The organism is Shewanella canadensis (assembly GCF_003966225.1).
In the GTDB taxonomy this organism is placed as follows: Bacteria; Pseudomonadota; Gammaproteobacteria; order Enterobacterales; family Shewanellaceae; genus Shewanella; species Shewanella canadensis.
The window spans coordinates 173,014-274,588 of the sequence record NZ_RXNU01000007.1; the positions used below are offsets into that span (position 1 = coordinate 173,014).

Consider the following 101,575-nt stretch of genomic DNA (forward strand, 5'->3'; position numbering starts at 1 on the left):
TTGTGTTCGGGCTTATAGGGGTGATGTTCACGCTCAGAAGATTCAATTTTTTTTAACCTAAAACTAAAATAAATTGAATTTATTGAAAACATTGGTCTGGCTATAATCACCAGCTAACTCATTAGCAATAATTTTCGATGAAACTCGGCACCATACCTCTGCAGACAGTAAAGCGTCACCTTCCCTTTTTCTTAATTGCTGTCCTATGTTTACTTCCCGTGATTTCATCACCCATAGCCTTGGTATTGGGTTTCACTTTAGCCAGCTTGGGCCTAATCCCCAATGAGATCGATCTGGGCAAGAGCACTAAACGTCTCTTGTCTTACTCAATTATCGGCCTGGGATTCGGTATTCAGCTACAAACCGCCATATCGGCGAGTATGCAGAACCTACCTCTGATCCTCGGCTCTATCATCTTCACCTTGCTCTTAGGTTTTATACTGACAAAAGCACTCAGGTTCGACACCAAAACAGGACACCTTATCTCTGCGGGTACGGCGATTTGTGGGGGAAGTGCTATCGCCGCCATCGCACCGGCAATTAACGCCAAGAGCGAACAGTCCGCCATCGCACTCGCAACCGTATTTATTTTAAACTCGGTGGCACTCTTTCTGTTTCCAGCCCTGGGTCATCTCTTTTCGATGAGCCAATATGACTTTGGCGTTTGGAGCGCTATCGCGATTCATGATACCTCTTCGGTGGTGGGGGCTGCTTCGGCTTACGGTGAAGAGGCTCTGACTACGGCAACAACAATTAAATTGGCTCGGGCATTATGGATCATTCCGATAGCCCTGCTCAGTGCCATGCTCTTTGGTGGTGACAAGAAACGAATCACCATCCCTTATTTCATCGGTTTCTATTGTCTGGCAATTGCCATCGCTCACTGGTTTCCTCAAGGACAGGCTGTCTATGAAGTACTGTTTGAGATCTCAAAACGCGTTCTGGTGCTCTGCCTGTTCTTAATCGGCGCGGGAATTACGGTGAGAAAAATGCGGGCGGCAGGCCCTAAACCTCTGCTTTTAGGGGTTCTTTTATGGTTATCGATTGGAACGAGTTCGCTACTCTACATTCTCTATCTCTAAAATGATTAGAGCCGGGAACATCTCTCTTCCGGCATGCTAAAGCTGTTTTGGCATGCCAGGCCTCATAATTATTAAGCTTCAACCGTTTTGCATACCGCTGAGAGTACTTAAAGAGATAGGTATTATACCAATTGCATTAAGTACCTGACCATTCAGCGAGAATTCAAAGCTCTGTAGGCAAGTAGGATGATTGAAGCTAATAGTTATTCTATATCGAAAGCATCCAGTGCAGCATAAAGGGCTTTGAAACTCGCACTACGTGAGTCCCTCAGGTTTCCCACTTCTGCTTTGCATTGACTTAAAAGGGAGTAACCATTTCCTCATCTATGCGCCTTGAATTGAAAATCCTGAGGGGCTCTGAATTGGTTAATTATTTAATGCAACTGGTATTACTGCTTCATCGACTCAGGTTTCATTCCCAGGACAATCCAAAGCAAACAAGCAAAGGCTGCAAGATCGATAAGTGCGCGAGTCAGCCCACTGGTGAGCAGGGAGGCGGCAACAAAAACGGTACAACATAAGATAATTAACCACTGCTTCATTTTGCCCCCTTAATAGAGTCAGACATAAATTCAAAGAAGTGGTCATTATTTATCGAATAGAGAAGGGATCCCAAATATTCGTTTTTACTAACAAATAGCTAGATCAACTAAGAGACGGCATAGGGGTCATTTTTCGCATCATGATTCCAATGATATTCGGTAAGCCTCTCGATTCTTCTCGCTTCAACTTCTCCCCTTAGCTGACTGACATAAAAGAGTGCAGCATCCGTTCCAGCTGAAACGCCGGATGATGTCAGGAACTTACCATCGTCAACCCAACGAGCACGAGGTTGCCAATTAACTTGCCTGGCGAGTCCTGTCACCCATTGATAAGCCATCTTATTGGTTGTGGCATTAATGCCATCTAAAATACCAGCCCGAGCCAGCAGGGCGGACCCGGTACAGATAGAAAACACCTTCTCCGATACACTGACTTGTTTTCTTAGCCAAGTCATCAGCTCCTCATCTTCAACCAGTTTTCGCGTACCTAAGCCTCCGGGAACAATGAAAAGATCACAGGGAGTGACACTATCGGTCGAGATATCAGTCACCACTTTTGGCCCTTGATAACTCCTGATAATACTCTTAGCCCCAACAAGTTTAATTTGAACATTTTTCATATGCCCTATCATCTCAACCGGGCCATGTAGATCCAGAGTTTCATAGTCATCAAAAACTAAGGCCAGGACCTGCAAAGGTTTATCTTTAGTTGCAGCAAAAAGTTGTGGAGATACCATAGCGGTAGCCATGGCCAGAGTGCCCGCGGCTAGAAAATCACGACGTTTCATCACTTACTCATATTAATGGTACAGATATAATTTATTAGTCCTTTTGATTTCGACAAAATTCATTCTGTTTACTGCAAACTAATAGAAGTGTGAACTAAGAAGAGATACCCAATAAAACGGGAGCTTGATAGAAAAACATCGATCTGGATTTGACTAAAATCATGCCCGTAGAACCAGAATGTAAGCTCAAACCATCCGTAAAAACGATCGGCTTACCCTCAGCGTGATCTCCGGTATTTAGTCGCTCAGCTTTGTAAGCAAAAAACTCATAACCACTATTGGGCATCGATGATAGCGTCACGACGCTCTACACCAAGCGCTTTCTCACGCCTACGCCCCGTTACCAGATAGGTACTCAAGATTGAGAAGATACAATAGGCTGTAAAATAGTAGAAGCCCACCTCAAAATTGGCGGTTGTTCTCAATAACTCTCCCATCCCAGCCGATGCATTTCCTGCCATAAAACTCACCATAAGCGCCACAACAAAAACATCGGCCATCGACCACTTGCTGATTAGGGCGATAAATCGATTTAATTTCAACTCAACTTTTTCCGGAACAGAAAATTGCAGAAACAACATCAAACTTAATTTCAGCGCCGGAATAACAATACTAAACAGCATCACCAGAGCAGAAACCGGAGCATTACCTGATCGGTAGAGCTCTTCTATGGTCCCCCAAATACTCCGTGTCTTCTGAAAAACTTCGACTTCGCCTTCGATCTCATTGAGTCCCAGCATGCCCGTTATCATCGAAATCATCCCTCTGGCACTACCACTGCCGGCAGAATCATCACCAAAGCTGTTTGCCAGGTGGTCCACCCCGGCCAAGGTCAATTCAGATTTGTCTATGGTTCCGCTGATACTCAAAATAGGCTGAGTGACACCCGGGACTAACAACACCAGTGAGATAAAAATAACAATAACGGGAAATAGTCTGTTCATCGAAGTACTTGCTCATCGGTATCAGCAAAAACGCTATTATACCAAGCCTGACCATGATTGGCTCATTCGATGAGCTGAGATTTTCCGCTTTGACAGTCTCTACTGGAGAGGGAAGACAGCTTAATAGATCAATAGAAGGGAGATGGGTCGACATCCAGGCTACTCGGTGAAACACCACGCTCAATATGCAGATCAATTTTAAGCAGATCGACCATAGCGACTTCGGTGTAACGCTTGTGCTTTATTGAGTAGAAACATTTGAGTATCGGATGCAGGGCGTCTCGGTTACTCGCTTGCCAAACGATACCAATCCGGCCATCAGATAACTCAACTAATGAGCCTACCGGGTAGACTCCCACACAACGAATAAACTCATAAACCAAAGCTCGATCCAGATGAAGTGGTGTCAAACTCAGGAGTACTTTAAAGGCCGCAGCCGGGCTCATGGCCTCTTTATAACAACGGGTGGCGGTAAGTGCATCAAAAATATCAACAATACAACTCATGCGCCCATGAAGCGGCAACTCATCCCCTTTCAAGCCTCTAGGATAACCATTACCATCGAGCTTCTCATGATGCATCAGACAAACATCTTTACTGATAATCGAAAGGCCTTTGGCCTCTTTCATGATATCGATGGCAAAAACCTGATGCAGCTTGATATGCTCAAACTCTTCGGGTGTAAGCCTTCCCGGCTTATGCAGCACCTTGTTGTCGACTTTAATTTTGCCGATATCATGTAACATGCCGCCAATCGCCATCTGCCTCAACGTATCTTTTTCTAACTTGAGGTATTTTCCGAAGGTAACCAGCAGAAAAGCAACATTGATAGAGTGCTCAAGAAGATAGGCATCTTTCGTTCTCAATGCCGATACACATTTCAAGGCATCCGCATCGAGCAAGGCAGACTCAATCATATTGTCTGCAAGAGCCCCAAAAGGTGCAACCTCTATCGCCTTTCCCTCGAAGGTTTCAGATAGGACTTTTTTAACGAGATCTTTAGCTTCGACAATCAGTTTTTTGGCTTGTTTTTGTGATTTTTCCCGGGATGGTTGGGGCTTCTTACCAACGGGTTTAGGTGATGGTGCACGTTTTAATCCACAATGTTCCGCAGATCGCTCAGCATCGACCCACACATTTTTAATGCCATTCTTAACCAATTTAGCAATCGCATCACGATGACGGATCTGCCCGGCGTTGGAAATTTTTACCAAGCCTTGTCGATCAATTGCCGTAACAAACATGCCAACGGTCAATTTAGACACTGGAAATTTAACAAGTGCTTTAGATTCCACCGAATCCGCCATGAATCCAAGCCCCCCCAGGATGACTAACAGCAAATGAACATATTTATTGAAATATGTCAGTACGCCTTATCTTTACCACAATTTTTTGCTGTAAAACAAGGATCTTGTGGGGAGGTATTCTAAGCCTTGAAAAACTAAATAACCACAGCAAAGATATGCATCTCAATCTCAATCTATCTAAATATTGACCAAGAGCACATGTAAACTTAAGTTAATGCTTATTTATCAGATAGTAAAAACCTTATATCTGTAACAAATATTTACTTAAATTGGATACATTCGACGCCATCTATGAGCCAACGTCGATTCATGCAGTTGTAACAAGAGACAAGCGTGTCATCGATCTGCTCATCCTCATCGTCGGGGCTAAATTGCTTACAGGTCTGAGCCGCTTGTCTGGATGCTTCACTATTTTCAGTGCCAAACTTGAAGCGAAAGACTTTTCCGTCTAACTGATACCAAGGTTTCAACTGCATCATCACAATTAATACTCCTTTAACTGTCGCTTTAATGCGTTACACCAGCGACCCTCATGACGATATACCAAAAGCGCAAATTGATGCTGGCAATACACAGCTTTGACCTTCTTAGTTAAATGAATAACTTCGGTACTCTTTAATTGCTGACCACTTAAATCAACGACGATATCCAGCCCGCTGCGCGTTAATACCTCTTCCACGGTGAGCTCAACCCCCTCTTCATAAAGCTCTTGGCCCAGGTCAATCTGCCCCTTCACTCGACCATCCTGACCATAAAGTCTTAATCCGATACCGGCTAGCGCCCCAATCACCCCCTGTCCGGTACCGCCATGCTCACTCAAACTGACACCTAACCTCAGAGCCAGATCATAAGCATCTTTCTTAGTCTTAACTTGCCCTTTTGCCTCTAAACCAAAATGAATAAGTGCCTCTCTGTCGAACTCTGAATCACATGCCAAGATAGCCAAACCTGGATCGGATGCTGGTGCACTCTCTTCTAACAGGTGTACGATAGCCAACTGCTCGATCATCGCGAGAGACTTATACGTCTCTATATAAAAACACATCGCGCTATTATGGGAGGTGTATGGGATATCCGGGTGCACATAGAGTTGATGGCGAGTAATAAATGAGCTGCGTTCATGTTCATCACCGGACAGTATCTCGGCAATCTCTTGCGCTATCTCTCCCGTACCTTTAGTTCCAATATCATCCGTATCATCGATGCAGATCAACCAGGATTTCAACTGTTTATTATTCATCTATTTTGCGCTCTCTTTATAGAGTAAATCATGTGACTTCAACCGCTCTAACACCGGGGGGACCATCAAGGCCGCAAGCAGGGTAAACATCCCACCTTTTAGCATGCTCAACGCAAACTGAACCAAGGCCACCTGCATCGTCATTCCCACCAACAGATCCTCTACCCAGCCCTTTGTGGCCCATGCGAAACAGCCTATCAGCCCCACAAGTACACAACGCCACCTAAGAGTGAATAAGCCGGCAACAAGGATCAGGCTCAAATCCATTGCGATTGCTGGCAGCGCGAATTTTATTAAGATCAATGGGCCACCTTTACCTACACTTAAAATCATGGCGACCAGCCCGGACTGCAATCCACATGCCGAGACGCTGCCAACACGCCCCACCACGCCATAACAAATGAGATAAAAAAATGTCATCAAAAACATCGAATGCCCCGAAATGCCCAACTTGAGACGCAACATACTTTTTAACGCCACCAATAAAGTGGCACAAAAGCCGATAAAGAGTGCATCCTGTAAACTGAAGTTAAAACTCTTACTCATAACACCTTCTTCATATAGTTTTGTTTAACAGCTGAGTTGAATAAAACGAGATACCTGAAATGTAAAATCACCTCCAATGAGTGGGTTGTTTACTCTTACCAAAATATCGTAATTGAGCCGCGACAGCGATCTGCCTTGAAAGCTTAAGCAGCTGAATAAGTAGCGGGAAAATCACACAATTTATTAATTCAGACCAATTTCTCGGATCTCTTAAGGCTTTAGGGCTTATCCGCGCGCCACGCAGACACTGAATGTGATAGATCTCACGCAGTTCGACTGTCATGTATGGCAGCAAACTGATCGATGCCGCAATAACGAATGCCCACTTAACAGGTAGTACCCAGGTTAGCACTTCACCTATACGTTCCGGGGCACAAGTAATGGATAACCACCACCCTGGGATAAAAGCCAATAAGATCCTTAATACCGCTACAGCCCCCTGAGCCAGCTGACTCTGACCATGAATAAGATAATATAGGCTCATGGTGATAATGAGCTGCACTATGAATACTCGTGCAATAACACCTGGGTTACCACGGCGATATACCCCATGGATGACCAGGAGCATTTCACACAGGATCAAGCCTGGAAGGTATCTATCAGGAATTAAAAAAGCGGCGCTCGACAATATCAAGACAAGTATTAAAGAGGCGGCGGTAACATAACTGCTTTTCTGAGTCGCAGTGCTTTCGAGTCGATGATAGTCAAAGCCTGCGGCTCCACGATATTTAGTTGCCTTATGCCTGCCCTTAACCCGCATTCATGCAATCCATAAACCCTTGTTCACTTTGCAGAATCCCATCCGAGAGCTGCCATGATCTCGTCACAGGCATATGATTCATCTGTCTATGGCTGCTAAACAAGATGGCCGTACCTTGCTGACTCAAGCTGACCAGCACCTGCCAAACTCTGCAGTAAAATGCCTGATCCAAGCCTGCAAGCGGATCATCAAGCAGCAACACTTTCGGTTTTAACGAGGCAAGAGATGCCAGAGCGACCAGGTGTTGCTGCCCGTAAGATAAGGTATGAGGAGAATGAAACTTAAGGTCCTCTAATCCCATTTCACGCAACAGTCTGTCGGCATTCTCCAGCGGTAAACCGAAGCGTTTAAGGCTAAACTGCATCTCTTCCAGCACCGTGTTTTCAAAAAGCTGACGATTTGGACGCTGAAGTAATAAGCCCAGTTCACCGCCAAAGATACCAAGCCTAGGTTGCTTACCCAATACTGCCAGGGGTAACGCTCTGACATTAGACTGTATCCCAGCGATACTCTTCAATAGACTACTTTTACCTGCACCATTGTCGCCGACCAACGCGACGATCTCGCCTTCAAACAACTCAAGATGGTCATGGCACACAAATAATGGGCTTTGATCTTCAAAACAAAATTCAAAAGGCTCGAAAGCCAGTACACTTTTCCCAACAGGAACATAGCCGGGTCTGGTGAATGAAATAGGAGCTAACTGGAAACACCCTGACGTCACCCTGCCATCTTTTAATTGCCAAAAATGATCCACAAGATCACTGAAAGCCGCAGGATTGTGCTCAACCAAAACGATGGCAACGTTATCGGACTTGAGTAGCCTCAAGACTGACATGAGTTCATCGACACCCATATCATCGAGTTGAGCCCAAGGCTCATCCAGCAGCAAAATATCGGGTTCATATACCAATTGAGCCGCGATCATCAAACGATACTTCTGTCCGAGTGATAGCTGCTCAATGGGCATATCTAAACTGACGTATAACCCCACTCTTCTTAATGCTGCTTGAACCTTACCGACCATAAGATCATAGGGGACAGCCAGATTTTCTAACGCAAAGGCAACTTCTGCACCGACACTCTGCCGGATAAACTGCACATTGGGATCCTGCATCACCAAGCCAAGCACAACACCATCGGCGATATGAAGCTCACCTTCGAATGGTCTGGAAAGGCAACCCACAATAAGGTTAAGAAGACTCGATTTTCCTGAACCGGTAGGCCCGCTAATGCAGTGACATTCCCCCTTGCGAATAGAGAGACTCGCCTCATTCAACACAAGAGACGAGTCACTGTGATAACGGAAACTAACTCTATTTAATTCCAGTAAATTCATATCTGCACAAACCATATCCATTTGATAATGAGGGTTAACCTGTTCCAACACCGTTCAATAAACTCCTCAATTGAACGTGAGGGTTACTGGCCTATATCTGCCAGCTAATACCGACAAAGACTTGTCGCCCAGCCTGAGGAATGGCATCGCTTTGGTAATAGTTTTCATCTAACAAGTTTGTCGCCCTGATATAAAGCTCGAGCTTGTCATCCAATACCGGTTGAACTAAGTTCAAATCCAACAAGGTGTAGTCTTTTAATGACTGCTCGGTCCAAACTTTATTACCGTTAACCTTCTCCTGTTCGTAGTAAACCTGTCCCATGATCCGTTCAATATTCATGTTGATTCGCATCGCAAAAGGAAGCTCATAATCAGCCTGAAAACGAAGCTGATGCCTTGGGCGATACTCTAAAGTTCCCATGCCATCGAAAGCATCTTTGTCTTCGGTGTCCAAAAAGCTATAGACAAAGGTTAATGACAGATCGTCAATGGATTGGTTATTCAGAGACAGATCGACCCCTTTGAACTGATAGCGCCCCATGTTTTGATAGACACCTGACATATCCTTGGCAATATAGTTCTCGGCATCTGTGTAGTAGCCCGCAACGGATAGCGCCGTCGATGCTCCCAGCTCTTGTTCAACACCGAGTTCAAAATGTTTCGATGTTTCTGCAACTAAATCGGCATTTCCTGAAGATTGTGAGTACAGATTCTTCATCGAAGGGAAGCGAACTTTTCTTGCGATTCCCGCATTGAAGCGTGTCTGTTCAAATGCTTGCCAGAATCCGGAAAGCTGCCCTGAATAATCATTTTCAGACTCTTTGACACGGTCTTGATCATGAAAAGCACCGCCTATGGTGAAACCATAATAGCCATCATCCTGATATTGATATTCGGCGGCTAAGGTATAAAGCCATGCGGAGTCATCGAAGTTACTGCTTCCCCCGCCGCTTCCACCACCGCTTCCACCACCGTTTCCACCACCGTTTCCACCGTCGTTTCCACCGCCGTTTCCACCGCCATTTCCACCGCCATTTCCGCCGCCGCTATAGCCATCGAGTGCTCGACTCTGTTTCTGACCCGACCTGTCACCTGTCGACGGCTTAGTCGTCGTTGATTCCCAACTCTGACTTTCAGCGATCAGAGAGCTCGTCAGCAGACCCGCATCACCGAAATTGGTGATAAATTGCAGATTCCCACCCTGTACCTTAGAGCGTCCGTCCTGACTCTGCTTCACCTTGGTGTAGCTGGCATCGGTATATTGAGTCTCCAGCACATCACTCTGATTGTGATAACCGAAGCCTCTAAGTGTGAACATCTCACTGAATTTATGTGCCATGCCTAACTGAAAGGTTTTTGCATCATAGTCATCGGCCCGCTCAAACTTGACGGTTCCACTACCGCTACCATCTCGTGAAGGCTTGCCCCACTGACCCGAACGCAAACTCATGTTAGCCGTTATTTGGGTATCGTCTGATAACCAATAGCTCCCCTGAGCATAAATATTATCGATCTCTTTATCAGAGTTAGCCCTGATATCATCAAGCTGAACATCGTTATGTGGATAATCACCTGACAGTGGGAAACCATCCGTTTGTTGATGACTGACACTGACCAAGCCTTGCCAGTTATCACCTGAACCCGCAGCACTGATGTCACCATTAAAGGTGTCTTCCCCGGACGCTTCTAATCGTCCCGACAAAGTAGACGCATCCTCTCCCTGCTTGGTGATGATATTAATCACACCACCGGCTCCGCCGGGGCCATAGAGAACGGATGTCGGACCCACAGAAACTTCGACTGAAGCGATCTGACTGGTTGGGATCACACTTGGATCAAACTGGCCATCCTCGGCACCATTTGCCGGAACACCATTGATAAGCAAGGTAACGTGTCGTGTCTTAAACCCACGAATATCTACCCTTGGTGTCCCCTGTCCGCCGGTTCGCACGTAGACGCCAGGCACATTTTTAAGTACTTGATCTAAGCTTTGAGCCCCCAGCGCTTTTATCTCATCCTCATCGATGCTCCAGTGGGTCGTAGCCACTTCTGTCGCTGTCGGTCTCTCACCATGTACCACAATAACCTCATTAATATTGAGGATAGGGTCCCTATCTATGTCATCCGCAAATGCGGCTCCACTACTACCGATGGCAAGCGCGATTGCCGACATTTTTATTATATGTTTTTGTACTTTCATGCTTAACGTATCCTGACCTGAGCTTATTCGCCGTTATTGTCAGCATCAGCTTGTCTGTCCTCAAGAAATAAAAAGTCAAAAACAAACGCAGATCGACAAATTCAGACAATGTCTACACATCGAACTACTGGCGAGAGACAAATTGTCCACTTAAAGTAGGTGGTGGGACAGAATTACTCAGAGTAATCGACATCAACTTGATGATAAGGTAGGTGAAATACAAACTTGTATTGCTGTATTCATGGTCAAGTTCACAGCTTGAATGGCCACGACTTGACAGTTTTTAGCTTGAGCATTACTTTGTGGTAAAGATTCTTATTACCAATTATATATAGGAACTAGATAGCGTCAGAATCAAAGGATCTCTGCGGTAGTTTCCACTGTTCTATTTTCACTGATATTTGTTTGGAGTTTTAATTGGCTGCTTTCCTGCTGTCACAGGCTATCTCAACCCTTACTGACAAACTAAAACAACTGAAATTTCAGTCACACAGTGATCCTATCATTCAAGTTTCTGTTCCCATTTCGCCCATGCCTGCGATTGCCTGGCTTGCCGCACAGCCGATTTACCCCAGAATTTACTGGAAAGGCAGAGATACCGAAGAGGAAGTTGCAGCCGTCGGAAGCTGCAAAGATTTCGCCTATGAAGAGGCAGTAGATGACAACCAGCTATCTCAGGCGTATCAGAAACAACGCGCCCTCTCAAACAATCAGGATATTCGCTATTATGGCGGCGTTGCTTTCGACAGAACCACTGAGTGCTGGCCCGAATTTGGCAGAGCCCATTTTGTTCTTCCCAGAATAGAGTTAAGACGCAGTGGTGAAGAGTATAAATTACTGATCAACCTTAATTGCGAGTCTAATGAGACTGAAACTGAGCGAACCAAAGCGATAGAAGACTTGGCAAAACTTGTTTCTCCAAGACCACTGCCCCCACCTAATAAAATCAACTTATTAAGTAGAAGTGACAGGCCAGACCATTATCATTGGACCGAATTGGTAAAGAAAGTCACTCACGAGAAGTTTATACAGGATACCCCAAAAGTCGTGCTATCGCGTCTGACTCAACTGGAGGTAGACGAAGAGGTCGACCCCTGGACGCTACTCGCTTGTTGGCAGGGACGTAATCAAAATAGTTTTCAATTTGGATTCCAGTTTAGCCCCGAACGTGCTTTTATCTCCTGCACGCCTGAGCGCCTCTATCGACGTAGACAACGAGAACTATTTACCGAAGCATTGGCAGGGACGACGACACGTGGGTTAAACCAGGAGGAAGACAGAGTTCTTGCTCAACAGCTATTAGAGGACAGTAAAAATAGCCATGAAAATCAGCTCGTAAAAGAGCATATCGTTGATGCCTTAACTCCATTAAGTAACTATGTTGGTGCGGAAGAGACGCCTCGGGTATTTAAACTCAGCCATATTCAACACCTACATCGCTCAATTCGGGCTGAGTTGAAGGCTGGTATCGATGATTTTCAGTTATTACAGGCGCTCCACCCGACGCCTGCAGTGGGCGGTTTACCAAAAGAACCCGCAATGAGCTTTATCCGACAACGTGAAGGCTACGCCAGAGGCTGGTATGCCGGAGCCTGTGGATATTTCAATAAATATGAAAGTGAGTTTGCCGTCGCTATCCGCAGTGCCCTCATAGAGCCCGGACGGATCAACTTGTTCGCCGGGGCTGGTATTGTTTCAGGCTCAGAGCCGGAAGCTGAATGGGTTGAATTAGAGAATAAGCTGACAACGATACTTTCCATTCTTACTGAGCTTTAGCTCAGCATTAAGAGCTACTGAGCTTTAGTTCAGGGTTAAAAGTTACTGAACTCTAAGCCACTAAATTTGAGTTCAGGGTTAAAAACTACTGAACTCTAAACGGCTAAACTCGGGTTAAGCTCTGAGGATTGCCGGGCTTTAGTTCAGCCGTACAGGAGTTGAAGACCGAAGAGTTACTGCTCTCTGATTGGGTGTAGTCTTTGGGCATCGGGACCCACATAATGACGAAAAAGCTCATCGAGTTCACCATTGTCGATAAGCTTTTTCAATTCAGTGTCAAAATGCAGCTTTAGCTTCGCCCCCTTGTCGTTATCAGAAAATACGAAGTAAATCTCTGTCCTGAACACATTTTCCACGATCACAAACTGTCTGAGTTGCTGTAATTGTGGCGCCATAGATAACATCGTGGGCTTATAATCGAGTACTGCATCCACCTGACCTCGATTTACCCGGTTCAGCATTTCGAGCAGGTTACTGCTCTCCTCGTAATACATCGGCACCGAGATAAATTCATCATAGCGGTATGCTAAGAGTGCCTGAACTTTCTTCAGTCTCAAACTCTCAACACCTTGCCATATAACCGCCAGCTCAGGGGTAATTGCGGCATCGACACTATCGACCTCAACGGGATACTTGCTATAAAGAGCCCTAGTCGTATCTCCACTATAAAAGCCTAAAGCCATATTAACCCGATCATGATCGATCAAATATCTGACACGGGAAAAAGGTACCATTTCGATTTTTAGCTGCCACTCTGGCTTTGGAAATACCCGTTTCAGAATATCAAAATAGTAACCACTTCCATCTCTGTTGGTATAACCTAGCCAGCTATCGGTGGATATAGTCACCACGCTGGGGCCTTCTACAAGCTGCACTGGGTTTGCCAAGAGATGACTCGGCAGAAGGAGTAAACATATCAGTGACATCATAAGCGTCAATATTTTCATTGAGGTGACCATTATCTGTTTAAAAGCCAACAGCGCTCCTTGTAGCCTCAGTAAGTTAAGCCTACTCAATCAAAGTTTAGATCTATTTGTCAGTTTTTGAGCAAAAAGTCCTCCATTATCCTTGCTCCAACTGAAAACCTCTTTATAATGTGCCGCCCCTACAGGGGCCAGAATAGGCATACCTAACCCACGACCCGCTTACTAATAATGCTCGTGTCTTAGTATTTAATGCCAAATACCACTTTTATTAACGGGTTCCCTCACCCCGTGACCGTGAAAACGGATAATCAATTAAAAAGGCTACAAGATGTTAACGTTAACAAATGCGCAAATTCGCCGTGCACTGCTGGTGCTTGTCGGCTTTCACATACTGATCATATGCGCCAGTAACTATCTGGTTCAATTGCCTTTTCAGATATTTGAACTTCATACTACCTGGGGAGCGTTCAGCTTTCCATTCGTCTACCTCGCTACCGATCTCACCGTCAGAATCTTCGGACAGAGCGCGGCCAGACGTATCATTTTGAAGGCGATGATCCCAGCCCTGCTTATCTCATATTTAATGGGCGTTATTTTTCATCAGGGCAGCTTTCAAGGCTTAGCAGCGTTATCGGAATTCAATAACTTTGTTTTTCGTATCGCCTTCGCCAGCTTCGCCGCCTACCTCATTGGACAATTGATGGATATCACGGTCTTCGCCAAGTTAAGAAATACTCAATCTTGGTGGGTAGCACCTGCAGCATCGACACTTATCGGTAATCTGGTTGATACCTTAGTATTCTTCGCATTGGCTTTTTACGCCTCCAGCGATAGCTTTATGGCCGCACACTGGCCTGAAATAGCCAGCGTAGACTATGGCTTTAAATTGATTGTAAGCTTAGGGCTATTTCTACCGGCATATGGCGTGTTATTGAAGGTGCTGGAACGAAGAATAGTAAAATTACCAACGCAACAAGAATTGGCTCCTAACTAAACCCTATAGCTCAACACGCTGGCCAGACCAGTTGCCTTATACTAATACCCATCGGTATAATATCGCCAGCTTATAATATAGGCAGCAGTTCATTTGCTGCCTTTTTACAGAGAGATTGGCTCCCCATGTACAAAGTAGAGATAGAAACAACGACTGAGCTTACCCCAGATCTGCTGAACTGTTTACTCGATATACATCGACAGATCCCTGAATTTGATAAACCATACTCTGAATCAGAGTATGGTTTGCGGCTTAATAACAAAGCTATACTTATCATGTTTATCAAAGTAGAAGGTGAACTTGCAGGTTTTAAACTAGGGTACGAACTCAATGGCTCTACTTTCTATAGCTGGCTGGGAGGTGTGATTCCAGAGTATAGAAACTTAGGTTTAGCCCAACATCTGCTACAGGCTCAAGAATCTTGGGCCAGGGAAAGTGGATATCAACAGATAGAAGTTAAAACCCTTAACCGGTTTTCATCTATGTTAGCCATGCTAACTGCCAGTCGATATCAAATAACCAAAATTACTCAAGCAACTGATAGAATTGAAAATAATAAGATAAATTTACAAAAATCACTCATAGAGACAGTGTAAATTTAAATTAAATGCAATAAATCACTTGCAAGCCTTAATGATAATGATTATTATTTGCATGCGTTCCAAGGAACTCACTCTATTTAGACTTAAACACTTCATCTCTGTTTAATTCGCTCTCAGGTTTTAAGAGACAAATAGCATGGGTTTGCAAAGCACGACATTGCTCACACACACTTTTAGCCGGGATTATTTCCCGGCATTTTTTTACCTAATTTTAATAACTGTTTTCATCACAAAGGAAGATTTATTAAAGGGATCAATGACCGTTAAAGTGCAGTCCCTCATAAGGTGTATCTACCTGCTCCTCCTTAGCTTTATGATATAAACCTATGGTAAATAGCGTTCCCTTGCCCACCGTAGAGCTGACCTCTATCGTTCCACCGATACGCTTAATAATTCCGTAACTCAAAGATAGCCCCAGACCCGTACCGTCGGCTCTGGTGGTATAGAATGGATCGAAGATACGACTCAGCTGCTCTTGTGGGATCCCTTTACCTTCATCTTCAATTTCAATTTTGACCCCGATAGGTTCACCTCTTTGCACCCAGTCATAAGTTCGGATCCAGATCCTTCCCTCTTCATCCATTGCATGGGCCGCATTAACCACGAGATTAATCAACACTTGCAACAACTGAGGACGGTTCACCTCTATCGGATAACTGGCGTTCAACTCCTGATTCAATATCACCTTTTGCTCTTGAATCGAGTGGCGTACCAGTACCAACATCTCTTCGATAATCGGAGTGAGTTGATGCATCTCAAGTGGAGCATTGAACTCACCAGGGCGACTATACTGCAGCAGGCTACGGATAATGGTACTGATCCGCCCCACCTGTTGGATCACGAGATCGATCTCCTCCTCGACATCCTCCGCCCTATCGCCTAGCTCGTATTTCATCAACTCCATATTGCCTAAGATCACCGCGGTCGGATTATTGATCTCATGGGCAATACCTGCGGTCAGCTCACCCAGTGCGGTAAGCTTTTCGTTGGTAACCAGTTGTTGTCTGGTCTCATTAAGCAGTGCCACGTTGTTTTGCAGTTCCTCTGTTTTCTCCTGCAGGCTTCGTGTCCGCTCTTCAACTTTCACCTCTAACTGCTCGGCAGCAGCCTGGATCTGCGAATTTCGGCGCTGCAACAGATCCAGCATACGGTCAAATTGCTCAGCTAAGTTTGATAATTCATTATCTCGCTCAAGCCCCAAAGATCCGATGCGCAGGTTTCGCCCTGATTGCACCGCTTTAACCACGTGATGAATACGCTCAATTGGCTGAAGTAAGCTATAAGCACCGCGATAGACGAGTAATCCAGACACCAGTAAAACTAACATCAAGATAGTGCCTAACTCTATGATATTCAGTAGATAGTTGTGAATGAATGGTGATTCTGAGAAGCCGGTATAGATCATCCCTATTCGCTTACCCTGAACATCCTCGAGTGGTGCATAAGCAGAGATAAACCAATCATTAAACACGAAAGCTCTGTCGACCCAGAGCATCCCCTGAGAAAATACTTTTTGCTTCACCTCTTCAGATACTAAGCTACCCAGTGCTCGTCCTTGGACCTCCCCCCCTTGTGGGAAAAAGTGTAAGGGAACATTGGTACTGATACGCGTGTTGTCGAGAAAGATAGTCACTGTGCCGATAGATCGTTCCGGCAGTGTCCCCTTGTCGTAAACCAGATCTCTGATGTGATCGACGATACGAATATCCCGATTAAACAAGATCCCACCATCTAAGTACCAGGCAACATTGCCTTCGGCATCGGGAACGGGCAACAGACTTCGACTGAGTAAGCCGCGGTCTTCGACTGTCTTAGTCGGTTTTTGTGATCTGGGCGTTTCAACCAGTGGAATACTTGCCGTCTTCACCATCTCAGGATCGATTAGTGCCAGGCGCTTAGGTTCCAGCACCATTAAGCCTGAATATGCAGAGTCACCTTTTACTTTCTGAAGCATAACGCGAAGGTCAGGATCGGCTGCGGCCTCTGACACACTAACCAGACGCAAGAAATCTAAATTTAACAGCTGTTTTTTGGAATCCAGCAAAAGATCGATCTGCTTTCGATAGCTATTTTTATTGCCATCAAACAGGCGAAAATCATTCTGGAATTCCCATGATTCCATCACGAGTTCCAGTTGTTTTTCCTGGCTTTTCTGAACGGAGATAAGCGTATTATTTGCAACAGTCAGGTCAGCCTTGACCTTCATAAACAACTGCTTACCCGTATAGCTAATATTCCAATAGATGGTAATAAACACTAAGCTAACTAAGGTAAGTAGAATCGGAAGCAAGGTAAGGATTAAAATTCGATAGCGAACCTTAGCTTGCATCTGCTGCCAATTGATACCAAAAATACGAGGAAAAAAGGACACCTTAACTCTCCTCTTGTTTATCGGTATCGAACCACTCTTTATACTTCCTATCTAAGGTTTTTCGAGAAACCCCTAAATCCCTCGCCGCAGCGGACTTATTACCATTATGAAGGTCGACGACTTGAGTAACGTGATGTTTTTCAACCTCCTTTAATCCCCAATCTAACGGATAACCAGACTCGTTAGGTATGTCAGATTTGGGTTGCTGCTTCCAATACTCCGCAGGAGGCTTACCCAGTAAGATGCAGCGCTCAATCATGTTTCTCAATTCGCGAATATTTCCCGGCCACTCATGCTGTTGTAATTTCAGCATATCTTCATGGCTCCAAACCACCTCTTTAACACCGAGTTCAGACGCCAACTGCCTGGTGAAATGATGGGTTAATTCAACGACATCCTCCGGTCTGTCTCTGAGGGGGGGGATCACGATATCTAATACATTCAAACGGTAATAAAGATCTCGTCTGAAATTCCCCTCTTCCACCTCTTCCGCGAGCTTACGGTTTGTTGCCGCTAATACCCGGACATCGATATTTGTCTCTTTCTCACTACCGACGGGACGGATAGTTCTCTGCTCCAGGACCCTAAGTAGAGCCGTCTGCATCTTAAGCGGCATCTCACCGATCTCATCGAGAAAGATGGTGCCACCGGAGGCAAAGCTAAACAGGCCTTCACGATTACCCTTCGCACCAGTAAAGGCGCCAGCCGCATGACCAAAGAGCTCACTCTCAAGCAGTTCCGGTGCAATGGCACCACAATTGACAGGGACAAAAGGCCCTTGGCGTCCACTCAGCAGATGCAATTGTCTCGCGACTAACTCTTTACCTGTACCCGACTCGCCTTCAATTAAGATCACGGCATTTGTTGGCGCGACACGCTCGATGACATGCTTCACCTCTTTCATGGCATCACTACTACCGATAATGGTAGAGGACTGCCCAATAGAGACTTCACGGCGCAGCATCAGGTTTTCACGCTTGAGCAAACGACGTTCGATACAGCGATCGACCGCTTTCATCATCTGCTCAAGATGAAATGGCTTCATGATAAAGTCTGATGCTCCGGCTCTTAGTGCCTTGATAGCAACATCCATATCCGCATAACCCGTCATAAAGATGATGTCCGAGCGTCTCTCCTGATCATTTAATGCTTCATGCCATTCAATTCCTGAACGACCAGGTAGACGAATATCCACGACCAACAGGTCAAAATGGCATCGACTTCTTAACTGTTCAGCGTCCTCGACGCTGGAGGCTGTCTCGACCAGGGCGAATTTTTTAGAGAGCGCCTTTTTCAGAAAGCTACGCATACCGGGCTCATCATCTACAATAAGCACAGATACAGCGGAAGGAAGGGGTTTCAAATCTTTTTTATTTTGGCTCATATTGTCTTCTTTAGGACATTTTGACTCATTTAATGGTGATTCTAGCATCATAGTCTAGTAAATAGGTCACTGTGAGACAAAGAATAAGGGCTGTGGGACAAAATGTCTGTAAGGCACCATTCAGGCGTGCGATCGGGATCACAGTCCCTCAGCATTTGTGACACCAATACGCATCGATGACATTTGGCATCAAATTTGCTAAATAAACTGGCATAATTTGTAGAAGATTAGTTTTGGCAAAGAATCTTCATTATTTAATCGCCAAGGAGCAAGAATGTTAAACCTTAAATCTATCTTCAGCTTTGCATTAGCCGCAACCTTAGTCACAGGTATGCCGGCACAAGCCGAAGAGATTATAAAGTTAGCCACAACAACAAGTACTGAGAACTCAGGCTTATTGAAAAACTTATTACCAAAATTTGAAGCCCAAAGCGGTTACAAAGTTCAGGTCATTGCAACCGGTACCGGTAAGGCCCTCAAGCTTGCCCGTCAAGGCGATGTCGACGTCATCATGACACATGCCCCTGCAGCAGAAGCTAAATTTGTAGATGAAGGTTTCGGTCTTTTGCCTCGCGGCATCATGGAAAACGATTTTGTGATCTTGGGCCCTAAAAATGACCCGGCTAAGATCCGTAACAGTAAGACAGTTGAAGAGGCATTTGCTAAAATAGCCGAATCAGGCGCCATTTTTGTTTCTCGTGGAGACAACTCCGGCACAAACATGAAAGAGATGATCATCTGGAACAATGCTAAGGTCGATGCCTCTTTTGCCGGTTATAAGTCTGTTGGTCAAGGAATGGGTAAAACCCTATTGATGGCAAACGAACTTCAAGGTTACACACTTTCTGATCGTGGTACCTTCGTGGCCTACAAAGCAAAGCTGGATATGGCTATCGATTTTGATGGCGGCCAGGCATTAGCAAACCCATACCAGATCATGTTAATTAACCCTGCAAAATATCCTGATCTAAACCACAAAGGCGCCAGAGCCTTTAGTGATTGGTTGATTGGCGCCGAAGCTCAAGGCATGATCAATAGTTATAAAGTTCAAGGTGAGCAACTATTTAAGGCAACTTATAGCGAATGACTCTAAGATTCTGGTTAGGCCATTTTTTAAAATGCTACACAGCGGACACATCTAATGGTCTGGGTATCCAGTTATCTAAATCGGGCTATCACAGATGAATGAAGGCTGGTTAGCCCTTTTACAGCAGGCCTTAGGCCTGCTGTTTTCATTGGACCCTGATGTGTGGTCCATTGTTTCTGTATCTTTTTCGGTATCTTTTGCGGCCCTAGGGATCACCCTGCTGCCGTCGATGATATTGGGATTCATGCTGGCTTTTGGCCGCTTTCCCGGTCGCTGGTTTGTCACCAATTTAATTCAGACTCTCCAGTCAATTCCTACCGTCGTCATTGGCCTGCTCGTCTACCTTATGCTGACCCGCATGGGCCCTCTGGGTGATCTGAGATGGCTATTTACTCAAAAAGGCATGATTTTAGGCCAGATGATGATCTGCGCTCCCGTGTTAGTCGCAATGAGTCAAGCGGCTTTTACCAGCGTCGACCGTAGAGCCTGGGAAACATCACGCACCCTTGGCGCCTCTTGGTTCAGGGGCATCTTGACAGTCTGTAGAGAGCTTAAAGTCCCGTTACTCATGGCGATTGTGGCTGGGTTTAGCCGCATCTTGACTGAAGTAGGTTGCTCCATGATGGTCGGTGGAAATATTGCAGATGTTACCCGAAACATCCCTACCGCTATTGCACTCGAGACCAGCAAAGGCGACTTTGCCCAGGCAATAGCCCTAGGTCTTGTTCTGCTCATTTTATCTCTCGTGCTTAACTTTACTTTAGGGACGCTCAGAGGCAAAGCAGAGCCGAGGAGCCATTAGATATGGTCAAATTAGTCGCTAATAATTTAGAAATGAAGTTTGGTGAAAGACATATATTCAGTGTCGACAGGCTTCAGTTGTCTCAGGGACAAACGATACACCTTCAGGGCGATAACGGTTGTGGCAAAACCACCCTGATGAAACTGCTTGCCGGTCTGATATCTCCCAGCAGAGGGGCCATAACAACTGAAGGCTTTGAGCCACTGCCATGGTGGCGTTCCAATGCCTTGTTAGGCAAAGCCGTCTATCTACATCAACATCCGTATCTGTTCGATGGCAGCGTCGAATATAATCTGAGTTACCCTCATCCGTTTTGCAACATGACAAAACAGCAACTGAGTGAGCGCACCCAAACTGCAATTGAGATGGCTGAATTAACTCATCTCAAAAACCAAGCGGCATCGAGCCTATCCGGAGGAGAGAAGCAACGACTCGCTATCGCCAGAGCCTGGATAATGCAGCCTAAGTTATTAATGTTAGATGAGCCGACATCCAATATGGACAGGTTTTCACAAGATTTGGTGCTGACCATGATCTCTGATCTTCAGCAGCTTGGAACGGGAATGTTAATCAGTAGCCACCAGTCTTGTGTGCTAACAAGTTTATGCAATCAAACCTGGGTCATTGAGAATCAACATATAATGTCATCTTACACGGCAAATAATATTCCAGACTCAGCAGACTCAGCTCCAATCAATCTACAGGAACCAAGATATGTCATTGCAAATTGATGCAGTTATTTTAGCCGGAGGCATGGCCAGGCGCATGGGGGGAAATGACAAGGGTTTAGTCGAACTTCAGGCGCAACCTATGGTAAAACACGCCATAGATCGCATAAAACCACAAGTTAGAGAGATCCTGATCAACGCAAACCGTAACCAAACCCGTTATGCTGAGTTCGGTTATAAAGTTATCAGTGACGAAGACTCTGGTTATCTTGGGCCACTAGCAGGAATGATCACTGCAATGGGGCAGACACAGGCCAAGTATCTCCTTGTCGTTCCTTGTGATTGTCCGCTTTTGCCGACTGACCTTGTCGAGCGCATGCTCTCCCAATTAGAGAAAGAAAATGCCGACCTTGCCGTAGCAAGTGACGGGGAGCGCGAACAACCTGTAGTACTACTTTTGAAGCCAGAATTAAGAGACTCGATGAAAGCCTTCTTAGATGCTGGTGAACGTAAAATCGACTTTTGGTACGCTAAACATAACTGCGCCGTAGCTGACTTTTCAGATCAGCCGAACGCCTTTGTTAATGTGAATACGCCAGAACAAAAACAACAACTTTCTGAGGCAATTGCCAAATAAAAACCGAGGTTTAAATGAGCATCCCTTTTACCAATCCGTTAACAATTCCTGTTCTCGGATTTTGTGCCTATAGTGGCACAGGAAAGACCACGCTATTAAAGAAACTGATCCCCGAGTTAAACAGCAGGGGAATGAAGTTAGCAGTTATAAAGCATGCTCATCATAACTTCGATGTGGATATTCCTGGTAAAGACAGTTATGAAATGCGTAAGGCAGGTGCTCGCCAGATGCTGGTCGCCTCACACGTAAGATGGGCATTGATGACGGAAGATGCCGTCGGGGATGACCCTAAGCTACCTCACCTGCTCCAGCAGATTGAACAAGATAGTGTCGATATTGTATTGGTTGAAGGCTTCAAAAAACTCGAGCTACCAAAGATTGAGCTCCATCGTGCCGCCCACGATAAACCTTTTATTCATACCCATGACAAGAACATTCAGGCAATCGCCTGCTGTGATGAGACTGAACTTCCTGGCGACTTAAGACGACTGGATATCAATGATGTCGCTCAAATTGCCGACTTCGTTATCGAGTATGCTAAAAACTGGCAGCCTGAGAGCGTTAACTTACCCCTCTCACCGGCGCCTGAGTGTGGTTGCGAGGTCGATACCAGTAAAACCCTGTCGGTAAGACAAGGCATAGATAAGATCTTATCTTACGTTGCTCCCATCACGGCCAGTGAAACGCTCCCTCTGGATGAGCTCAACAGCCTGGTACTGGCCGAAGATGCGATATCTCCTGTCGATGTGCCACAACAGACCAATTCGGCCATGGACGGGTACGCCTTCAAGCACTCCAGCCCCATGCTAGCCAGTTATCAGATTGTCGCCGACGTCATGGCGGGACATCAATACTCGAAGGTGCTACAGGCAGGCGAAGCGGTACGTATCATGACCGGTGCAACGGTACCCGCCGGTGCAGATACCGTTCAGATGAAAGAGTTGGCCATAGAGCTCGAAGGTCAAGTTAGCTTCCAGGGGGGTATCACCTTGGGACAACATATCAGGCTCGCAGGCGAGGATATAGCTAAAGGCCACACGGCTCTTGCCGCCAACACTCGACTGCAAGCACCAGAGCAGGGACTACTGGCCTCACTGGGTTTTGGCCAGCTGCCGGTATTCAAACGCCCCAGAGTTGCCGTTTTCTCAACCGGTGATGAAGTATGTCAGCCAGGAGAGCCACTAAAACCGAACTGCATCTACGACTCAAACCGCTTCACCATAAAATCTATGGTCAGAAAGTTAGGCTGTGAAGTCATCGATCTTGGGATCATTCACGACTCAGAAGATGCACTTGCCGATGCACTTAGCCAAGCCGCGGTCGATGCCGATGTGGTAATCAGCTCCGGCGGTGTATCCGTCGGCGATGCCGATTTTATCAAGCTGGCACTCGAGCGAGTCGGCCAGATTAACTTCTGGCGTATCAATATGCGACCGGGACGACCACTCGCCTTCGGACAGATTGGCGATAGCCTCTTCTTCGGATTACCCGGTAACCCGGTTGCGGTTATGGTCTCCTTCATGCAATTTGTACAACCTGCACTTAGAAAGCTCGCCGGAGAAAACAGTTGGGCTCCGACTATGGTACCTGCGATAACGGATACAGGTTTACGTAGCCGCGTGGGTCGCACCGAATTTACCAGAGGCGTCTATCACTTAGGTACCGATGGGAAACTACATGTCACGACGACCGGCGCACAAGGTTCAGGGATGTTGAGCTCTATGGTAAAAGGAAACTGTTTCATCGTTATCAACGAAAAAGATGATCAGTTAAATCCTGGTGATACCGTTTATATTCAACCTTTTGCCGATCTACTCTAGTTGTTGATCTCTGTTTAACTGTTTTCTGTATTGGCTCAGATAGCTGAGCCAATACGGTGTTTTTGTAGGTAGCTAGTATGAGTTTGATCGTCGATACCTTCGGACGTAAGGTAGAATATTTGCGTCTTTCTGTTACTGACAGATGTGATTTTCGTTGTGTGTACTGCATGAGCGAAGATCCCTGTTTTCTCAATCGTGAACAAGTCCTCAGCTTAGAGGAGCTGGCCTGGGTGGGTCAGGCATTTACTGAGCTGGGTGTAAAAAAAATTCGTCTCACCGGCGGCGAACCTTTGGTACGCACAGACTGTGACCAACTGGTAAAAATGCTCGGCGCCCTGCCAGGGTTATCGGAGCTATCGATGACCACCAATGGCTCCCGACTGACCAAGTTTGCCGAAAAGATGCGAGGCTCGGGTCTTGGCAGGCTCAATATCAGTCTGGATACATTAAAACCTGAACTCTTCACCGAATTGACCCGTAATGGCAAGCTTGAGCGTGTCATTGAGGGGATCGATGCCGCTAAAGCCGCCGGCTTTACACGCATCAAGATCAATGCGGTTATTCTCAGAGGCCAAAATGATGATGAAGTTCTGGACTTGATCGAGTTTTGTCGTGGTAGAGAGTTGGACATCGCTTTCATCGAAGAGATGCCACTCGGCATTATCGATGAACGCAAGAAGAGTCGTCACTGCAGCAGTGAGGAGGTAAAAGCTATTATCTCTAAGCGGTATGAACTCAGTGTATCTGACAAGCGTACAGGTGGACCCGCGCGTTACTACACCATGCCTGGTAGCTCTATTCATGTAGGCTTCATCTCTCCCCACAGCAACAACTTCTGCCATGAGTGTAACCGCGTTCGCGTCACTGTAGAAGGCCGCCTGTTACTCTGTTTAGGCAATGAACACTCCGTGGATCTCAAAGCCATTCTCAGAGCATTTCCCGGTGATATCGAGAAGTTAAAAACTGCCATTTTAGATGCCATCAAGCTTAAACCCAAAGAGCATGTTTTTGGGCCCGAGGGCGATGTACAGATCTTACGCTTTATGAACGCGACAGGCGGATAGTGGCAAACTAGCACCAATCGATTAGAAAAGGTTGAAAGCAATTGCTTCCAACCTTTTTTATTACCCCCCCCAAAAAAAATAAATAGCTTTTACCTGTTGTGACTCGTTCCTCGCAGCGAGCTACAGGGACGTAGTGAATGTCATTTATGCAGGAGCAATAAATGACCTTGCCCCAGAAGGGCTAAATTCTCGCTCGGCAATCACATCTTTATACCGATTAGCATTATGCATGATAGACTGATTATTTACCGTCACTCAACCACGCTGAAACTTGATGCCATGGCTCTATCTCGAAAAAAATGGAATAACGTAATCATTATCGCTTCCCTACTGATGATCACCATACTCACTCTATTAGATGACAAAACATCTCAGCTACCCGATGATGCTCATCCACTTTTCGATGACACTTCTCCTTTAGCACAACTGCAAGTGAACGAACTCTGGCTCAACAAAGGCAGTAGCAACTGGCAATGCCATCCAAAAATTCTAAATTGCCAGTTATGGGCAAAAGCCTGGAGCGAGATACAGCTATCTCCACTCGTCGATCAGCAAGAACTATTCGAACATTCCAGTGCCGACACTCCCAAAGAGGTCATCATAGTTATCGACAACAGTGAGCAAGCGCAGCCCTGGAGCTGGTATGAAAAGCTGGGACTACTGAAATCCCCCGCTAATAACTGGTACCTGATCCCTCCCAGCCAAAGAGAAGGGCTTTCACCGATCATCAAAATAACCGCGGCATCAAATACCGATAGCTAACGAGATAACATTTACAATGAAGACCGAAGCCCCAATTAGCTACGGCCTTAACCTTATCGACCTGTCCGAGAATAAATATGCCTGAATTGCCCGAAGTAGAAGTTACCCGCCAAGGGATCACTCCTTATTTAGTCGATCAACAAGCAACGGCACTCACTGTGCGTAACGCCAGCCTTCGCTGGCCGGTACCGGATATCGCACAGCAGATCGTGGGGGAGACCATTCGAAACGTGCGTCGTAGGGCGAAGTACCTGCTTATCGATACCGACGCCGGCACGACAATCGTGCATCTTGGCATGTCAGGAAGTCTGAGAATCGTCTCCAGGAACACGCCTGTCGAGAAGCATGATCATATCGATTTAGAGCTGGCCAGTGGCAAGGTACTTAGGTTTAACGACCCTCGTCGCTTCGGGGCCTGGCTATGGTGTGAACTACCGGAAGAGGCGCATCCCCTACTGTCAAAGCTCGGGCCTGAGCCACTAAAGGATGGGTTTAATCCGGCCTATCTTGAACAGATATTAAAGAATAAGAAGAAAGCCATTAAGCTCTGTTTAATGGATAACCATATTGTCGTAGGGGTCGGTAATATCTATGCCAACGAAGCGCTGTTTGCGGCAGGCATTCATCCCGAGACTCAGGCGGGAAATGTCGACACTGAAAGGTTGACGATTCTGGTTACCGAGGTAAAACAGATCTTGGCGAATGCCATCAAGCAAGGTGGAACCACACTGAAAGACTTCACCAATGCCGAAGGCAAACCCGGATATTTTGCTCAGAAGCTACATGTTTATGGGCGCGGAGGTGAGACCTGCACCCAATGTGGCAATCTGCTCAGCGAGATAAAACTGGGCCAGAGAACCACAGTCTTTTGTGGTATATGCCAGACTAGGTAGAAGGCTGAAAAAACGCCTTCGAGAACGCCACTATGTGGCAACGAGGACGTTCGCAGGCTCACTGCTAGAGCGCAGCGAGCTGCTTTTAGAACCTAGACTCTAGCTCCTAGACTCTTCTTTTAAAAACGATACTCGTAAGTGCCGAACAGGGTCGCATCGGTTTGTTTATCTTCGACCTCAAATTCCGATTGAGACACTGTACCACCGACACTCATCATCCCTTTCCAGATAGGCATACGGTAGCTAAGCTCCAGCATTAACAGATCTTCTTTCGCAGGCTGAGGCGCCCAGCCATTAGCCGGACTGGAACCATCTTTATTCAGCTGGGCGTAACGTAATAGCGAGGTGATGCCACGGCTGTCGGCAAACTGTCCAATCAATCCCAACACATAGACTTTAGCGTCGCTGTCATAGGTACTGCCGTACGCCTTACCGTAGTAACGAGAACCACTCTTGTAATCACCGTGCTCATACATACAGTTAAACACCGTCGGGTCTGCACCACAGAACACCATGGTGTCAGTCATCTCAAAAAACAGTTTGTATTGCTGGTTTTCAAAATTGAAACGGGTATCAACTCCACCCATATGACCACAATCGACAATATCCCAGGGGGCGGAGCCCTTGGCATCCTCACAGGTTTTCTCGTAATAGACACCAAACGGAATATCGAACCAGGTATCACTGAAACGGATATCATAACCGGCCATCTGGTTACCATAGTTGGTACAGCCACCGCCCGTATCATTACGGCAATCACGCTGACCGGTAATAGACTTTAAGGCACTCTCCATAGAGCACTCTTCGCCTTCACCACAAAACTGCGTACTCCAAGAGAAACCAACCTCTAATTGTCTGAAGGGGCGCAGTGAACTACGGAAGCTCCACAGTAGCGGATTTGCAATAGCACGCTCCTCCTCTAAACGGCTTATGCCCGCGGTTAAGGTCCAAGGCCCGAGCCAGGATAACCAGGGAGTTTCAAAGGCTGCGGCATTGTTACGACTGATCATCACTGAAGGCAGTGGTCGTGCATTGTTTGATCTGTGCATTGATGAGTCGAATCCGGGTCCCCACCACTGCTCTATGGCGCCGGCGGTAAAAATCCAGTTGCCTAAGATTGCCGCCATATAGGAGTCATCGAGTCTGAACTCTTTATCATCACTGGGATCATAGTTAGCTGAAGCCGAGGCCTTAAAGGCAAAGCGATCGCCCATATACTCGTAGGATGCTTGAAGCTCACCCTGCTCGCTGTAGTCGGACCCAAAATGCTGAAAACGAGCCGCATCGGTTGCCGCTGCCACTTTTATTCTGGTATTACCGCGATTCTCGACCGCATTTCGATAATAGTAGTTCACCCGGGCAAAGGCTTGCGCTATCGAAGGGGACAATACCGAAGGCTCAACCTTACTTAGATCCGCACCGATACCGGCCCACATCAAAGGGTAGGTATTGACGGGAACCGTGATCACGCCTTCATCGGCAAGCGCCTGAATATCGGCTCGCAGATAGATATCCGACGTGTCCACCCAAGGCGCGGAGACAGAGATAAAGGAGATAAATAAGCTGAGTACTGCAAAAGCCCGCACACCAAATGACTTTACTGTTTCCATCATTATAACTTTCACTCTCAAACTTTTGTCATCAGTGCTTTCGCAACTTCAGGGTGAACAAATTGACTGACATCACCGCCATGATGCGCGACCTCTTTTACCAGCGTCGATGAGATAAATGAGTTCTCTTCCGCGGGCGTTAAAAATACGCTTTCAAGATCTGAACTTAAACGACGATTCATATTCGCCAACTGAAATTCATACTCAAAGTCAGAAACGGCTCTTAGACCACGGAGTAATACGCTCGCCTTTTGCTCCTTGGCAAAGTCCACCAGCAAGCCACTAAAGCCCACGACCTCGACGTTATCTAAGTGTGACGTCACCAGCTGAAGCAAGGCCACACGCTCCTCTAATGTGAATCTAGGCTTCTTAGAGGGGTTGGCCGCAATCCCAATCACCACATGCTTAAATAACTTAGCCGCTCGCTCGATGAGATCGGCATGACCATTAGTAACGGGATCGAATGTCCCGGGGTAGATGGCTCTAGTGTGCATTTTTATTCCATTCAATAATTGTCTAAATTGACTTCTGTATTAACGAAGAAAATCTAACCAAGAAGATAATTTACAATCCGCTTGCTGGCTAAGCCATCAACCCGGCCGGCTAGCTCTTGAGTATATTTAGCACGCTGAGGTGCAAACAAATCTGGATTTATCAGCTGTTCATCGACAACAGCCTTTAAGTTTCCATATGTTTCAGCATGGGCCGCAACGCCCGCATACCGATACAAGTCATTATCCATGCGTTTATTAAATCTAAACTTAAATATTCCCCGATAACTCCACCTTAAATGGTAAAAATCACACCAGACTACAGGCTTATCCAGAGCGGCAAACTCAAATAGTGCCGATGAAGCATCACTAATCAGCAGATCTGCACTTGCCATAAAGGGAACTAAATTTGTTTCTTCGACTGGAGCTAAATAAACATTATCGTATGAAGCCCAGAACTCAAGAAGCTGCTTCTGCTTTTTGTAACCCGCTTTACTCAAAGAAAAATAGTGAGGTTTAAGTAAAATATTGTATTCGGCAAAATGCTCAGGCCACTGTTTAGCCATCTTCTCGATACTACTAGGGTAAAAAGTCGGAGCGTAGAGTAAAGTAGGTTTAGAAGGATCTAAACCGATAGCTTTTAGATCTAATCCCTTTTCACAACCTTGTAGGATTGGATCTAATTTTGCGTATCCTGTATCGATAAATGTTTTTGAGGGAAATAGCTGTTGTAATCGGTTTAAACGATACTCTCCCTCAACAAAACGTACATCCATATCTGATTCTGACACAGTATAATAACACGCTTTGGGACCGATGCCGTGCTGCATCAGCGCTGTTTTCGATATCCCTTTTAGTTTTGATGAAGCATCAAAACTGTTACCAAAGATAACCCACTTAGGCTTATTTTCCAGATAAAAAGCCAACGCTTCCTCTGCATTATTAACCCATTGAACATTCAATTGATGCTGAGACACCAAGGCATCCAGCGCCGCTTGCTGCTCAAGATTTCGATAAACAATAAAATGTGCTGTTTCCCCACGTTTAATTAACTCATCCTTAACGGGCAAGTATTGTGGAAGATAATAGGGATGTAAAACATCAAAACAGATCACGGAAAACCTTCTTACAAATGCTTCGAGAACGAAAGCTTAATACAAACCAGAGACAAGTATGACTCATCAAAGTTCACTCGAAAATTAATGCGGCGATTGTAGCACATACACCTAAGACTATCGTTTTTTTGTCCTTGCCACACAAGTGTTATCTACATAAAGGAGATACATTAGGTCATATCATGGTTTCTCAAAAACTGACTTTGCTTTATCATAGCGATTCTTTCATAACTGTAATATCGTGTTTCATATATCCGTTTATGGAGCAGCAACTCTATGGTGCTAAATGTCTAAAAAAGTTTTAGTGGTCGGTGTATTCGATCTTTTTCATCGAGGTCATGTCGAGTTCCTTCAGAAAGCCTCAGAATTTGGTGATGAACTCATTATATTGATTAATGGCGATGAGATGACCGAAAAATATAAGCGGCGTCCAATATATAGTGAAGATGATAGGGCAACTATTCTCAATGCGCTCAGCTGTGTTTCACAGGTCGAAGTCACCAATAGTTTTGATATCAAACCTATTATTGAAAAATACAATATCGACGTCATTGTTCATGGTGATGACTGGGAACATGAATCATATTTAGCACAAATTCGGTGCACTCAATCATATCTCGACGAGCAAGGTGTAAGCCTAGCCTATACTGAATATCATAAATCCGTCAGTACCAGCACCTTACTAAAACAGATCAAGGAGGCATAATTGTCAGACTTCACAAGGAAGCTCAGCACTCGACACTTGGAGTTTCCTGCCCAGTTGCTCGTTGAGAAAGATGCGATAGCAAATACACCTCTGTTATCAAACTTACCACTTTCCCAAGGAGTACTGCTGGCCATAGATGATGGTGTGAAGACATTGGCTGAACAGGTCTTATCCCATTTATGGGCCAGTAAAAGCTGCACTACACATGTAATAGAAAAAGCTGACTTTACGAATGTATCTCAAATCGATGCCATTTGTGCAGAGCTACAAATCCAGACCGTCGTGGCCTTCGGCGGAGGAAAAGTTCTCGATGTATGCAAACGGTTAGCAAGCCTACGTCATATTGAACTCATTGTAATACCGACAGCACTTTCCAGCGATTGTGTCTCTTCCCCTATTGCCGTAATTTTTGATGAATCAGGAAAAAAGCTCAGCCTGCCTGCTGCAATTCCCAATGTCATCATCGTCGATACAAAGCTCTGCTCTCAAGCACCGATGCGCCTTACTCAAGCTGGTATTGGCGATCTTCTTTCAAACTATTGTGCATTACTTGATATGAACTATGCCAAAGACAGAGCCGATGTTGATGGGTTTTCCTATCTGCTCGCCAAATCTGCAGCAAATGAGATAGTCGGCATGCAGCACCTGTCACTCACAGATCAAGCTGTGATCACCCAACTCGCCGAAGGACTTATTTTGTCGGGGCTGGCGATGGGATTTTCGGGAGACTCTCGCCCCTGCTCCGGCGCAGAACATTTGATTAGCCATGCGCTAGATTACCTCAACCTTGGGGATGGTTTACATGGTGAACAAGTAGCACTGGGAATGAAGTATTGCCACCATATAAGAGTACTCCTTAATTTACCGGCTCTAAATCCTTCAGTACTAGAATGTATAGATGGCTTCAATATTCGTAGCACCCCCGACTCCTTAAATATTAGCAAAGATGAATTTTTTGAAGCTTTAGCTATCAGCCCTGAAATGCGCAAAGGTCGTATGACATTTTTAGAGAAGCTAAGCTCAATACCTAAGGCCCAACTAGAAAAAGCATATATAAATGCATTTGAATAATGAACTTCAAAAGAAGCAAACCCGGCAATAACAATAGATGGGAGTTTTCAGTAAACTCAAAGCCATGTATCCTTTAGGCTAACTCTGTAACAGCATGGCAAATTGTCAATGTCACTCATTTCAAGCTCACAACTAAACAGCGCAAAGCGATTACTCTTTATCTCTCCCCTGGCTTTGGGTGATTTCCTCTATATCAAAACTTTTCTAGCCGCATTTAAAGCTCAGCAGCCCCACATAGAAGTTGATATTTGGCTTGACGATAACCGAAATAATAAAGATGCATGGCGTCTGTCTCGCAGCCAAATTATGCAACAATGGATCACAGCCGAACCAGCTTTCACTCGATGTTATGGATGCTGTGACTCTAATGACAGTTTACAAGCGCAAATTACCCAAGCTAAAGCCTTAGATTATGATCTGATTATTACCCACTCGGGGAGTAAGAGTGAGCAGTTCTCTGATATTGCAAGGCAAATATCACCAAATGGATTTATTGTCTCCAGCATCGGCAAATCAAAATTGATGGGACTGTTTGACGCTTATTTTTTTCGAGGTAGTGATAAGGTTTTTAAACTGGATACAGACCGACTCCCTGCAAATGACCACATTACTGACCGATATTACCAACTGCTTAATAGCATTACGGGATTGACATTAGACAAGGCCGACTTTATGCCATCTTTAGCAATCCCTGATGAAATAAAGATGATTACTCAGAACTGGTTAAAAGCAAAATTTTCCGTTCCTGAACGTCAAGGGAGAGTCGTTTTCCTCAATCATCTATCCACGAATAGTAAACGAGATTGGCAACAGCAGCAGTTATTCCAACTAATCGAAAAAATTGGGCAAAATACACCAGATATACGTTTTATCATCAATGTAACGGGTGAAAATCTGAACGAAATGGAAAAGTCCGTACTCGAATCGTCATCATTATCACCATTTCAAGTAGCTGTTTTTACCGTTAATGAACATTTCTTTGAGTTGCCCTCCATCATTGCTCAATCTGATGTTGTCATCACTGTCGAAACCGCGATCATGCACTTTGCCACGGCAAGCCAGCGGCCACTCATCGCTATGATGCGCCAAAAGAAACCTTACTGGGCACCACCAATCAATGACCGCACTCAAGTACTCTATGCTACCCAAGGCAAGGGCCATGTAAGCGATATCTGTGTCGGTGAAGTAGAGCGGACTTATAAAAAAATGCTAAACAGCATAGAAAACACTGACTCTGTTTCCATAAAATAGTTTCACCATTTAAGACAAGGTTTCAAAATGAAAAGAGCCATATTCACCCTTGCCATAGGTGATAACCCTATGTACAAGGCCGCATTGAATAGCTTTCAAATATATGCTGATAGGGTCGGTGCCGACTTAATCGTGTCTGAAGAGCTTCACTACAAGATCGATATCAGCAAACCTAAATATGATGCGAATCCTGCTTGGTCAGAAAAATTGTATATCGGGGAGCTCCTGAAAAAGTATGATCGAGTACTCTATCTGGATGCCGATTTTATTATTACCCCATCGGCAAGGGATATCTTCGAGGTGTACCCAGATCAAGACACGGTTTATATGTTCAATGAAGGACTCTACCGTGACCGAACGCCAGTGATCAATGAGATATGCCGGCAACTTGAGCCTGTTGAAGACTGGCAGCGCAGAGATGGTAAACTTACCTATTTCAACATGGGGATGTTATTAGTATCTAAACCATCCCCTCTGTTCAACTTAATGAAGCTCAGTGATCTGCAGTCTTTATGTAACTCGATCAAGTTCTATGAGCAGACATACACCAACTACATCATTCAGAAACACAAAATAAAGTATGTTGAAGCAGATCCCTATTTTAATCGCATGGATCTACTAGGCATCACAGATTATCAAAAGGCTGATTTCATCCATTATGCAGGACGTGGTTTCAGCCCAAAGTCCAGACAACGTGAAATCCAGTACATCGCCGATTACTGTCGAATATTTGCCAACATCGTAGATTCGAAAGAACTGGAGTCGCTTAAGTGTTCAGTTTGGAGTTTATATCTGACTAAACTTAAGAAAAAATACAAATTACCTAAGCCACTGCTCAACTGGTACTTCTCTAAATTTTCTTCTAAGCCATAGGGGAGAGTGGTAATTTAAATCCGTAACAATAAATAATACTTCAGATACCGTAATTTAATTTTTACGGTATCTGTCATCAAAGCCTCATATAAAGAGCAACAATCAACTCTTCATTTTGGGAAAGGGTGGCAATTTAAACGCATTTAACAACATGCTTATCTCGTAAATAACTCGCAACCAGATGCGCTTAAGTGGTCGGCGTTGAACATAACCCTTATGCAGGCCAGCCTATCGATTTCACTCTCAAAGCCTGCGGGGTCAGACACAGAAGGCGTGACAATGAAACAACGCAACTCTCGCTCAAACCGAATCATTTTTACACTTGCCATTGGTGATAACCCTATGCATAAAGCTGCGGTAGCAAGCTTTAAAGAGTATGGGAAAAGAGTTGATGCCGACATAATAGTCACTCCCTGGGCGAGAGATAAAGTACATCATTGACTACTGCGATATCTATAAAGATGTATTAACTGAAAAAACTAAAGATTCAATCAGGGCATGGGTGAAAATAGTGCTTTCAGGAAGTAAGAGATGGCTGAGAAAATAAATTAGCTCAAGTATAATTAACGAGGAAGTTTGGGTAGCCTAAAGTAGTTCAACACCAGCAAGACTTCAAACTTCACTTTCTGCCAGATACGCCTGATAGGACGTTTTTTTACATCACGACGATCGGAAAATTGATTAATTTCACTTTCAAAATCATGGTTAAGTACAGGGAATGGGCTGACCACAAAACAACGCAGCGACGTTTCATACCAGTGCTGAATATCAATATCGACGGGACGTGAAATTGGAAAGGCACTCGATAGCAACTTCTCTGCCCCACGAAAAGAGATAAACTGTCCCGTCGTTGTCGAGTTTAGTTTAAGCGCTCTTTGTAAGAAGAGCCCCTCACCTAAGTCTACACTACTAATAACGGGCTTAACCTTACTCCCATGAGACAATCTGATGTAATCCCACTCATGGCATGACGCCGCTAGCTTTTCAATATATAACGGTAGTTCATCGGTAAGAATAGCGTCATCTTCCAGTACCAGAGCATAATCCAACTCATCTTCAATGATTTTTGTCCAGCACTCAGCATGACTCAAATAACACCCTATCTCGCCATCGTTCAAAGCTTTATCGTATTTTCTTAGGTTATCTCTTAAGTTGTAAACCTTTGCTTTCTCCTCCTTCCCTAGATCGCTTCCTAATACGGCTGACACTCGCTGAAATCTCAACTCTAGATGGTCGCACGACTTCTGAATACTTGCCAGTCGATCTAAACTAGTATCCAGGTTAATCACAAAGATTTTAAATTTCATTCTAAAAGCCAACTTAAGTCCATAAAGGGTGAGCATACTAGCACAAGAAAAGGCATTTTTTCAGGCTGTGAGAAAGCCAATAGAACCCCTTGGGTTAGAATTTTTTAAACTGGATTTTAGCCGTTCCCTTTTTGATGTATAATTGTTGCATTGCTCACTCAGATATTTACCACATTACCAATGACAATACCGATAAGCGTCTTCTTTGTAACTAAAAACGAAGAGGAACACATAGGAAAAGCACTTTCGAGCGTTGCTTGCATGGATGAAATTATTGTCGTCGACTCAGGTAGCACAGATAAAACAGTAGAGATAGCCGAACGCTTCGGAGCAAAGGTATACTCCCATGCTTGGATGGGCTACGCCAAGCAGAAGCAATACGCCCTATCCCTGTGCAGCAATGACTGGGTTCTAAATTTAGATGGCGATGAAGTAATCAATGAACGTTTAATCAAATCCTTACAAGCCATCATTGATCAGAACACCGCTGACAGTGTCCGCTTTTGGCGTAATGATATTTTCATCGGAAAGCCACTCTCTGCCTGGAGTAAAAAGCCTAATAATCACCGTTTTTTTAAACGTGACAAGGCTCATTTCGATGAATCTAAAATGGTTCATGAGAGTGCGACAGTTAAAGGCATCGAAACCTTTATTAATGAAACATTTGACCACTACGGCTACGGCTCTATCGAAGCCATAACATCAAAAAATAATAAATATTCCAGTTTAAAAGCCGATGAGAAGCTGAATAGAGACAAGCAATTTTCCTACATCAAGCTTATTACCATTTTTCCACTCATTTTTCTGAAGGAATATTTCATTCAACGCAAGATGTTCTCAGGCATGAGAGGCTTTATCTTAGCTATTATGGATGCTTATTACTCATTTATTAAAGAAGCCAAGTTATATGAGCACCATCAGCACCAAGCTCAAAGCCAGTCCAATGCTGAACCAAATACTGCACAAAAATCGGCTAAGCAGCCCAAATAGCTTACAGGATTAAAGGCCATCACCGCTCTGTAAAGGGATCAAATGTTAGATCTGCTATCGAACATTGCAGTGACTGTCTCGACGGAAATAAGCTCCATCAAGTGCTCTCCTTTAGCTCTTTTACCCCAAGGGTTCTCGCCTTCAGTCTGACTCTTTATTACTTCATCGTAGACACTAACCACTGAGTCTAAGCAGGTATAGGGTCCGGTTCTTCCCGGATTAGAGTGCGCATAAAGCCCAATCACAGGCGTTCCCTGAGTCACCGCCATATGGGTCGGGCCGGTATCGGGAGCCAAAACGATGGTAGCCTGCTTAAGTACAGCCAACAGCTGGGTGAGTGAGGTCTTGCCCACCATATTCTCCAGCGCTTGAGCGCAAGCCGTTTGAATATCTTCGGCTAAGGCTCTCTCCGATGCGGTGGGTCCGCCACAGAGTACGACCCTATAGCCCTTAGATATGGCGTGCTGCGCCACCGCGGCATAACGCTCGGGTAACCAGTTACGTTCTGCCTTACTGGCCGCAGCGCAGATAACTAAGGTTTTATCGCCATCTGGGATCATCTTCTGGGCAAACTCGGTATCGGCTGGCGGAACCGGAATATCCCACTTGGGGGAGAGGTCTGTCACACCAAGCGCTTTTGCGAAGCCCATAAAGCCTTCGAGTACATGTGGCGTATCTTGCGGCTCAATCTTGTGGTTTGTCACCAACCACTGCCCCTCTTTAGCTCTGAAACGATCGAAACCGACTCGAACCTTGGCAGATATGGCCAATGAAGCGAGTGTAGCTCTCAGTGCCACTTGCATATGCAGCAGCACATCGAACCTCTGCCCCGCTAATGCTTTCCTTAAATTGAAATAACTGCGCCAACCCTGTGACTTGTCAAAAATAACAAACTCAATCCCCTCAAGATGCTTAAGCAATTGATACTCAACCTTGCCTATCACCCAGGTTATCTTAAGTTGCGGGTATTTTCTCTGTATCGCCTGCACCATAGCCACAGCATGGCATACATCGCCTATGGCGGATAAACGCAACAGACATAGGGAGTTAATCTTATTAAGTTTTAAGCTCATAGTGCTCGGGAGTTGATGGATAGAACCAGCAAAGTTTAATGTAGAACCCGTTCCGGTTCCAAGCTTTAACTGACAATTCTTAACATCAGGCTCACTAAGCTAATAAACCGAACCGCTCAGGCCCCGAGAAGGTGTTATTATTGAAGGTAATTTCCCAATGCTTGCGTTAACAGGCCCGAGATGAAAGTCATCGACACCCCCATTGCAGATCTCAAGATCATCGAACCCAAGCTGTTTGGCGATGAGAGAGGTTTCTTCTTCGAATCATTTCGGGACTCCTGGTTCAGGGAGCATGTCAGCGATGTTCATTTTGTTCAGGAAAACCACAGTCGATCCAAGCGAGGGATACTGAGGGGGCTGCACTATCAATCCAGTCAGACTCAGGGAAAACTGGTGCGTGTCATCTCCGGAGAGGTATTCGATGTGGCCGTTGACCTGCGCAGAGAGAGTCCCACATACGGACAGTGGTTCGGTACCTACCTTTGTGAAGAAAACAGACGCCAACTCTGGATCCCGGCAGGGTTTGCCCACGGCTTCTATGTCATCTCAGAATCGGCAGACTGTATCTATAAATGTACCGATTATTACGCGCCGGAGTTCGAGAAAACCATCATCTGGAACGATAGTGAGTTATCGATAGATTGGCCGAAATCCAAAGTCAGCAGTTCTAAGGCCGACGTCATAGCACCACCCATACTGTCGGAGAAAGATAGAGCAGGCTTAGCGTTTAACAGCCAAGAGCACTGGCTATGAGTATCAGCAGAAATGAAACCATTCTGGTAACTGGCGGCGCCGGGTTCATCGGTTCAGCCCTGATAAGATTTCTGATTAACGAGACATCTCACAGGGTTATCAATCTGGATAAATTAACCTATGCGGGTAATCTGGAGTCTCTCTCATCGATAGAGAGTAACGAGCGCTACCATTTCATCCTTGGGGACATCTGCGACCGCCCCCTGGTCGATAATGTTATTAAACAATATCGACCGGATATCATCATGCACCTCGCCGCCGAGAGTCATGTCGATCGCTCTATCGATGGGCCGGATGAGTTTATACAAACCAATATTCTTGGAACTTATACCCTGCTCGAAGCGAGTCGGACTTATCTCACTGAACTTGAAGGCAGTAAGCAACAAGACTTCAGGTTTCACCATATCTCAACCGATGAGGTCTATGGCGATCTGGGTGAGACCGGACTCTTCACCGAACAGAGCCCATATAATCCAAGCTCGCCTTACTCGGCAAGTAAGGCCGCCTCGGACCATCTGGTCAGGGCCTGGTGTCGTACATTCCAACTGCCCGTGGTGATAACTAACTGTTCAAATAACTACGGTCCCTACCAATTTCCTGAAAAGCTGATTCCTCTGATGATTCTTAACGCCTTGGAGGGGAAACCTCTACCGGTTTATGGCGATGGAAAACAGATCAGAGACTGGTTATATGTCGACGATCATGCCCGCGCCCTCTACAAGGTAGCGACTGATGGCAAGTCTGGCTCGACCTATAATATCGGCGGCTATAACGAAAAACAGAATATTGAAGTTATCACCACCATCTGTGATCAGCTAAATTGTCTGATTGAAAACAAACCCTCAGGCGTCGAGGACTTCAATCAACTGATCACTTATGTCAAAGACAGGCCGGGGCATGATCTTCGCTATGCCATCGATGCCACCAAGATCGATGAGGAGTTGGGCTGGAAGCCGGTGGAAACATTCGAGTCCGGCATAGTAAAAACCATCCTGTGGTATTTGGACAATCTGGAGTGGTGTCACCATATCCGGGATGGCAGCTATCGAAATGTTTCGGCTGATGATAAGAATTGAACGAATGAAACACCATAAAACATGGCAAACTCAAAGTTGAAGGCACTCATCTTAGGAAAAAGCGGTCAGCTGGCCCAGGCGCTTATTGCCAATAAACCCACTCATATCGAATGCGTCGCACTCGGGCATAGAGATATTAACTTAGCCGTTATCGATGAGATAGAATCGGCTATCGCGACTCATAAAGCGGATCTCATCATCAATACGGCGGCCTATACCCAGGTTGATCTAGCCGAATCAGAGCCTTCATTAGCATTCGAAATCAATGAGCTTGCGGTAAAAAATATTGCGGTGGCGGCGCGAAACAGAGATATACGTCTGATCCATCTCTCCACCGACTATGTCTTTGATGGAAAACAGAGTACTCCCTACACCATCTCAGATAGCCCGCACCCTATCAATGTCTATGGCACCTCTAAGCTTGCCGGTGAAAAGACACTGCGGCAATGTATGCCAGTCGGGTCGACCATAGTACGAACCTCATCGGTGTACTCGCAGTACGGCAATAACTTCGTTAAAACCATGCTTAGACTGATGCGTGAAAAACCTGAGATAAAGGTGATATCGGATCAGATCAGCAGCCCGACCTCAGCCAAAGAGCTGGCCCTGTTTATATGGGTACTCACGGAGCAAGAGTCACTGTCTCCCCTCTATCACTGGTGCGATAGCGGCAAGACCTCCTGGTATCAATTTGCCGTCACGATTCAGCAGTTGGCTCTGAAATATGGCAAGTTGGAGACAGAGATCCCAATTATTCCCATCTCATCCCGAGAGTATGGGGCCGCGGCGATACGCCCGACATTCAGCCAACTGGATATCAGTCAATCTCAAGCCCTACTTCAGGCTAAACTCTGGCAAGAGAATCTCGAATCACTCATCAAGCTCGCTAAATTTACGCGATAGCCATAAGTTATTGTAGAATAGCGAACATCAGAACCGGCTTTCACTCTTATAAGCGACGATCCGAATCAATATGCAGATTAAACAAACCCCATCAGGCGCTATCGCATATTGCGATGCCGCGCTTGAAACCATCTCTACACAGTGGTTTACCTTCGATTACTGGCAGAGCAAAAGTGCTGTAACCGGTTCATCCAAAGGGCGATACACCACCTGGTTTGTTAAACCCGATATGGCTGAGACAGACAAGAGTGAATGGGTGCTGCGCCACTACTACCGTGGTGGGCTGATGGAAAAAATCAGCAAGGACTCCTATTTTTACACCGGCCTGAAAAACACCAGAGCGGTGGCTGAGTTATCACTATTGGAATTGCTGTACAGCGAAGGATTTGAAGTCCCCCGCCCCATCGCAGCCAACGTAGAGAGAAACGGTCTCTATTATCGCGCCGATATCATCATCGAACGCGTAGAGGGCGCTCAAGATTTAGTGGCCCAACTGAGCAAGTCGCCAATGTCAGACCTACAATGGCAGCAACTCGGCGCCTGTATCGCGAAATTCCACCAGCGAGGGGTCTATCATGCCGACCTCAACGCCAAGAATATCCTTATCACACCAGACAAGTTCTACCTTATCGACTTCGACAGAGGCGAAATTCGCACACCGGCCCCGAAGTGGCAAGGTGCCAACCTGGAGAGGTTGTTACGCTCCTTCAGAAAGGAGCTAGCTAAGCTCCCCACTTTGGCCTTTACCGAGTCCAACTGGCAAAGCTTGATGAAGGGTTATTCACAAGCTTAAGACTTGTCAGATAACAAGTTTGAAGTATCTCTGATTTGGGTTCATTTGGTACTTGGTCGCCCACTGAGTACCATAGCGTCATTGGTATTTATTGCTTGCAGCAGGCTTACGTGTAAACACTTCTGTGACACGCCGCAAGCACAATCCCTGTGGGCTCTGCGACATCATCCCTGATGTCGAAGGTCACAGCCGCGTTCACACCTGAGTGTTCACCTCTTCGATTTAGATTTTCTGTTGGCTAATCTTTTTGCGGGACCTAGTAAGAAGTGGGACTGCTTGCGTAATCGGATGGAAATGTTTGTTACGTTGCTTGCTACAATGAATATAAAAAACATCCAAGCATTATCAAAAAAGGGGTTGATACCAACAGGTTAAAGCCAACCTTATTTTTTCCCCAACTCTTTATCAAGGTAACCAAGAATGGAATCCATATAAAGAAAGAATACATAAACATAATACCAACAACTATTAGACCTTCATGCCTTCTTGGGTTTTCTAAATCTAATGATGTAACAATTCCGGAAACACAGAAAAAAGTAGGAAATAGCAGAATAAGACTAAGCACTATTAACCAGATTTTTGAATTCAAACTACGGTCTGACATATTCATTTTCAACTTAAAAGCTTATTAGCGTGAATTCCGATAAACAACTTACAGAATGCAACTTATTCACAATTATTTTAGTAAGTTACCAGTGAGACCTATATGAATCAATGACCATTTTAGCTGGAGAAACCGAGAGTTTAGATAATCGAAGAGAGCACTTTCTTGAAATCTGCCAAGTGTAGATGCGGCTGAGGGTATCGAAAACAGGGATGTTTTCGTTAAGCGGCCACGGATGGCTTTACAGCGTCCCGAAGAAGTATCTGCACATAAGCTCACAGCAGGTGATAAACAACAATGAAGGTACGACCTTCAAGCGCACCACTCAACACCCAAACCCAACATAGAAAATGTAATCAGCCTTTATTCGAAGGCGATCAACCGATTTGCAAGAGAGAACTGCTTCTGCAACGCCCCCTTGTTAGCCTCCACAACTCGTAACCCAGCCTTGCTGGCCACCTGATATGCCGACTTGTCTTCAAAGTTACGCACCAGAGCTGTGGCTAACTCTTCGGCCGAAGAGATCACCTGCAAGGCACCAGCCTCGTTAAGCAGACCCGTGATCTCGGCGAAATCCCAATGATGTGGTCCGACAAAGACTGGTAATCCCAGCGCCGCAGGCTCAAGTGGGTTATGGCCACCATTCTCAATTAATGTACCACCGACAAATGCCTGATCGGCCGCCCCATAGAAGGTCAATAACTCCCCCATGGTATCGCCAAGCAACACCTGAGTTGCACCATCGACACCCTCTTTCAAGCTGCGCCTGGCGAGGGTAAATCCAGCGTCCGATATCTTGGACGCTGCCGCATCAAATTTCTCGGGATGACGCGGCACCATGATAAGCAGCGCATCCGGAGCTATCGTCAACAGGTGTCTGTGGGCGGCCAGGATGGCATCGAATTCACCGGGATGAACGCTGCCGGCAATCCATACCGGGCAGGTTACAGAGCGCCATTGTTGGCGCAATGCCTTGGCCTGCTCACGCTTGTCATCGGCAATGGTAAGATCGAACTTTAAGCTGCCACACACCTCAACCCTGTCGGCGCTCACACCTAATGCGATAAAACGATCTGCGGCTTGTTGTGACTGAGCCGCAATCGAATCAAGACTCTGCAACATAGGTTGAGAAAGGGTTATCTGCTTTTGATACTGGCTGGCCGATTTCTCAGATAAACGCGCATTGGCGAGCATCAACTTGATTCCACAGCGAGAGGCCTGATGGATCAAATTTGGCCACAGCTCGGTCTCCATAATAATGCAGTACTGCGGATTCACCTGTTTCAGGAATCGACGAACACTGAAAGGCAGATCGAAAGGCAGATAACAGTGCTGAACGCTGTCACCAAAGGCTTTTATCACCTCGGCAGAGCCGGTTGGACTCGTCGTGGTCACGGTAATTGTAAGCCGAGGGTGCGCTTGCTGAATAGCTCTGATCAGGGGGATGGCCGCAAGGGTCTCCCCCATAGAGACTGAATGAATAAGCAGGTCGCTTCCCTTGAGGGATGTAAGGCCAAACCTCTCCCCCCACCTACCACGGTAATCGGGACTCTTGATGGCACGCACGGCTAAATATATAACCAACAGAGGAAAGAGTAGATAGAGTAATATTGAATAAATAAAACGGTTCATTCGCCCATACGCTTAATTAAATAGCATCATATAAGTCAGTAATTTTAACACACTAAACCCGCCTATAAGGCCCAGATTAAAGATAATTTACCTGACATTTTTGTTAAGTTGAGTTAGCTTATTCAATCAGTCTATATTTACTGTGTTCAGGATCAATATGAAAACCCGCGATAAAATCATCCACGCCAGTTTGAAGTTATTTAACGAGCGCGGTGAAAGAAATATCACAACTAATCATATTGCCGCCTACCTCAATATTAGCCCCGGAAACCTCTATTACCATTTTCGTAATAAAGAAGACATTATCAGCTCCATATTCCTCCTGTATGAGGCTCATTTAGACTCAGGTTTTCAACCTTATATGGGGCAAGAGGTCAATCTGGAGTTGCTCGTTGGTTATTTCGATACTATGTTCGAAACCCTCTGGGAGTTTCGCTTCATGTACGATAACCTGACCGATATCCTGACTCGGGATGAGGCCGTTCTGAAACGATATCAGCACACCCAGCAACAAGCCTTAACTCGCTCCAGCCACATCTTATCTAAACTGAGACAAGATGGTGTGCTCGCCATAGAGCAGGAGCAGATAACGCCACTTGCAGATACGATGCGAATGATCGCCTGTTTCTGGATTGGCTATAAACAGACACACTCAATTAATGCCACCATAACCAAGGCTTCTCTGTATGAAGGCTTACTCAGAGTGCTCATGATCTTTAAGGCTCATGCAACTCCTGAATCACAAGGCACCTTCACCAGGCTCGAGCAGCATTATCAAGCCATGGCTAACACCTGCTTTATGCCCAGCTTAGACGTACACTCGTTGGCGTCATAAGCCTTCGTTGCCCTCCGCTTGACTCACCATTAGTCCCGGTTCGTTAAATATTGACCTATTTGACGGCCGTCTCAGCGGTTCCATCTCAGCACCATTCTACTGAATAGACGTTAACGACTTAACTATCCTACTCTTATCTAACTAAGTGGTCTGATTTGCCAAAATACTTAATGAGATGAGTATCACTTCGCAGCATTCACAATCATTTTATAATTGAGCTTTGCCTGATTAATTCTGTCAGTGCTAGTATGTATACCCAAGCTACTTCAAAATGCTCGTTTCAGAGCTTCCGTAGGATAGCTGGACAAGGCTGTGATTGAAGAGAATGGTAATTGGCCAGACAAACCGTCGATTAAAGATGGGCTTTATTCATCAATAATGAATCCAATTAGGACGCAAATGAAAACCCGCGATAAAATTATCTATACCAGCTTGGAGCTGTTTAACGAACACGGTGAAAGGAATATCACTACCAATCATATCGCAGCGCACCTGGGCATTAGCCCGGGTAACCTCTATTACCACTTCCGTAATAAAGAGGACATTATTCGTTCCATTTTTGCCCTGTACCATGATCACCTCGAGTCAGGCTTTCAGCCCTACGAGGGAGAACCTATTAGCATTGAGCTTCTCATAAGTTACTTTGATGCTATGTTCTATGCGATGTGGGAGTTTCGTTTCATGTACGCGAATTTGTCCGATATTCTAAGTCGTGATGATGAACTAAAAAAACTCTACCTGGCCGCCCAGAAGCAGGTACTCACCCGTAGCAGTCAGATCTTGATTAAATTAAATCAAGATGGCGTCCTCTCGATAGAACAGGACGAGATAATCCCGCTTACCGAGACACTTAAAATGATTGTCAGCTTCTGGATTGGCTATAAGCAGATCCACTCTATCGATACCCGTATCACCAAGACTTCACTGTATGAAGGGCTACTCAGGGTGTTGATGCTAGCGAAAGCCTATTCGACTGCGGATTCTCGGGCAACGTTTGTTCGACTCGAACAGCATTATCGGAAACTGGCCACAGCGCCAACCGCACAGAGCGTCTGACGTTAATCGCCAGTGTCATCACCGGCGCTCTATTTTTGATTAGACAAATTCCAGCTCATTAAGATTAATTCCTTTCTATAAGCCTCTCTAAAAAGACAGATATGAATGACACTCACCAGTCCTTTTTATGTCGCGTTAACGATTAGTTTTATTAATGTGAACACTCTGCATCCCCTAAACTAATTAATCTTGCTGCCACCGATGAAAAAAAGGCTGTAGGGCTAACGATTTTAAGGTTAAAATGCCGCCACTCCCATACTCAAAATAATGCTAACGAAGGAGAATTAAGGTGACAACGACCTCATTCTACAACCAGATCAATCAACAGCTCGCAGACGTTAAAGCCGAAGGCTTATACAAGAGTGAGCGCGTAATCGTCTCTCCTCAGCAAACCGAGATTCGGGTCAATGGAACCGAAGTGATGAACTTCTGTGCCAATAACTACCTTGGCCTTGCCAACCACCCTGAGCTAATAAAAGCGGCTCAAGCCGGATTGAATGACCATGGTTTTGGTATGGCTTCGGTTCGTTTTATTTGTGGCACCCAAGATATTCATAAGCAACTCGAGTCTAGCCTGAGTGAATTTTTAGGCATGGAAGACACGATTCTTTACTCTTCATGCTTCGATGCGAATGCGGGTCTGTTTGAAACACTACTGAGCGGTGAAGACGCCATCATCTCAGATGCCCTTAATCATGCTTCAATTATTGACGGAGTTCGCCTCTGTAAGGCTAAGCGCTTCCGTTACGCCAACAACGATATGGCCGATCTCGAAACTCAACTTAAGGCCGCAAAAGAAGCCGGTGCCCGTAACATCATGATTGCTACCGATGGGGTATTCTCGATGGATGGCGTTATTGCCAACCTGAAGGGTGTCTGTGATCTCGCCGATAAATACGGTGCACTCGTTATGGTCGATGACTCTCATGCGGTAGGCTTCATTGGAGCCAATGGCCGTGGCACACATGAATATTGCGAAGTGATGGATCGCGTCGATATTATTACCGGTACCTTAGGTAAGGCTTTAGGTGGTGCATCGGGTGGATTTACATCGGCTAAAAAAGAGGTGGTCGATTGGTTACGTCAGCGCTCTCGTCCATACCTATTCTCTAACTCTTTAGCTCCTTCTATTGTCACGGCATCGATTCATGTACTCGAAATGCTTAAGTCTGGACAGGCACTACGTGAAGCCGTTTGGGAAAATAGCCGTTACTTTCGTGAAAAAATGACCGAAGCAGGCTTTACTTTAGGTGGTGCAGATCATGCCATTATTCCGGTAATGATTGGCGATGCTAAGCTAGCTGGTGACTTCGCAAACCGACTACTCGAAGAGAACATCTATGTCGTCGGCTTCTCATTCCCGGTTGTACCTAAGGGACAAGCGCGTATCCGCACTCAGATGTCTGCGGCTCACACAAAAGCACAGATAGACAGAGCTATCGAGGCGTTTACTCGTATAGCCAAAGAGATGGGTATCATTTAAATAGAATATCGAGATGAAAGCATTGAGTAAGCTTATATCTGAAAAAGGTATTTGGATGTTCGGTGCTTCTAATCCAACTAAGGTTATCAAATGGGATGTTCGATGCCCTTAAACAAGCTAAGGTTACAAAATGAAAGCACTGAGTAAACTAAAGCCAGAAGAGGGTATCTGGATGGTCGATGCTCCCAAGCCGGAGATGGGCCATAACGATCTGTTAATAAAGATCAGAAAAACGGCTATCTGTGGTACCGATATCCATATCTATAACTGGGATGAGTGGTCACAAAAAACCATTCCGGTTCCTATGGTGGTTGGGCATGAATATGTTGGTGAAGTCATCGATATGGGAATTGAAGTGCGTGGTTTCGATGTCGGAGACCGCGTTTCCGGTGAAGGCCATATTACCTGTGGTCATTGCCGTAACTGTCGAGGTGGACGAACTCATCTTTGTCGCAATACCTCCGGGGTAGGCGTCAATCGTGACGGGGCTTTTGCAGAATATTTAGTTATTCCGGCATTCAATGCCTTTAAAATTCCCGATGATATCTCAGATGATCTCGCCTCTATCTTCGATCCATTTGGTAATGCAGTGCATACGGCACTCTCTTTCGATTTGGTCGGTGAGGATGTGTTAATCACAGGTGCGGGTCCTATCGGGATCATGGCTGCCGCCGTTTGCCGTCATGTTGGCGCTCGCCACGTGGTGATCACGGACGTCAATGAGTACCGCCTCGAATTAGCCAATAAGATGGGGGCGACACGTACCGTCAATGTTGCTAAGGAAAGTCTCGAAGAGGTTATGGAAGAACTTGGCATGACCGAAGGCTTCGATGTTGGCCTGGAAATGTCGGGAGTACCGAGTGCATTCCACTCCATGCTGGATACCATGAACCACGGTGGCAAAATTGCCATGCTGGGTATTCCTGGTGGAGAGATGGCGATCGACTGGAGTAAAGTTATCTTTAAAGGATTAATCCTGAAGGGTATCTACGGTCGTGAGATGTTTGAAACTTGGTACAAGATGGCGAGCCTGATCCAATCCGGGTTAGATATATCTCCGATTATCACTCACCATTTCAAGATTGATGACTTCCAGCAAGGCTTCGACGCTATGCGTTCGGGTCAGTCGGGTAAGGTTATTCTTAACTGGGATTAATTACCGGCATGGGGCTGTACTAATACGGCCCCGTATTACACACTTAAACCAACGACTCCTCCTTAAAAGAACCGCATTATGTCTAGCTTCCAGCATTTTAGTGTCAATCAATTGATCCAACTCTCAGAGAGTAGCCCTGATATCCAGATAGCCGATATTCGCGACGCAGCCAGCTTCGAGTCAGGCCATGTAGCAGGTTCTATCAATCTTTCTAATGAAAATTTAGCCAGTTTCATAGCAGAAGCCGATATGGATCTCCCCCTCATCGTCATCTGTTATCATGGGATCAGTAGCCAAAGCGCCGCACAATATCTTGTCGAACAGGGCTTTGATCAAGTATACAGTCTGGACGGTGGTTACCAGGCTTGGCAAGAAGCACACGCATAACCTTAACTCTGAGCGAATTCAGCGACATTTTGATAAGGACACTCGATGATAGAAATAGGCAGATTACCCAATGAGCGCGCAGCTCAAGCACTCGTCGATTACCTTAAGGGTCAAAATATAGATTGCAAAGTGATCGCTGCTGAACAAGGTGTTAGCTTAATCGTTATTCATGATCAAGATAGTGTACGGGCCGGAATTGAGTACCAGCGCTTTATTCAAAATCCCTACGATGAGAAATACCTTCAGGCTTCTTGGGATAACGGTGATACCAACGCAAAATTTGACTATGGCGCTCCAGCGCTTCAGTTGCTGACCCAATTCATTACGGGAGCAGGCCCGCTGACGCTATCGGTTTTTGGCGTCTGTATTTTGATTTTTGCCGGATTCAACCTCGGCTTTGCCAACCCGATTTATGAATACCTCTCCTTCTTTAATGCCGTACCCGGCACCGAACTCACCGATTTTTGGCGAGTATTCACCCCATCGCTATTACACTTTTCTGCCCTGCACATCATTTTCAATCTGCTCTGGTGGTGGTATCTAGGTGGGAAAATTGAAAATAAAATCGGTGTATCCCCTCTGCTTACCCTGCTTTTGGTCGCGGGAACCCTTCCCAATATTCTGCAATATTTTATTGGCGGCCCCCATTTCGGTGGTCTTTCAGGTGTCGTCTATGGAGTCGTGGGTTACACCTGGATCATGGGAGTGAAGAGGCCAGAGAAAGGCATTGGACTCCCACCGGCATTAATGGGTTTTTTGATGCTATGGTTAGTCTTCGGATTCACCGACCTATTCGGGCTCTCCATCGCCAATGGCGCACATACCGGTGGTCTGGTGGTAGGTCTGTTACAGGGATTGATTGATAGCAAGAGAAGAACCTAGGCTCTAGTTCCGGATGGTTTCGCTACGAATACGGCTGACAATGCCTCCGGGCTAGTGAGAAAGAGAGGGAGCTGGTACTCCCTCCTGTAGGTTTGATTTAATAAACAAACATCATTAGTATCCAATAATCACTCAAGGATAGAGGTAATTATGGACAAAATACCGAGTAAACGGCCTCATAATAAACAGGCCCAAGAGCCAAGTTTAATCTCTCAACTTTTTCCAACCGAATTTGGTTTTGCAGAATCGGCTGGACAATCTAAAACACTCATTATCATGCTCATCATTTTCATTGTTCTATTTGGAGGTTTTGCACTATTTCTAATGAAAATGGCGAATGCAATCTGATTTATAACCACATATAGGGCTGAAAGAGATCCACTTAGAGCGCTGGCCGCCCTCGAAGCGAAGCGCTCTAGCCAGTCCTATTTTACCTTTTTTTAAACCATCTCCAGTACTTTCTTTACCAGCTTCTCGATACCTTCGTTAGCTTCGGCAATATTTCCAGCCAACATATATGCTGGTGTACTGACAACCTTATTGGCTTCGTCCACGATAATCTCTTGTACAACGGCTTCTTGATGATGGCCTCCCATCAGGTTAAATGCCTGAGCCGTATCAACATCGTTGCCTATCGTCCCCGTCACTCCTTCTCCATAAAGCAGTGGGATCATGATTGGGGCTATACAGATAAAGCCGACAGGCTTTTTCGCATCGGCAAATTCGGAGATAAAATCGGCAACCTCGAGAGGGATCTCACAGTCACTGCCATTGGTTGCGAAGTTACACAGATTCTTTGCCGCACCAAAACCACCAGGAATAACTAGTGCATCGAATGCCTCGATATCGAGTCGATCGGTAGCCGTGATCTCGCCCCTCGCAATTCTTGCCGACTCCACCAGAACATTTCGACTCTCTTCAGCAGAAACTTCTCCAGTCAGGTGATTGACGACATGCATCTGCTCAATATCAGGAGCAAAACATTGATAACTAGCACCGAGTTTAGTGAGTGCCAACATAGTTAACACAGCCTCATGGATCTCTGAACCATCGAATACACCTGCACCACTCAATAAGACTGCTATTTTTTTCATTAAAAACGCTCTCCATATACTTTTTTATTTTAACAAGACCACAACAAATCACTTGATCCGATTATTTTTCGTGCTAAGTTAGTTCCTCGACTTTATCAAGCGCCGAATATTTAACCAAGCACAGAATCGAAAAAGAGAGCAAAAAAATTAAGTCCACAAATCGAGATCATTTTCAAGAAACTTATACCCACTTCACACTTTTTTGATTTAGACCATTAAATCAATGGCTTGCCGCGAGCCGATTTCTACTCATATCTGGTTGTACATACCACAAGCAATTTTTCACACACAGAGTTATCCACAGGCTGTAGAATAATTTACAATGGCTGAAAACGCCCATATGTGGCATGCTAGCGGCATCATCGAAAATCCAAAATCGAATACTAATTATGCCAAAAATTGCTGAAAACCCTTTAGTTCTTGTGGATGGTTCCTCCTACCTATATCGAGCTTATTATGCGCCTCCACATCTCACGAACTCTAAAGGTGAAGCAACCGGGGCTGTCTATGGCGTAATTAATATGCTTCGTAGCCTGCTTAATCAATATAAGCCCAGCCAAATGGCCGTTGTATTCGATGCGAAAGGAAAAACCTTTCGTAACGATATGTATGAAGAGTACAAAGCTCATAGACCAGCGATGCCGGATGATCTGCGTTCTCAAATAGAGCCACTGCACAGAATAATACGTGCTCTGGGCTTACCTCTGGTTTGCATTTCCGGAGTCGAAGCCGACGATGTTATCGGTACCATCTCTACTCAAGCCAGTAAGGAAGGTCGAGCCGTCCTTATCAGTACGGGTGATAAAGATATGGCTCAGCTGGTCGATGAGAATGTCACGCTTATCAATACTATGACTAACACCATAATGGGACCCGCTGAGGTTACCGAGAAATTTGGCGTCGGCCCTGAGTTAATCATCGATCTGTTAGCGCTTCAGGGTGACAAAGCTGACAACATTCCAGGCCTGCCTGGTGTCGGAGAAAAAACGGCTCTTGCCATGTTAACCGGCGCAGGAAGCATAGATAAAATTCTTGCTGCACCAGAAAAAATGCCTGAGCTTGGTTTCAGAGGCTCTAAGACCATGCCCGCTAAATTAGCCGAGCATGGTGACATGTTGAAACTCTCCTACGAGCTCGCAACCATTAAACTCGATGTCGAACTTGAACAGGACTGGAAAGATCTCACCATCACTCCGGCTGACAAAGATGAGTTGATAAAATGCTATGGCGAAATGGAGTTCAAGCGTTGGTTGGCAGAAGTGCTCGATAATAAGAGCGGCTCAAGTGCATCGACTCAAGAGTCGACAGAAGAGGAAGAACTTCCCAGACAAGATATCGAAACCGAATACACGACGATTCTTACCCATGATGAGCTTGATGAGTGGATCGATAAGCTGTCAACAGCGGAGCTTTTCGCGGTCGACACCGAAACTACCAGCCTCAATTATATGGAGGCAAAACTTGTCGGACTCTCTTTTGCTATAGAAGCGGGTAAAGCAGCCTATCTGCCCTTAGCCCATGACTATCTTGACGCGCCACAGCAACTTAACCAAGCCGACGCATTGGCCAAATTGAAACCTCTGTTGGAAAATCCAGAGATTAAAAAAGTGGGCCAGAATTTAAAATACGACATGAGTATTCTGGCTAATGTCGGTATAAAGCTGCAGGGTATCGCCTTCGATACTATGCTCGAATCATATGTATTCAACTCGGTCGCATCCAAGCACAACATGGATGACTTGGCACTTAAATATCTGGGCCATAAAAATATCAGTTTTGAAGAGATTGCGGGGAAAGGGGTAAAACAGCTTACCTTCAACCAGATCTCATTAGAGGTTGCCGCACCTTATGCGGCTGAAGATGCGGACATCACCCTAAGATTGCACCAACACCTCTGGCCAAGATTACAAAAAGAGCCTGAGTTAGCCTCCGTATTTACCGATATCGAGTTGCCTTTGATTCAAGTGCTTTCCGGTATGGAGCGCCAAGGGGTGCTTATCGACAGCATGCTATTGGGTCAACAAAGCGAAGAGCTAGCCAGAACCATCGATGAGCTTGAGCAGAAGGCATATGAAATTGCCGGTGAACCCTTTAACTTAAGCTCACCAAAACAGCTGCAAGTGCTCTTCTTTGAAAAACTGGGCTACCCGATCATCAAGAAGACGCCTAAAGGTGCGCCATCGACCGCTGAAGAGGTGTTAGTTGAACTAGCCTTAGATTACCCATTGCCTAAGATCATTTTGCAACACAGAAGCTTAGCAAAACTAAAGAGTACCTATACCGATAAACTGCCGCTGATGGTCAATGCGCAGACCGGCCGTATTCATACCAGTTACCATCAAGCCAATGCCGCCACCGGACGTTTATCTTCCAGTGAGCCAAATCTGCAAAACATCCCCATTCGAACCGAAGAGGGACGACGGATCCGTCATGCGTTTATTGCTCAGGAAGGTAGAAAAGTACTTGCTGCCGATTACTCTCAAATTGAGTTACGCATCATGGCACACCTTTCTCAGGACAAAGGTTTACTGACCGCATTTTCAGAAGGTAAAGATATTCATAAGGCGACTGCTGCAGAGGTCTTTGATGTTGACTTCACAGAGGTCACAACCGAGCAGAGACGCCGCGCCAAGGCGGTTAACTTTGGTTTGATCTATGGCATGTCCGCATTTGGCCTCGCTCGCCAGCTCGATATCCCGCGTGGTGAAGCTCAAAAATACATAGATACCTACTTTAAGCGTTATCCGGGCGTACTTAACTATATGGAAGAGACACGGGCAATCGCAGCCGATCTGGGTTATGTCTCTACACTCTATGGACGACGTTTATATCTACCGGCAATTAAAGATAGAAACGCCATGCGACGTCAAGCTGCCGAGCGAGCCGCGATTAACGCTCCGATGCAAGGTACCGCAGCCGATATAATCAAGAAAGCCATGATTAATGTTGCAGACTGGATTGCAAATGAAACAGATGGTGAGATCACCCTTATCATGCAGGTGCACGATGAATTGGTGTTTGAGGTCGACAGTGATAAAGCCGAAGCACTTCAGGAAAAAGTATGTCAGTTGATGGCGGAAGCTGCCGATCTTGATGTGGAACTGTTAGCCGAAGCCGGGCTCGGCGACAACTGGGAGCAGGCTCACTAGCCAAACGACCCCGAATAACGCTGTACCATTAACGCCCCTTATCTTTAGGGGCGTTTTTTTCCCGGTAAGAACTACGCCCTTCTCATGGAAATTCTATCCTCATTCCATAAAAAACCGCCTCAGTGTCGCCAAATGCCAATCCAAGATAGATATTAAGCTTCCAAAACAACTAAATCTCTCCAAGTTCACTGAGCAAAAACTCTAAATGTGGCAAAAAGATCAATTTAGGGATGTTTTTTACGCAAATAGGGTTAACCGACTCATTATCAAACAAAAAAACGACATTTTTAGATCATAAATCGCTCAATTTTAAACAAGAACGTTAGATCGACGTCACATAATTGCAGTCTTTTTCAAGAAACAGTTTTTCATATTAAGACCAATGAGGTAATATTCTCTGCGTAGGGTACAGAGGTTAAGATGTTCTATCTTTCAGACCTTTTTATATCACTGTTATAGTGAACAGCCAAATTATGGCGCCCCAGCAATTTATTTTGCTGGGGCTTTTTTTCGTCTAAAATAAAATTTAGAGCATTTACTTTAAATGCGGTTCTATTCCATGTATGCTGACGTCATTGAGAGCCGCCGAGTCTTACTTGGTGGAACTTGAGTCTTGTTGAATTTAGCTTCTCCCCAAAAGAGCTAATTTGGCCGATGGTAATGCCGTCGGCTTTTTTTTGTCTGAATTTCGGGTAAAAAAAAGCCTCTCATTTCACCAAGGTAAAATGAGAAGCTCAATCTGTTTTATAAAGTGTTATTCCAAAGAATTACTCTTCTTCAGTTTCCGCATCGGCAAGAGCATCTGTCAGCCATTGAGGATGACACCATTCGTTCAAGATACCCAGTACCTTAGCCTTACCTATCCCTTTCAAAGATGAGAAAGGCTCGACCTTAACCCGGTCATCAAAATCACCTAAGTGCTTTCTCACCTCATTCACCATCTTCATCCGCTCGCTCTGCTTTAATTTGTCAGCCTTAGTCAACAAGGCAAGCACCGGAATTTCACTCTCTAACGCCCAGGCGATCATCTGCATATCCAGATCTTTCAGCGGATGCCTGATGTCCATCAGCACCACCATTCCACCCAAACATTGGCGTTCCTGCAGGTATTCTCCCAGAGATTCCTGCCACTTTTTCTTCAAGGCAAGAGGAACTTGAGCAAATCCATACCCGGGAAGATCCACCAAGCGACGATGCTCATCTAACTCAAAAATGTTAATTAGCTGGGTTCTTCCCGGCGTTCTACTGGTTCTGGCCAGACTCTTCTGGTCAGTCAGTAAGTTCAATGCACTTGACTTACCAGCATTAGAGCGGCCAGCGAAGGCAATTTCCACTCCAGCATCCCCAGGTAAGTGCTCATTCAGATGAGCAATATCAGGAGCACTGATTAAAAACTTTGCTTTACGAAAATCAATACGAGATTCAGACACTACCCACTCCAAAAATTTTAGGTTTCGCACTATAAATATCGAAGAGTTGCTTACATTTTCACAATTTCGTGTAAAATATTACCTCGATCACATAAGTTACATTTTATCACGCTTGCAGGCATTGCTAGTAAGCTCAGGACAAAAAAATTTAACAATAAGTTGGAACGCCATGAAAAAGTTAGCTCTTGCGCTATCAGTTTTAGCCTCAATCTCTACTCCTGCGGTAGCAGAAGGAGATGCTGAAGCTGGAAAAACTAAAGCCATTGTTTGTTCAGCCTGTCACGGTGTTGATGGTAACAGCCTGATAGACATGTATCCAAAACTTGCAGGCCAGCAAGCTACATACCTCAAGAAACAGCTACACGATTTTCGTAGCGCAGCTCAAACAGGCGGAAAAGAGGGACGTAACGATCCAATAATGGGTGGCATGGCAATGATGCTGAACGATCAGGATATCGAAGATGTCGCAGCATTTTATGCCTCACAGACATTAGCCATTACTGAAGTCCAAAATATACCGGCCTCTGGTGAGCAGCTATATAAAGGTGGTGACATGGTTCGTGGCATTACCGCCTGTATCGCCTGTCATGGTCCAGATGGCAGTGGTTCTGAGCTGGCAGGTTTCCCTGCGATTGGTGGTCAACACGCAAACTACCTAAAAATTCAACTCAATAAATTCCATGATGCAAATCGTAACAATGATATTAATGGCATGATGCAAGATATCTCCGGCAAGCTGACAAGCGAAGATGTAGAAGCATTATCTCAATATATATCAAGCCTTAAGTAAGATTAAGGAGTTGTTAATAAAAGGTGGCCTGACCACCTTTTTTAACATCTAAAAGCTTACCTTTACGTAAACTTCAAGCAAAACGTGCTTGACACGGATCACAGATTTAGGTTTAATGAGCCCGTACCGAGATGAACCCATCTGTTTGTATAAAAAATATTTAATAATAACGGACAGTTTTCGGTATTAATTACATTTAAGATATAAGAATAAATACATTCAATAACAATAATACAACTAAGACCACTCACTAAAAATAATAAGAGTCGTGATTTCAAATTGAAATCCAGGTCAGAAAGATTTTCGTAAGGACTTGGTTAGGAAGGCCAAACTGCTGTAATAGCACTCTCCTTACAGGTTTAGCGACAATTGCTCCGCAGCTTGCTGTTTTAGAGCTTTGCCTCACTAAACTAAACGTAAAAAAACAGGGATGGTTTATTTAGCGTCAAAGATGACGATAGGATTGTGATGTGTCATGAAGACCATCTACGGAAGCTGTAGTCAGGAAGACTCAGGAATATTAAGAAAGCGTCTGGAAGACCAACAACTAAAAACTATGCATGGAAAGCAGACTAAAAAAAGATGGATACTGACCGGGAAAGTCGCATAGCAAGTATGGATACTTGGAATAAGATTTGGTGTCTTTGACACTTTGTGAAGGCGACAGTCATACTGTCGCCTTTTTTTATGGCAAAATAATCTAAATCTAAAATGGTGAACCGATCTATTACAATGCGTAGATGCCCTCTGTGCCACAATCAACACTCCTCTGTGTTTCACCAAGATAGAAAACGCAATATGTATCTCTGCGACCGGTGTCAACTCGTCTTCTCCGATGCCAACTCACATCTCCCTCCCCCGGTAGAGAAGCACAGATATCAACAACAGGCCGCAAAGAATCAAAAACCTTTAAAGCAGTTCTTGATGAGTTTGATACTTCAATGTGAACAGCAGAGCACAGATCCGCTGATTGGCCTGAACTTCGGAAGAGTTGCCGAGCCTGACACGGTTTTGAGTGTAGAGTCTCATCGGCACACCCTATATCAATATGATCCATATTTTGCAGCCAATCATGACCTGCTCAAGCGTCAATATGACTTTATATGTTGCTACCGGGTTTTTGAACACTTTCGCTTTCCATTTAAAGAATGGTCTTTGCTCGGCAAGCTACTGAAACCAGGGGCCTGGTTAGCCATCAGTACCAAGTTACTCACTGAATTGAGTGCATTTGACAGATGGCACCACAAGAATAACCTCACCCATGTCAGCTTTTATCAGCATTTTACCTTTGAGTTTCTAGCCCAACAGGCAGGTTTTAAGCTATTATTCGCAGCAAATGATCTCATTCTGGTGCAAAAACCATCAGGATCTGATATAAAACGCGACCAAAGTTCGCTTGATGATGTTTAATCAGCGCAACTATATAAAGTTTGTATTACCAGTTATTGAGAAAAAGCCATGGCACACTCTAAAAAATCGCGTAAAACCGATCAAAATGCACCAAAGTTAGCACCAAGATCCAAAAAGAATGAACGCGTTCTGGCTGGCAAAAAGAAAGAGACTGGAAATAAAGCTGGAAGCCGTCACAACTCAAACCTAGTCGGTGGCACTCAAGGCTCTGCAGCACAGAAAAAAGATTCACGTCATGGCAGCAAAACCGCGGTCAAACTCGATCTTCCAAGTCAAACCATCGCGCCGAAGAAAGAGAAAGGTCCAAAGCTAACCGATGAACAACGTCTGTTTAAGTTAGAGGAAGATCCAAGACTAAACCAACTTCTGGATATGCTGGAAGAAGGGAAAGATTTAAGCGAAGAAGATCAGAAGTGGCTTAACAAGCAACTCAATACTATCGAATCACTCATGGAACGCTTAGGGATCACCGAACAAGATGATCTCGATCATGCCATGAAGTCGGCAGTAGCCAGCAGCGATGATGACCTTCTAGATAAGTTCGAATCGGGTGCCGATCTGCTTAAAGATTACCAAGATAAGTAACGACGAATAGGTATATATACCAAGCCACCTCAAAATGCTGAATCCTGCATCTTGAAGTGTTTTGAGTATAATAGATGGCATCTCTTTGGATGCCATTTTTCTATAACAAGATATAGAGACAGGACAGGTAATGACGACAGCGCTTCTCATCTTAGGTTTCATCATCGTTATGACCTTAGCCGCTTATGCCACGGCATTATTACTCAAGCTTCGTAAACAAACCGCACAGCGGTTAAAGCGACAGCAGGAGCTGGAAGACATAAACAGAGCCAGAGTCGATGAGCACTTAGATAGCATACGCTATATAGCTACGGCCATATTAGAGGAGAGGTGTGAGCTATCTGAAGGCGTAATGAGAATAGCAAAATTATTTGGAATACTCTCGATGTCTGAACAGGTTGCGCCACAGTTTCCGGCAATTTTTAAGCACTTCGAAATAATCGAAGAACACCCCATCATGGCCGAAAGAAAGCAGCTTGAGAAGAAGCAGCGGATGAAGTTAGATTTCGCTCGCATGCGTTCGGAAGCAGAGCTTGAAACCGCCATTCTTGAGGAAGCTAAACAGTTGGTGACATATACTCCAACACTTTTACATTAGATCCAGCTAAGATATAATTAATTTACGCCATAAGATAAATATTCGAAACAGGATTAGCCTTACATTAGAGTAAAATACAATAAGGCGTGAGTCTGTGCACAAATTCCCCATAAGAGCGCAGACATTCGGTCCTATTTCATGGATATTCACACTCTCATTGCTATGCGGATTCGTTTTTACAACATGGATCAAGGTTATTGAATAGATAACGATGCATACTTTAAACGTTGCTAAACTACCCTACCGGAGGACACGCCTTGAAGCAGCCCACCCAAATTAGTTGGGATCAGTCAATGATCGAAAAATACAATTACAGCGGTCCCCGTTATACTTCTTATCCTACTGCGCTGGAATTTGATGACTCTTTTACCGAAGAGAAATTGCTGACTTCAATTGAAAACAGTAAGAGTGACAAGCTTTCACTTTACGTCCACATCCCTTTCTGTGCCAAACTCTGTTATTACTGCGGCTGTAACAAGGTGATCACTCGCCATCAGCACAAAGCAGATCAATACATTGAGTATCTTGCAGCTGAGATAGTAAAACGTGCTCCACTATTCAAAAATTATTTAGTCACCCAAATTCATTGGGGTGGCGGTACACCGACCTTCTTGAGTCCCGATCAAATCTTAAAACTATCGGCCTTAATCAAGTCCAGCTTCAATGTGGCTGATAAGGGTGAGTACTCGATCGAAGTTGACCCACGTGAAATTGAGCTATCTATGTTAGATACGCTTAAAGAAGCAGGCTTCAACCGTATCTCTATCGGTGTGCAAGATTTCAATAAGAAAGTCCAGATCGCAGTAAATCGCGAACAAGATGAGCAGTTCATCTTTGACCTGATGGCTAAGGCAAAGGAACTCGGTTTTGTCTCTACCAACATCGACCTTATCTACGGTTTGCCACACCAGACTCCTGAAACGTTTGCAGAGACGATGCAACGAGTTCTGGACCTGAACCCGGATCGTTTGTCTGTTTTCAACTATGCTCACCTGCCTGCACGCTTTGCAGCACAGCGTAAGATTAAAGATGAAGACTTAGCGACTCCTCAGCAGAAGCTGGACATGTTGCATCAAACCATCGAGACATTGACTGGCGCAGGCTATCAATATATCGGTATGGATCATTTTGCTAAACCAGATGATGAGTTATCGATTCTTCAGAATGAAGGTCGTCTACACAGAAACTTCCAGGGCTACACCACCCAAGAAGAGTGTGATCTATTAGGTCTGGGTGTATCCTCAATCAGCCAAATCGGTGATTGTTATGCACAAAACCAAAAAGATATCCGCCCTTACTATGAATCTGTAGACAAGTCAGGTCATGCACTCTGGAAAGGCTGTAGCTTAAACCGCGACGATGAGATCCGCCGTGTGGTGATTAAGCAATTGATCTGTCATTTCGAGCTGGATATGGCACAAATCGATGAGAAGCTCGGAATCAACTTCGAAGAGTACTTCGTGGAAGATCTGAAACTGCTGCAAACATTTATCGATGATAAGCTCGTCGATATTACAGATAGAAAGATCACCATCAGCCCAACCGGTCGCCTGTTGATCCGTAATATCTGTATCTGTTTCGATGTTTACTATCGTGAGAAAGCGCGTCAACAGCAGTTCTCAAGAGTGATCTAATTTTAAATAACGCTATTTAAAATATGCATAGAAAGCCGACTCATCGTCGGCTTTTTTGTACCTGAAAATAGAGGATGCTTTCGAAATGACTCCCGATGAGATTGCATACAAAAAATAAAAATAGTGCTAAATTCATCCAGCCTGATCGACTTATTTATAACTAAAACTAAAACTAAAACTAAAACGATGAAGGATAGATTCAATGTACAAAATTTTGGTACCCAGCCTGCTCGCCATCAGTTTAAGTGCATGCCAGCTAAACCTAGTCAATACCGACCAGCCTCAGGGTCAAGAACCTGCAGTCGAGACACCAGCCAACACACAGTTACAAGGCTTGATAGATCAGGCATGGCTCATCACATTAGATGCCAGTCCGGATTTCGCCTACTCTCAAGGCAACTTAGATAAAGCGGGACAACTGACCGACCTGTCACCTCTGGCTCTGGCTAAGCTCAACAAGAGACGGCAAGCGATACTCGACTCACTAAAGGCGCAGGATAGAAACCCGCTGACGAAAGAGGAAACGATTAACGCGCAAATATTGCAAGATCAGCTGCAAAACAACGTCGACCTCTATCGTTATAAAGATCACTACCTCCCAATCTCTTCTGAGAGTGGTTTTCATGCCTATATCGCCTCGATAGCTAAGGCTCGTTTTACCACTGAGCGGGACTATAGGAACTACATCGCCAAACTAAAAGCACTGCCAACCTACTTCGCTCAGCAGACTCATTGGTTACAACAGGGGTTAGATAGTGGGATCACACCGCCTAAGATAACGCTCAAGGGATTTGAAGAGAGCATCAGCGCTTTTATCGTACCAGTCGAACAGAGTGGTTACTTTAAGCCTTTCACTCAATACCCAAAGCATTTCACTGACTCACAGAAGACGGCATTGACCCAAGAGGGTCATGAGCTGGTTCAGAATACCGTTCTCCCCCTGTATCGGCAGTTCTATGATTTTATGACCCTGAGCTATATTCCCGGGGCCCGTACCAGTATCGCAACCGCCAGTCTTCCCGACGGCGAAGCCTTCTATGAAAACCGGGTCAGGTACTACACCACTCTGAATATGAACTCAGAACAGGTCCACCAGCTGGGATTAACAGAGGTCAAACGTATCCGGGCCGAGATGGAAACGATTATCGCTGAGGTCGGCTTTAAGGGCTCTTTTGCTGACTTCCTCCATTTCCTCAGAACCGATCCTCAGTTCTACCCGACGACTGCCGAGGAGCTGTTAAAAGAGGCAGCCTATATCGCTAAGAAAGCCGACGCCATGTTGCCAAAATATTTTGGCAAGCTCCCCCGCACTCCCTATGGCATTCAGGAAGTACCGGCCGAGATAGCGCCTAAATACACCACGGGACGCTACTCCGGCTCCAACAGAGATGATGAGCCAGGCTATTACTGGGTCAATACCTATGCGCTGGATAAACGCCCACTGTACGAAATGGAAGCCCTAACCCTTCATGAAGCAGTGCCGGGACATCATCTGCAGATATCCCTCAATACCGAACTCACTTCGCTACCTAACTTTCGCCGCTATAGCTATATATCGGCATTCGGCGAAGGGTGGGGACTCTACTCCGAGTATCTTGGTTTAGAAGCGGGTTTCTACCAAGATCCCTACAGTAATTTTGGTCGTCTAACCTATGAGATGTGGCGAGCGGCCAGATTGGTTGTCGATACCGGCATGCACGCCAAAGGCTGGAGTCGCCAACAGGCCTTAGACTTCATGGCCAGTAACACCGCCCTCTCTATGCATAATGTCACCACCGAAATAGACAGATATATCTCCTGGCCGGGACAGGCACTGTCATACAAAATTGGGGAGCTCACCATAAAACGCTTACGAGCCAAAGCGGAGGATGCGCTGGGAGAAAAGTTTGATATCAGGGCCTTCCACGATGCGATCCTGGAGAATGGTTCGGTGCCGATGCAGGTGCTGGAGCAGCAGATAGATGACTTTATCTCGGCCCAAGAAGCGATAAAGGGCAACTAACAAATCCTAGAGTAAGCCACGAGTTACGGGGTAAAGAGATATCAGGAGATCTCTTACTCGTAACGGGTGGCTCGCGGCCAATTTACTGTCTGTGCTACACTGCTAATCAAGATAAATAATCTCAGTAAATATCATGTCGATAGCCCTCGAGCCACAAGCTAATATTCAAAGCGATGTCCCCGGAATGAGTTTCTCATCCGAGCGAAACCTTGACTCAACAGAGCAGCAGGCTATGTGGTTACAGGTTACCGAATCGGTCATCAAAATTGATGATATCAGCTTAGCCTATTCCTTTATCGAGCACCCAAACAGCCAAAAGGCCATAGTAATAAGCAGTGGCCGGATCGAGTCATATATTAAATACCGGGAACTGATTTTCGATCTTTATCGCCAGGGCTATAGTATCTACGCCCTGGATCATCGCGGACAAGGCCTGTCGAGCAGAACCACAAGTAATCCCCAACAGGGACACATAGGCACATTCGATACTTATATTGATGACTTTGCTCACTTTATAGAAACGGTCGTTAAGCCCAAAAAATATCTCGACCTATTCCTGGTGGGTCACTCTATGGGGGGAACTATAGGCACCCTCTACATGGAGAGGCACCCGGATACCTTTAGGGCTGCCGCCTTTTCGGCCCCCATGTTCGGCATAAAGCTGCCGATAGGCCGCCGCTTTATCCGCTGGCTGGCTCGGTTGCTCGACACCACAGACTCGGGCAAAGGGCCTAATTACGTGTTAGGAGGAGGTGACTACGAGTCCGTTGAGTTTGCCAAGAATGATCTGACTCATAGCCAGCTTCGCTATGAAAATTATAAGAAGTTGTACCTGCAGCACCCACAGGTACAGGTGGGAGCACCAACCAACCGCTGGCTACATGAGTCTATCGATGCGGCAGAGCGCGCAGTCTTAGCCGCTAAACATGGCCGGGTGCCCATTTTGATGCTTCAGGCCGATGAAGACACGGTTGTCGATAACTTCGCTCAATATCGTGCCGTTGGCGGACTCTGCCAACTCGTTAATATTCCCCATGCACGTCATGAGGTCTTTATGGAAAAAGATGAAGCCCGCAACTTTGCCATCGATGCCTTATTGAAGTTTCTGGCTTCTCACCAAGCTTAATTAAAGGGAGCCGGGCTCCCTTTAATTATCTTCTCGAACTGGATCCATCAAACTTAACTAGCCCAGCTGCCCCGCGACCATCAACTCACGGGTCTCGGGGATCTCATTGTATGAGAGCACATGTAATCCCCTGGCAAAGGCCAATGCATAACGGGCAAGGATAGGTCTGAGTTGTGGCGACACCAGCAGCATAGGACTATAGCCCTGCTCCTTGGCATCCGCTAAAATCTGCGGCATCTTCTGTTGCAGCTGTGCGAGTAATTGTGGCTCAACGGGAAAACTGTCCAGCGCTATCTTACCCTGCTGCTGAGACTGGTTGAGTGCGGTCATCAACGTCTGCTCCAGCTCTGGTGCCAACGTCAAGACATTGATCTGCTGAGCAGAGCCCGCGATAGAGTGAAGAATACTGTTGCGAAGGGCACACCGAACATCGGCGGCCAACAGAACGGGATCTTTACTGTTTTCACTGCAATCGAGCAAGGTCGTCGCTATGGTGCGGATGTCCTTCAATGACACCTGCTCTTTGAGCAATAATCGATACACCTTAAGCTGCTGGATTGGGGTCAATGCCGTACTTAAGGATTCGGCCAATTTAGGTGACTGTTTCGCGAGGCGATCGCTCAAGGCGATGACATCATCATGTTGCAGCATATCCGGTAAAGATTCACGTATAAGCTTACTCACATGCGTCGCGATTACGGTGGCATTATCGACAACCGAATACCCCAGATTTAGAGCCTTAGCCTTTAACTCTGGCTCAATCCAGGTCGCATCCATATTGTAGGCAGGCTCCTTTGTTATGACACCATCTATATCACCAAATACCGGGCCACTCTTAATGGCCATCATTCGCTCAGGTTCCAACTCTGCGGTCACCACAGGGTTGCCCATCAGGTTAATCTGATACGCATTGGGCGCTAAGGATAAATTATCCCTGACCCTGACTTCTGTGAGTAAAAAACCCGCTTGTTCAGACAAGGTTCGTCTGATACCCGTCAGTCGTTTCTGCAACTCGGCGCCCTTGCTGCGCTCAACCAGGTGCACTAAGCGATAACCCAAGCGCACCTCGATAAGATCGGTGAAAGGCAAAGCATCCCAACTGGGGGCCGAAGGCTCTGACAGACTCTTCTCCAACTGCTCTTCAACTTCGGCTTCGGGCAGGACCGGCCTTCCCTGGCTCTGCTTCCAGGCTGCAAAACCTAACAAGGCCGCAAATGAGAGGAAGACAAAAGCCGGCATGCCCGGTACCAAGCCCAAAATAGTCATCACCCCGGCTGCAGTAGCCAGAGTCTTAGGGTTAGCCAACAACTGCTTACTCAGTTGAGTCGGCATCTCCTCGGCATCGGAGACTCGCGTCACGATAATCGCCGCCGCGGTAGCCAACAACAGAGAAGGAATTTGGGCAACGAGTCCATCACCAATGGTCAACAGGGCGTAAGTCCTGAACGCCTCTCCTGCACTCAGACCATGCATGAAGACACCAATAGCGATGCCGCCAAGAATATTGATGGCCAAGATCATTAAACCTGCGATGGCATCGCCACGAACAAATTTAGATGCACCATCCATAGAACCATAGAAATCGGCTTCACGGGCGACATCCTGACGACGAACTCTTGCTTGCTCTTGGCTCAAGACCCCCGCATTGAGATCCGCATCGATAGCCATCTGTTTGCCAGGAAGCGCATCGAGAGTAAAGCGAGCCGATACCTCAGAGATCCGCTCTCCACCTTTCGTGATCACCACAAAGTTAATAATCATCAAGATTAAGAAGATCACCCCACCGACGACATAGTTACCATTGATAACGACCTCACCGAACGCCTGGATCACCCGTCCTGCGGAATCACCTCCCTGATGCCCTTCGATGAGAACCACACGCGTCGAAGCCACGTTCAAGGTTAACCGCATCAAGGTGGCTAACAATAGCACTGTCGGAAAGACCGAAAAGTCGATGGGACGCCTGACAGATACACTGACAAGCAACACCATCACCGCCAGCACAATGTTGAAGGTAAACAGGATATCCAGCAACCAAGGGGGCAGTGGAAGAATAACCATGGCAAGAACGGCTAGCAGCATGATAGGGATCCCTATATAGCTGCGATTGCCTGCAAAAGTGCGCGATAACCAATTCATGGTTCAATATCCTCAGATCGTGTCGCTATATCTTGTTGAGCGACGGTGATGAAATAAAAGTTAGTTAATGGATCTCTATTCACGACGCTACCTCTGTGGAATAAAGAAGTTGGATAGAGGCCCCCGGCTTTCTCTGTTTACCTAACCTTTCGGCCATAGTTGTTAGGTAACGAATCTCTTCTCTCTATTCATTTCTCTATTCACGACGTAGATGCGGTGGGATAAAGAAATTAGGTAGCGGGTCTGGTCTTTGCTGCTTACCCTGCCGTGCGGCCTTAATCTGCAACACATAGCTGAGCACATGAGCGATGGCGATAAACAGGGCTGCCGGGATCTGCTGCTCGACTTGGGTCGAGTAGTAGATAGCACGCGCCAATGGCGGCAGTTCGATCACTTCAATATCGTGATGTTTAGCAATCTGGCGCATATATAGCGCCAGCTCATCGGTCCCTTTAGTGAGCACGTAGGGAGCATCGGCTTTCTCGACATCATATTTAAGTGCGACAGCATAATGGTTAGGATTCACCAGCAAGACATCGGCTTGCGGAATCGCAACATCGGCCCTCGAGCGACCGATGCGCTGCTGTAACTGACGAATTTTAGCCTTAATCTCTGGCTTGCCCTCCTGCTGCTTATGCTCATCTTTCACATCTTGGCGAGACATCTTCAACTCATCATGGTGGTGCCAATACTGATATGGAACGTCGATGAAAGTGATCACCAGCATACCTATCCCCAAGTAGAGCATTCCCAAAGACAAGACATCGATCCCATTGCGTACGGCTTCGTCGATGGGGAGTTGGGTATAGCTCAACAGACTTTGGAGATTGTTTTCAAGGAAGCCAAACATGATGCCGATCAGCAAAACAATTTTAAGTATCGACTTCACCAGCTCAACCAGAGACTTCATCGAAAACATCCGCCCTATGCCAGCGATGGGATCGATACGACTGTATTTGAAGGCGGCATTTTTAAAATTAAATACCGGTCCACCTGGCATAGATCCCGCCACCATAGCGAGTACGGCGATCAAAACAATAATGGGGCCCAAAATATTGAGGATCTCCACCAATGATGTACCTAAGTGGCTCATCATCATCCCAGGCTCATCCAATTCAGCCTTGGTGATTGACATATTGAACTGAGCCACCCGTGCGACCCGTGTGGCAAACCAGTCTGCACTTGCCGTCAGCATCAGGGAGCAACCTATGATTAAGGCTGTAGCCGCGAGATCTTTGGATCTGGGAACCTGTCCCTCATCCCGTGCCTTCTTGAGTTTCTGCGGTGTCGCCTTTTCTGTTTTACTCTGACCGGTATCTTTACTCATCTCCGGTCACCCACCGACTCACACCATGATTGAGTTCCATAATCGCTACAACTCACTCTAACCACCTATAAATTGATACATAGCTTCGAGTGCATCGAGGCATATATCACTGTAACGGGTAGGTAAACCACTGAAAGAGAGCATCACACACAGCAATCCCATCAGCATCGACATAGGAAAGCCTAATGCAAATACATTCAAGGAGGGGGCGGCCCGACTCAAGACGCCAAAGGTAATATTGACCATCAACATGGCTAAAATGGAGGGCAAAGCTAACATAAATGCCGATGCAAAGATCCAGGCAAAGCGGCTAACGAGTCCCATGAGAGGAAGATCTAATACTCCAGATCCAATGGGCCAGAGACGAAAACTATCGACTAATACCCCTATCGCGACCAGATGCCCATCCAGAGCAAGAAAGAGTAACGTGCCATAGAGCAGAAACCACTGCCCCAAAATAGGATTGGAAGTGCCGTTGGCCGGATCATTCATCACTGCCATACCCAGTCCCATCTGCATGGACATCATGGCTCCGAGCAGTGTCATCACATGGATCATTATGCTCAGAAACAGCCCCAACATAAACCCGACCAGCAACTGCTCGATCGCCAGAAACAGTGCCCCGATAGAGATGGCATCGACGCTGGGTAGAGGCGGTAACATGGGAGCGAGCAAGGTTGAAATCGTGAGTGCCAGCAATACCCTTACCGTAACGGGAATATAACTGCTGCTCAAAAATGGCATCACCATAAACGCGCCCATAATACGAAAAAATGGCCACCAGAAAATACCGATAAATGAGCTAAGTTGAGCCGAGGTCAGAGACAGCATAGTTAACCTATGATGTGGGGGATGTTCATAAACAGGCGATCAAACAGATCTGAGATCTGTTGCAATAACCACTGTCCGGAGAACAACACCATTAAGAGAGTCAGCACCAGCCTGGGTAGGAAACTGAGTGTTTGTTCATTGACCTGTGTCGCCGCCTGAAACACCGCAATAATCAATCCGACCAACAGGCTAGGCACAACCAAAACTCCGACCATGGCAACCACCAAATAGATGGCATCAGAAAAAATTGAGGTCAACTCGTTGACGTCCATACCGTTACCTTAAGCCTTGAGCTAACAGAGTGAGCACAAGCTCCCATGCATCGAATAGCACGATGACGCTGACCAGCAAGCATGCTGAAAAATAGATCATATCGACCCAAGATGTTACCCGTTCTGTTTTGTTAATTAGTTGCATTCAACTCACCAAAAGCCATCTTTAAATGACAGCCGATAGCTGTCGGCTGCTTTTATCAAAAACCAGCTATCCAAAACTGGCAACTAACGTACTGACCGTCATAGACCAGCCATCCACCAGAACAAATACCATCAACTTAAAAGGCAATGAGATAATCAAAGGTGAAAGCATCATCATCCCCATCGACATCAGCACACTGGCCACCACCAAATCGATAACGAGAAAAGGAAGGAACAGGAGGAATCCAATCTGAAAGGCGGTTTTGAGTTCACTTAACACGAAGGCCGGCATAAGCACAAAGAAGGGGATCTCATCTGCCGTGAGTGTCACGGGTTCATCTGCGATTTTTAGCATCTGCTCAAGATCGGTTTCCCGAGTCTGCGCCAACATAAACTTACGCAAAGGTACGACACCAATATTGACCGCCTCAGGTAACTCTATCAGCCCCTGATCATAAGGCAGATAAGCCTCATCATACATAACCTGACCCACAGGTCTCATCACGAAAATGGTGAGCACTAAAGCGATGCCGAGTAACACCTTATTTGGCGGACTCTGTTGTAGACCCAGTGCCTGCCTCAAAATAGCCAGCACCACAATAATGCGGGTAAAACTGGTCAGCATCATTACCAATGCGGGTAGAAAACTCAGCACTGTCATCAGGGCCAGGATTTCCAACTTGATGTTGACCGATTGACTTTGCTGGCCATCATCTAAGGTAAATAGCGTAAAACCATCATTTGCAAATGCACTCGGTGCCAGTAAGCAAAAGAGAAGCAACAGTGCTCGAAGCATAATCAGTCATTCGCCCCGGTTAGACTGATGGCCTCAACTTCCAATAAACGCACTCCATATCGGCCATTAACTTCAACCACCTCCCCTCTGCCGAGCAAAGCACCATTAACACGTATATCTAATGGCTCTCCCACCATGCGATCGAGCGCAACTACATCACCCTCTCCCATTCGAGTCAGCTCTCCCAGAGACATTTCGGCACTCGCCAACTCTAACGTCACCTGTACCGGCAACTGATGAAAGAATGAGATATCTTTAACGGGTTTTGGACTACTAATCTCTTGAACAGCCTCCTCTTCACCAAATAGATTATCATCCAATAAAAAATCATCATCTTGTAACATAGTATGTTCTGTCATCGTGCTGTCCTATCGCTGGTAAGCATCTTAAAGTTATTCAAAATCTATATAAGTCATTCATTTAACAAGAAGTATGAGTACTATCCTTGCTGATAAATATCCTGGGCTAATTTGGCAACCATCTGCCCATCATGGGTATGAATCGCAGCATAAAAAAGAGGGCGCTTTCCCACAGTTACCGGGCAGCGAGAATGTAAATTCATGGGTAATATGTCACCAACTTCAAGGCCATGAAGTGAAGTCACCGGCGTGCTTTGACGACCAAGTTCAAACAATATCTTTATGGGGATCTGCCTCAGGCGATATGAGAGCTTTTCGGCTAAATCGGGTGTTGGCATGTATTGGCTAGGTTGCTCAGACATTAACCCCAGTAGGTGTTCAGTCATACAAAACAACATGGGAGCCACCTTATGCTCTACCGGAAAAGCTATCTCCCAAATCACAGGTGAATCGATAGGCGTACTATTGACCACCAACTCCAGCTCTAATGCATTTTCATCAAGCTCTGCTGTAGGCAGAACCTTGAGCGCGGCAAGCATCAATTTTTTTGCCAATCGAAACTCCGATTGGCTGGGGGCTCGCAAAGGAGACTTCAAGAGAGTCGCCAGACTTCCATAATAGCCACTAGCCAATTGATCCAAAGTACATTTATCTATTCGCCACCACGCCAAAGGCAGCCGCTGATACCGAAGTAGAAACCAGGCATTATTGATATCGGGTACCACGGGCTGATCACTGTCGGTCAATGAAATTCTCGATAACGCATGATGACCCTGCCTGATAATAGGGTTGAGCACCCCATTAGCCGCCTCAAGAAAGGAGCGCTGACAAGCATCAACTTGAACCAATAACCGACTACGGGCTAACTTCTCCTGAATTAATGCAACAGGTCTAACCCGCTCACACCGAGAAGCTTTAAGTAAACATGCTTTCGCCGTTGTTTTCATTTTAATTCCAAACCTATAAACACAAAAGTCAAAGAAATGCCTAAAAACAAAAATAGACATTAAAATGACACGCGACAATTTAATGACGAGCAAAATATAAAAAAACAACAAAACTTAAAAGTAACTTAATAAAGCAAATATAAATCAACAAATAATAACAACAATAAAAATCTAATAAACAAAAACGGCATAAAAATACAAACCAACAAACAAACAAAGAATATGTAAAGCGACCAAAAATAAAAAAACTTTAATTATTTTTTAAAAATATTCAATTTAGTGTAAAAATAATGCAAAAACATCGTTTTCAGAATAAAAAACCAAGTTCCAAGCCATAAAAACAACGAGTTACTGATTGAAAAACACCCGTGGCAAGGAATCATCCTGCATGAATAAATGATTACCTTCTGTTGAACTGGTTATTTTTAATTAAAAGATACCAGTAGAAAACCATTCTTTCAACTAGTCAATTATCACAAAAAACATTAATTCGAAAAAAAACAATTTACATGATCAATTATTAATGTTTAATTATAGCGCATCAATATTAGCTAAAACAAAAACACTAAAATATAAATAAACACCCTCAAAGCACATAACAAACATTAAATATAAAATAACAAGTTTATTTATACTCGCACAATAAAAGGAACATGAAGCATTGAAAATCTCTGCTCATATAAAACTCTACTCACTGTCTTTTTTTCTGCTTATATCGAATATTGCAACAGCAAGTAGTACCCGCTATCAAACTCCTTTAGAGCAGGCCAAATGGGACTTCACCGGAAGTCGCTTTATTTGCCAGATTGAACACAAGGTGAATGGCTTTGGTGAATTTAAATTGATCGCGAGACCAGGTACACCTCTGAGCCTGCAACTCGATGCTGATTGGCTCTCCTTTGAACAAACGACGAGCCTGGCAAAGGTGGTTTCTCCGTCATGGAGTCAAACCGACAGCTTAAGTTCCGGATCTACCCACCTGAAATGGCATGGTCGAACTGCCAGCAGCGATGACACAACAAGCAAATTTTTAGAAGCTTTAGAGCAAGGACTTGCTTGGCAGGCCTTAGTTCTGGCCCATGACGATATCTCATATAAGGTAGAAACCAGCCCCATTAATACTCAGGCAATTGCGAATAAGTTCAAACTTTGTCGTCAAGAATTACTGCCAAAACCTTTCTCATATGTTCGCCGTGTCGATATCCAATTTGAATCGGGCACCAGTAAGCTCATCGCTGCACACGAAGTCGATTTAGAGGCTATTGCACAATATGTTCAAGCCGATGCGTCAGTGACAGAAATTTTGGTCGATGCACACGCAGATGCATCCGGAGAGCACTTAGCCAATTTGGTATTAAGCAAAGAGAGGGCCGACGAGGTGGCATCCCGTCTATTTGAATTAGGCATACAGAAACAAAAGATTCAGGTTCGCCATCATGGATCCCGCTCTCCAAGAGTCAGTAATAACAGCCCTGAAGGAAGAGAGTTAAATCGCAGGGTCACGATTCGTTTAATTAAGTCCCACACTAAGACTGCGAATAATAACCCAACCGGAGTTAACAATGCCTCTCTCTAATTTCAGATTAGTCGATGCAGCACTCGCAGATCAGTGTGTTGAGCAACTCTCTTTGCAAGGCTTTGAGCTTTGGCAACCGGGCTCGGACACGCCTTGGATCAGCATGATCGACCTATCCTGCTGTACCTGTGATGAGTTGGTAAAAAAACTTTCCCTCTACCCGGGGAAAAACCAGATCGCACTACTGGATCCGGAACAAACAGAACTGGCAACAAGGGCTATGCAGCTAGGTGTGCAAGACTACCTATTACTCCCTCTCGATGGTGATCAGGTCATCTCACTACTGCAAAGGTTAAGACGGTTAGATCAACCGGATACCGATTTAGTCGTCTCTTCGACGGTGAGCCGTCAGCTATTAATGTTAGCCCACAGGGCTGCAACAACTGAAGCCAGCGTATTATTAACGGGTGAGAGCGGTACAGGTAAGGAGCCGATAGCACGTTATATCCATCAAAACTCGAACCGCGCTAATCAGCCCTTTATTGCCGTCAACTGTGCGGCTATCCCCGAGAGCATCCTTGAGTCAATTCTATTTGGCCATGTCAAAGGCGCATTCACTGGCGCATCCAGTGATCAGCCCGGTAAGTTTGAACTTGCCAATGGGGGAACCTTGCTCTTAGATGAAATCGGTGAAATGCCTTTTATTTTGCAATCTAAGCTATTGCGGGTGCTGCAGGAAAGAGAGGTCGAGCGTCTGGGAGGTCACAGATCCATCCCTCTGAATATTCGTGTAATAGCCTCAACGAATAAAGATCTCCGTAAGGCCGTTAAGTCCGGCGAATTTAGAGAAGACCTATTTTATCGTTTAGACGTATTACCACTGAAAATATCTCCTCTGCGTGAACGACGGGAAGATATTCTGCCGTTGGCGGAGCACTTTCTGCAAAGGTATAAACAACTCAGCGATAACCAAGCTTGTTATTTCAGTGAAGCAGCGCAACAACGCCTGCTGTCTCACGATTGGCCAGGCAATGTCAGAGAGCTGGAAAATACCATTCAACGAGCCTTAGTCATGCGCAGAGGCCAGGCGTTACAAGCTGCCGAGCTGGGAATTGAATCTAAAGAGCATCACGCCAAAGTGAGAGTCGAAAGTTCAGAACAAGGGCTCAAGGCCTCTAAAAGACAAGCCGAATTCCAATATATCTTAGATACCCTCAAACGTTTCAACGGCCACCGAAGTCAAAGCGCTCAATCTCTGGGCATGACAACCAGAGCCTTGAGATACAAGCTGGTTCAGATGCGTGAAGAGGGAATCGATATCGAACAAGCCTTGGGTCATGCCGCTTAATTACCATTGCTAAAACAAACATATCACCGATAGGAAAAGCAGATGTCAAACTCAACCTTAGTCAACCCTCAGTCCATGATGGACACCTTGAGTATCCACTCTGAGATGGCTAAAGGGGCGATAAAAATAACTCCTAATCCTAAAGATCATGGCTTACAGCCAGCTTCATTTACTGAACTTATGGAGAGTAAAGTTGCGGCAGTGAATTTAGATCAGAATACCTCATCGGCTTTGATGAGAGCCGTGGACAGTGGCGAAAGTGACGATCTTGTAGGAGCCATGGTGGCATCGCAAAAAGCCAGCCTCTCCTTTTCAACCATGATCCAGATCCGTAATCGCTTAGTTCAGGCCTTTGATGAAGTGATGAAAATGCCACTGTAGCGCCGATAACAGGCACTGCTCAATAAATTTTAACATCGTTGGTTTTGACAAGGTGGGCCACAACAGAGGCCCTCTTTCTGAAGGATTAAATAAGAAATGTCTACAACACTCGCTCAACCTAGCCCAAATATGACCGATGTCAGAGATAAGAGTGAAATAGTCAGCTCTTTGAAGACGAAATGGCAACAATTTAACCGTGGTGATCGTCAGGTATTAGTGCTGGCAATTCTGGCGAGTGTCGTTGCTTGTGTTATCGTGCTTTTACTCTGGACGGCAAGCCAGGGCTATCGCCCCCTCTATGGTCAACAAGAGAAAGTTGAAACCTCACAGATAATCGAAGTCCTCGAAGCCGAAGGCATTAATTACCGCCTGGAGGCCAATTCAGGCCTGGTGCTGGTGCAGGAAGATAAGCTAGGTAAAGCGAGAATGTTACTCGCAGCTCGTGGCGTAAAAGCTAAAGTCCCTTCAGGTATGGAATCGCTGGATAACTCAGGAATTGGTACCAGCCAGTTTATGGAACAGGCAAAATATCGCCATAGCCTGGAAGGCGAGCTGTCTCGCACTATCATGGCATTAAAAGCCGTTCGCACCGCCAGAGTTCATCTTGCCATTCCTAAACGAACCCTGTTTATTCGTCAGCAACCTGAACTTCCATCGGCCTCTGTGATGCTGGACCTTTATGCAGGCTCAAAAATTCAACCGGGTCAAATAGAAGCCATTGCAAACTTAGTTGCCGGAAGCGTCACCGGCATGACCCCGGAGCGGGTGCAGATTGTCGATCAGGAGGGGAATCACCTTAGCTCGGGGATAGCAATCAATCAGGATATTACTCAGGCCAGAGATCGCCAACTCAAGTACACTCAGGAGTTGGAGCAGAGCCTGATCAATCGGGCATCGAGTATGCTGGCTCCAGTACTGGGTAAAGAAAACTTTCAGGTTCAAATTGCCGCTCAAGTTAACTTTAACCAAGTCGAAGAGACCCGTGAGTCATTAGACCCCCAAACCGTGGTAACCCAGGAAAAGCAAAGCATCAATGACACCAATAGTGATATCGCCATGGGTATTCCGGGCGCACTCACAAATCAGGCTCCGAAAGCGCAGGCAAATAAAACTGAAGAAAACACCCGCCGTAACCTGAACCAGCAGGAGAGCCGCCAGTATGAGGTTGGGCGTTCGGTCAGGCATACCCGCTATCAGCAGATGCAGTTAGAGAACCTCTCGGTTTCGGTACTCCTCAATAATCAAGCCGCCGGTGAAAATGGATGGAGCGAAGCTCAGGTATCCCAGCTGGGCACTATGGTAAAAGATTCGATTGGCTACTCAATGCAGCGCGGCGATCAATTCAGCATAAACAGCTTCGATTTTGCCCCGGTACAGATAGCCCAGTTTGAGCCTATGCCCTGGTGGCAAACAGAAGGTTATCAAGCTTACCTTAGATATTTCATCGGCGGAATTCTTGGTTTCGGGCTCATTTTCTTTGTATTGCGCCCACTAGTGTCCCACCTGACCCGTACGGCAGAACATAGCCTCAAAGAGGAACTGCCTCAGGTAGAGCCGGCACTCGAAGCACCAAGCTCAAGTAGTATCAGCGGAGCTCAATCCGGCGATGGCCAGGCTCTGGCAGATCAATTGATGGGATTAGAACAGGATAAGTCTGATACCGACTGGCTCAGTAATCAGGGGCTGCCGGCACCGGGATCACCACTCACGGTGAAGATGGAGCACCTGAGCCTGCTCGCTAACCAAGAGCCCGCTCGTGTGGCTGAGGTTATTGCTCACTGGATAGGCGATAACGAAAACGAGAGATGATCTCATCGTTTCAAAAAAATCCCACAAGATTAGGTTTAAAAAACAGGTAGTGAACGTTGTGAATAAGAGTGAACTTGGAATAAAGATGGATAACCTGGAACAGGCAGCCATGTTGCTGCTTAGCATGGGAGAGAAGGGAGCCGCTCAGGTGATGTCACATCTGGACAGAAATGATGTTCAACACCTGAGCCACAAGATGGCCCGCTTATCGAGCATAACCCAACAGGAAGCAGAGGCGGTACTCGGACGTTTCTTTATGCGCTATCAGGAGCAATCCGGTATCGCCAGAGCATCTCGTTCATACCTACAGAAGACGTTAGATCTTGCTCTGGGCGATCGTGTCGCAAAAAGCCTCATAGACAGTATTTACGGTGACGAAATTAAAACCTTAGTCAAACGTTTAGAGTGGGTAGACCCGCAGCTGTTAGCCAGAGAGATCACCAATGAGCACAGTCAGCTCCAAGCCGTACTGCTTGGCCTGCTCCCACCTGAGAGTGCAGCTCAAGTGCTCCTTAGCCTGCCCACTGAAGGGCAGGATGAGGTATTGGTCCGTATCGCTCAACTCGGTGAACTCGACAGAGATGTCGTCGATGAGCTAAGGCAACTTGTCGAGCGCTGCATGTTAATCGCCATGGAGAAGAGCCATACTCAAGTCGCCGGCATTCGTCAGGTTGCAGATATTCTGAACCGCTTTGAGGGCGACAGAGAGCAACTGATGGATATGATAAAACTCCATGATACAAAATTGGCCAGTGATGTCGCCGACAACATGTTTGATTTTATTATCCTGGGAAGACAGAAGCCTGAAACTCTGCAGGAGATCATGGCAATCGTCCCTCCAGAGATGTTGGCATTAGCATTAAAGGGGATCGATTCAGAACTCAAATCCACCCTACTCCTGGCCCTGCCAAAACGTATGTCATCGGCAATTGAGACGCAAATTGAAGCCATCGGCGCCGTCCCACTAAGTCAGGCAACCAGTGCCAGAAAGGAGATCATGGAATTAGCCAAGCAGATGATGGACGACGGTGAGATTGAGCTACAACTATTTGAAGAGCAGGTGGTCGAATAATGACATTCCAGATAGATAAAATGGATCCTAAGTGGCGCCTGAAGAAAGAGCTGGCACGCCGTCATCGATTTGCCCCCTTAGTTCAGCAGCCCCCGATGGAAGGCGAGGCCGGTACCGGCTGGCAAGACTATCAGGAAGCATTCGATAGAGGTTATGAAGAGGGAGTCGCCAAGGGGCATATGGAGGGCTTCGAGTCGGGTTCAGAAGAGGGGCGTCGCTCAGGCCATGCAAGCGGATTCAATCAGGGGCGAATAGAGGGAAACCTAAAGGGTAAGGAAGCCATCGATGAGCAACTCAATCAGCTTATCGCTCCCCTGGGTGCACTTAAATCGATTCTGGAGGAGGGCCACACTCATCAGGTCTCACAACAACAGACCATGTTACTCGACCTGATTAGACGCGTCGCCCAACAGGTGATCCGTTGTGAACTCACCCTGCAACCACAACAGATCTTATCTCTGGTCGAGGAGACATTAACGGCACTTCCGGATACGCGCTCCGAGATAAAAATTCACCTGGAACCCAATGCCGTTAATAAGCTCAAAGAGCTGGCATCGGATAAGATTCAAGACTGGACCTTAGTCGCCGATCCGAGCATATCTGCCGGCGGCTGCCGGATAGTGAGCGACAAATCTGATGCTGACGCCTCGGTTGAAACCCGGCTGAATGTTTGTATGGATCAGGTCTCGGCTAAGCTCAAGGAGCCGGAAACAAGCAACACAAACGCAGAAGCTGAGCTCCCTATCGATGTTGCATAACCTACAGCCAAGCGAAAATGCGATTACCGATGCACCAGACTGGCCGCGCGTCCCTGTGGCTCAGGTCTATGGCAGGTTAACCCGCGTCAACGGCCTACTGCTCGAGGCCGTGGGTTGTCAGCTCGGCATGGGAGATCGCTGTCATATCGAATGTCGGGACGGTCGTCTCATTGAAGCCGAAGTCGTTGGTTTTAACAGGGAGACACTCTGCCTGATGCCAATCGAGCATACTTCCGGCTTAATGCCGGGCTCCAGAGTTATGCCACTCGCCGAACAGGTAATGATCCCTGTAGGTTCTTCGCTTCTAGGGCGCGTACTCGACGGCTTAGGCCAGCCGCTGGATGCGTTTGGGCCACTCAAAAATTCACAGAGCGTTCCCCTTTGCAATAACACCACTAACCCCCTGCTTCGTAAGCCAATCAGAGAGCCTCTGGATGTGGGGATCCGCGCCATTAACGCCCTACTCCCTATAGGTAGAGGCCAACGACTCGGGCTGTTTGCGGGCTCTGGGGTGGGCAAGAGTGTATTGCTCGGCATGATGACACGTTTTACCGAGGCTGACGTTGTGGTCGTCGGATTGATCGGCGAGCGTGGTCGGGAGGTCAGAGAGTTTATCGAAGAGTCATTGGGTGATGAGGGAAGGAAACGTGCCGTCGTCATTGCAGCCCCAGCCGATACCACACCTCTGATGCGAATGCGGGCTATGCGTCTGTGTCACCACGTCGCCGCCGCGTTCAGAGATCAGGGAAAACAGGTACTACTGCTTGTCGACTCACTCACCCGCTACGCCCAGGCACAACGAGAAATCGCCCTGAGCCTTGGGGAGCCACCAGCGACCAAAGGCTATCCGCCATCGGCTTTTGCACAGCTTCCAAGTTTAGTAGAACTCGCGGGTAACGGACAAGATCCCGTCGGAACGCTTACCGCTTTCTATACCGTATTGACCGAAGGCGATGATCAACAAGATCCCATTGCCGATGCGGCAAGGGCTATCTTGGATGGTCACCTGGTATTGAGTCGCAAACTCGCCGAACAGGGACACTTTCCAGCCATAGATATCTCGGCATCGGTCAGCAGGCTAGCCACTCAGGTCGCCGATCAAGCCCAGTTAGCGCAAGGCCACCATTTCAGACACCTGAACAGCCGCTATAACGAAGTGAAAGAGCTACTCCCATTAGGGGGCTACCAGGCCGGACACGACCCTGATATGGACTTGGCCGTAAAAAGTTATCCCATGATGGCACAATTTCTTCAGCAAAATACCGAGCAAAAGTTCGACTTACAACAGAGCCTGGAGCAGTTAAGCGATCTAGTTGAACGTACCGGTAAAGAGTAGGAGTTCAACTATTGAAACAGCTACAGAGACTATGCCAGCAAGAAGAGAGGAAACTGAGCCAACTCGGCAGACAAAGAGGAGAGGCGCAGCAGCGCATCGAGTCTATCGCTCAGCAACAACGCAGCCTGGGAGAGATGCTCGATGAATATCAACAATACTCTCCTAAAGTGGCCTGCTCATTGTTATTGCAAAACAGCAATAACCTTCAGTTAGCATTGAGACCAATGCAAGCCCGGTTAACGAGGCAACAGATATTACTACAGCAAGAACACCTGCGGGTAGATGGATTATGGCGTCAGCAACTTGGCCGTCAACAAGGGATAAAATGGCTCTACCAAAAACGTAAACAGGACAAAATAGAGCTCAACAATCGGCAGGAACAGAAACAGCTCGATGATCTTGCCTCAAGGGCCCGGACCAACAGATCCTAATCTAACGGATCATAGCTAACGGGTATGCTGTGGCGCACCATAATCTATGTTCTGGGTCGCATCTCGATTCAGTAAGTTAGTTATCACATCCTGCTGCCCGACTAACAGCTTTCCATTGGCTTCATTCACCCGCTGGCTCTCTTTGACTAAGAGCAGCAGGTTTTCCCATAACAGCTTCACCTGAGTCGATGCATGAGCCGGCAGCTTAGCGATAAGTTGCTCCATACCATTGGCATCCCCCGCGACCCCTAAACTGATAAGCCCCTCACTTCGAAGCTTAGCTCGCTGCTGAAGATGTTCACACAGCGTCGTTTGGTGGCCGTTGTGATACTTAAGCCCATGGTTATCGCGTCGTTGCATCAAGTCTCTTTGACGTTTCAACATGCTTTTAAGTTGCTTATAACCTTCGATATCCTGACGAATACCACGAATAATCGATTGAACAACCTCTCTTTTATTAGACATAATTAACCGTGCTGTTGCAGCATAGATTCTGAGATAGCCGCGAGATTGAGTTCAAAGCTGCCATCCCTTAAAGACTGACGAATTTCAGCCATTTTCGTTCTATCGACATCCTCGATCTGCTGCAGCTGTGTCTGAGAACGGGCAAGCAAATGCCAATCATCGCTGACTGCTTTTTGAGGGAGAGCTTGAGACACCGGCTTTTTGTCCTTGAGTTCAGGGAGTGTCGCCGACTCCTTCTTAGTACTTATCTCAGTACTAAGGGCACTGTTAATTTTATTGATTTCCATCGTGATCCACCGATAATAATGGCTGTTAATTCATAAAAGCGACACAAAGCGGGTCAAACTAAAATTATCGGCCACCTTAAAATACCGTCGATACGCGCCCCTTTGCCGTCGGAAATGCGGTGATCACCTTACCCGAACTCAAATTTTTAACCCGGATAGCCTCCCCCTCGCCACCGGACTCGAGGGCCTCCCCCGCCATGTTGGCGTAAAAGCCCTGACTGCGGGCCTCTATGATCACCTTATCACCAATGTTTACCCATTGAGGTGCGCTCAGATGATGTAACTGAATAGCCCTGTGCCTGCGTAATTTTCGGCTCACCTGACGGCCGATAATATCATCGGTCCTGGTGAGCAAATCTCTGTCTGACGCGCCTAAGACTATTGGCTGCCATTCGATATCCTTTGCACCGATAAACTCGCCTCGCTTCATGGCTCTGTTCGCCACCGGCAGCCTGGCCGTCACTTTCACCTTAGCCCTCACAAACAGAGACCAAGCTTGGGAAGCACATAAAACCTTACGCTGCACATTGCCAAAAACCAGCCCGCCCCCTGTATCTATCTGCAACGGCTCGGGACAAATCTTCAGCTTGACGGCCCCCGAAGGCACCCTCACCTCAATATTATGCTCTACCGATTTCAGACCCGCTTGTCGCTGCCATTGAGCTATCTCTTGACTCAGCAGTTGCGTCAGCTGGTTTTCTAACTGCTGCTTTGCATTGAGGGATTCCTCCGCACAGACCCTAAGCGGAAGTAGACAGGAAAAAAATATAAGGAAACAGGAAACCGCTATTCCTCCCCACCGAACAAAAACACAGTAACCCATTAAAAAACCTCAACTAAATTATTTGGCACACTATTTGTAATAGCAAGAGAAGCGAAACGTAACAACAGAACACTAATGACTAGGAGTCGCAATGGCTATCAACCTCGATGCCGCACTGGGTATCCATCCCCAAACGCTCGATTTTAGAGTCGAACGAACCAAGATACTAGCAGGCAATCTGGCAAATGCCGAGACCCCTGGTTATAAAGCTAAAGATCTTAATTTTCAAGCACTCATATCAGGTATTAACGCCGGTATGTCAGCCAGCAATCAATATGAAGTGGGCTACCGAGTGCCGTATCAGACCTCTGCCGACCAAAATACCGTCGAACTCGGCAAGGAGCAGGCAAGGTACTCACAAAATGCGATGGATTACCAAACCAGCCTGACCTTTCTCAACATGAAGATCTCGGGGCTTAAGTCGGCCATCGAAGGGCAATAGGCGATCCGTTTGTTCGGTTACAGAACCGATGTAACAGAGACGCTGACCGCAGCGTAGATACAGTAAATTGTTTTGAATTCAGGAGTGAGAATCTAACCATGTCATTTGGAGAGATCTATCAGATAGCGGGAGCCGGCATGCATGCCCAGAGCATTCGCCTCAATACCGTTGCCAGCAACCTGGCCAATGCGGGCGCCGCGGCAGAGACTCAAGATAGCGCTTACAGAGCATTAAAGCCGGTATTTGCCACCATCTATAACCAGACGCAAACCGGCGAGGTCTCTGGCGCGCAGGTTGAGATCGCCGCCATAGTTGAAAGCGATGCACCACTCGATATGCGCTACGAACCTGACCACCCTTTTGCCGATGAACAGGGTTATGTCGCCTACTCCAACGTCAACACCGTCGAGGAGATGGCAGACATGATGGCAGCGAGTCGTTCATTTGAAACCAGTGTCGAAGTGATGAACCAGGCTCGCTCCATGCAGCAAGGTCTCCTGCAGCTGGGCACGAAGTAAATTCGTTGAATAACAAAGTGAAGATGTCGAAACGACAACTTCAGATATGAGTTGGAGTTAAACAGGATGAATGTAAACAGTACCACCAGCAGTAGCGGCAACGATAACACCAATGATGTGATGAATTCGCCGGGTAACGATGCGGCGTCTATCAAGAATGAATTTATGACCTTGATGATCGCGCAGATCCAAAATCAGGACCCGACAAATCCTATCGACAGCACCGAATATGTCACTCAGTTAGCCCAATTCTCTCAGGTTGAGAGTTTAGAGCAGATGCGCCTGAACCAGTCGACTCAGATGGTCATGATGGAAAATCTGGGCATAGTTCAATCGGCGCAGCTGATCGGCAAAGATGCCATGGTCCCGGCTTCCGAATTGACCTTAGATACAGAAACGGTTCACGGCAAAGTCTATACCGGCAACGCCGTCGAAGAGCTCAGTATCGACATCAAAAATAAGAGCGGTGAAGTGGTATCAACCCTGAAACTGGGTCCTCAGGAAGTCGGTGACATCGAATTTTCCATAGACCCTGAAGCACTGGGACTCCCGCCAGGCGAATACAGCATAGAAGCCCAGGCCACATCGGGTGAAGAAACACTGACCGCAGATACCTTCATTCAAGCTCCTATTGAGAAGATCCACTTCGTCAGCGCCTCTGGAATGATGATGGCCGAGCTTGGCTACGGTCTCGGCACCGTATCTGTTCTGGATATATCTGAAGTCTCATAACCTACACTGTCAGCAAAGGATAAAACCATGTCTTTCAATATCGCATTAAGCGGATTACAAGCCACGACACAAGATCTCAATACCATCAGTAACAATATCGCCAACTCCTCTACCGTTGGCTATCGCGGTGGTCGTAGTGAATTTTCCGCAATCTACAACGGCGGTCAGGCGGGCGGCGTCAACGTCATGTCCACCAGCCAAAACTTCTCCATGGGCGGCAGCCTGGTCTATACCGGCCGCGAGCTGGATATGGGTATTCAGGGTGATGGCTTCTTCGTGCTTAGCGGACAAGATGGCAGCACGCTGTACTCCAGAGCGGGGATGTTTTCACAAGATGCTGAGGGCTATGTTACCGATCCCGCCGGCAACCGTCTGCAGGGATATCCGGTTGGGGCTGGTGGGCAACTGCAAACCGGTAATGTGAGCGATCTGCAGGTTCAATCCGGCTCTCTTCCGGCAAAGGCCACCACAGATGTGGGGGTTGTATCGAATTTAGATGCCAACATGAAACCGATAGATCAGGCCACCTCCCCGTTCGACCCGGATGATATCTCCAGCTACCATTCATCGGGCACCGTCGCCGTCTATGACTCCCTGGGCAACGAGCACGCCATGACCCAATATTATGTCAAAACCAGTGATAGCACTTGGAATGTCCACTATATGATGGATGGTCAAGATGTTGGAACCAATAAGCTGGAATTCGACAATAAGGGCACACTAAAGGGCGGTGAAAATGTAACTTTAGACTTAGGAACCCCTAGTGGGGCTGCGCCCATGAGTCTGGATCTGAGCTACAAGAACAGTACTCAATACGCCTCGGATTACAGCAATTCAAGCCTGACTCAAAATGGCTACACCTCGGGTGAGCTAAATGGAGTGCGTTTAGACGATAACGGCATGATCTACGGCACCTACACTAACGGTCAGGAGCAGATTCAGGGCCAGGTCGTATTAGCCGACTTCAATAACCCGAACGGCCTGACGCCAGTAAGTAACAATGCCTGGGCAGCGACGAATGCCGCGGGTCAACCTATTGTAGGCGCGCCGACAAGCGGCACCTTAGGCTCGGTCAGTGGCGGTTACCTCGAAGGCTCCAATGTCGATACTACGGCGGAGATGGTCAGCCTGATGACGGCGCAACGTAACTATCAATCGAACGCCAAGGTGCTGGATGCTAACTCAACCATGCAGCAAGCCCTGCTGAACGCTATCTAAGGAAGAGTTCATGGACAGAATGCTATATACCGCAGCAGCGGGGGCAACGCGGGTAATGGAGGCTCAGGCCATCAGAGCCAATAACTTAGCCAATGCAGAGACCACTGGCTTCAAGGCCGATCTTGAACGGGTTAACGCCACCGTCATTCCCGCCATGGGAAATAGCCTACAGACGCGTGTGATGGCACAGACGGAGAGCAGTGGTTTTAGCCTACAAGGCGGCACCCTGAACCCTACCGGGAGAACGCTGGACCTGGCCATTCGGGATCAGGGCCTGTTTACCGTGATGACTGAGCAAGGCGAAGCCTACACCCGCTCGGGAACCCTGGTTCCCGATACCAATGGGCAACTGACCATAGACGGACGTCCCGTGGCCGGTATCGATGGTCCAATCGTATTGCCGGAATACCGCGATCTGTTCGTGGGTGATGATGGCCGGCTCAGCGTGCTGGCAGCCGAAGGCGGCATCATCGAAGAGGTGGGACAGCTCAAACTGGTCAATCCCGAATTCAGCACCATGGAAAAAGGCTTAGATGGCCTGTTTTACAGCCGTGATGGCCAGGCCCTACAGGCCAATAACCAGGTGAAAGTCGACAGCGGTTTTCTGGAGTCCAGTAACGTCAAGGCGGTCAGTGAACTTATCGCCTCCATGGATCTCAGCCGTCAGTTTGAGGTGCAGGTGAAACTCATGAAAAGCGCAGAAAAATTAGCCGAAGCCGGTAACCGCCTACTTCGAAACGCTTAACAAGAGTTTCAGTCTGACTGAAATACGCGAAGTAAACCGTTCGCAATAAACAATGCTTTAGGAATTAGATCATGCAATCAGCATTATGGGTAAGTAAGACAGGGTTAACAGCCCAAGATGTAAAAATGACCACGATAGCCAACAACCTGGCTAACGTGAACACAACCGGTTTTAAGCGGGACCGTGTTGCGTTTAACGATCTGTTTTACCAGACTCAGCGCCAACCGGGTGGGCAGGTCGATGAGCTCAATGAGCTTCCATCGGGTCTGCAGCTGGGCACGGGGACGCGAGTCGTCGGAACTCAAAAAATCTTCACCACAGGTGACATGCTCACCACTAACCAGCAATTAGACCTGGCCATCGAAGGACAAGGTTTCTTTCAGATAGAGGAAGCCAATGGTGATCTGGCTTACAGCCGGGACGGGCAATTTTTTCGCAATAGCGATGGCCTGATGGTCACCTCTCAAGGACTGCCTCTGGTGCCGAATATCGAGATCCCGGAAGATGCACTCACCATTACGATTGCCACCGACGGTATCGTCACCGCACAGATCTCGGGCCAGGCAGAGGCTCAGGAGCTAGGACAGATAACCTTAGTTAACTTTACCAACCCCACTGGGCTTGAGGCGAGAGGAGACAACCTCTATCGCGAAACCGGGGCATCCGGAGCCGCCATAGAGGGAGTGGCCGGCGATCAGGCTATCGGCCAACTTCGCCAGGGCGCACTGGAGGGAGCTAACGTCAATGTCGTCGAGGAGATGGTTGAGATGATCTCGACTCAAAGAGCCTACGAGATGAATGCCAAGGTGGTTTCGGCATCCGATGACATGCTCAAATTCCTCAATCAGTCTCTGTAGTCATGAACGACTCGCAAACAAATACCGTTCGATAAGGGATACTCATGCGTCATTTATGGATAGGAATGCTGTTACTGTTATCTGGATGTGCAGCCCACTTTCCCGAAGCCGATACTAAGCCGGGTCAGCCGGAATGGGCACCACCGGAGATAGACTACAGCCTACCGGAGCCGAAGGATGGCAGCGCGTATCGTCAGGGATACATGCTAACCCTGTTCAAAGATAAGCGTGCCTTTCGAGAGGGAGATATTCTCACCGTCGCGCTGGACGAGAAAACCTACTCCAGTAAACGAGCCGACACGAAAGCCAATAAGGAGCAAGATCTCTCAATCGGGGCTCAGGCCTCTGCGGGCGACTCCAGTTACAGCGGTGCAGGTGACGGCTCATTGGCGCGTGGCTTTAAGGGGTCGGGATCCAGTACTCAGCAAAACCAACTCTCAGGCTCCATTACGGTCACCGTGGCTAAGGTACTGCCCAATGGTGCATTGCTTATCCGGGGTGAGAAATGGTTGAGACTCAATCAGGGAGATGAATATTTACGCCTGCTCGGATTGATCCGCACCGATGATATTGGCAACGATAATACCATTTCATCTCAAAGGATCGCCGACGCCCGCATCATCTACGGTGGCCAAGGCGCCATTGCAGATAGTAATGCTATGGGGTGGGCATCGCGATATTTTAACAGCCCCTGGTTCCCCCTATGAGAACTCCCTTTATTTCGTCAGGTGATGAAGTGCCGATGCCTGTATTCCAGCAAGATTACGACCTCGAGTTAATGCTTGAGATCAGGATGAGTCAATGAAAAAGCCCCTAATTTTGATCATGAGCCTAATGCTCATTTTTACCGTGAATAGCACATCGGCTCAAGGCCAGACTCGTTACCTGATGGATATCGTCGACGTGCAGGGGATCCGTGAAAACCAGCTGGTCGGCTACGGTTTAGTCGTCGGATTAAACGGTACGGGAGATCGTACTCAGGTGAGATTCACCAGCCAATCGGTCGTTAATATGCTGAAACAGTTCGGTGTACAGATAGATGGTAAAACCGACCCCAAACTCAAAAATGTCGCGGCAGTGGCCGTACACGGAAATGTGCCACCACTCGCCAGTCCGGGTCAGAGCATAGATATCACAGTATCCTCTCTGGGTGATGCTAAAAGCCTGCGTGGCGGCACCCTGCTGATGACCCCCCTTCGCGCCGTTGATGGAGAGATCTACGCGGTAGCACAAGGTAACTTAGTGGTCGGTGGCGTATCGGCTCAGGGGCGTAACGGCACCTCGGTGACCATCAACGTGCCTACCGTTGGCAACATTCCTAATGGCGCACTGCTCGAAGCGCCCATGCACAGTAACTTCACCGAGTCCGAGACGATAGTCCTCAACCTGCGTGCTCCCAGCTTTATGACAGCGCGGAACATCGAACGCACCGTGAATGCGCTCTTTGGCCCCGATGTCGCTCAGGCCGACAGCAATGCCAAGGTCACCGTCAGGGCCCCGGAGTCGAAGCGGGAAAGGGTCACCTTTATGTCCATGTTAGAGGAGTTACAGATAGAGCAGGGACGCAAATCACCACGAGTCGTATTCAATAGCCGCACCGGAACAGTGGTGATGGGTGGAGATGTGGTGGTGAGAAAAGCCGCCGTCAGCCATGGCAACCTGACCGTCACCATCATAGAGAAAGAGAGTGTCAGTCAGCCCAACGGAGCCCTCTGGGGGCAAGCCCAGGGCGAAACTGTCGTCACCACAGATAGTCAAGTCGACATCAACACAGGTAATGGACATATGTTTGTCTGGCCTGAAGGCATCGCACTGGAGGAGGTCGTCAGGGCCGTCAACAGTCTGGGCGCATCCCCCATGGATCTTATGGCAATACTCCAGGCTCTGGATGAAGCCGGTGCGCTCGAAGCCGAACTGGTGGTGATCTGATGAAATCAGACAGCTTACAAAATTCCCATGGGTATCTGAAACAGATGAACGCCGGTGAGCTGATAAAAGCCAATGGTGAATATGGTGCACTCGAACTGGTGAGTCAGCAGTTTGAGGCGCAATTCTTACAAACGGTACTCAAACAGATGCGCAGCGCCTCCGATGTGATGGCCGATAAAGATAATCCGCTCTCATCGCAAAATGATGGCATGTACCGCGACTGGCACGATGCAGAGTTGGCTGGACGCCTGAGTCAGATGCAGAGCACTGGGCTTGCCAGTGTGATGACCAAACAATTGTCTGGTGCACTTAAGTCCGCCCCTCAGCCTGTCGCCTCTACTAATCAGGTAGCCGCAGAAATGTCGGTGAACCCAAGCAACACGACAGCCATGCAACCCGCACTCATAGTGCCGATGATGGTCAAGTCAGGCGAGTAACAGGTAAAAATAACTGTGGCAAGAAACAAGTAAGCCACCAGAAACGACTGAAAAAGGATACGAGATGAGCATGCTAAATATTGGTATGTCTGGGCTGAATGCGAGTATGGCTGCCCTGAATACGACCTCAAACAATGTTGCCAATGCTATGGTGCCGGGTTATTCACGCCAACAGGTGATGATGAGTTCTGTCGGCAGCGGAACCTATGGTGGCGGCGCTGGGGTCATGGTTGATGGCGTGCGACGTATTTCGGACCAGTATGAGGTGGCTCAGCTGTGGAATACCACCAGCGATGTAGGCTTCAGCAAGGTGCAGGCCAGTTATTATGGTCAGGTTGAGCAAATTTTTGGCTCTGATGGTAACAACATCTCTCAGGGTCTGGATCTGCTTTTCGCCTCCCTTAATTCGGCCATGGAGCAACCGAATGAGATAGCCTACCGCCAAGGCGTATTGAATGAAGCCAGAGCATTAACGCACAGGTTTAACTCCATCAGCGAAGGGGTTAATGCACAGTTAACCCAGATCGAAGGCCAGCTCGGTGCTTCTGTCAAAGAGGTGAATGCTCAACTACAGACTATCGCCAACTTCAATGCTGAGATCCAGGCATCCGGCAACAACGGTAATGTGCCATCCTCCCTGTTAGATGCCCGCGATGCCGCCGTGGATGATCTGGCCGCCATTGTCGATATCAATGTGGTCGAAGACTCTAATGGCATGCTCAACATCTCTCTGGCTCAGGGACAACCTCTACTGGCAGGCACCACAGCGTCGACCTTGAGTGTCTCACCCGATCCCAATAACCCGGGAATGAGCAAAATCTCCATTCAGTTTGGTCAGTCGAGTTTTCCTGTAGATGAAAGCGCGGGGGGGAGCTTAGGTGCCCTGCTCGATTACCGTGATAACAGCTTAATGGACTCGATAGCCTTTATCGATGAGCTAGCCATGACCATAGCCGATGAGTTCAATGCCGTACTGGCGGGTGGCACAGATCTTAACGGCAACACACCGACCCAAGACCTATTTACCTACGATCCGAATAACCCTGCCGGCAGCCTCAAGATGACCTCAGGGTTTACCGCCGAAATGCTGGCATTCGGCCAGGATGGTACCCCGGGCGATAACAGTAACCTCAAGGAGTTGGTCGAGCTGGCAAACAAAAGTTTCACTTTCAACTCCATCGGCGCAGACACGACTCTGGGTGATGCCTTTGCCAGTAAAATTGGTGAACTGGGCTCCGCCTCTCGTCAGGCTCAGATGAACGCCGACACCAATGTGAAGTTGCAGATGGAGGCTCAGTCCCAGTGGGCAAGTACCAGCGGCGTCAATATGGACGAAGAGGCAGTAAACCTGATCATCTATCAACAATCCTATCAGGCCAACGCCAAGGTGATATCGACTGCCGATCAACTATTCCAAACCATTCTCAACAGCATTTAAGGGCATACGATCATGCGTGTAAGTACTCAAAACATGTACAGCAGTAACCTCTACAACCTGCAAAATACCACCAGCGATCTTGCCCGTCTCAACGAGATGATGTCGACAGGTAAATCACTCCTTCGCCCGTCAGACGATCCCATAGGTTCAGTCAAGGTGATCGGCAGCGAGCGTGACATGGCGGCAACCAATCAGTACCTCAAGAATATCGACTCTCTAAGTACTAGCTTCGGCCGCGCAGAGAGTAACTTATCAAGCATGACCGAACTGCAGAGTCGTATGCGAGAAATCACGGTCGCGGCTAACAACGGCAGCCTTTCTGCCGAAGACAGAGCAGCCTACGCCGCGGAGATGAATGAGCTACTCGACGCTCTCACCGACACCATCAATGCCAAAGATGAAGGGGGTAACTACCTGTTTTCCGGCAACCTGACTGATACCCCGCCCATATCTGTAGATGCCGGCGGTAATTATGTCTATCAGGGGGACTCCAGCCACCGCGAAGTGCAGGTCTCAAGCTCTTCCTGGATGCCAGCCAATGTGACAGCCCAGGAGTTTATCTTCTCCAATGGCAGCACAGATATCCTCAACCAGACAAAAGAGTTTATCGCCATGCTGGAAGACCCCACACTATCTCCCGGAGATCCGGCATTCGATAACGTAGCAGAAAGCATGCTGACGACCTTAGACGACACCTTAACCAGTATCAGTGGTGCCATGACTGACATTGGCGGAAAACAAAACAGCTTAACTCTGATACAAGGTTCTCACGAAGAGATGGTGCTGTTTAACAAGGAGGTTATAGGCGAAACAGAAGGACTCGACTACGCCCAGGCAACAGCCGAGTTCAACGTCAAGCTCACCACACTCAAGGTCACCCAGCAAACGTTCGTGCAGGTCAGTCAACTATCGTTATTCGGGCAGATGTAAGAAATAGATATGGTTAATGGAATTTCCGATAGCTTAAATGTCCAGCAACGTAGTCAACCCCTCGTTGCTGCAACAAGCGACAGGCATCAAAGTAAGGCACCAAAGCCTGCTCAACTCACTGCAATTCCCTCCCATAGGCTGGAGAGCTATGCACGCTGGGCAAGAGTCACCCAGGGACAACATAAAATTTCGGCTTTCCAAGTGGCGGAGCAAGGCCTTAAACAGATTTTTCATCTGTTAAAACAGCTCAAGCGGCTAGCGCAGAGCACTATCAGTTTAAGCGGAGAGAGTCGTAATGCTCAAATTAAGGCGGCAACGTCATTACAACTACGCCTCTCACAACTTAGAGTTGAATATCAAAATAGGCCACTTCTGGATCACCAGTTAAATCTCATCTCGAAGAAACGTCCTCCGGCTCCCCGTCAGTTTGTACTGAGGTCGATTGAGCTGGCTCAACCTAAGCCAAGAGATGAGCGCATACAGATCCAATCTGACAAGGACTCTATCTCTATTTTACTTCCGGCAACTGCCTCCAAAGCGACCCTTATCGGTCGCCTCTGTGAAGCGATGCAAAGTCTTGAGATCACGATTCCCGCTCCTCACTCTGAGACGACAGTGTTCAATTGTAGTGATGAGCGTTGGCAGAAGATAAAAGCTGGAATTATGATGACCGGGAAAGGGCAGAGACTGCCCGCCGGAGAAGCCAGAACCATAAAAGTTGATGAAATACTCACCTGGCAGGACCCAAGAGAGTGGCGCTTAGTGAGTAACGAAGATCTCAAGAAAACGGTGGTTAAAATCAATAAGTCTCTGTTTAAATTGGAACAACAATTACGAGAATTATCGCAAACAGCGAATAAAGTTCAACGTCAACTCCATAAGGCCAACAAAGAAAATGATTTTGATTATGAGCTAAACAAAACACTCAATAGCCTCGAACGTTTAATGCAAGCGACCCCTTTCACACTGCAGATGACTTCGGTGATGGCCCAGGCTAATGTCACCCGCTCTCAGGTATCTTCACTTCTGAAATGAGTAAGCCAAGAAGGCTTGGGGGCCGATATAGAGCCAAGAGAGACTATATTAAGCAGCCAAGCCTTCCAGGCCGGAAATCTACGCGGCTAAAGCCTCTCCTACGTGGAGAATGCCTGACTCCAACAATGACTCAAGCCCTCAAGCTAGATTCTGAAACAAGTTAATAATGACTAACAATCCCCCCCTCCGTCTCCCTCCCCCTCAGAAAACAGATAAAAACAATCCAAAATAAAACAGCAACTTAGATTGGTTCGTTCATCTTTTTTCAATAACAACTTTCAGTTTTCTAACTCGATGTCGTTTTATTATTTATGAGACACAACGAATGATTTGAAAATTTTAAGGAAGACATTATGTTATCTGTTATGACAAACAATGCGTCAAACATCGCGCAGAACTCTGTAAACAAAAACAACGACCTACTTAGCAATGCCATGGAGCGTCTATCTACGGGTCTACGCATCAACAGCGCGGCCGATGATGCTGCCGGCCTGCAGATTGCAACACGTATGAACGCTAACGTAGTTGGCATGGAAACGGCTAACCGTAACGTATCTGATGCGACCTCTATGCTACAGACTGCCGACGGCGCATTAGATGAACTTAGCACTATCGCTAACCGCCAGAAAGAGCTTGCGACTCAAGCGGCTAACGGCGTGAACTCAGATAAAGATCTTGCAGCACTTGATGCTGAATTTCAGGAACTATCTAAAGAAGTAACACGTATCGTTACTGATACCGAATACTCAGGTAACAAGCTGTTTGCAGAATTGGAAGCGGGCGTTACCTTCCAAATTGGTGCATCAAGCGGTGAAACTCTAGATGTAAGCACAAATGCAGTTACTGCAGTAGCCGGCGACCTTAAAGCGGGTGCTAATGCCGCTATCGATCTTGTTGATACCTTTATCGATGAAGTGGGTGCAGAACGCTCAACCTTAGGTGCTAACATCAACCGCCTGGGTCATACAGCTTCTAACCTGGCTAACGTCACCGAGAACACTAAGGCCGCAGCAGGTCGCATCATGGACACTGACTTTGCTGTTGAAACAGCAAACATGACCAAGAACCAGTTATTGGTTCAAGCCGGCACAAATATCCTATCATCAGCCAACCAAAACACAGGTTTGGTAATGAGCCTGTTAGGTTAATCCTGACACGAGAAGCATTGCGATATAGCACCGCATATAGGGGCCTAGTGGCCCCTTTTAAATTTACGCAATTTGTCTTGCCCCCACCTCCAATGATCTTATCTCGTTCACCGACATCATCATCCGATCTTTATTCTGGTTTTTCTCCTGCTTTTATTCATCCCCGCTTTAGAGCAAAGCCTCCCAGGTCGCCTTATTAAGAGTTAAGCAATAAACGTGCGTCGAACTCCTCTTCAGTGACCTTGTACGGAAGTTCCACTTCCCCCCGGTAGTAACATCTACGGAAGAGAATGCGACACACTCACCAGACGAAACAAATAAAGAACAACAAAAACAGAACCTTAACTATTGGCACAAAGCTTGCCATGTCCCTTTGATTGGAGGAGAGATAATGATTTCAGGTATGAGTGGATCCCAGTTTGCAGAACAACTCATCGGCGCTGAGCGAATGGGTAAAGATCAGCTGTATCAGAGCAATATGACTAAGCATCAGACCCAGTTGGATGCCTATGAAATACTCGAAAAAAGCCTGAATCAGATGACCAGCAATCTGGAAAAACTCGATGGCGATGCCTTCGACAGTAAGACCTCGACCATAAGCGATGATAACGCATCGATCACTGTCGAAAGCGGTGCCGCAACGGGGAGCTATGACCTCTATGTCAAACAGCTGGCTCAGGCCCATCAGGTATCCAAGAGTTTCAGTGGTGAAGATGCACCACTCCCCACCAGTGGCGAGCTCACTATTCAGGTTGGGCCAGATGCGGCAGACACCTTAACGCTGGATATGGCGGTATATAACCCTAGCGGTAACGCCACGGTCTCCGATCTCACCGGGATGATCAACAGCCACCCAGATAATCCGGGCGTACAGGCTTCATTGGTGCGTACCGGCGGCCAGGTTGAGCTCATGCTCTCCTCTACAGAAACCGGCGCAGACAGCACTATCGACGTAAAAATGGATGGTTCTGATTGGGGGATGACCGAGCGCAGAGCAGCACAAGATGCCGAATTAACCCTCAACGGTATCGATATAAAGAGCAGCAGTAACTACCTGAATAACGTCATCGATGGTGTGTCTATTGAGCTCAATAAAGCCCACGGCGTGGGCGAAAGCAGCACCATAAAAATAGAGTCAGATACCGATGCCAGTGAGCAGGCGGTTAAAGATTTTGTCGACAGCTTCAACGAGCTGATGGATCAGATAAACCAACTGACACGTTCCATGGGAAATGCGGTGTTGGACGACATTAACGACGACAAAGACAAAGATAAAGACAAGGATGACGACGATGATGATGACGATGACGGCCCCTCTTCAGTCACAGAAGATCAACTCGGCGCGTTAAAAGGCGATTCGAGTGTCCGCATGCTGCAAAACAGCATGAGAAGCGCCATCTTCGATCCAGCGTCAAACGGGATGCGTCTATCAGATATCGGCATTGAGATGACGCGTGAGGGTAAATTAGAGGTAGATGAAGACAAGCTAGCCAAAGCCCTGAAAGATGATCCTGCTGCAGTAGAAGCCATGTTCACCGGCGGCGATAACTATGTCGACAGAATAGACGGCATCATCGATCCCTTCACTAAATCCAACGGCTATTTAGACCTTAAACAAGAGAACCTGGATAAGCAGATCACCCGAGTCGAAGACAACATGGCTCGTCACGATTACCAGATGGAGCAGAGGTATCAAATCTACCTCGCACAATTTACAGCAATGGAGGCCACCATCAACCAACTTAACTCGGCCAGCGCATTGTTTTACTAAGGAAATTAAAATTATGTTGAATGAGCATGACCCCTTTAATGCATACAAACAGACCAGCCTCGATGCCAGGGCTGCAGCGGCGAATCCTCACGAGATGGTACGCATGTTACTCGATGGGCTTTTAGATGAGATAGAGCGGGCAAGCGGCTTTATGCAGAGGCGCAGTTTTGAGGATAAAGGTAAGAGCATTAATAAGTGTCTCAACATAGTACACGGACTCGGATCTATGCTCGATTTAGAAAATGGCGGTGAAGTTGCCAGTGGGCTAAACCGCCTCTATGACTACTGCAGCCGTCAACTCGTTACCGCTAGTGTTGAAAATAACACTCAAGCTTTAGAACCCATTACCAAGGTAATTTCGAATGTCAGAGAAGGCTGGGCCAACCTCAATTGAACTGTGGAAGCGATTTGAAACGGCGCTGCTGGAGCATGCGAACGCTGAAGATTGGGACAAGGTGGTAAAGGTGAATGCATTGATGGTTCAGGCACTAAAAAAAGCAGGTAAACCGGCGACGAAATCACAACTCGTAGCCCGTAAAGCTCTGGCAACGACCCACGCCAACATACTGCAGAATCTGCATCAGAAAAAAGACAAGTTACAGCAGGATATCCACCAATTTAAGGGGCAACAAGATGGCCTTGCCGCTTACCAACTCACCCGCTTAAGCGGAGAAATTAATGATATCTAATGTAATCGACTTAAGCTCGGGCATAGGTGGAACAAAAGACTCTTTGACAGGGACTAAGATCGCCAATTCGCAACTGGAACAAGAGTCTGGATCGCACGCTAGCTACTCAGCGTATGCCACTTCAAGCACAGATGAACGGATACCAGAGCAAGAAGCGGCGATCTTATCTGACTCTCCCCCGGATGGAGCCTTAAACCTATTCATTTCACCCGCACAACCCCAGATGTCGACGACCCAATCCGGTCAGACGTCACCCGGTCAATTCATGATATCCGGTGAATACCGGGCCTCACTCAACCCGTCAGATGTTGAGGCGCTTAATCGATTCTTACACTTAGGTAGTGATCAGAATCAGACTGCACCTCCCTTCGTCACACCGACTACTCTACAAAGCGGAACTTACTCAGCTTTAGATGCAAGAAAAACAAGCTCATATGACGCTGCGCAAGTATCACACCTGCAGACACAGGCAAGTAAAGCGAATGAAACACCGCTTTCACTAAATCAGCCCCAAACATCGGCTCTGCCACTACCTGAGCTGCCGGGAGGTAAACATCAATTATCCTCACAATTTAGTGCGAGCCTTTCCGGGGGCAACAACGCCAACCTACACTTGCCTGTGGCCCTGACGGAGTCTCGTCTACTCGATGCGAATGAAACCAGTGCTCAGCTATTAGCCGGCGGCCATAGAACTCAAGCCCCCGTAAGTCAATGGGGACCGGTACCCGTCACTTCAGCAGCACCATTCGCTCAACAGGCCCAAGAGATGCTTTCGCCATTACGGGAGCAGATCCGATTTCAGGTAGACCAGCAGATAAAACAAGCGGAGTTGAGACTGGATCCCCCCGAACTCGGCAAAGTTGAGCTGAGTATCCGATTGGATGGAGACCGACTCCACATTCAAATGCATGCCGCCAACGCCTCCGTTCGAGACTCGCTATTGATTGGGTTAGAGCGCTTACGTGCCGAACTCGCTATGGATCATGGCGGGCAGATAGATGTCGACATTAATCAGGGCAAACAGGAGCAGAGAGAGTCCTCTCCCGAAGCCTCCTCTATTTCACTGGCACGTGGCGATGAACCAGATAATCACAGTACAAAACATGACAGTCAACAGAGTCATCAAATCGATCTGTTAGCCTAATTTAGGAGCTTTAAAATGGCATTTGGTAATAGTAGCGTTAGCAAAAAATTTTCATTCACGTTTATTATTTTTTTATGGAGCGCTGGAGTATTTTGGGTCGGATGGCAATCACCAAGCATTATTGGCGGCCCATTTGTGACTCAGGAAAAAGAATCGAATACAGCAAAGTTTTATCCATTAGACCGATTTGTAATCTCCGTACCAGGAGACAAATACCCCCACTATCTGCTTCTTGAGATGGCACTTAAAAGCAGCTCACCAAATGTAAGCCGTACCCTGAAGGAAGCCGATCCCCTCGTCAGAAATTCACTGATGAAGATGTTTTCCCGGAAACATTTCAACCAGCTCAATGACTCTCATCAGCTCGAAGCGCTCCAAAAAGAGGCGCTGGTCCTGCTTTCAGGGGTACTTTCCGACAACCATTACTCCATAGAACTCGAAGATGTGCTCTTCACTCGTATGGTTATTCAGTAGGGGAATAGGATGAATTCGGGTCAATTAGCCTACCAAGAAGCAAGCGATGAGCAAGTCCCCAACAGACTCAGCGAAAATCAAGTGATGAGTCAATATCTGCCTCTGGTGAAGCGTTCTATCTCTCAGCTTAGAAGCCATTGTGGAACGGTACTCGCCATAGAAGATATGGAACAGATAGGAATGATGGCACTTCTCGAGTCATCACGCCGTTATCCGGGTGAATACGATAATGGATTTATCTCCTATGCCGGTCAGCGTATTCGAGGAGCCATTCTTGATGAGTTAAGGCGTCAGGATTGGCGTCCCCGCCCCGTCAGACAGCAAGCCCATGAGCTGAATGATACGGTACGAAAATTAACTCGTTTACTTGGGCGAGAGCCGAGTGATATCGAAGTGGCTGAGGCCATGGGGCTCAACAGAGAGGAATATAGAGAGCGCCTCTATGCCTCACAATCTGAATCAATGAAGAGTCTGGATGACATGTTGAGTGTCGGTGCTCACTTTCCTGATAAAACCAATGTCATTGAGCAATTTTCCGTCCAAAAGACATTAATCAAAGCAATATCCAAATTAAGTAAAAGAGAACAGCTAATTCTGTCGCTTTATTATCAACATGAACTCAATTTAAAAGAAATTGCAGGAACACTGGGGTTAACTGAAACGCGGATTTGTCAGCTCCACAAGCAGGCAGTGAAGCACCTTCAAGAAATCTACCAACAGTGGGAACGTTAGAGGCAGGAAAGCGCTATGAGTAAATTATTAGGATTACTAATTATTCTACTATCAGTATTTGGTGGTTATGTTTGGGCTGGCGGAAATTTAAGTTCATTATGGCAACCTGCTGAAATATTAATAATCTTCGGTGCAGGTGTCGGCTCCCTTATCATTGCCAACCCTAAAGCTGTGCTTGCCGATATGTATACTCAGTTACGTGAACTACTTTCTGTCGAAAAGGAAGATCCTGAACTCTATCCTCAGCTATTTGGATTGATGGGAATGTTAATGAGTCAAATTCAGTCACAGGGGCTGAGAGTACTCGATGAGCACGTAGAGAAACCCAGAGAAAGTTCACTCTTTCTCATGTATCCAACGGTACTCGAACATCCCAATGTACTGCAATTTTTAATCGATAATCTACGGCTTCAGTCCATCGGCAAAATATCTCCCCACGATCTGGAGCATATCTTAGAGGAGGAGATCTACCGAATTGAGGAAGATAGGTTAAGACCGGCCCACGCTCTGGCCAGAATTGCAGAAGCGATGCCAGGCTTCGGTATCTTAGCCGCTGTCATGGGGATCATCATAACGATGTCCAACATTGATGGGCCTATCACTATGATTGGGGTGAAAGTAGCTGCAGCACTGGTAGGCACCTTTATCGGAATTTTTGCCTGTTACTGTCTATTTGAACCAACATCTAAGGCACTGGAGCATTTAGTTGAACGAAAGTCAGCTCAGCTTCGCTGCGTTGCCGCCATGCTTACCTCATTTGCCAAAGGCAAGCCTCCCATGATTGCCATAGACGCCGGTAGAAAACAGATCCAAAGCGAAAACCGTCCCACATTTATCGAGCTTGAACGTTGGATGGTGGAGCAAAAAAGCTGATGGCGATTAACAATGAACCTTTAATCATTAAGAGACGAAGACGTCAGAAACGGCCCGCAACCCATGGCGGTGCATGGAAAGTCGCGTTCGCAGATTTTACCCTCGCGATGATGGCTCTGTTTATGGTTTTATGGATCTTACAAATTGCCGATCAGCAAGAACGAACCATGATAGTGCAATATCTTAATGGAGACATGTTTGCCTCTGGCTCAATAAATCCCTTCGACTTAAGCCAATCGCCATCCATGATCGATCTCCAGGGATCTATCGCATTGCAACAAGCCATTATCCCTGCGACCGGAACCGGAGTCGAGAAAGCCGGGCCGGCGATACACAACCATATTCCAGTTGGCGAAGATAACGCCAAAGCGGGCAGAGGGCCCGAGCTTAACTCATTAGTCCCTGGAAAATTTGAGACTCAGGCTCAACTCGAGTTTTTAGCCAGAGAGGTCGATAGTGTAATAACAGAGGTTAATCTCTCGGCAAATGTAGAAATTAAAGTCGTCCCTCAAGGTGTAAGGATACTGATCCACGATAACGTACATCAGTTTATGTTCACCAGAGGCAGCTCAAATATGAAGCCCTACTTTGAAGACCTGCTGATGGCACTAGGTCCATTATTAGGAGGAGTTGAAAATAAAATCAGCATCTCAGGACATACCGACTCCACCCCTTATGCCGGAAAAACGTTCACCAATTGGGAGTTGTCGAGTAAGCGAGCCCTGTTAGCCAGACGCGTATTGGAATACGGTGGCGTAAAACGACATCAAATCATTCAAGTAACAGGTATGGCAGATCAATCTCCATATATCCAAAATGATCCGGCGGCGGCTGCAAATAGGCGAATAGAGATGTTGGTACTAACCACATCTGCAGAGAAACAGATTAGAGAGATGACTGGGTTACCAAAAGATGAAACGCCATCATCACCAGAACTAAAGCATGCTCAACAAACAGCCGAAGCGAATCAACCCAGGACACGATATCCACAGCAGTGGGTAACCGAATGAATCAATTTGATGAGTTTATCTCTACCGATAAATCTAAGAAGACAAAAAAAGCCAGCCAAGATAATCGACAACATATCCGGCTTAGCTTAAGAAAGAGTGCTGATGAAAACTTAGCCCTTGCCTGCGACGGTGTCACTGTCAACCTGCTAGATAAAAACTGGCTACAGAGCCACAGGTTGGGTATCGCTAATATCAAAGATATCGGCTTCGGCGGCGTAGGATTAATCACGGCTACCTCTCTGGATAAAGGCCAAGAGGTCTACATAGATATTGATGGATATAGAATGTTAGTCAAAATCTGTCGAACAAAAACCATCAACAGCAAACTTAATTTTCTGGGTGCTCGATGGATATCGACAGATGAAGAAAAAATTATCTCTATGATCAATAAAGTTCAGCCAGCGTTGATTTAAGCACACCTCTCCGATCTCCGAGGTAGGGAATCCAGATAACAAATGATTATTGTATAGGGAGGTTACAATGGCGACTCCACATAGGCGCAAGGGACCCGATGGACTTCAAAAAGCGTTTCTTTACCTGATTTTACTCGACTGGTTTATGCTCTTTTATATATCGACTGAAATGAGACATATGACCTTTAGACACGGCGTGTTGGCTTCATTAATGCTGACGATGTTCAACCTGATTCTGGTTAACCTCTGTTTTCGTCGTGCCAGACGCTCAGGCGACACTTACTTGCTATACCCAGTCATAGCAGGGGCATTACTCTCGTTTATCTTGATGTGTTACTTTTTCTTTTTTGATTAATCGCTCATTAACTTGCTGACTGAAGGGATAAGTCCTTTCCGGATTTAACCGCACGGATAAAATCATCTGCCGTTAATGGTCTATTAAACAGATAACCCTGGAAAGTATCACAATCATGCAGCAACAAGAACTCATACTGCTGTTGAGTCTCCACGCCCTCGGCGACCACCTGCAAATTCAGACTATGAGCCATAGTAATAATCGCGATAACAATTGAATTAGAGGCATCATTAACACCAATTTGACTCACAAAGGCGGCGTCAAGTTTCAGTCTAGAGAGAGGCAGACTTTGTAAATAGCTCAAAGAGCTATATCCGGTACCGAAATCATCGATAGCAATGGATATGCCAGCCTCTTTCAATACCTCCATACGCTGTCGGATGATATCCAGATTTGTCAGCAGGGCATACTCCGTCAATTCAAGCTCTATAATTCCAGCTGCGAGTCCCTGCTGACGAATAACGTCCAACAGAGTCTCGACAAAGTCATCATGATTAAATTGTCTGGCGCTAACATTTATGGCAATAGAGCCCAACTCAACATTCTCACCTTGAAGTCTTTTAATATATTGGCACGTCTCTGATATAACCCAATGCCCAATATCCTGAATAAGCTCACTTCCTTCAGCAATAGGGATAAACAACGAGGGGGGAATATTGCCTTTTTCCGGATGCTGCCAGCGTAATAATGCCTCAGCACAAATAATTTCTCCTTCGCGATCGACAATGGGCTGGTAAACCAGTGAAAGCTGGTTCAATTCAATGGCATTTTTTAACTCACTCTTGATAAGTAAACTATTTTGCGCCACCCGCTCCATATCAGCACTATAAACAACATGAGCGTCACGTCCCTGCTCTTTGGCTTGATGCATTGCCAAATCAGCATGTTGCAATACCTGTTCAGGATCGATATCTGACAACTTATCTAAAACACAAATACCCACACTGGCTGAAATGTTCAGGGTTTGATTATTGATATGAAAGCTTCTACCTATCATCTGCCTGATCTGGCTCGCCAGAGCCATAGTACGTCGCTTTGCGACACTCGGATCGTCAGATAGTCCTTGAGCAAGAATGACAAACTCATCGGCACAGAGTCTAGCGATCAGCGCATTGTTTGAAAAATAACTCGATAATCTGGCGGCAACTTGAATCAACAAGCGATCACCATGATGATGACCCAGAGCATCGTTGATCATCTTAAAATTATCAAGATCGATGACAAACAAGGCAACAGAACCTGATTGCTTGTGCTCTTTAATACGATAAAGCTCATCTAACAAGGCTCGTCGATTGGCCAGGTCAGTGAGAAGATCATGATTTACCTGATGCGTGATGGCCTGCTGGTTTCTTACATCGTCAGATACATCCGTGTGAGTGCCAATCATTCGAACAGGTCTACCTTTTGAGTCCCAGTCGACGATCATCCCTCGGTCAAGCACCCAAATGTAATGACCTGACTTATGCTTTAGCCTGTGAACACTTTCAAACTCTTCCACTTCACCATTCAAATACTTGTGCAGGGTATTTAAAGCTTCGGCTTTATCTTCAGGATGAAGCATTGCCTGCCACGTCTTAAGCTCATCTTTTAGCTGATCAGAGTGATACCCCAGCATCTCTTTCCAGCGATCGGAGAGAAACACCTCATCGGTGATTAAATTCCAATCCCAGATACCATTCCTTGAAACTTCAACCGCAAATAGCCACCTTTGTTGACTATCATTCAACTGTTTCTCACTAAGTTGAAGTTTTTCGTAAAAATCGGAAAGGTGACTCTGAATAGCAGCAACTTCACTAAACAATGAGGCTATGGGCTTATTAGAATCTTCAAGCTCTTCAGAACGAGCTCTGTTCGTTACAGCACTCGCTTGCAGGCTTAATGCCTTAAGTGGACGAACAAGGTAAAAGTGTAGCAGCACTAAAAAGATCATCAGCCCAAGTAGGTGTATTCCCGATGAGCGAATAGCACTACGCTGGACATCTTTGTGCACCGCATTTATCAGGGGGGCTATGTCATATTCTAAATAGATAAGGTCATGCAGATCGGAACTGTTTTCTTGAAATTTTATATCTAAAGGGTAATAGGCTTGAACCGCTAAGCGCTCAAGGTTTATTGCAATATACGGTCTATTGAGACTGGAAACTTGCTTATGAGTCACTGGATCATAGCCATCAATAACATCCACCGCCTTGCTGTTCCGCCAAACGATATGGTTTGCGAACCGAATATTACTGGCTTGGTTGAGTATGGTATAAACCATGATATTGAAATCTGTTGCCGCGAGAGCAATCTCCTGCTCTATTCTGGCCGAGTCTTGGATAGCTAACGCTGATTCTACAATATGCTGCATTTTTATCAGGTGCTGTTCAATACGTGTCACTTCACCCGCAATCGCTTCACGCTGCATTTCGCTTCGCTCATAGAAAAAATCTACACAAGTTAGACAGCAGTATAGCGTGAGAGCAAAAATCGGAACGACAAAGACCAAAGAGGGTCGACTCAATTTCAACAAAAGTAAAGTTACCCTGAGTGAATGACAAAAAGCACACGTAAAGCTTATGCTAACGGTTATTCAGTATATAGGCAAAAGGCTGAGAGATTAAAATTTAAGGTAAATGTAAACATGAGAGTAATTGAACGATTTTATGGGTATTGAAGGTTCTAGCCAATAAACAATACCCATCCCCTCTGTACAAGCGTGCTTTAGCCGCGAAGCTTTCATCCACTTTACAACCGTGAATCAAGGCACTCGGTAATCCTAAGCATCAGATGTAGGAAATGCTTTAAATGTACAATTTATTGGGATATAGGTGCCACAAGCCCATGGAGGATTGTCGAAGGCAGAATAGTGCACGACTATATGGATATAGAGGTACGATTAATGTCAGGGACAAAGCCCAGGGCAATTATCGAGAACAAGCGCCTGTCATGGTCAGCTTAGAAACTAGATAGAAACTATGGACCCTGACCGCCATGGATGGCGGAAATGCCGTTAATGCATGGATGCAATTAACGGCCACATCGACGGAGTCGCTACGGGCTGCATGTGAAGTAGATGCTTTCGCGGAGCGTATATACGAAAAAAGCCCTAGCGTTTTCTGCTAGGGCTTTTTTCGTGTATTAGGCGCCTGGAAATGACCTACTCTCACATGGGGAGACCCCACACTACCATCGGCGCGATTGCGTTTCACTTCTGAGTTCGAGATGGGATCAGGTGGGGCCACAATGCTATGGTTTCCAGACTA

The 101,575-nt window shown here is 46.5% G+C and carries 102 protein-coding genes and 1 rRNA gene; 69 read left to right on the forward strand and 34 right to left on the reverse strand.

All coding sequences use genetic code 11. From position 1 onward, the window contains the following. Nucleotides 1-137 precede the first annotated feature (137 nt). On the forward strand, nt 138-1,082 hold the full coding sequence (locus tag EKG38_RS14790) for a YeiH family protein (RefSeq protein ID WP_126521002.1): 945 nt from the start codon (nt 138-140) through the stop codon (nt 1,080-1,082). Nucleotides 1,083-1,471: 389 nt separating this feature from the next. Here the strand turns inward: EKG38_RS14790 and EKG38_RS24955 are convergent, their stop codons facing one another. The 10 genes from EKG38_RS24955 to EKG38_RS14835 form a co-directional block, all read right to left on the reverse strand. After that, nucleotides 1,472-1,624 (reverse strand): hypothetical protein, encoded by a 153-nt coding sequence (locus tag EKG38_RS24955; RefSeq protein ID WP_185826864.1) that lies wholly within the window; start codon nt 1,622-1,624, stop codon nt 1,472-1,474. Between the two features lie 107 nt (nt 1,625-1,731). Continuing rightward, nucleotides 1,732-2,412 (reverse strand): DJ-1/PfpI family protein, encoded by a 681-nt coding sequence (locus EKG38_RS14795; protein WP_126521003.1) that lies wholly within the window; start codon nt 2,410-2,412, stop codon nt 1,732-1,734. Between the two features lie 275 nt (nt 2,413-2,687). Further along, on the reverse strand, nt 2,688-3,356 hold the full coding sequence (locus EKG38_RS14800; RefSeq protein WP_126521004.1) for a paraquat-inducible protein A: 669 nt from the start codon (nt 3,354-3,356) through the stop codon (nt 2,688-2,690). 128 nt (nt 3,357-3,484) lie between these two features. Beyond that, nucleotides 3,485-4,663 (reverse strand): cyclic di-GMP phosphodiesterase, encoded by a 1,179-nt coding sequence (locus tag EKG38_RS14805; protein ID WP_126521005.1) that lies wholly within the window; start codon nt 4,661-4,663, stop codon nt 3,485-3,487. Nucleotides 4,664-4,923: 260 nt separating this feature from the next. Further along, the gene (locus tag EKG38_RS14810; RefSeq protein ID WP_126521100.1) at nt 4,924-5,142 is read right to left on the reverse strand and encodes a hypothetical protein; all 219 of its coding nucleotides are present in this window, start codon (nt 5,140-5,142) and stop codon (nt 4,924-4,926) included. Between the two features lie 5 nt (nt 5,143-5,147). Further along, complete coding sequence (locus EKG38_RS14815) at nt 5,148-5,888, reverse strand: DNA-binding protein (RefSeq protein ID WP_126521101.1); 741 nt, start codon at nt 5,886-5,888, stop codon at nt 5,148-5,150. Nucleotides 5,889-5,903: 15 nt separating this feature from the next. Continuing rightward, complete coding sequence (locus EKG38_RS14820; protein ID WP_126521006.1) at nt 5,904-6,449, reverse strand: core component of ECF transporter; 546 nt, start codon at nt 6,447-6,449, stop codon at nt 5,904-5,906. A gap of 67 nt (nt 6,450-6,516) precedes the next feature. Continuing rightward, the gene (locus tag EKG38_RS14825) at nt 6,517-7,209 is read right to left on the reverse strand and encodes an energy-coupling factor transporter transmembrane component T (RefSeq protein ID WP_126521007.1); all 693 of its coding nucleotides are present in this window, start codon (nt 7,207-7,209) and stop codon (nt 6,517-6,519) included. Continuing rightward, the gene (locus tag EKG38_RS14830) at nt 7,199-8,548 is read right to left on the reverse strand and encodes an ATP-binding cassette domain-containing protein (RefSeq protein ID WP_126521102.1); all 1,350 of its coding nucleotides are present in this window, start codon (nt 8,546-8,548) and stop codon (nt 7,199-7,201) included. Before EKG38_RS14830 ends, EKG38_RS14825 begins: the two co-directional genes overlap by 11 nt. 91 nt (nt 8,549-8,639) lie before the next feature. Continuing rightward, the gene (locus EKG38_RS14835) at nt 8,640-10,748 is read right to left on the reverse strand and encodes a TonB-dependent receptor plug domain-containing protein (RefSeq protein ID WP_126521008.1); all 2,109 of its coding nucleotides are present in this window, start codon (nt 10,746-10,748) and stop codon (nt 8,640-8,642) included. 417 nt (nt 10,749-11,165) lie between these two features. Between EKG38_RS14835 and EKG38_RS14840 the strand changes: the two genes are divergently transcribed. Continuing rightward, nucleotides 11,166-12,524, forward strand: a complete 1,359-nt coding sequence (locus EKG38_RS14840; protein WP_126521009.1) for an isochorismate synthase — start codon at nt 11,166-11,168, stop codon at nt 12,522-12,524. A 173-nt stretch (nt 12,525-12,697) separates the two neighbouring features. Here the strand turns inward: EKG38_RS14840 and EKG38_RS14845 are convergent, their stop codons facing one another. Then, the gene (locus EKG38_RS14845) at nt 12,698-13,483 is read right to left on the reverse strand and encodes a substrate-binding periplasmic protein (protein ID WP_126521103.1); all 786 of its coding nucleotides are present in this window, start codon (nt 13,481-13,483) and stop codon (nt 12,698-12,700) included. 295 nt (nt 13,484-13,778) lie between these two features. Here EKG38_RS14845 and EKG38_RS14850 point away from each other — a divergent pair, with 295 nt between their 5' ends. Next, nucleotides 13,779-14,444, forward strand: a complete 666-nt coding sequence (locus tag EKG38_RS14850; protein ID WP_126521010.1) for a 7-cyano-7-deazaguanine/7-aminomethyl-7-deazaguanine transporter — start codon at nt 13,779-13,781, stop codon at nt 14,442-14,444. 125 nt (nt 14,445-14,569) lie between these two features. Then, a complete protein-coding gene (locus EKG38_RS14855) occupies nt 14,570-15,040 on the forward strand; it encodes a GNAT family N-acetyltransferase (RefSeq protein ID WP_126521011.1) in 471 nt (156 codons plus the stop codon). 259 nt (nt 15,041-15,299) lie between these two features. Here EKG38_RS14855 and EKG38_RS14860 read toward each other — a convergent pair whose 3' ends face one another. Together EKG38_RS14860 and EKG38_RS14865 are read right to left on the reverse strand one after the other, a co-directional pair. Continuing rightward, nucleotides 15,300-17,417, reverse strand: coding sequence for a sensor histidine kinase (locus tag EKG38_RS14860; RefSeq protein WP_126521012.1), 2,118 nt, complete (start codon nt 17,415-17,417; stop codon nt 15,300-15,302). 1 nt (nt 17,418) lies between these two features. Further along, a complete protein-coding gene (locus EKG38_RS14865) occupies nt 17,419-18,849 on the reverse strand; it encodes a sigma-54-dependent transcriptional regulator (RefSeq protein WP_185826865.1) in 1,431 nt (476 codons plus the stop codon). Nucleotides 18,850-19,075: 226 nt separating this feature from the next. On the opposite strand from EKG38_RS14865, the gene EKG38_RS14870 reads away from it, so the two are divergent. The 8 genes from EKG38_RS14870 to mutM all read left to right on the forward strand — a co-directional run bounded on the left by EKG38_RS14870 (nt 19,076) and on the right by mutM (nt 26,534). Continuing rightward, nucleotides 19,076-19,888: an ABC transporter substrate-binding protein gene (locus EKG38_RS14870; RefSeq protein ID WP_126521014.1), complete on the forward strand. Its 813-nt coding sequence runs from the start codon at nt 19,076-19,078 to the stop codon at nt 19,886-19,888. Nucleotides 19,889-19,982: 94 nt separating this feature from the next. Next, nucleotides 19,983-20,690 carry an ABC transporter permease gene (locus EKG38_RS14875; protein ID WP_126521015.1) on the forward strand — a complete coding sequence of 236 codons (708 nt, stop codon included), beginning with the start codon at nt 19,983-19,985 and terminating at the stop codon, nt 20,688-20,690. 2 nt (nt 20,691-20,692) lie between these two features. Then, complete coding sequence (locus tag EKG38_RS14880) at nt 20,693-21,421, forward strand: ABC transporter ATP-binding protein (protein WP_126521016.1); 729 nt, start codon at nt 20,693-20,695, stop codon at nt 21,419-21,421. Further along, a complete protein-coding gene (gene mobA, locus EKG38_RS14885; protein ID WP_126521017.1) occupies nt 21,405-21,995 on the forward strand; it encodes a molybdenum cofactor guanylyltransferase MobA in 591 nt (196 codons plus the stop codon). The genes EKG38_RS14880 and mobA overlap by 17 nt, the downstream gene beginning before the upstream one ends. Nucleotides 21,996-22,009: 14 nt before the next feature. Then, nucleotides 22,010-23,815, forward strand: coding sequence for a bifunctional molybdopterin-guanine dinucleotide biosynthesis adaptor protein MobB/molybdopterin molybdotransferase MoeA (locus tag EKG38_RS14890; protein WP_126521018.1), 1,806 nt, complete (start codon nt 22,010-22,012; stop codon nt 23,813-23,815). 77 nt (nt 23,816-23,892) lie between these two features. Then, nucleotides 23,893-24,879, forward strand: a complete 987-nt coding sequence (gene moaA / locus EKG38_RS14895; RefSeq protein ID WP_126521019.1) for a GTP 3',8-cyclase MoaA — start codon at nt 23,893-23,895, stop codon at nt 24,877-24,879. Between the two features lie 279 nt (nt 24,880-25,158). Next, nucleotides 25,159-25,641 (forward strand): hypothetical protein, encoded by a 483-nt coding sequence (locus tag EKG38_RS14900; protein WP_126521020.1) that lies wholly within the window; start codon nt 25,159-25,161, stop codon nt 25,639-25,641. A 77-nt stretch (nt 25,642-25,718) separates the two neighbouring features. Then, nucleotides 25,719-26,534 (forward strand): bifunctional DNA-formamidopyrimidine glycosylase/DNA-(apurinic or apyrimidinic site) lyase, encoded by an 816-nt coding sequence (gene mutM, locus EKG38_RS14905; RefSeq protein ID WP_126521021.1) that lies wholly within the window; start codon nt 25,719-25,721, stop codon nt 26,532-26,534. 119 nt (nt 26,535-26,653) lie between these two features. On the opposite strand, the gene EKG38_RS14910 is transcribed toward mutM, so the two are convergent. Genes EKG38_RS14910 through EKG38_RS14920 form a run of 3 tightly spaced genes read right to left on the reverse strand, consistent with a single transcriptional unit; the run spans nt 26,654 to nt 29,750 of the window. Next, the gene (locus tag EKG38_RS14910; RefSeq protein WP_126521022.1) at nt 26,654-28,147 is read right to left on the reverse strand and encodes a capsule assembly Wzi family protein; all 1,494 of its coding nucleotides are present in this window, start codon (nt 28,145-28,147) and stop codon (nt 26,654-26,656) included. A 14-nt stretch (nt 28,148-28,161) separates the two neighbouring features. Beyond that, complete coding sequence (coaD, locus tag EKG38_RS14915) at nt 28,162-28,638, reverse strand: pantetheine-phosphate adenylyltransferase (RefSeq protein WP_126521023.1); 477 nt, start codon at nt 28,636-28,638, stop codon at nt 28,162-28,164. 53 nt (nt 28,639-28,691) lie between these two features. After that, on the reverse strand, nt 28,692-29,750 hold the full coding sequence (locus tag EKG38_RS14920) for a CDP-glycerol glycerophosphotransferase family protein (RefSeq protein WP_126521024.1): 1,059 nt from the start codon (nt 29,748-29,750) through the stop codon (nt 28,692-28,694). A gap of 286 nt (nt 29,751-30,036) precedes the next feature. On the opposite strand from EKG38_RS14920, the gene EKG38_RS14925 reads away from it, so the two are divergent. From EKG38_RS14925 to EKG38_RS24960, 5 genes are all read left to right on the forward strand, one after another. Further along, nucleotides 30,037-30,456 (forward strand): FAD synthase family protein, encoded by a 420-nt coding sequence (locus EKG38_RS14925; protein ID WP_012004252.1) that lies wholly within the window; start codon nt 30,037-30,039, stop codon nt 30,454-30,456. After that, complete coding sequence (locus tag EKG38_RS14930; RefSeq protein WP_126521025.1) at nt 30,457-31,527, forward strand: iron-containing alcohol dehydrogenase; 1,071 nt, start codon at nt 30,457-30,459, stop codon at nt 31,525-31,527. Nucleotides 31,528-31,635: 108 nt separating this feature from the next. Continuing rightward, nucleotides 31,636-32,778 (forward strand): glycosyltransferase family 9 protein, encoded by a 1,143-nt coding sequence (locus EKG38_RS14935; protein ID WP_126521026.1) that lies wholly within the window; start codon nt 31,636-31,638, stop codon nt 32,776-32,778. A gap of 27 nt (nt 32,779-32,805) precedes the next feature. Then, a complete protein-coding gene (locus EKG38_RS14940; RefSeq protein WP_126521027.1) occupies nt 32,806-33,651 on the forward strand; it encodes a glycosyltransferase in 846 nt (281 codons plus the stop codon). Between the two features lie 279 nt (nt 33,652-33,930). After that, nucleotides 33,931-34,092: a hypothetical protein gene (locus EKG38_RS24960; protein WP_185826866.1), complete on the forward strand. Its 162-nt coding sequence runs from the start codon at nt 33,931-33,933 to the stop codon at nt 34,090-34,092. A 122-nt stretch (nt 34,093-34,214) separates the two neighbouring features. Here EKG38_RS24960 and EKG38_RS14945 read toward each other — a convergent pair whose 3' ends face one another. Continuing rightward, nucleotides 34,215-34,958 (reverse strand): glycosyltransferase family 25 protein, encoded by a 744-nt coding sequence (locus EKG38_RS14945; RefSeq protein ID WP_126521028.1) that lies wholly within the window; start codon nt 34,956-34,958, stop codon nt 34,215-34,217. A gap of 180 nt (nt 34,959-35,138) precedes the next feature. Here EKG38_RS14945 and EKG38_RS14950 point away from each other — a divergent pair, with 180 nt between their 5' ends. Further along, a complete protein-coding gene (locus tag EKG38_RS14950) occupies nt 35,139-35,948 on the forward strand; it encodes a glycosyltransferase family 2 protein (protein WP_126521029.1) in 810 nt (269 codons plus the stop codon). Nucleotides 35,949-35,986: 38 nt separating this feature from the next. Here the strand turns inward: EKG38_RS14950 and EKG38_RS14955 are convergent, their stop codons facing one another. Beyond that, nucleotides 35,987-37,021, reverse strand: a complete 1,035-nt coding sequence (locus tag EKG38_RS14955) for a glycosyltransferase family 9 protein (RefSeq protein ID WP_126521030.1) — start codon at nt 37,019-37,021, stop codon at nt 35,987-35,989. 180 nt (nt 37,022-37,201) lie between these two features. On the opposite strand from EKG38_RS14955, the gene rfbC reads away from it, so the two are divergent. The 4 genes from rfbC to EKG38_RS14975 all read left to right on the forward strand — a co-directional run bounded on the left by rfbC (nt 37,202) and on the right by EKG38_RS14975 (nt 40,546). Beyond that, nucleotides 37,202-37,774: a dTDP-4-dehydrorhamnose 3,5-epimerase gene (rfbC, locus tag EKG38_RS14960; protein WP_126521031.1), complete on the forward strand. Its 573-nt coding sequence runs from the start codon at nt 37,202-37,204 to the stop codon at nt 37,772-37,774. After that, nucleotides 37,771-38,850 carry a dTDP-glucose 4,6-dehydratase gene (gene rfbB, locus EKG38_RS14965; protein ID WP_126521032.1) on the forward strand — a complete coding sequence of 360 codons (1,080 nt, stop codon included), beginning with the start codon at nt 37,771-37,773 and terminating at the stop codon, nt 38,848-38,850. Before rfbC ends, rfbB begins: the two co-directional genes overlap by 4 nt. Before the next feature lie 21 nt (nt 38,851-38,871). After that, the gene (rfbD, locus tag EKG38_RS14970) at nt 38,872-39,753 is read left to right on the forward strand and encodes a dTDP-4-dehydrorhamnose reductase (protein ID WP_126521033.1); all 882 of its coding nucleotides are present in this window, start codon (nt 38,872-38,874) and stop codon (nt 39,751-39,753) included. Between the two features lie 70 nt (nt 39,754-39,823). Next, nucleotides 39,824-40,546: a 3-deoxy-D-manno-octulosonic acid kinase gene (locus tag EKG38_RS14975; protein WP_185826867.1), complete on the forward strand. Its 723-nt coding sequence runs from the start codon at nt 39,824-39,826 to the stop codon at nt 40,544-40,546. 967 nt (nt 40,547-41,513) lie between these two features. Here EKG38_RS14975 and waaA read toward each other — a convergent pair. Next, on the reverse strand, nt 41,514-42,782 hold the full coding sequence (gene waaA / locus EKG38_RS14980) for a lipid IV(A) 3-deoxy-D-manno-octulosonic acid transferase (RefSeq protein WP_126521035.1): 1,269 nt from the start codon (nt 42,780-42,782) through the stop codon (nt 41,514-41,516). Nucleotides 42,783-42,939: 157 nt separating this feature from the next. Between waaA and EKG38_RS14985 the strand changes: the two genes are divergently transcribed. From EKG38_RS14985 to EKG38_RS15015, 7 genes are all read left to right on the forward strand, one after another. Beyond that, nucleotides 42,940-43,617, forward strand: coding sequence for a TetR/AcrR family transcriptional regulator (locus EKG38_RS14985; RefSeq protein WP_126521036.1), 678 nt, complete (start codon nt 42,940-42,942; stop codon nt 43,615-43,617). Between the two features lie 399 nt (nt 43,618-44,016). Continuing rightward, on the forward strand, nt 44,017-44,673 hold the full coding sequence (locus EKG38_RS14990; RefSeq protein WP_126521037.1) for a TetR/AcrR family transcriptional regulator: 657 nt from the start codon (nt 44,017-44,019) through the stop codon (nt 44,671-44,673). Between the two features lie 289 nt (nt 44,674-44,962). Further along, nucleotides 44,963-46,156: a glycine C-acetyltransferase gene (locus tag EKG38_RS14995; RefSeq protein WP_126521038.1), complete on the forward strand. Its 1,194-nt coding sequence runs from the start codon at nt 44,963-44,965 to the stop codon at nt 46,154-46,156. A 130-nt stretch (nt 46,157-46,286) separates the two neighbouring features. Further along, the gene (gene tdh / locus EKG38_RS15000) at nt 46,287-47,312 is read left to right on the forward strand and encodes an L-threonine 3-dehydrogenase (protein ID WP_126521039.1); all 1,026 of its coding nucleotides are present in this window, start codon (nt 46,287-46,289) and stop codon (nt 47,310-47,312) included. A gap of 78 nt (nt 47,313-47,390) precedes the next feature. Beyond that, nucleotides 47,391-47,699 (forward strand): thiosulfate sulfurtransferase GlpE, encoded by a 309-nt coding sequence (gene glpE, locus EKG38_RS15005; RefSeq protein ID WP_126521040.1) that lies wholly within the window; start codon nt 47,391-47,393, stop codon nt 47,697-47,699. Nucleotides 47,700-47,744: 45 nt separating this feature from the next. Continuing rightward, the gene (glpG, locus tag EKG38_RS15010; RefSeq protein ID WP_126521041.1) at nt 47,745-48,581 is read left to right on the forward strand and encodes a rhomboid family intramembrane serine protease GlpG; all 837 of its coding nucleotides are present in this window, start codon (nt 47,745-47,747) and stop codon (nt 48,579-48,581) included. Nucleotides 48,582-48,731: 150 nt separating this feature from the next. After that, nucleotides 48,732-48,929 (forward strand): hypothetical protein, encoded by a 198-nt coding sequence (locus EKG38_RS15015; RefSeq protein ID WP_126521042.1) that lies wholly within the window; start codon nt 48,732-48,734, stop codon nt 48,927-48,929. A 92-nt stretch (nt 48,930-49,021) separates the two neighbouring features. On the opposite strand, the gene elbB is transcribed toward EKG38_RS15015, so the two are convergent. Continuing rightward, nucleotides 49,022-49,675 (reverse strand): isoprenoid biosynthesis glyoxalase ElbB, encoded by a 654-nt coding sequence (gene elbB / locus EKG38_RS15020; RefSeq protein WP_126521043.1) that lies wholly within the window; start codon nt 49,673-49,675, stop codon nt 49,022-49,024. Between the two features lie 389 nt (nt 49,676-50,064). Between elbB and polA the strand changes: the two genes are divergently transcribed. Next, a complete protein-coding gene (polA, locus tag EKG38_RS15025) occupies nt 50,065-52,824 on the forward strand; it encodes a DNA polymerase I (RefSeq protein WP_126521044.1) in 2,760 nt (919 codons plus the stop codon). 767 nt (nt 52,825-53,591) lie between these two features. Here the strand turns inward: polA and yihA are convergent. Beyond that, nucleotides 53,592-54,254, reverse strand: coding sequence for a ribosome biogenesis GTP-binding protein YihA/YsxC (gene yihA / locus EKG38_RS15030; RefSeq protein WP_126521045.1), 663 nt, complete (start codon nt 54,252-54,254; stop codon nt 53,592-53,594). A 169-nt stretch (nt 54,255-54,423) separates the two neighbouring features. Between yihA and EKG38_RS15035 the strand changes: the two genes are divergently transcribed. The 8 genes from EKG38_RS15035 (at nt 54,424) to EKG38_RS15065 (ending at nt 62,399) form a co-directional block, all read left to right on the forward strand. Continuing rightward, nucleotides 54,424-55,044, forward strand: coding sequence for a c-type cytochrome (locus tag EKG38_RS15035; RefSeq protein ID WP_126521046.1), 621 nt, complete (start codon nt 54,424-54,426; stop codon nt 55,042-55,044). Nucleotides 55,045-55,519: 475 nt separating this feature from the next. Then, nucleotides 55,520-55,654 carry a hypothetical protein gene (locus EKG38_RS25360; RefSeq protein ID WP_281277003.1) on the forward strand — a complete coding sequence of 45 codons (135 nt, stop codon included), beginning with the start codon at nt 55,520-55,522 and terminating at the stop codon, nt 55,652-55,654. A gap of 122 nt (nt 55,655-55,776) precedes the next feature. Further along, nucleotides 55,777-56,454, forward strand: coding sequence for a methyltransferase domain-containing protein (locus EKG38_RS15040; RefSeq protein ID WP_185826868.1), 678 nt, complete (start codon nt 55,777-55,779; stop codon nt 56,452-56,454). 48 nt (nt 56,455-56,502) lie between these two features. Next, nucleotides 56,503-57,039, forward strand: a complete 537-nt coding sequence (gene yihI / locus EKG38_RS15045; RefSeq protein WP_126521048.1) for a Der GTPase-activating protein YihI — start codon at nt 56,503-56,505, stop codon at nt 57,037-57,039. A gap of 130 nt (nt 57,040-57,169) precedes the next feature. Further along, nucleotides 57,170-57,637, forward strand: coding sequence for a DUF2489 domain-containing protein (locus tag EKG38_RS15050; RefSeq protein WP_126521049.1), 468 nt, complete (start codon nt 57,170-57,172; stop codon nt 57,635-57,637). Nucleotides 57,638-57,894: 257 nt separating this feature from the next. Further along, complete coding sequence (gene hemN / locus EKG38_RS15055; protein ID WP_126521050.1) at nt 57,895-59,271, forward strand: oxygen-independent coproporphyrinogen III oxidase; 1,377 nt, start codon at nt 57,895-57,897, stop codon at nt 59,269-59,271. A 202-nt stretch (nt 59,272-59,473) separates the two neighbouring features. Then, entirely contained in the window at nt 59,474-61,273 is a 1,800-nt protein-coding gene (locus tag EKG38_RS15060) for a DUF885 domain-containing protein (RefSeq protein WP_126521051.1), read from the forward strand. 133 nt (nt 61,274-61,406) lie between these two features. Further along, nucleotides 61,407-62,399 (forward strand): alpha/beta fold hydrolase, encoded by a 993-nt coding sequence (locus EKG38_RS15065; protein ID WP_126521052.1) that lies wholly within the window; start codon nt 61,407-61,409, stop codon nt 62,397-62,399. A gap of 57 nt (nt 62,400-62,456) precedes the next feature. Here the strand turns inward: EKG38_RS15065 and flhA are convergent, their stop codons facing one another. The 8 genes from flhA to EKG38_RS15100 all read right to left on the reverse strand — a co-directional run bounded on the left by flhA (nt 62,457) and on the right by EKG38_RS15100 (nt 69,214). Further along, the gene (gene flhA, locus EKG38_RS15070; RefSeq protein WP_126521053.1) at nt 62,457-64,538 is read right to left on the reverse strand and encodes a flagellar biosynthesis protein FlhA; all 2,082 of its coding nucleotides are present in this window, start codon (nt 64,536-64,538) and stop codon (nt 62,457-62,459) included. A 196-nt stretch (nt 64,539-64,734) separates the two neighbouring features. After that, nucleotides 64,735-65,865, reverse strand: coding sequence for a flagellar biosynthesis protein FlhB (gene flhB, locus EKG38_RS15075; RefSeq protein ID WP_126521054.1), 1,131 nt, complete (start codon nt 65,863-65,865; stop codon nt 64,735-64,737). Nucleotides 65,866-65,922: 57 nt separating this feature from the next. Then, nucleotides 65,923-66,696, reverse strand: a complete 774-nt coding sequence (gene fliR / locus EKG38_RS15080) for a flagellar biosynthetic protein FliR (RefSeq protein WP_126521055.1) — start codon at nt 66,694-66,696, stop codon at nt 65,923-65,925. A gap of 2 nt (nt 66,697-66,698) precedes the next feature. After that, a complete protein-coding gene (fliQ, locus tag EKG38_RS15085; protein WP_126521056.1) occupies nt 66,699-66,968 on the reverse strand; it encodes a flagellar biosynthesis protein FliQ in 270 nt (89 codons plus the stop codon). Nucleotides 66,969-66,972: 4 nt separating this feature from the next. Beyond that, nucleotides 66,973-67,113: a hypothetical protein gene (locus tag EKG38_RS24965; protein WP_185826869.1), complete on the reverse strand. Its 141-nt coding sequence runs from the start codon at nt 67,111-67,113 to the stop codon at nt 66,973-66,975. 66 nt (nt 67,114-67,179) lie between these two features. After that, nucleotides 67,180-67,908, reverse strand: coding sequence for a flagellar type III secretion system pore protein FliP (gene fliP, locus EKG38_RS15090; protein ID WP_126521057.1), 729 nt, complete (start codon nt 67,906-67,908; stop codon nt 67,180-67,182). Nucleotides 67,909-67,910: 2 nt separating this feature from the next. Further along, the gene (gene fliN, locus EKG38_RS15095; protein WP_126521058.1) at nt 67,911-68,267 is read right to left on the reverse strand and encodes a flagellar motor switch protein FliN; all 357 of its coding nucleotides are present in this window, start codon (nt 68,265-68,267) and stop codon (nt 67,911-67,913) included. 80 nt (nt 68,268-68,347) lie between these two features. Continuing rightward, nucleotides 68,348-69,214, reverse strand: coding sequence for a FliM/FliN family flagellar motor switch protein (locus tag EKG38_RS15100; RefSeq protein ID WP_126521059.1), 867 nt, complete (start codon nt 69,212-69,214; stop codon nt 68,348-68,350). A gap of 661 nt (nt 69,215-69,875) precedes the next feature. On the opposite strand from EKG38_RS15100, the gene EKG38_RS15105 reads away from it, so the two are divergent. The 8 genes from EKG38_RS15105 to EKG38_RS15140 all read left to right on the forward strand — a co-directional run bounded on the left by EKG38_RS15105 (nt 69,876) and on the right by EKG38_RS15140 (nt 77,865). After that, nucleotides 69,876-70,790, forward strand: coding sequence for a MotY family protein (locus EKG38_RS15105; protein ID WP_126521060.1), 915 nt, complete (start codon nt 69,876-69,878; stop codon nt 70,788-70,790). After that, nucleotides 70,777-72,078 (forward strand): sigma-54 dependent transcriptional regulator, encoded by a 1,302-nt coding sequence (locus EKG38_RS15110; RefSeq protein ID WP_126521061.1) that lies wholly within the window; start codon nt 70,777-70,779, stop codon nt 72,076-72,078. The genes EKG38_RS15105 and EKG38_RS15110 overlap by 14 nt, the downstream gene beginning before the upstream one ends. A gap of 42 nt (nt 72,079-72,120) precedes the next feature. Next, entirely contained in the window at nt 72,121-72,459 is a 339-nt protein-coding gene (gene fliE, locus EKG38_RS15115; protein ID WP_012004217.1) for a flagellar hook-basal body complex protein FliE, read from the forward strand. Nucleotides 72,460-72,555: 96 nt separating this feature from the next. After that, entirely contained in the window at nt 72,556-74,268 is a 1,713-nt protein-coding gene (fliF, locus tag EKG38_RS15120) for a flagellar basal-body MS-ring/collar protein FliF (RefSeq protein ID WP_126521062.1), read from the forward strand. A gap of 85 nt (nt 74,269-74,353) precedes the next feature. Then, nucleotides 74,354-75,340 (forward strand): flagellar motor switch protein FliG, encoded by a 987-nt coding sequence (locus tag EKG38_RS15125; protein ID WP_246033179.1) that lies wholly within the window; start codon nt 74,354-74,356, stop codon nt 75,338-75,340. After that, nucleotides 75,340-76,098: a flagellar assembly protein FliH gene (fliH, locus tag EKG38_RS15130; protein ID WP_126521064.1), complete on the forward strand. Its 759-nt coding sequence runs from the start codon at nt 75,340-75,342 to the stop codon at nt 76,096-76,098. Before EKG38_RS15125 ends, fliH begins: the two co-directional genes overlap by 1 nt. Continuing rightward, nucleotides 76,088-77,434: a flagellar protein export ATPase FliI gene (gene fliI, locus EKG38_RS15135; RefSeq protein ID WP_126521065.1), complete on the forward strand. Its 1,347-nt coding sequence runs from the start codon at nt 76,088-76,090 to the stop codon at nt 77,432-77,434. Before fliH ends, fliI begins: the two co-directional genes overlap by 11 nt. Before the next feature lie 11 nt (nt 77,435-77,445). Further along, complete coding sequence (locus EKG38_RS15140) at nt 77,446-77,865, forward strand: flagellar FliJ family protein (RefSeq protein WP_126521066.1); 420 nt, start codon at nt 77,446-77,448, stop codon at nt 77,863-77,865. Between the two features lie 15 nt (nt 77,866-77,880). On the opposite strand, the gene flgN is transcribed toward EKG38_RS15140, so the two are convergent. The 3 genes from flgN to flgA all read right to left on the reverse strand — a co-directional run bounded on the left by flgN (nt 77,881) and on the right by flgA (nt 79,440). After that, nucleotides 77,881-78,330 (reverse strand): flagellar export chaperone FlgN, encoded by a 450-nt coding sequence (gene flgN, locus EKG38_RS15145; protein WP_126521067.1) that lies wholly within the window; start codon nt 78,328-78,330, stop codon nt 77,881-77,883. 2 nt (nt 78,331-78,332) lie between these two features. Then, a complete protein-coding gene (gene flgM / locus EKG38_RS15150) occupies nt 78,333-78,617 on the reverse strand; it encodes a flagellar biosynthesis anti-sigma factor FlgM (protein WP_126521068.1) in 285 nt (94 codons plus the stop codon). Nucleotides 78,618-78,693: 76 nt separating this feature from the next. Continuing rightward, entirely contained in the window at nt 78,694-79,440 is a 747-nt protein-coding gene (gene flgA, locus EKG38_RS15155; RefSeq protein ID WP_126521069.1) for a flagellar basal body P-ring formation chaperone FlgA, read from the reverse strand. A 91-nt stretch (nt 79,441-79,531) separates the two neighbouring features. Here flgA and EKG38_RS15160 point away from each other — a divergent pair, with 91 nt between their 5' ends. From EKG38_RS15160 to EKG38_RS15270, 23 genes are all read left to right on the forward strand, one after another. Beyond that, nucleotides 79,532-79,882, forward strand: coding sequence for a flagellar basal body rod protein FlgB (locus EKG38_RS15160; protein WP_126521070.1), 351 nt, complete (start codon nt 79,532-79,534; stop codon nt 79,880-79,882). A 98-nt stretch (nt 79,883-79,980) separates the two neighbouring features. Continuing rightward, nucleotides 79,981-80,400 (forward strand): flagellar basal body rod protein FlgC, encoded by a 420-nt coding sequence (flgC, locus tag EKG38_RS15165; RefSeq protein ID WP_126521071.1) that lies wholly within the window; start codon nt 79,981-79,983, stop codon nt 80,398-80,400. 66 nt (nt 80,401-80,466) lie between these two features. After that, the gene (locus EKG38_RS15170) at nt 80,467-81,132 is read left to right on the forward strand and encodes a flagellar hook assembly protein FlgD (RefSeq protein ID WP_126521072.1); all 666 of its coding nucleotides are present in this window, start codon (nt 80,467-80,469) and stop codon (nt 81,130-81,132) included. Between the two features lie 27 nt (nt 81,133-81,159). Beyond that, nucleotides 81,160-82,350: a flagellar hook protein FlgE gene (gene flgE / locus EKG38_RS15175; RefSeq protein WP_126521073.1), complete on the forward strand. Its 1,191-nt coding sequence runs from the start codon at nt 81,160-81,162 to the stop codon at nt 82,348-82,350. Between the two features lie 10 nt (nt 82,351-82,360). After that, the gene (locus EKG38_RS15180) at nt 82,361-83,095 is read left to right on the forward strand and encodes a flagellar basal body rod protein FlgF (RefSeq protein ID WP_126521074.1); all 735 of its coding nucleotides are present in this window, start codon (nt 82,361-82,363) and stop codon (nt 83,093-83,095) included. 71 nt (nt 83,096-83,166) lie between these two features. Then, complete coding sequence (gene flgG, locus EKG38_RS15185) at nt 83,167-83,952, forward strand: flagellar basal-body rod protein FlgG (protein WP_126521075.1); 786 nt, start codon at nt 83,167-83,169, stop codon at nt 83,950-83,952. 44 nt (nt 83,953-83,996) lie between these two features. Further along, nucleotides 83,997-84,659, forward strand: a complete 663-nt coding sequence (gene flgH / locus EKG38_RS15190) for a flagellar basal body L-ring protein FlgH (RefSeq protein WP_126521076.1) — start codon at nt 83,997-83,999, stop codon at nt 84,657-84,659. A 118-nt stretch (nt 84,660-84,777) separates the two neighbouring features. Next, on the forward strand, nt 84,778-85,881 hold the full coding sequence (locus tag EKG38_RS15195; protein WP_439332663.1) for a flagellar basal body P-ring protein FlgI: 1,104 nt from the start codon (nt 84,778-84,780) through the stop codon (nt 85,879-85,881). After that, the gene (locus EKG38_RS15200; protein WP_126521078.1) at nt 85,881-86,318 is read left to right on the forward strand and encodes a rod-binding protein; all 438 of its coding nucleotides are present in this window, start codon (nt 85,881-85,883) and stop codon (nt 86,316-86,318) included. Before EKG38_RS15195 ends, EKG38_RS15200 begins: the two co-directional genes overlap by 1 nt. Before the next feature lie 64 nt (nt 86,319-86,382). Further along, nucleotides 86,383-87,756, forward strand: a complete 1,374-nt coding sequence (flgK, locus tag EKG38_RS15205; protein ID WP_126521079.1) for a flagellar hook-associated protein FlgK — start codon at nt 86,383-86,385, stop codon at nt 87,754-87,756. Nucleotides 87,757-87,768: 12 nt separating this feature from the next. Then, nucleotides 87,769-88,686, forward strand: coding sequence for a flagellar hook-associated protein FlgL (gene flgL / locus EKG38_RS15210; RefSeq protein ID WP_126521080.1), 918 nt, complete (start codon nt 87,769-87,771; stop codon nt 88,684-88,686). A 9-nt stretch (nt 88,687-88,695) separates the two neighbouring features. Further along, nucleotides 88,696-89,721 carry a hypothetical protein gene (locus tag EKG38_RS15215; RefSeq protein ID WP_126521081.1) on the forward strand — a complete coding sequence of 342 codons (1,026 nt, stop codon included), beginning with the start codon at nt 88,696-88,698 and terminating at the stop codon, nt 89,719-89,721. Nucleotides 89,722-90,074: 353 nt separating this feature from the next. Then, nucleotides 90,075-90,869, forward strand: a complete 795-nt coding sequence (locus EKG38_RS15220; protein ID WP_126521082.1) for a flagellin N-terminal helical domain-containing protein — start codon at nt 90,075-90,077, stop codon at nt 90,867-90,869. 391 nt (nt 90,870-91,260) lie between these two features. After that, nucleotides 91,261-92,640, forward strand: a complete 1,380-nt coding sequence (gene fliD / locus EKG38_RS15225; RefSeq protein ID WP_126521083.1) for a flagellar filament capping protein FliD — start codon at nt 91,261-91,263, stop codon at nt 92,638-92,640. Nucleotides 92,641-92,653: 13 nt separating this feature from the next. Next, nucleotides 92,654-93,034: a flagellar export chaperone FliS gene (gene fliS, locus EKG38_RS15230; protein WP_012004194.1), complete on the forward strand. Its 381-nt coding sequence runs from the start codon at nt 92,654-92,656 to the stop codon at nt 93,032-93,034. Beyond that, nucleotides 93,003-93,329: a flagellar protein FliT gene (gene fliT / locus EKG38_RS15235; RefSeq protein ID WP_126521084.1), complete on the forward strand. Its 327-nt coding sequence runs from the start codon at nt 93,003-93,005 to the stop codon at nt 93,327-93,329. Before fliS ends, fliT begins: the two co-directional genes overlap by 32 nt. Then, entirely contained in the window at nt 93,319-94,473 is a 1,155-nt protein-coding gene (locus EKG38_RS15240) for a flagellar hook-length control protein FliK (protein ID WP_126521085.1), read from the forward strand. Before fliT ends, EKG38_RS15240 begins: the two co-directional genes overlap by 11 nt. 15 nt (nt 94,474-94,488) lie before the next feature. Beyond that, nucleotides 94,489-94,947: a flagellar basal body-associated FliL family protein gene (locus EKG38_RS15245; protein WP_126521086.1), complete on the forward strand. Its 459-nt coding sequence runs from the start codon at nt 94,489-94,491 to the stop codon at nt 94,945-94,947. A gap of 9 nt (nt 94,948-94,956) precedes the next feature. Continuing rightward, nucleotides 94,957-95,679 carry an RNA polymerase sigma factor FliA gene (locus EKG38_RS15250; protein WP_012004190.1) on the forward strand — a complete coding sequence of 241 codons (723 nt, stop codon included), beginning with the start codon at nt 94,957-94,959 and terminating at the stop codon, nt 95,677-95,679. A 15-nt stretch (nt 95,680-95,694) separates the two neighbouring features. Continuing rightward, nucleotides 95,695-96,552 carry a flagellar motor stator protein MotA gene (gene motA, locus EKG38_RS15255; RefSeq protein WP_126521087.1) on the forward strand — a complete coding sequence of 286 codons (858 nt, stop codon included), beginning with the start codon at nt 95,695-95,697 and terminating at the stop codon, nt 96,550-96,552. Next, nucleotides 96,552-97,562, forward strand: coding sequence for a flagellar motor protein MotB (locus EKG38_RS15260; protein WP_126521088.1), 1,011 nt, complete (start codon nt 96,552-96,554; stop codon nt 97,560-97,562). The genes motA and EKG38_RS15260 overlap by 1 nt, the downstream gene beginning before the upstream one ends. After that, nucleotides 97,559-97,975 carry a PilZ domain-containing protein gene (locus EKG38_RS15265; protein ID WP_126521089.1) on the forward strand — a complete coding sequence of 139 codons (417 nt, stop codon included), beginning with the start codon at nt 97,559-97,561 and terminating at the stop codon, nt 97,973-97,975. The genes EKG38_RS15260 and EKG38_RS15265 overlap by 4 nt, the downstream gene beginning before the upstream one ends. Before the next feature lie 67 nt (nt 97,976-98,042). Further along, nucleotides 98,043-98,330 (forward strand): hypothetical protein, encoded by a 288-nt coding sequence (locus tag EKG38_RS15270; protein ID WP_126521090.1) that lies wholly within the window; start codon nt 98,043-98,045, stop codon nt 98,328-98,330. 7 nt (nt 98,331-98,337) lie between these two features. Here EKG38_RS15270 and EKG38_RS15275 read toward each other — a convergent pair whose 3' ends face one another. Together EKG38_RS15275 and rrf are read right to left on the reverse strand one after the other, a co-directional pair. Continuing rightward, nucleotides 98,338-100,737, reverse strand: a complete 2,400-nt coding sequence (locus EKG38_RS15275) for a putative bifunctional diguanylate cyclase/phosphodiesterase (protein WP_246033175.1) — start codon at nt 100,735-100,737, stop codon at nt 98,338-98,340. A gap of 719 nt (nt 100,738-101,456) precedes the next feature. After that, nucleotides 101,457-101,572: ribosomal RNA gene (rrf, locus tag EKG38_RS15280) — 5S ribosomal RNA — on the reverse strand. Nucleotides 101,573-101,575: the final 3 nt, after the last annotated feature.

What these genes read in the sequence shown, in the direction of transcription:
- EKG38_RS14790 (WP_126521002.1), top strand. Translation starts at nt 138, where the DNA reads ATGAAACTCGGCACCATACCTCTGCAGACAGTAAAGCGTCACCTTCCC.
- flgE (WP_126521073.1), top strand. Translation starts at nt 81,160, where the DNA reads ATGTCTTTCAATATCGCATTAAGCGGATTACAAGCCACGACACAAGAT.
- EKG38_RS15110 (WP_126521061.1), top strand. Translation starts at nt 70,777, where the DNA reads ATGCCTCTCTCTAATTTCAGATTAGTCGATGCAGCACTCGCAGATCAG.
- flgH (WP_126521076.1), top strand. Translation starts at nt 83,997, where the DNA reads ATGCGTCATTTATGGATAGGAATGCTGTTACTGTTATCTGGATGTGCA.
- flgA (WP_126521069.1), bottom strand. Translation starts at nt 79,440, where the DNA reads ATGGGTTACTGTGTTTTTGTTCGGTGGGGAGGAATAGCGGTTTCCTGT.
- glpG (WP_126521041.1), top strand. Translation starts at nt 47,745, where the DNA reads ATGATAGAAATAGGCAGATTACCCAATGAGCGCGCAGCTCAAGCACTC.
- EKG38_RS14975 (WP_185826867.1), top strand. Translation starts at nt 39,824, where the DNA reads ATGCAGATTAAACAAACCCCATCAGGCGCTATCGCATATTGCGATGCC.
- EKG38_RS14990 (WP_126521037.1), top strand. Translation starts at nt 44,017, where the DNA reads ATGAAAACCCGCGATAAAATTATCTATACCAGCTTGGAGCTGTTTAAC.
- EKG38_RS14940 (WP_126521027.1), top strand. Translation starts at nt 32,806, where the DNA reads ATGAAAAGAGCCATATTCACCCTTGCCATAGGTGATAACCCTATGTAC.
- moaA (WP_126521019.1), top strand. Translation starts at nt 23,893, where the DNA reads ATGAGTTTGATCGTCGATACCTTCGGACGTAAGGTAGAATATTTGCGT.
- EKG38_RS15180 (WP_126521074.1), top strand. Translation starts at nt 82,361, where the DNA reads ATGGACAGAATGCTATATACCGCAGCAGCGGGGGCAACGCGGGTAATG.
- yihI (WP_126521048.1), top strand. Translation starts at nt 56,503, where the DNA reads ATGGCACACTCTAAAAAATCGCGTAAAACCGATCAAAATGCACCAAAG.
- EKG38_RS24955 (WP_185826864.1), bottom strand. Translation starts at nt 1,624, where the DNA reads ATGAAGCAGTGGTTAATTATCTTATGTTGTACCGTTTTTGTTGCCGCC.
- fliE (WP_012004217.1), top strand. Translation starts at nt 72,121, where the DNA reads ATGTCAAACTCAACCTTAGTCAACCCTCAGTCCATGATGGACACCTTG.
- EKG38_RS15040 (WP_185826868.1), top strand. Translation starts at nt 55,777, where the DNA reads ATGCGTAGATGCCCTCTGTGCCACAATCAACACTCCTCTGTGTTTCAC.
- fliF (WP_126521062.1), top strand. Translation starts at nt 72,556, where the DNA reads ATGTCTACAACACTCGCTCAACCTAGCCCAAATATGACCGATGTCAGA.
- tdh (WP_126521039.1), top strand. Translation starts at nt 46,287, where the DNA reads ATGAAAGCACTGAGTAAACTAAAGCCAGAAGAGGGTATCTGGATGGTC.
- fliI (WP_126521065.1), top strand. Translation starts at nt 76,088, where the DNA reads ATGTTGCATAACCTACAGCCAAGCGAAAATGCGATTACCGATGCACCA.
- EKG38_RS15035 (WP_126521046.1), top strand. Translation starts at nt 54,424, where the DNA reads ATGAAAAAGTTAGCTCTTGCGCTATCAGTTTTAGCCTCAATCTCTACT.
- polA (WP_126521044.1), top strand. Translation starts at nt 50,065, where the DNA reads ATGCCAAAAATTGCTGAAAACCCTTTAGTTCTTGTGGATGGTTCCTCC.
- EKG38_RS14805 (WP_126521005.1), bottom strand. Translation starts at nt 4,663, where the DNA reads ATGGCGGATTCGGTGGAATCTAAAGCACTTGTTAAATTTCCAGTGTCT.
- EKG38_RS15275 (WP_246033175.1), bottom strand. Translation starts at nt 100,737, where the DNA reads ATGCAGCGTGAAGCGATTGCGGGTGAAGTGACACGTATTGAACAGCAC.
- flgK (WP_126521079.1), top strand. Translation starts at nt 86,383, where the DNA reads ATGAGCATGCTAAATATTGGTATGTCTGGGCTGAATGCGAGTATGGCT.
- EKG38_RS15050 (WP_126521049.1), top strand. Translation starts at nt 57,170, where the DNA reads ATGACGACAGCGCTTCTCATCTTAGGTTTCATCATCGTTATGACCTTA.
- EKG38_RS14800 (WP_126521004.1), bottom strand. Translation starts at nt 3,356, where the DNA reads ATGAACAGACTATTTCCCGTTATTGTTATTTTTATCTCACTGGTGTTG.
- EKG38_RS14925 (WP_012004252.1), top strand. Translation starts at nt 30,037, where the DNA reads ATGTCTAAAAAAGTTTTAGTGGTCGGTGTATTCGATCTTTTTCATCGA.
- EKG38_RS15240 (WP_126521085.1), top strand. Translation starts at nt 93,319, where the DNA reads ATGATATCTAATGTAATCGACTTAAGCTCGGGCATAGGTGGAACAAAA.
- EKG38_RS14945 (WP_126521028.1), bottom strand. Translation starts at nt 34,958, where the DNA reads ATGAAATTTAAAATCTTTGTGATTAACCTGGATACTAGTTTAGATCGA.
- EKG38_RS15250 (WP_012004190.1), top strand. Translation starts at nt 94,957, where the DNA reads ATGAATTCGGGTCAATTAGCCTACCAAGAAGCAAGCGATGAGCAAGTC.
- EKG38_RS14935 (WP_126521026.1), top strand. Translation starts at nt 31,636, where the DNA reads ATGTCACTCATTTCAAGCTCACAACTAAACAGCGCAAAGCGATTACTC.
- fliQ (WP_126521056.1), bottom strand. Translation starts at nt 66,968, where the DNA reads ATGGACGTCAACGAGTTGACCTCAATTTTTTCTGATGCCATCTATTTG.
- EKG38_RS14910 (WP_126521022.1), bottom strand. Translation starts at nt 28,147, where the DNA reads ATGATGGAAACAGTAAAGTCATTTGGTGTGCGGGCTTTTGCAGTACTC.
- EKG38_RS14855 (WP_126521011.1), top strand. Translation starts at nt 14,570, where the DNA reads ATGTACAAAGTAGAGATAGAAACAACGACTGAGCTTACCCCAGATCTG.
- EKG38_RS15170 (WP_126521072.1), top strand. Translation starts at nt 80,467, where the DNA reads ATGAATGTAAACAGTACCACCAGCAGTAGCGGCAACGATAACACCAAT.
- flgC (WP_126521071.1), top strand. Translation starts at nt 79,981, where the DNA reads ATGTCATTTGGAGAGATCTATCAGATAGCGGGAGCCGGCATGCATGCC.
- fliH (WP_126521064.1), top strand. Translation starts at nt 75,340, where the DNA reads ATGACATTCCAGATAGATAAAATGGATCCTAAGTGGCGCCTGAAGAAA.
- EKG38_RS14795 (WP_126521003.1), bottom strand. Translation starts at nt 2,412, where the DNA reads ATGAAACGTCGTGATTTTCTAGCCGCGGGCACTCTGGCCATGGCTACC.
- EKG38_RS24960 (WP_185826866.1), top strand. Translation starts at nt 33,931, where the DNA reads ATGAAACAACGCAACTCTCGCTCAAACCGAATCATTTTTACACTTGCC.
- EKG38_RS15200 (WP_126521078.1), top strand. Translation starts at nt 85,881, where the DNA reads ATGAAATCAGACAGCTTACAAAATTCCCATGGGTATCTGAAACAGATG.
- EKG38_RS14830 (WP_126521102.1), bottom strand. Translation starts at nt 8,548, where the DNA reads ATGAATTTACTGGAATTAAATAGAGTTAGTTTCCGTTATCACAGTGAC.
- EKG38_RS14985 (WP_126521036.1), top strand. Translation starts at nt 42,940, where the DNA reads ATGAAAACCCGCGATAAAATCATCCACGCCAGTTTGAAGTTATTTAAC.
- fliP (WP_126521057.1), bottom strand. Translation starts at nt 67,908, where the DNA reads ATGCTTCGAGCACTGTTGCTTCTCTTTTGCTTACTGGCACCGAGTGCA.
- EKG38_RS15270 (WP_126521090.1), top strand. Translation starts at nt 98,043, where the DNA reads ATGGCGACTCCACATAGGCGCAAGGGACCCGATGGACTTCAAAAAGCG.
- EKG38_RS14865 (WP_185826865.1), bottom strand. Translation starts at nt 18,849, where the DNA reads ATGCTAGAATCACCATTAAATGAGTCAAAATGTCCTAAAGAAGACAAT.
- fliS (WP_012004194.1), top strand. Translation starts at nt 92,654, where the DNA reads ATGTTGAATGAGCATGACCCCTTTAATGCATACAAACAGACCAGCCTC.
- mobA (WP_126521017.1), top strand. Translation starts at nt 21,405, where the DNA reads ATGTCATTGCAAATTGATGCAGTTATTTTAGCCGGAGGCATGGCCAGG.
- EKG38_RS14890 (WP_126521018.1), top strand. Translation starts at nt 22,010, where the DNA reads ATGAGCATCCCTTTTACCAATCCGTTAACAATTCCTGTTCTCGGATTT.
- EKG38_RS14955 (WP_126521030.1), bottom strand. Translation starts at nt 37,021, where the DNA reads ATGAGCTTAAAACTTAATAAGATTAACTCCCTATGTCTGTTGCGTTTA.
- rfbB (WP_126521032.1), top strand. Translation starts at nt 37,771, where the DNA reads ATGAGTATCAGCAGAAATGAAACCATTCTGGTAACTGGCGGCGCCGGG.
- elbB (WP_126521043.1), bottom strand. Translation starts at nt 49,675, where the DNA reads ATGAAAAAAATAGCAGTCTTATTGAGTGGTGCAGGTGTATTCGATGGT.
- glpE (WP_126521040.1), top strand. Translation starts at nt 47,391, where the DNA reads ATGTCTAGCTTCCAGCATTTTAGTGTCAATCAATTGATCCAACTCTCA.
- EKG38_RS14825 (WP_126521007.1), bottom strand. Translation starts at nt 7,209, where the DNA reads ATGCGGGTTAAGGGCAGGCATAAGGCAACTAAATATCGTGGAGCCGCA.
- EKG38_RS15215 (WP_126521081.1), top strand. Translation starts at nt 88,696, where the DNA reads ATGGTTAATGGAATTTCCGATAGCTTAAATGTCCAGCAACGTAGTCAA.
- flgM (WP_126521068.1), bottom strand. Translation starts at nt 78,617, where the DNA reads ATGGAAATCAATAAAATTAACAGTGCCCTTAGTACTGAGATAAGTACT.
- flgN (WP_126521067.1), bottom strand. Translation starts at nt 78,330, where the DNA reads ATGTCTAATAAAAGAGAGGTTGTTCAATCGATTATTCGTGGTATTCGT.
- EKG38_RS15260 (WP_126521088.1), top strand. Translation starts at nt 96,552, where the DNA reads ATGGCGATTAACAATGAACCTTTAATCATTAAGAGACGAAGACGTCAG.
- EKG38_RS15125 (WP_246033179.1), top strand. Translation starts at nt 74,354, where the DNA reads ATGGATAACCTGGAACAGGCAGCCATGTTGCTGCTTAGCATGGGAGAG.
- motA (WP_126521087.1), top strand. Translation starts at nt 95,695, where the DNA reads ATGAGTAAATTATTAGGATTACTAATTATTCTACTATCAGTATTTGGT.
- flgL (WP_126521080.1), top strand. Translation starts at nt 87,769, where the DNA reads ATGCGTGTAAGTACTCAAAACATGTACAGCAGTAACCTCTACAACCTG.
- EKG38_RS14820 (WP_126521006.1), bottom strand. Translation starts at nt 6,449, where the DNA reads ATGAGTAAGAGTTTTAACTTCAGTTTACAGGATGCACTCTTTATCGGC.
- EKG38_RS14875 (WP_126521015.1), top strand. Translation starts at nt 19,983, where the DNA reads ATGAATGAAGGCTGGTTAGCCCTTTTACAGCAGGCCTTAGGCCTGCTG.
- EKG38_RS14950 (WP_126521029.1), top strand. Translation starts at nt 35,139, where the DNA reads ATGACAATACCGATAAGCGTCTTCTTTGTAACTAAAAACGAAGAGGAA.
- EKG38_RS14835 (WP_126521008.1), bottom strand. Translation starts at nt 10,748, where the DNA reads ATGAAAGTACAAAAACATATAATAAAAATGTCGGCAATCGCGCTTGCC.
- EKG38_RS15015 (WP_126521042.1), top strand. Translation starts at nt 48,732, where the DNA reads ATGGACAAAATACCGAGTAAACGGCCTCATAATAAACAGGCCCAAGAG.
- EKG38_RS15265 (WP_126521089.1), top strand. Translation starts at nt 97,559, where the DNA reads ATGAATCAATTTGATGAGTTTATCTCTACCGATAAATCTAAGAAGACA.
- EKG38_RS15160 (WP_126521070.1), top strand. Translation starts at nt 79,532, where the DNA reads ATGGCTATCAACCTCGATGCCGCACTGGGTATCCATCCCCAAACGCTC.
- mutM (WP_126521021.1), top strand. Translation starts at nt 25,719, where the DNA reads ATGCCTGAATTGCCCGAAGTAGAAGTTACCCGCCAAGGGATCACTCCT.
- EKG38_RS15245 (WP_126521086.1), top strand. Translation starts at nt 94,489, where the DNA reads ATGGCATTTGGTAATAGTAGCGTTAGCAAAAAATTTTCATTCACGTTT.
- EKG38_RS25360 (WP_281277003.1), top strand. Translation starts at nt 55,520, where the DNA reads ATGAAGACCATCTACGGAAGCTGTAGTCAGGAAGACTCAGGAATATTA.
- EKG38_RS15065 (WP_126521052.1), top strand. Translation starts at nt 61,407, where the DNA reads ATGTCGATAGCCCTCGAGCCACAAGCTAATATTCAAAGCGATGTCCCC.
- EKG38_RS15220 (WP_126521082.1), top strand. Translation starts at nt 90,075, where the DNA reads ATGTTATCTGTTATGACAAACAATGCGTCAAACATCGCGCAGAACTCT.
- fliN (WP_126521058.1), bottom strand. Translation starts at nt 68,267, where the DNA reads ATGACAGAACATACTATGTTACAAGATGATGATTTTTTATTGGATGAT.
- rfbC (WP_126521031.1), top strand. Translation starts at nt 37,202, where the DNA reads ATGAAAGTCATCGACACCCCCATTGCAGATCTCAAGATCATCGAACCC.
- fliR (WP_126521055.1), bottom strand. Translation starts at nt 66,696, where the DNA reads ATGCTGTCTCTGACCTCGGCTCAACTTAGCTCATTTATCGGTATTTTC.
- EKG38_RS14880 (WP_126521016.1), top strand. Translation starts at nt 20,693, where the DNA reads ATGGTCAAATTAGTCGCTAATAATTTAGAAATGAAGTTTGGTGAAAGA.
- EKG38_RS15195 (WP_439332663.1), top strand. Translation starts at nt 84,778, where the DNA reads ATGAGCCTAATGCTCATTTTTACCGTGAATAGCACATCGGCTCAAGGC.
- EKG38_RS15100 (WP_126521059.1), bottom strand. Translation starts at nt 69,214, where the DNA reads ATGAAAACAACGGCGAAAGCATGTTTACTTAAAGCTTCTCGGTGTGAG.
- EKG38_RS14810 (WP_126521100.1), bottom strand. Translation starts at nt 5,142, where the DNA reads ATGATGCAGTTGAAACCTTGGTATCAGTTAGACGGAAAAGTCTTTCGC.
- fliT (WP_126521084.1), top strand. Translation starts at nt 93,003, where the DNA reads ATGTCAGAGAAGGCTGGGCCAACCTCAATTGAACTGTGGAAGCGATTT.
- EKG38_RS14850 (WP_126521010.1), top strand. Translation starts at nt 13,779, where the DNA reads ATGTTAACGTTAACAAATGCGCAAATTCGCCGTGCACTGCTGGTGCTT.
- fliD (WP_126521083.1), top strand. Translation starts at nt 91,261, where the DNA reads ATGATTTCAGGTATGAGTGGATCCCAGTTTGCAGAACAACTCATCGGC.
- EKG38_RS14845 (WP_126521103.1), bottom strand. Translation starts at nt 13,483, where the DNA reads ATGGTCACCTCAATGAAAATATTGACGCTTATGATGTCACTGATATGT.
- EKG38_RS14870 (WP_126521014.1), top strand. Translation starts at nt 19,076, where the DNA reads ATGTTAAACCTTAAATCTATCTTCAGCTTTGCATTAGCCGCAACCTTA.
- coaD (WP_126521023.1), bottom strand. Translation starts at nt 28,638, where the DNA reads ATGCACACTAGAGCCATCTACCCCGGGACATTCGATCCCGTTACTAAT.
- EKG38_RS14900 (WP_126521020.1), top strand. Translation starts at nt 25,159, where the DNA reads ATGGCTCTATCTCGAAAAAAATGGAATAACGTAATCATTATCGCTTCC.
- flhB (WP_126521054.1), bottom strand. Translation starts at nt 65,865, where the DNA reads ATGAGTAAAGATACCGGTCAGAGTAAAACAGAAAAGGCGACACCGCAG.
- waaA (WP_126521035.1), bottom strand. Translation starts at nt 42,782, where the DNA reads ATGAACCGTTTTATTTATTCAATATTACTCTATCTACTCTTTCCTCTG.
- EKG38_RS15060 (WP_126521051.1), top strand. Translation starts at nt 59,474, where the DNA reads ATGTACAAAATTTTGGTACCCAGCCTGCTCGCCATCAGTTTAAGTGCA.
- EKG38_RS24965 (WP_185826869.1), bottom strand. Translation starts at nt 67,113, where the DNA reads ATGCAACTAATTAACAAAACAGAACGGGTAACATCTTGGGTCGATATG.
- flhA (WP_126521053.1), bottom strand. Translation starts at nt 64,538, where the DNA reads ATGAATTGGTTATCGCGCACTTTTGCAGGCAATCGCAGCTATATAGGG.
- flgG (WP_126521075.1), top strand. Translation starts at nt 83,167, where the DNA reads ATGCAATCAGCATTATGGGTAAGTAAGACAGGGTTAACAGCCCAAGAT.
- rfbD (WP_126521033.1), top strand. Translation starts at nt 38,872, where the DNA reads ATGGCAAACTCAAAGTTGAAGGCACTCATCTTAGGAAAAAGCGGTCAG.